Here is a 112,911-nt window from a genome sequence, read left to right on the forward strand (position 1 = left end):
CATCTCGGCGCCCGGCGAGGGCGTGGACTTGACGGTCGTGTTCGGCGTCAACGCGGACAAGCTGACCAAGGACCACGTCATCGTCTCGAACGCGTCCTGCACCACGAACTGCCTGGCGCCGGTCGCCAAGGTGCTGAACGACGCGATCGGCATCGACCACGGCTTCATGACGACGATCCATTCCTACACCGGCGACCAGCCGACGCTCGACACCATGCACAAGGATCTCTATCGCGGCCGCGCCGCCGCGCTGTCGATGATCCCGACGTCGACCGGCGCCGCCAAGGCCGTGGGCCTCGTCCTGCCCGAGCTCAAGGGCAAGCTCGACGGCGTCGCGATCCGGGTGCCGACGCCGAACGTGTCGGTGGTCGACTTCAAGTTCGTGGCCAAGAAGCCGACCACCGTCCAGGAGGTGAACGACGCCATCAAGGCCGCCGCCGCGGGACCCATGAAGGGCATCCTCGACGTCGTCGACGCGCCGCTGGTCTCCTCCGACTTCAACCACAACCCGCATTCGTCGAGCTTCGCGCTCGACCAGACCAAGGTCCTCGAGGGCACCTTCGTCCGCGTGCTGAGCTGGTACGACAACGAGTGGGGTTTCTCCTCCCGGATGTCCGACACCGCTGTCGCGATGGCGAAGCTGCTCTGAGATGACGTCCGGTCCCGGGCCGGCGCGCGGGCTCACCGCGCGCTGGCGGAGCCTCGAAGGCCAGGGGATCGATCACGTGGTGATCACCCCTGAAGATCGCCGCATCGTCGCCCGCGGAACCGTGATCGGCGACCGGGGCGGCTCCCCTTACGGCGTCTACTACCGCATCGACCTCGACCCGGCCTGGCGCGTGCGCGAGCTCGCGCTCGGAACGGCGGACGGACGGGGCCTCCATCTGCTGTCGGACGGCGACGGCCATTGGTCGAACGGGACAGGCGAGCCTCTTACGGAGTTTGACGGCTGCCTCGACGTGGATCTCGCGGGCACGCCCTTCACCAACACGCTGCCGATCCGGCGCCGCGCGTGGCGCGAGGGAGAGCGCATCGAATTGCGCATGGTCTATGTGCCGTTCGATTCCTTCAGGCCGGTCGTCGACGCTCAGATCTACGCCTGTCTTGAGCCCGGCCGCCGCTTCCACTACCAAGCAGCCGACCGCAGTTTCGAGGCGACGCTTCTGGTCGATTCCGACGGTCTCGTGACCGACTATCCCAGCCTCTTCTCACGGATGCTCTGATGGCCGCCTTCAAGACCCTCGACGACGTCGACGTCGCCGGCAAGCGCGTGCTGGTGCGCGTCGATCTGAACGTGCCGATGGACGGCGGACAGGTCTCCGACGATACGCGGCTCCGCGCCATCCAGCCCACGTTGAACGAGCTCGCCCAGAAGGGCGCCAAGACCATCCTGCTCGCCCATTTCGGACGCCCGAAGGGCAAGCGCGACGAGAGCCAGTCGCTCAAGGTCGTCGTTCCGGCGCTCGAGAAGACGCTGATGCAGGACGTGGCTTTCGCCGACGACTGCGTCGGCGAAGCCGCCGAGGCGGCGGTCGCGAAGCTCACTCCAGGCGACGTGCTGCTGCTGGAGAACACCCGCTTCCATGCGGGCGAGGAGGCGAACGACCCGGACTTCGCGGCGGCGCTCGCGAAGCTCGGCGACCTCTACGTCAACGACGCCTTTTCCGCCGCCCATCGCGCGCACGCGTCGACGGAAGGGATCGCCCGGCTGCTGCCGGCCTTCGCCGGCCGGTCGATGCAGGCCGAGCTGGAGGCGCTGACGAAGGCTCTTTCGGACCCTGAGCGTCCCGTCGTCGCGGTCGTCGGCGGCGCCAAGGTCTCGAGCAAGCTCGATCTGCTCGGCAATCTGGTCGAGCGCGTCGACTTTCTCGTCATCGGCGGCGGCATGGCGAACACGTTTCTCGCAGCTCAGGGGCTCGATGTCGGCAAATCGCTGTGCGAGCGCGACCTGCTAGAGACCGCGACGGAGATCGTCGCCAAGGCGAAGGCGGCCGGATGCGCGATCGTGCTCCCCGTCGACGCGCGGGTCGCAAAGGAGTTCCGGGCGAACGCCGAGAACCGCGTCGCGGCCGTGGACGACGTCGGCGCCGACGAGATGATCCTGGACATCGGACCGAAGGCGATCGCGGAGGTGGCGGCCGTGTTCGCCCAGGCGAAGACGCTGGTCTGGAACGGTCCGTTCGGCGCTTTCGAGCTGACGCCCTTCGACGCCGGTACGGTCGCCGCCGCGAAGACGGCCGCGGAGCTGACCGAGGCCGGAAAGCTGCTTTCGGTCGCCGGCGGCGGCGACACGGTGGCGGCGCTGAATCACGCCGGCGTGGCGGACCAGTTCTCGTACGTCTCGACGGCCGGCGGGGCGTTTCTGGAGTGGCTGGAAGGCAAGGACCTTCCCGGAGTCGCAGCTCTAACAGCGACAAAATGATCCTGCAGCCCTATATAGAGCGCGAAGATCCCCACCGAACCCCGAGAGGACGATGAACGTCTCGACCCCGATCACCGGCGGACGCCGGCTCGCCATCACCCCGCGGGTGCGCGAAATCCTGTCCTGGTACGAAAGCGACAATCCGGGGACCAAGGGCAACATCGTCCGTCTGCTGATGACGGGAAAGCTCGCCGGCACCGGAAAGCTCGTCATTCTGCCCGTGGACCAGGGCTTCGAGCATGGCCCGGCCCGCTCGTTCTCCGTGAACCCGGCGGCCTACGACCCGCATTACCATTTCCAGCTCGCGATCGACGCCGGCCTCAACGCCTACGCCGCGCCGCTCGGCATGCTTGAGGCGGGCGCGGACACCTTCGCCGGCCAGATTCCGACCATCCTCAAGATGAACAGCGCAAATTCGCTGTCGCGTCTGAACGAGGACGCCGACCAGGCCGTCACGGCCTCCGTCGCGGACGCGGTCCGGCTCGGCTGCTCGGCGATCGGCTTCACGATCTATCCCGGCTCCGATCAGGCCTACGACCAGATGGAGGAGCTGCGCGACCTGGCGGCGGAGGCCAAGTCCGTCGGCCTTGCGGTCGTCGTCTGGTCCTACGCGCGCGGCGGCACGCTCGACAAGACGGGCGAAACGTCCGCGGACGTCATCGCCTACGCAGCCCACATCGCGGCGCTGCTCGGCGCGCACATCATCAAGGTCAAGCCGCCGACCGAGCACATCGCCCTCGCTCCGGCGAAGAAGGCCTATGAGAAGGGCAACATCGAACTCGGCACGCTTTCGGACCGCATCCGCGACGTCGTGCGGAGCTGCTTCAACGGCCGCCGCATCGTGATCTTCTCAGGCGGCGAGGCCAAGAGCGACGCCAACGCGGTGCTTGACGAGATCCGCCAGATCGCCGCGGGCGGGGCCTTCGGGTCGATCATGGGCCGCAATGCGTTCCAGCGTCCGCATGACGAGGCGGTGAAGCTGTTGAACGACATCATGGACATTTACGCCAACGCGTCCTGACGTCCACAGCTTCCGGACGGCGAAACACGCCGCCGTCCGGGTCATTACTTGTGACGCCCGACCCGCGCTCGCGGGACTGTCCGTTCCGGAATGTCGGCGACGGCGATCGGGCGTCACCGTAACTGCGCCGGCGTCTCGCTCCGGCCGTGGCGAACCCGCCGCCCCGCTTTCGCCATGGGCGCGGCCGAGAACGCGCGTCGCTGAGCACCAGACCGTCCGAGCCGATATGACCGACGCCCCGACCACCCGCCTGATGCTTGTCACTCCGGAAGTCGCGGACGCCGCCGCGTTCCTGCCCGCCCTTGAAGCGGCGCTCGGGGCCGGCGATGTCGCGGCCGTGGTGATCCGAATGGCCGAGGCGGACGACCGGACGCGTCTCGGCTGCGCGAAATCCCTCGTCGCGGCGGTGCAATCGGCCGGCGCGGCCGCCCTGCTTTCCGGCAGCGGCGTCGAGGACATCGTCGGGAAATCCGGGGCGGACGGCGTGCATGTTTCAGCCGAAGATTCCGGACTGTCGGACGCGATCGAGCGCTTCAAGCCTGAGAAGATCGTGGGTTGCGCGGCGCCGCATTCGCGCGACGCCGCCATGTCGGCGGGCGAGGCCGGCGCGGACTATGTGCTGTTCGGCGACCTGACCGGCGAACGGCCCTTCCAGGAAACGCTCGAGCGCGTCGAATGGTGGGTCCCGATCTTCGAACTGCCCTGCGTCGGCCTCGCCGCCGAGATCGAGGACGTGGCGGCGCTCGCCGCCGCCGACGCGGAGTTCGCGGCGCTGTCGGACGCGGTCTGGCGGCATCCGCAGGGGCCAGCCGCCGCGGTCGCCGCGGCCGGCGCGATGCTCTCCATGGCGCAGGCGCCGACGCCGTGAGGCGCCATGCTCTTACGCTCGCCTGCATGTGTCTGACGGTCGGCGGCGCTCTCGCTGCTCCCGAGCCGAAAAAGACGGAGCGCAAGCCGGCGCAGGCGACGCCCGAGATGACCGGGCCCGGCGCGCCGGTGCCAAGCCTCAAGGACATCATGCTGCTGAAGCCGCCAGGTGCGGCTGAGCCGATCCCGGCCCCGAAGGAGCAGGCCGCCGGCGTGGCGGCGGAACCCCCGGCCGATCCGAACGCTGATCTCGCCTTCGGCGCGTTTCAGCGCGGCCTCTACCGCGCCGCCTTCGAGGAGGCGAGGAAACGCGCCGAGGGCAAGTCGCCCGATCGAGCCGCCATGACGCTGCTTGGCGTGCTCTACGCCGGCGGCTACGGCGTGCCGCGCCAGGTCGACGAGGCGGTCCGCTGGTATCAGCGCGCCGCGAAGGACGGCGACCGGGAGGCCATGCTGGCGCTTGGCCTGATGAAGCTTCAGGGCCTCGGCGGACCGAAGGATCCCGCCGCCGCCGCCGTCTGGTTCGAAAAGGCCGCCGACAAGGGCGAGCCGGAGGCGCTGTACAATCTCGCGCTGATGAAACTGCAGCAGGGCGCGTCGGCGCAGGACCTGAAGGAGGCGGCGCGGCGGCTCAAGGCCGCGGCCGAACTTGGCGAGGCGGAAGCCCAATACGCTTACGCCGTGCTGCTGAAGGAAGGCCGGGGCGTCGAACGCGACGTGACGGCCTCCACTATGTGGCTCGGCCGCGCGGCGGAGCAGGGCGACGTCGCGGCGATGGTCGAATACGCCATCGCCGTCTTCAACGGAGCGGGCGCGCCGAAGGACGAAGAGCAGGCGGCGAAGCTATTCCGCCGCGCGGCGGAACGCGGCAACGCGATCGCGCAGAACCGGCTGGCGCGGCTTTACGCCTATGGCCGCGGGATGGCGCGCGATCCGGTCCGGGCCGCGGCCTGGCATCGTCTGGCCGAAAGCCAGGGCCTGAACGACGCTTGGCTGGAGGGCTTCGTCGGAACGCTCCCGGCGGAAGACCGCGAGGCCGCTGAATCCCTCGTCAAACGCTGGACCGTGGGCTTCGGCCCGATCGCCGCCGCTGCGACGACGGACGCCTCGCCGCCCCCGAAACCTTGACGTGGCGCCGCTCGACGGGCAAACGAGCGCACCGCCGCGCGATCGCCGCGTAGGCCACATGCGAACCGTCTCGCCCGAAAGTCATCCGCGATGAAGATCAACGGCAACCAGATCACGCCCGGCATGGTCGTCCAGCACCAGGACGGCCTCTGGGTCGCCGTGAAGACCAACGCCGTGAAGCCCGGCAAAGGCGGCGCGTTCAATCAGGTCGAGCTGAAGAACCTGATCGACGGGCGCAAGCTCAACGAGCGGTTCCGCGCCGACGAAACCGTCGAGCGGGTGCGTCTGGAGCAGAAAGATTTCCAGTTTCTCTACGCCGAGGGCGACAGCCTGGTGTTCATGGACACGGACACCTATGATCAGATCACGCTCGCAAGCGACTTCGTGGGCGAGCGCGCCGCCTTCCTTCAGGACGGCATGAAGGTGACGGTCGAGATGCACGAGGAGACGCCGATCGGCGTCAAGCTGCCGGACCAGGTGACGCTCGAGATCGTCGAGGCCGATCCGGTGGTGAAGGGCCAGACCGCGGCCTCGTCCTACAAGCCGGCCAAGCTCGAGAACGGGCTGCGAGTGATGGTGCCTCCCTTTATCGCCTCGGGCGAGCGCATCGTTGTCGACACCAACGAAGTGACCTACCTCCGCCGCGCGGACTGAGGCGAAGAGCTTCATCGCGATCGGGCGAAGACGAAGCCGGGATCGCGCGTCGCCACTTCGTCCGACGTGACCGCCCGGCGCCAGGAGATTTCATGCCCCTGACACTGCCGGTCCTCTACGGCTCCGTCCGCACCGAGCGCCAGGGAATCGTGCTCGCGCGCCACGTCGCCGAGGCCCTCCGCAAGCGCGGCCACGACGCGCCGCTGATCGACCCGATGGAGCGCCGCCTGCCGCTGCTCGACCGGATGTACAAGGAGTACAAAGGCGACGCGCCGCCCGTGCTCGAGGAACTCGCCGAGATCTACCGAGCGGCGGACGGCTTCGTGATCGTATCCGGCGAGTACAATCACGGCATTCCGCCGGCCTTGAAGAACCTGCTCGACCACTTCCTCGAAGAGTATTTCTGGCGGCCCTCGGCGATCGTCTGCTATTCCGCGGGAGGTTTCGGAGGGGTGCGGGCCGCGATGCAGCTCCGCATGACTCTCGGCGAGCTCGGCATGCCGTCGATCCCATCGATCTTCGCCGTCCCGAAGATCGGCCGGAGCTTCGACTCCTCCGGCGCGCCGACCGACGGCGGCTTCGCCAAGCGGTTTGACCGGTTCGCCCGTGAATTTGAATGGTACGCCGAGGCGCTGCAAGCCCAACGCGCCGGCGGCGTCCCGTACTGAAGCCCCCGGCGCGCTCGTCCCCGAGCAGCGCGTCTCTTCCTTATCCTTCCGACGAGAAAAGCAGTCCCCGATGCCTCGCTCCCCCGTCATGCAGGTCATGGTCCAGGCCGTCACAAAGGCCGGCCGGGCGATGCGCCGCGATTTCGGCGAGGTCGAGCAGCTGCAGGTCTCGATGAAGGGACCCGGCGACTTCGTCTCGGCCGCCGACCGCCGCGCCGAGGACCTCCTGCGCGCCGAGCTCGCCCGCGCGCGGCCAGGCTACGGTTTCGTCATGGAGGAGACCGGCGTGACCGAGGGCACCGACCCCGACCATCGCTGGATCGTCGACCCGCTCGACGGCACCACCAACTTCCTGCATGGGCTGCCTGTGTTCGCAATCTCCGTCGCGCTCGAACGCGCCGGGGTTCTAGTCGCCGGCGTGGTGTTCAACCCGATCACCGACGAGCTGTTCTCCGCCGAGCGCGGCGGCGGCGCCTTCCTGAACGACCGCAGGCTGCGCGTCGCAGGTCGCCGCGATCTGGCGCAGGCGGTGATCGCGACCGGCATCCCGCATCTCGGCAAGCCGGGCCACGACCGATTTCGCGAGGAGCTTTCGCGCGTTCAGGCCAAGGTGGCGGGCGTGCGCCGCTTCGGCGCCGCCTCGCTCGACCTCGCCATGGTCGCCTCCGGCCGCATGGACGGCTTCTGGGAGCGGTCGCTGAGCTCGTGGGACGTCGCGGCGGGGATCCTGCTCGTCAAGGAGGCCGGCGGCTACGTCACCGACGCGGCCGGCGGCGACACGATGCTCGCCGGAGGCTCGATCGTCGCCGGCAATGAGGCGATCCACGCCGGCCTGCTGAAGCTCGTGAAGGGCTAAGTCGCAGGGGCTGCGTGTCCCCCCGACACTTCTTGCCCGATCGGAACCGTGGTCTATGGTCGGCGTTCTCAAGCGAGACCGCCGGCCCAAGATGTCCCTGTCCGAGCTCGACCCTTACAAGCTCTCGTCACCCCGGGTGTTCCTGCTCCGGATGGTGATCTTCCTCGCCTTGACCGGCTTCGTCGGGCTCATCCTCTATCAGCAGATCGCGCGCGCCTTCGTCTCCAATCCCGGCCTCAACGGCCTGATCTTCGCCGTTCTGGTCATCGGCGTCCTGCTGTCGTTCCGGCAGGTGATTCGGCTGTTTCCAGAGGTGCGCTGGGTCAACGCGTTCCGCATGTCGGAGCCCGGCCTCGCGCTCCGCGAACAGCCGAAGCTGCTCGCCCCGATGGCGTCCCTGCTCGGCGACCGTCTCGGCCACGCGCCGATCAGCACGGCGCTGATGCGCTCGATCCTCGACTCGATCGGCACGCGTCTCGACGAGGCCCGCGAGATCGGCCGCTATCTGACCGGCCTCCTCGTTTTCCTGGGCCTGCTCGGCACCTTCTGGGGCCTGCTGGAGACCGTGAGCTCGATCTCGAACGTGATAACCTCGCTTGGCGGCGGAGGCGGACAGGACACCGCCGTGCTGTTTGAGGAGTTGAAGTCCGGCCTCGCCGGCCCGCTCGCCGGCATGGGCACGTCCTTCTCCGCCTCGCTGTTCGGCCTGTCCGGATCGCTCATCCTCGGCTTCCTCGATCTGCAGGCCGGCCAGGCGCAGAACCGCTTCCACAACGAGGTCGAGGATTGGCTTGCGGCCGCCGTCTCGTCCGCCGACGTCGAAGCGATGGACGATGGCAGGCGCGAACGCCTGCTGCCGCCGCCTCCCGCCGCGGGCTCCTCGCCGGAGCTCGCCGCGGCGCTCGACCGGCTCGCGAGGACCATGACGGAGTCCGGCCCCAACAAGAACACGACGCAGGCCACCGCCCATCTCGCCGAAGGAATCCAGGGCCTCGTGAAGCACATGCGCTCCGAGCAGCAGATGATCCGCGACTGGGTGGAGTCGCAGGCCAACCAGCAGCAGGACATCAAGGCGCTGCTGGAGCGGCTGCTGGCCGAGCGCGAGAAGGCCGAGCCGTGAGCGCCGGGGCCGCGACATGGCGCTGAACTCCCGACGGCGCTATCAGCCCGTCGACTACTGGCCGGGCTTCGTCGACGCGCTGTCGACGCTGCTGCTGGTCATCATCTTCCTGCTCACGGTCTTCATGATCGCCCAGTTTCTGCTCGGGCGGGAGGTGTCGGGCAAGGACACGGCGCTGCAGCGCCTGAACGCGCAGATCGCCGAACTGACGGAACTCTTGGCGCTCGAGCGGTCGGGCGCCCGGACGGCCAAGGACGACCTCTCCAGCATGCAGGCGAGCCTCTCCGCGCTGCAGGCCGAGCGCGACCGCCTCAAGGCGGACGCTGCGAGCGGCGCCGACCGGGCCCGCGCGGAGGGCGGGAAAGTGGCGGACCTCGCCGGCCAGCTCGATCGTGAGAAGGAGCTGTCAGGACGGGCGCTGAGCCAGGTCGAGTTGCTCAACCAGCAGATCGCGGCGCTGCGCCGCCAGATCGGAGCGCTCGAAGACGCCCTGAACGCTTCGGAGAACCGGGATCGGGAGAGCCAGACCAAGATCGCCGATCTCGGCTCGCGCCTCAACGTGGCGCTCGCCCAGCGCGTGCAGGAACTGTCGCGCTACCGCTCCGACTTCTTCGGGCGGCTGCGCCAGATCCTCGCCGACCGGCCGGACGTGCGCGTCGTCGGCGACCGCTTCGTGTTCCAGTCGGAGCTTCTGTTCGACACCGGCCAAGCCGAGCTGACCGACGCGGCCAAGCCCGAGCTCGACAAGCTCGCGACGGCGCTGATCGAGCTCTCGCGCGAGATCCCGTCCGACATCAACTGGGTCATGCGGGTCGACGGCCACACCGACGTCAGGCCGACGCGCGGGGCGTTCCCGTCCAACTGGTCGCTGTCGGCGGCGCGCGCGATCGCGGTGGTGCAGTATCTCGTGTCGAAGGGCGTCGCGCCCCAGCGGCTGCTCGCGGCCGGCTTCGGCGAATTCCAGCCGCTCGACACGGCTCAGAACGACGAGGCCTACAAGAAGAACCGTCGCATCGAGCTGAAGCTCACCGAGCGCTAGACGGGGCCGGCGATCACATCTGGGGGTCGGACGGCTCGGTCTTGAGCGTCCGCTTCATGAAATATCGGCCGCTGCCGCGGGGATGATCCGGCAGTTCGCCGAAGGCGACGTAGCCGCGCTTCTCGTAGAAGGCGCGCGCCTGGAAGCCGAAGGTGTCAAGCCACACGCCGGCGCAGCCGCGGGCGAGCGCCTCATCCTCCGCGCGCTGCATGAGCCGTCCCCCGACCCCCCGGCCCCGCAGCTCTTCCGGCACATAGAGCAGCTCGACATAGAGCCAGTCGTAGCTCGACTTCGCCCAGAGACCGCCGGTGGTCTCGCCCGTCTCAGGATCCCGTAAGAGGACCGCGAGCGGTCGGAAGGCCGAAGGTCCGAAGACGTCGGTGTTGAAGGCGATCAGCGGCTTGACGATGGCGTCGCGGTCGTTCGGATCCGGCTGGTCCGTGACCACGATCTCAGGGGTTTTCGACGTCATCCCGCCACCGCCGCCGCGCGCCGAGGCGCGCCGCCCTGGCCGAACTGCAGCTCCGCGAGGCGGGCGTAGAGGCCGCGTCGCCCGACCAGTTCGGCGTGCGTGCCCTGCTCCACGATGCGGCCGCCGTCGAGCACGACGATTCGGTCGGCGGCGAGAACCGTCGCGAGCCTGTGAGCGATCACCAAGGTGGTGCGGTCGGCCCGGGTCGAGGTCAGCGCCTCCTGGACCAGGGTCTCGCTCTCGGCGTCGAGCGCGGACGTGGCTTCATCGAGCAGCAGGACCGCGGCGTCCTTCAGCAGCGCACGGGCGAGCGCGATCCGCTGCCGCTGCCCCCCTGACAGCGTGACGCCGCGTTCGCCGATCAGCGTGTCGTAGCCCTGAGGCAGGTTTGCGACGAAACGGTCGGCGCCGGCGAGCCGCGCCGCCGCCTCGACCTCGGCGTCGCTCGCCCCCGCCCGGCCGAGCCGGATGTTCTCGCGCGCGCTCCAGGCGAAGATCACAGGATCCTGCGGCACCAGCGCGATCGCGCCGCGAACGTCCTCGAGCGCCACCTGTCGAACGTCGACGCCGTCGACCGTCACGCGGCCGGACTGCGGGTCGTAGAAACGGAGCGCGAGATGGAACAGGGTGCTCTTGCCGGCCCCGGAGGGGCCGACGATCGCGACGGTCTCGCCTGGAGCGACTATCAGGTTGACGTCGTCGAGGATCGTCGTCTGCGGCTCGCCGGGATAGGCGAAGCGCACATCCTCAAAGGCGAGCGCGCCGCGCGCCGGATCCGGAAGGCGCAGAGGCGCGGGGGGATCGGCGACCGCCGGCTCGGTGCGCAGCAGTTCGCCGAGCCGCTCCGCGGAGCCCGCGGCCTGCGAGACCTCGCCCCAAACGTTCGACAGCTCCCCAATCGCGGCCGCCGCGAACACGGCGTAGAGCACGAACTGGCTGAGCGTGCCGGGCGTCATCGCGCCGGAGAGCACCCCGGTCGCGCCGTACCACAGCACGCCGATGACGCTCGCGAAGACCAGGAAGATCGCGACCGCCGTCAGCCCGGCCCGCGCCGTGATGGAGCTCTGCGCCGCCTGATAGGCGCTCTCCACCGCCGTCGCGAAACGATCGACGACGCCCCGCTCGGCGTTGAAGGCCTGCACGCCGCGCATCGAGCCGACGGCCTCGGCGGCGAGCGCCGAAGCGTCCGCCAGCGTGTCCTGCGCCTGCCGGGAGCGCCGCCGGACCGACCGGCCGAAGGCCGCGAGCGGCAGCACGATGAGCGGGATGGCTACCAGCACCAGGGCTGAGAGCTTCGGGCTCGTCACCACCATCATCACGGCCGCGCCGAGAAACAGGAACAGATTGCGCAGCGCCTGGCTGGCGGTGACGCCGAAGGCCGACTTGATCTGGGTGGTGTCGGCGGTCAGCCGCGACACGATCTCGCCGGAGCGCGCGCCGTCGTAAAAGGCGGGCGACAGCTTCGTCAAATGGGCGAAGACGGCCGTGCGGACGTCGGCGACGACGCGCTCGCCGAGCGTCGTCACGAACCAGTAGCGGGACGCGCTGGCCAGCGCGAGCACGCCGGCGACGGCGAGCATGACCCCGAAATATTGGTCGACCAGGCCGGGATGTTCCGAGGAGAAGCCGAAGTCGACGACGCGGCGGACGGCGACAGGGATCGCGAGCGTCGCGGCGGACGCGACGGCGAGCGCGACGAAGGCGCCGATGATCCGCCCCTTGTGGGCCAGCGCGAAGGGCGCGAGGCTGCCGAGCGGGCGCATCGAGCGTGAACGCGACGCGGGCTCGACGCCGGGGTCAGCGGCGGCGCGGCGGCGGGCCATGGCGATCTCGGATTAGCGGCGTTCCAGATTGCATGGGGCGGGTTATGGCGCGGCGCGCCCTCCGGCGCAAACCCCGCCTTTCGGGGCGGCGCGCCGGGCCGCGGTTGTTCCCGCGCGAGCTTTGGGTTATAGGCTGCCGCCTTAAGCCATTCCCTTATCGAGCGGCGCGCCGGAGACGGACGCGCGGCACGTCCTGCGAGACCGCCATGAAGGCCGACATCCACCCGAACTACCACACGATCAAAGTCGTCATGACCGACGGCACCGAGTATGAGACGCGCTCGACCTGGGGCAAGGAAGGCGACGTCCTGCAGCTCGACATCGATCCGAAGACCCATCCGGCCTGGACCGGCGGGTCGGCTCAGCTGACCGACCGCGGCGGCCGCCTCTCGCGCTTCAACAAGCGTTTCGCGAACTTCGGGATCGCCAAGACGAACTGATCGTGCGATCCAGGACCGCGCGTCAAAGCCCTGGCCTCGCCGGGGCTTTTTTGCGTCTTGAGACTGACCGGCTTAAGACTTGAACGGATCGGCGCGAGGAAGCGCCGGCGCCCTGTTCGACGGCGTCCGTCAGCGCCCGCCGCCGAACGCCCGACGCAGCATCTCCATCTGGCCTTCGAGCGGGTTTCGCGACGGCTGCTCGGCGAGCGGCTTGCCATCGAGCTGGACGTCGAGCACCTGGACGCGCTCCTGCAGCCGGCCGGTGCGTTCGACGAGGTCGCGAAGGCGCTCGGGCAACCGCTCGAACACGTCCGGCGCCAGGGTGGAGACGATCGGGGTGAGCCGCACCTTCTGCTTCTCGTCCCGCGCCTGATCCGACGACATTTCGCCTTCGTTGACCGCCCGCTGCACCAGCAGCCACGAGGCGATCTGCATCAGACGCGTCGTGAGCCGCATGCTCTCGGTGGCGTAGGCGATCGATTCCGGCCGGCCGAGCCGGCGCGACTCGCCGCGCCCGTCGCCGTCGAGATAGGCGGCGGTCTCCTCGACGAGCGCCATGCCCTCCCGGAACAGCGAAATGAAGCCAGCGGAGCCGACCAGCCGCGCGCCGAACGACACCGCGCCGCCGTCTGAATTCCGCTCGCCGATCGCATCGGTCATGCCTTGCACCTTTTCGGAGGGCCCCTGCGGGCCGCCATCCGACATAGCGGCGGGACAGCTTCGCATCAACGTAGGGACCGGGGCAATCGCCGGACCAGACGGCCGGTTATCCCCGCTGCGCCCATCGACGAAGTTATCAAATCCTTAAACGAAAAAAAGGCCGCCGGGGAGCGGCGGCCCAAAGTCGATGACAGGGAGGCGTCAGACAGAGCGGACGAATCCACTCGAAATCCAGAACTCTGGACATCCACTTTTATAACCCGCGAAGGTTAACCGCGGCTTAATGGCGACCGCCTCGCGGAGAACGCCCAACAGGATCAGGAGCGGAAGACCTGATCGGCGGCGCTGCGCTGGGCTTCCTTCCTGGCAATTTCCTGCTGGAGCCGGACGATTTCGTCGCGCAGCAGCTCGATCCTGTCGCCCAGTTCGGCCACCGAAATCCGCGACAGATCCTGGCCGATTTCGTGAACCGGTTTGCGTAGCGGCGCGAGGTCGTCTTCGAAGGCGGGCATCGGCGATCTCCCGAAACGCGTCTATGGCGGGGACGCGAAGGTGCAGCAACGGGACGCGGGCGCGCAATCGTCCGATGGGCGCGTCCCGAAGCGGGACCGGCGCCGCCGGCGCGGACCGGGCGCGCGGCGACATCCGTGCGTTGCGCCGGCGCACGGGACGGCCTATACCGCTCGCCATCCCGTCATCGAGATATCGGTCAGGGCTCCGCCGCTTCCCCGGCGGCCGGAGCGAGAGGAGAATCGTCACATGTCCAACGCGCCGCTGATGCCGAAGGCGACCGCGGTCTGGCTCGTCGAGAACACGTCGCTGTCGTTCACCCAGATCGCCGACTTCTGCAAGCTGCATGAGCTTGAGGTGAAAGCGGTCGCCGACGGCGAGGCGGCCCAGGGCATCCGCGGGCTGGACCCGATCACCTCCGGACAGATCACCCGCGAGGAAATCGAAAAAGGGCAGAAGAACCCGGATTACCGGCTGCAGCTCGCCGTCTCCAAGGTTCGGCTGCCGCCGGTGAAGCCGCGCAAGGGCCCCCGTTACACGCCGGTCTCGCGCCGGCAGGATCGGCCGAACGCCATCCTCTGGCTCGTGCGCAATCACCCGGAGCTCAAGGACAGCCAGATCATGCGGCTGGTGGGCACGACCAAGACCACGATCGCCGCCATCCGCGACCGCACGCATTGGAACGCTCAGAACCTGACGCCCACCGACCCGGTGACGCTCGGGCTCTGCTCGCAGATCGATCTCGACTTCGAAGTGGCCAAGGGCGCGAAAGCCAATCCCGACGCCGTGATCCGCAAGGAAGAGGTCGAGGAGACGCTGCTGCCAGCGGAAGTGACGACCGCCGACGCGCCCGAAAGCGAGCTCGACGTCCAGAGCGTGTTCGCCAAGCTAAAGCAGCTGAAGCGGGACGACACGGACGACGAGGACGACGACGACCAGCGTCGCTGACGGCGGCAGGCCCCCCGCGGCGATCGGCGACGCCGACGCCGCGCAGAGGCCGCGGCGTCACTTCCTCGAGGCGATCGCCTCCCCGATTTCGTCGAGCGCGGCGGGATCCTCGATCGTCGCCGGCATGGTCCAATCCTCGCCGTCGGCGATCTTCTGCATCGTGCCGCGCAGAATCTTGCCGGAGCGCGTCTTGGGAAGCCGTCCGACGGTGAACGCGGTCTTGAACGCCGCCACCGGACCGATCCTGTCGCGCACCACGGCCACGATCTCGCGTTCGAGATCCTCCGGCGATTTCGAAACCCCCGCCTTCAGCACCACGAAGCCCACCGGCGACTGACCTTTCAGGGCGTCGGCCACGCCGACGACGGCGCATTCGGCGACGTCCGGGTGGCTCGCGATCGCCTCCTCCATGCCGCCGGTCGAGAGCCGATGGCCCGCGACGTTTATGATGTCGTCGGTGCGCGCCATGAAGAAGACATAGCCGTCCTCGTCGATGAAGCCGGCGTCGGAGGTCTGGTAGTAGCCCGGAAAGCCTTCGAGATAGCCCTTCCGGAACCGCGCCTCGTCGTTCCAGAGCGTCGGCAGGCAGCCGGGCGGCAGCGGCAGCTTCATCACGATGTTGCCGAGCGCGCCGGGCGGCGCCGGGTGGCCGGCGTCGTCCAGCACCTGAACGTCGTAGCCGGGCATCGGAACGGTCGGCGAGCCGTGCTTCACCGGCAGCAGCTCGATGCCGAGCGGGTTTCCGACGATCGCCCAGCCGGTCTCGGTCTGCCAGCAATGGTCGATCACGGGCACGCCGAGCTTCTCCTCGGCCCATTCGAGCGTCGCGGGATCGGCCCTCTCGCCGGCGAGAAACAGCGCCCGGAGGCTCGACAGGTCGTAACCCGCGAGCTTCTCGCCCGTGGGATCCTCCTTGCGGATGGCGCGGAAGGCGGTCGGCGCGGTGAACAGCGCGACCGCCTTGTGCTCGGCGATCACGCGCCAGAAGGCGCCGGCGTCGGGGGTCCCGACCGGCTTGCCCTCATAGAGCACCGTGGTCGCGCCATGCAGCAGCGGGGCGTAGACGATGTAGGAGTGCCCGACCACCCAGCCGATGTCGGACGCGCACCAGAACACCTCCCCCGGCTTGACGTCGTAGAGGCCCGTCATCGACCAGGCGAGCGCCACGAGATAGCCGCCGGTGTCGCGCACCACGCCCTTCGGCGTGCCGGTCGTTCCGGAGGTGTAGAGAATGTAGAGGGGGTCCGTCGCGGTCATCCGCGCGCATTCGCTCGTCCGGCCTTTCGCCGCGTCGCGCAGGACCGCCCAGTCGTGGTCGCGCCCCGGCGTCATGTCCGCCTTGAGCTCGGGCCGCTGCAACAGGATGACGTCGTCCGGGGCGTGCGCCGACATGGCGATCGCCTGGTCGAGCAGCGGCTTGTAGGCGACCTTGCGGCTCGGCTCGATCCCGCAGGAGGCGGTCAGGATGAGCTTCGGCCGGGCGTCGTCGATCCGCTTGGCGAGCTCGGCGGCGGCGAAGCCGCCGAACACCACCGAATGGATCGCGCCGATCCGCGTGCAGGCGCACATGCCGACCAGCGCCTCGGGGATCATCGGCATGTAGATGACGACCCGGTCGCCCTTCCCCACTCCAAAATCCTGCAAAATCGCCGCGAAGGCCGAGACCTCGGCGGTCAGCGCCTCGTAGCTGTAGCTGCGCTTCGCGCCCGTGACGGGGCTGTCGTAGATCAGCGCGGTCTGATCGCCGCGCCCGTCCTCGACGTGGCGGTCGAGCATGTTGTGGCAGGCGTTGAGCACCCCGTCGGGAAACCAGCGGCCGTAGACGCCCTGCCCGGCGTCGAACGCGCGAAGCGGCTTCTCGATCCAGTCGATCGCCTCCGCGGCTTTGAGCCAGAACCCTTCCGGATCGGCCAGCGAGGCGGCATGGACGTCGGCGTAACGGCTTGTCATCTATGTCTTTTCCTGTGTTGGACCGAAACTCCGCCGTAACCTGTCCGGCCGTAAGCTCGAACGTCGTTCAGCCAGGACGTCCGAGCAGGAAGGACAATGCCATGCGCGAAGGACACGAGTCCCTCGATCTCTTGGCGGAGGTCGGCTGCCCTGGGTGCCGCGTTCCGTTCGCCACCGAGATCACCATGGCGTTCCAGCCGATCGTCGACATAGCGGCAGGAACCGTGTTCGCCTACGAGGCGCTCGTACGCGGCAAGGACGGTTCAGGGGCGGCGGCGGTGCTCGCGCAAGTGACGCCGGACAACCGCTTCGCCTTCGACCAGCTGTGTCGCAGACGCGCCGTCGAGCTCGCAGCCGAGCTCGGCGTGCCTTGCCGCGTCAGCATCAATTTCATGCCGAACGCAGTGTACCAGCCGTCGCTATGCCTCGGCACCACGCTCGCTGCCGCCCGGCGGACCGGCTTTCCCATCGAGCGGATCATGTTCGAGGTGACGGAGGGCGAGAAGGTGGAGGATCGCCCGCATCTCATGCGGATCCTCGCAGAGTACAAACGTCAGGGTTTCGTCACGGCGATCGATGATTTCGGCGCGGGCCATTCCGGGCTCAATCTGCTCGCCGAGTTCCAGCCCGACATCATCAAGCTCGACATGGACCTCGTCCGCGGCGTCGCGACCGACCGCGTGCGGAGGGCGATCGTCGGGAGCGTCGCCCAACTCGCCCGCGAACTGGGCATTCTCGTCATCGCCGAAGGCGTCGAGACCGAAGCCGAGATGACCTGCCTCAAGGCGATGGAACTCACCCTGCTGCAGGGCTACTACTTCGCTCGTCCGGGCTTCGAGACGTTGCCTCACGTCACGCTCCCCGTGCCCTCATCGGATCGTCGCGCCGGCTGAACGACGGAGGGGCCGCCCCGAAAGACGACCCCTCCCATTGCAGATCGCGGTCTGAGGACCGAACGACCCCCGCCTGAAACTCAGGCGGCTGCCCCGCTCGCGGCGGAGATCCAGGCCGTCGCTCTCACAGAGCGCGGATCGTGACAATGAGACACTGGATCACCTCCTTTCGGTTACGTTGACGACACGCGAAAGATGGGACGATCGGCCGACCCGCGCAAGCGGGATGTGGAGGCGGCCGACGCCTGTCCACCGGACCATTCGTCTTGTCCGCCGCAGACCTTCCACAGGCCGAAATCGGGCTGCTCAGGCTCCGCGCCCGGAAGGCCCCCCGCCAGACAGCGATCCGCCACGAGGCCTTTGCCTGAGGGCGATTTACAACCAAAATGATCCAATCACGCAGCTGCTTATCGCCTGATAACGAGGCGTCATCAGCTTTATTGACTCGCTGCCGCCCCCGATTATAGTTCCAAAAGAAGTCCTTATAGGATCGCTACGACGCGACGTCGCTCGCCCGTCTCTTTGTGTGTGCCGTCGTGAGGCGATTGAGGCTTCGTGCGCCGGGTCGTGGGGCCCGGACTTGTGTGCGCCGGTGTGGCGACCAAGCGGACAAAGCCAAAGACGCCGTTAAGTGCTCTTGCAGGGGAAGGCGCTGACCCATGGCCATTTTCACCGGAACCGCCGGCAGCAATACGATCACGCCCGGAGTCGTCTCCGCGGGCGTGACGCGCAACCCTGAGGGCTCGAAGCCGGGCGCGGACGCGGACCAGGTCTACGCCGGGGGCGGCGCCGACACCGTCCAGACGGCGGGAGGCAGCGATTATCTCAGCGGCGAGGACGGCAACGACCTGCTCGACGGCGGGGCCGACGGCGACAACCTGATCGGCGGCGCCGGCGCCGACACGCTGATCGGCGGCTCCGGCAACGACAACCTGAACGGCGGAGACGGCACGGACGTCTACCGTTTCGGTCCCGCCTGGGGCCAGGACTACATCAACCCCAGCGCCGCGACGGGCCGCGACGTCATCGAGTTCGCCGGCATCAACCCCGCCAAGCTGGATTTCCGGGTCGAGAACGACGACCTGATCGTCTCACTCGGCAGCAACTCCATCTTCGTCAACGGCCAATACTCGCTCGGCGTGGGCTCCGGGACCCCGGTCAGCCGGATCCGCTTCGACGACGGCACGTCGCTCGACGTCTCGCGGCCGGATCCGGCCTGGCTGAACCGGGTCGGCACGACGGCCGGCGACTACATGACGGGCTCGATCTTCCGCGACACGCTCGACGGGCGCAGCGGCAACGACAATCTGACCGGCGGCGAGAACAACGACATCCTGATCGGCGGCAAGGACAACGACAATCTGTCGGGCGGCGCCGGGAATGACATCTACCGCTTCGGGACCGGATGGGGCATCGACGGCGCCTCCGAGAGCTTCGGCGGCGGCACTGACGTCGTCCAGTTCCTCGCCGGCATCACCCAGGCCAGCCTTCGGATCAGCGTGCAGGGCACGTCGCTGGTGATCGAGCGCGGAGCGAGCGACAAGATCACCTTGAACAGCCAGTATTCGTCCGGCCAGAGCGGCAATGCGCTGTTCGAAAGGCTTGAGTTCGCGCAAGGCGCGGCCCTCAACATCCGCAACGTCGACAAGGACTGGCTGACACGCACCGGCGGCAGCGCGGCGGACCGCTTCGACGGCTCGATCTTCCAGGACACGCTCGACGGCGGCGCGGGCAACGACACGCTGTCCGGCGTCGAAGGAAACGACCGGCTCATCGGCGGCAAGGGCGACGATTATCTCTCCGGCGGGGCCGGCAACGACACCTATGTGTTCTCGGCGGGCTTCGGCCGCGACTCCATCTCGGAAAGCTTCAACGGCGGCGTGGACACGGTCCGGTTCGGCGCCGGCATCGGAGCCGCCAGCCTCGACTTCCACGTCGACGGCACGAGCCTCGTCATCGAAAACGGCTCGTCGACGATCACCATCGCGGGGCAGTACGCCTCAGGCGTGAATTCGGCCGCGCTGGTGGAGCGCGTCGAGCTCAACAACGGCGCGCGCATCAGCCTGGTGCGGCCCGACGACGACTGGCTCGACCAGCGCGGCTCGACCAAGGCCGACAGCTTCAACGGATCGATTTTCGACGACACGATCGACGGGTCTTCGGGCAACGACTACATCAGCGGGGGGAGCGCCGGACGGGACTCGCTGTTCGGCAATTCCGGGGCGGACACGCTCTCCGGAAACTCCGATAACGACACGCTGAAGGGCGACGCCGGCAATGACTACCTCTCCGGCGGCGACGGCCGCGACCTGATCGACGGCGGGCTGGACGCCGACTCCCTCTACGGCGGAGCCGACAACGACACCATCACCGGCGGCTTTCAGTCCGACACGATCGACGGCGCGGCCGGCAATGATTCGCTCGACGGCGGCGAAGGGCTCGACCGCATCTTCGGCGGAACCGAGAACGACACGATCGCCGGCGGCGGCGGCGCCGACACGATCGACGGCGGAGACGGCCGCAACCGGATCGACGGCGGCAAGGCGAACGACTCGCTGACCGGCGGCGTGAACCAGGACACTTTCGTGTTTCACCGCGGCGACGGCTCCGACGTGATCACGAACTTCGACGCCCGGATCGACCTCCTGGACTTCGTTGGCTTCGGCGCGAATTACGACACGCCGGGCGAACTGCTCGCCGCGGCCGAACAGAGCGGCGGCGACACGGTCATCGAGCTCACGGTCAGCGGCACGCTCGCCGCCCGCGTGCTGCTGCGCGGCGTAGCCGTCGACGATCTCTCAGGGGACAATTTCCTGACCTGACGACGGCTGTCCCGCATCGGCCGGGCCGCCGTCGGCTCAGCTTTCGAGCGCGAGCAGCGTGGCGTCGCCGCCGGCGGCCGCGGTGTTGACGCTAAGGCTGCGCTCCCGGACGAGCCATTCGAGCGGGCCGTCCGCGTCGTCGCGATCGCGCGCCGGCGCGACATGGGCCGGAACGATCGGGCCTGTCCGATCGGACATTTCGCGCAAAGTCGCGAGAATCGCCGCCCTCTCGTCCTCGACAAGAGCCGCTGCGATCGGACGGGAGGGATTCAGCCGCGCGACGACGACAGCCGCCGCGAGCGAACCTTCGAGACCGACGAGTTCGGCTTCGACCGAGGGCTCCGTGTCGACCAGCGCAACGGCCCCGACGGCGAGGGCCGCGCCGATCTGGACGAACAGGTCATCCTCCCGACGCGCCCGGCACAGCACGGTCCCGTGCCCGAGAAGCCCGTAGCTGTTGCGTTCGCCGACGGGGCCCGGCAACTCCAGAACGGCGCCGAGCGGCGAACGATCGGCCAGACGTCGGCACCGGTCGGCCAGAACCGGCCGACCGGTGCGACGCAGATAGTCGGCCCAGGCGATTGCGATGGGCGGCGCCGCCCCGCGAAGTCCGGTCTCGATCGGCCTCCGGCTCAGCAGGCGACGGAGGTAGAGCGGTCCGCCGGCCTTCGGCCCGGTTCCTGAGAGCCCATGGCCGCCGAAGGGCTGAGAACCGACGACGGCCCCCACCATGTTGCGGTTGACGTAGACGTTCCCGGCCCTGGAGGGCCCTGCCACGCGCTCGATGGTCTCGGCGATCCGCGTGTGCAGCCCGAAGGTCAGGCCGTAGCCGGTGGACTGGATCTGGTCCAACAGCCGGTCCAAATCGTCGCGCTGAAAGCGCACGACGTGCAGGACCGGGCCGAACACTTCGCGTTCGAGCGCTCCGACATGCGGGATCTCGATCAGCGTCGGCGCTACGAAGGAACCGGCCCGGCAGGCGTCCGGAAGATCGGCGGCGACCACGCGACGGCCATGGCCGCGCATTTCTGCGACATGGGCGTCGATCTCAGCCTTCGCCTCGCCGGAGATGACCGGCCCGACGTCGGTCGCGAGCCGCTCGGGGTCGCCGACGACGAGTTCCGCCATCGCGCCTTCGAGCATCGTCTGGATGCGGTCGGCGACGTCCTCCTGGAGGCAGAGCGCCCGAAGCGCCGAGCAGCGCTGGCCCGCGCTGTCGAAGGCCGAGGCGAGCGCGTCTGCGACCACCTGCTCCGCGAGGGCGGAGGAGTCGACCACCATCGCGTTCTGGCCGCCGGTCTCCGCGACCAGAGGAACCGGCCGCCCGTCGCGGCCGAGCCGCCCGGCGAGCGCCTTCTGGATCAGACGCGCAACGTCGGTCGATCCGGTGAACAGGACGCCGTCCGCGCGAGGGTCCGCGACCAGCGCGGCGCCGAGGGCGCCGTCTCCGGGCAGCAGCTGGAGCGCGCCCGCCGGAAGGCCCGCCCTGCGCAGCAGCGCGACCGTCTCGGCGGCGATCAGCGGCGTCTCCTCGGCCGGCTTCGCCAGCACGCAATTCCCGGCGGCGAGCGCCGCCGCGACCTGCCCGGTGAAGATCGCAAGCGGAAAATTCCACGGGCTGATGCAGACCACGGTTCCGAGCGGCCCTGTCGTTTCCGCGTTCCACCCCGCGGCCTCGGCGCCGTAATAGCGGAGAAAATCCGCCGCCTCGCGCACGTCGGACACAGAGGCCGAGAGGGTCTTTCCGGCCTCCTGCACCAGCAGGCCATACAACTCGGCGGCGCGCTCCTCGAGGAAATCGGCCGCTCGGCCGAGCATTGCGGCGCGCGCGGCCGGCGGCGTTCCCGCCCAGCCCGCCTCCGCCGCGCGCGCGAAGCCGAAGGCGGCGTCGACGTCGGCCTGCGTGGCGTCGGTCGCATAGCCCACGACGTCGTCGCGCCGGGCCGGGTTGCGGATCGCGCGACGCGGACCGTCGCGGGCCCCGTCGGCGAGCGCCGGCGCGGCGAACCACCCGCGCGCCGCAGCTTGGGGCAGAGCGTCGGCGAGACGCTCAAGCGCGTCCTCGTCGGAAAGATCGACGCCGGCGGAGTTCCGCCGCGCCGGCGCGTAAAGATCGCGCGGAGCCGCGATCGCGGGATGCGGCGCGCCGATCTCTCCGCACGCCCTCGCGGCGGCGACCGGATCGGCGACGAGGTCGTCGAGGGCGACGCCGGGGTCGGCCAAGCGGTTGACGAAAGACGAGTTCGCGCCGTTCTCGAGAAGGCGGCGGACGAGATAGGCGAGCAGCGTCCTGTGATCGCCGACCGGCGCATAGATCCGGCACGGTCGGCCCAGCCGGTCCGGTCCCACGACCTGCTCGTAGAGCGGCTCGCCCATGCCATGGAGGCACTGGAACTCGTAGCTCTCGACGGGGCTTTCGGGGCCCGCCATCTCGTGCACGGTCGCAAGCGTCATCGCGTTGTGCGTCGCGAACTGCGGATAGATCGCCTCGGGCGCCGAAAGCATCTTCCGGGCGCAGGCGAGGTAGCTGACGTCGGTGTGCGCCTTGCGCGTCAGGACAGGGAAGTCGGGAAGCCCGAGCGTCTGCGCACGCTTGATCTCGCTGTCCCAGTAGGCGCCCTTGACGAGCCTGAGCATCAGCCGCCGGCGGGACCGGCGAGCCAGATCGATCAGCCAATCGATCACGTAAGGCGCGCGCTTGCCATAGGCCTGGACGACGAAGCCGACGCCGTCCCAACCCTGGCACTCCCGCTCGAAGCAGAGCGCCTCGAGCAGTTCGAGCGACAGCTCGAGCCGGTCCGCCTCCTCGGCGTCGATGTTGAAGCCGATGTCGAACCGCCGGGCCAGCGCCGCCAGACGGACGAGCCGGGGAAGCAGCTCCGCCATGACCCGCGCGCGTTGAGGGCGCACGTAGCGCGGGTGCAGCGCCGACAGCTTGATGGAGATGCCCGGGCGCTCGATCACGCCGGCCCCCGCTGCGGCGCGGCCGATGGCGCGGATCGCGCCCTCATAGGCGTCGAAGTAGCGCGCGGCGTCGTCCGCCGTCGCGGCCGCCTCGCCCAGCATGTCGTAGGAGTAGCGGAAGCCTTTCGCCTCATAGGCCCGGCTGCGCGCGATCGCCTGCTCGATGGTCTCGCCCGCGACGAACTGTTCGCCGAGCAGCCGCATGGCGAGGTCTACGCCGGCCCGGACGATCGGCTCCCCGCTTCGCGCGACGAGGCGCATGAGCGCCGAGCCGAGCGTCGCCTCGCTCGCGGCCGTCGTGAGTTTGCCGGTGACGAGGAGGCCCCAGGTCGCGGCGTTCACGAACACGGAAGGGCTGTGGCCGAGATGCGCGCTCCAGTCCGCGCCGCCGATCTTGTCGCGAATCAACGCGTCGCGGGTGGCGGAGTCCGGGATGCGCAGCAGCGCCTCGGCGAGGCACATCAGCGCGACGCCCTCCTCCGTGGACAGGCGATACTCCTGGATGAGCCCTTCGACCCCCTGGCGCGGCCCGTTGGCGCGCAGCGCGGCGACGAGCTTCCTCGCCAGCGCCTGCGCCGAAGCGAGCTTGGCCGCCGGAAGCGCGGCGGCGTCCAGCAGCGGAAGCACGCAATCCCTCTCGGACAGGAACGTCGCGGCGGTGACGGCGCGACGCAGCGGATCGCGCCGCGGGAGCCCGTCGCGAAACGCCTCGAACGGCCGGCCGCTCGTGTCGCCGATTGAAACCTCAGCCACCCGCGTGTCTCCCGCAGACGCCATATCGACGCGTTCCGGCTACGGCCCATCCTGAAACGCACAGGACGTCCAGAGCCTGCGGCGCTTTCGCGGCCCGCTCCAGCGAGGCGGGTCCGCCCCTCGTGCGGCGTCCTTGGGATTGCTATTGAGAAACATGAGCGCCGTCAGCCGCAACTTCTCCGCCGAGGTCGAAGCGCTGCTCGTCGGCTTCGGCGCCGCGAGCGCGCCTCGCGCCGACGGCGGCCTCGAGGTCCGGTCGCCGATCGACGGCTCCGCCGTCGGCCGTCTCGCGACGGCCGACACCGCGGAGGTCGGGCGGACAATCGAGGCGGCGCAAGCGGCTCACCTCGTCTGGCGCGCCGTTCCCGCGCCGAGACGCGGCGAACTCGTGCGCCTGTTTGGGCTGGAGCTGCGGGAGGCCAAGGCGGGCCTTGGGCGGCTCGTCACGATCGAGTGCGGAAAGATTCTCTCCGAAGGGCTCGGCGAGGTGCAGGAGATGATTGACGTCTGCGACTTCGCGGTCGGCCTCTCCCGCCAGCTCCACGGCCTGACCATCGCGAGCGAGCGCCCGGATCACCGGATGATGGAGGTCTGGCATCCGCTCGGCGTCGTCGGGGCGATCTCGGCGTTCAATTTCCCCGTGGCGGTCTGGGCCTGGAACGCGGCGCTCGCTTTGGTCTGCGGAAACGCGGTGGTCTGGAAGCCGTCCGAGAAGACCCCGCTGACGGCGCTCGCAACCCAGGCGCTGCTCGAGCGGGCGATCGCCCGCTTCCGGGCGGAGGGCGGCGACGCGCCGGACGGATTGTCCGCGGTCGTCGTCGGCGGACGGGACACGGGTGAGGCGCTTGTCGACCATCCGCTTGTCCCGCTGGTCTCCGCCACCGGCTCGACCGCGATGGGCCGGGTCGTCGGCCCCCGCCTCGCCCGTCGCTTCGCGCGCGCCCTGCTGGAGCTCGGCGGCAACAACGGCGCGATCGTCCGCCCCAGCGCCGACCTCGAACTGACGCTGCGCGCCGTCGCCTTTTCAGCGATGGGCACGGCCGGCCAACGCTGCACCACGCTGCGGCGGCTGTTCGTGCATGGCGCGGTCTACGACGCGCTGATCGCCCGTTTGAAGGCGGCCTTCGCCACCGCCCGAATCGGCGATCCGCTCGAGGACGAGACGCTGGTCGGCCCTCTGATCGACGAGGCCGCCTTCGACGCGATGAGCCGCGCCCTCTCCGCCGCGAAGGCTGCCGGCGGCGCCGTGTCCGGCGGCGAGCGGCTCGCGATCCCCGGCGTCGAAGGCGGCGTCTACGTCCGCCCGGCTTTGGTCGAAACGCCGGCGCAGACCGGGCCGATGCTGGAGGAGACCTTCGCGCCGATCCTCTACGTGCTCCGCGTCGACGACCTCGACGAAGCGCTGGCGCTGCACAACGCCGTCGCTCAGGGACTGGCGTCGTCGATCTTCACCAACGATCTCCGCGAGGCCGAAGCCTTCCTGTCCGTCCGGGGCTCGGACTGCGGCATCGCCAACGTCAACATCGGACCGTCGGGCGCGGAAATCGGCGGCGCTTTCGGAGGCGAAAAGGAAACCGGCGGCGGGCGCGAGTCCGGCTCCGACAGTTGGAAGGCCTACATGCGGCGCGCGACCAACACGATCAACTACGGGTCCGGCCTGCCACTGGCGCAGGGCGTGCGCTTCGATCTCGGCTGACGAAGCTATAGCCCCACGCCTTCCGTTCAGGCCTCCGCGACGACCAGCAGCGTGATGCCGTCCGCGCCCGCCACCCGGACGCGCGCGCCGGCCGGCAGATCGGGGCCAGACACTCGCCATGTCGTGTCGTCGATGCGCATGCGGCCGTCGCCGTTCACGATCGGCGCTTCGAGCATGAACACCTTGCCGACGTGGCGCTCGGCCCGCCGGTTCAGCATCGGCCGGTCGCTTTCGGCCGCGTTGTTCGGGCGGCCGAAACGCCACCAGGCGACCGCCGCGGCGAGCCCCAGCGCCGCGAAGGCGACCACCTCGACCTGCCAGCCGGGATCGAGGAAGAAGGCGATGACGCCGACGACGATGGCGGCCAGGCCGAGCCACAGCAGCACCGTGCCGGGCGCGACAAGCTCCGCCATCAGAAGAAGCAGGCCGAAGACGAACCAGCGCCAGGCGCCAAGCTCGACGACGAGGTTCTGGAGCATCGCTCAGGCGGCTCCGCCGGCCGGAGGAGTCGGTCCGAGCGAGCCGGTCGCGCGCGGCACGCCGGCGCCGCGGGAGGGCGCCGTCGCGCGCGCGGCCGGCGTCGCGGCGCCGGCGCCGCCGAAGGTGTCGCGGGCGATCTCCGCGATGCCGCCGAGCGAGCCAAGCAGGGCCGTCGCCTCATAGGGCAGCACGAGGATCTTCTGGTTGGGCGACGCGGCCATGCTCTTGAGAGCGTCCACATATTTCTGCGCGATGAAGTAATTGAGCGCCGCCATGTCGCCGCGCGCCACCGCCTCGCTCACCATCGTGGTCGCGGTCGCTTCGGCCTGGGCGGAGCGCTCGCGCGCCTCCGCGTCGCGGAACGCCGCCTCCTTGCGGCCCTCGGCCTCCAGGATCTGCGCCTGCTTGGCGCCCTCGGCGACCAGGATCGAGGCGCGCTTCTCGCGCTCGGCCTTCATCTGCCGGCCCATCGCGGCGACGAGGTCGGCCGGCGGCGTGATGTCCTTGATCTCGATGCGCGTGACCTTGACGCCCCACGGCCCCGCCGCGGCGTCGACGACATGGAGCAGCTTGGTGTTGATCTCGTCGCGCTGGGACAGGATGTGGTCGAGATCCATCGAGCCCAGCACCGAGCGGATGTTGGTCATGGTCAGCGCCATCATCGCGCGCTCGAGGTTGGTCACCTCGTAGGACGCCTGCGGCGCGTCGATCACTTGGTAGAACGACACGCCGTCCACCGTCACCGTCGCATTGTCGCGGCTGATGACCTCCTGGCTCGGGATGTCGAGTACCTGCTCCATCATGTTCACCTTGCGGCCGATCTTGTCGATGAACGGCACGATCAAAGTGAGCCCCGGCGACAGGGTGCGAGTGTATTTCTGAAAGCGCTCGACGGTGTAGTTGAAGCCCTGCGGCACGGTCTTCACGCCGGCGAAGATCACGAAGATGATCAGCACGGCGACCACGATCGCCGCGATGTCGAAACCGGACAGGCCGAGGTCGTTCACGGGCGCGCTCCCCTTGTCATGCCCCATTGAGGCTGACCCGCCGCACGAAGGCAACCCGGCGGCCATCCGTGCGTCATCGCTGCGGTGCGGACCGGAAGGGCCTGCCTACACCCACCCCATCAATTCGCGCCGGACCACGTGTTCGATCACCCGCACGCCTTCGACGGAATCGTTGAGGCAGGGGATCGCCGCAAAGTTCTCGCCGCCATTGTGCTTGAAGATTTCGGCGTTCTCGACGGCGATCTCCTCGAGCGTCTCCAGGCAGTCCGCGGTGAAGCCGGGCATGCAGACGGCGATGTTCTTGACCCCCTGCTTCGCGAGCGCCTCGACCGTCTTGTCGGTGTAGGGCTGAAGCCATTCCGCGGGCCCGAAGCGGGACTGGAAGGTGATGCGGAAGCGCTGCTCGTCCATCCCGAGCGCCTCGCGCATCAGCCGCGCGGTCTTGTGGCACTGGCAATGATACGGATCGCCTTTGTCGAGATAGGCTTTCGGAACCCCGTGGAACGAGGCGAGGATGATTTCGGGCTCGAAGCTGAGCTTCGCGAGCTCCGCCTTCAGCGAGGTCGTCAGGGCGTCGATGTAGACGGGATCGTCGGCCCAGGGCGGCGCGACCCTGAGCACCGGCTGCCAGCGCATGGCCTTGAGCGCCTCGAACGCCTTGTCGCACACGGTCGCGGAGGTCGCGGCGGCGTATTGCGGATAGAGCGGCACGAGCAGAATGCGGTCGCAGCCCTGGCCCTGCAGCGCTTCGATCCGGGAGGCGATCGACGGATTGCCGTAGCGCATCGCCCAATCCACGACGACCGTCGGGGCGAAATCGGCGAGACACGCCGCAAGCTTCTCGGATTGCGCCCGGGTGATGGTCCGCAACGGGCTCTCGTCGCGTTCCTTGTTCCAGATCGACGCGTAGTCTTTGCCCTTGCGGCCGGGGCGCGTCGTCAGGATGACCAGGTTCAGCAGCGGCCACCAGAGCAGACGCGGCGTCTCGATCACGCGCCGATCCGAGAGGAACTCCTTGAGGTAGCGGCGCATGGACCAGTAGTCGGTCCCGTCCGGCGTGCCGAGATTGACGATCAGCACGCCGATGCGTCCGACCTTGACGGGCGGGTGGTCGACCGGCAGCCGCACGGCGCGCGCGTCGCCCGGGGGCAAGGGGGCGTTCATCGAAAAGGGCGCACTCCGAATTGGAACAGGTCGGATAGATAGAGAGCGCAGACGCCCGCGTCATCGGCGCACGCTGCGTACCGCCTACGCAGGCCGACCCGGATGAGATCGCAGTCGAGGAGAGATCCGCGGCGGACGCCCGCGCGTCAGCCGTGCAGGGCGACGGCGTCCTCCGGCGCGTCGGCGCGCTCGGTCATGCCGTAATCCCGGATCACGCCCGCGACCCGCAGGCGGTAGTCCGCGAACACGCCGCCGCGACCGGCCTTCTGCATGACCTGATGGCGTCCATGGGCGCGCCACTTCATCAGCGCCTCCTCGTCGCGCCAAAACGAGAGCGAGACGAATTTGCCGGGATTCGTCACGCTCTCGAACCGCTCGACGGAGATGAAGCCGTCGGCCTGCTCGACGTCGGCCTTGAGCTGCATCGCCATGGAGAAATAGTCGGCCGCGCGGCCTTCGGCCGGAGTGACCTCGAAGATGACGGCGATCATGGCGGAGCCTCCCGTGTCGTTTGTATCGCTTCCAGCACGACATGGGCGACGCGGGCCCGCGATGGCAAGCGCGGACGCTTCGTCCGCGGACGAAGCGTCCGGCGTCGAAAGGTGCGCCGTCCCGCGTTAGTCTCGGGATCATGAGCGCCTCCGTCCCCGATCCGCTGATCGCAGAATCCGCCGCCCTGATCGGCGACCCTACCCGCGCCAAGATGCTCGGCGTGCTGATGGACGGGCGCGCTCGCACGGCCAAGGAGCTTTCGAGCCTGGTGGGCGTGGGCGCCGCCACGGCGAGCGTTCACATCGCCAAGATGTCAGCGGCGGGCCTCGTCAGCGTGGCGGCGCAGGGCCGCCATCGCTACGTCCGACTTGCGGGACCTGAGATCGCCGAGATCCTCGAGCGGCTGATGACGCTCGCCGCCGTCGCCCGCCCCGGCGTCGCGGCCCGCAACGGCGAGGAGGCCGCCTTCCGGGAAGCGCGCAGCTGCTACGATCACATGGCCGGCGCGCTCGCCGTGGCGCTGGTCGAAGCGCTTGTCGCGCGCGAACTCCTTCGGCGCGGGCATGACGGCTTCGAGCCGACGCTTGCCGGCGAGCGCTGGTTCCGTGCGCTCGGGATCGACGTCGCGCGGACACGGTGCGCCGGCCGCGCCTTCGCGCGCTGCTGCCTCGACTGGAGCGAGCGGCGCGACCACCTCGCCGGCGCTCTGGGCGCGGCGCTGCTCGACGCGCTGCTGCGCAACGGCGTCGTCAGGCGGCGCAAGGAGGGGCGAACGCTCGACGTGACCCCCGTCGGCCGTCGGTTCTTCGCGGAGGCGATCCACGGCGCGTCAGCCGCCGGTCGGCGAGACTCCGGTCGCGAGCAGGCCGCCAAGCAACAGAGCGCCTAGCGCAAGCACGACGAGAGCCGCCAAGGCCTCCAGGGCCGTGATCACGACCGCCCCTGCGCCCGGCCGGGCGGCGGCCAAGCGCAGCGCCGTGGCCTTGGCGCCGACGGCGAGGCCCGCAATCGCCGCGACCGTGACGGCGGTGCCCGCCGCCATCGCGAAGGTCGCGGCGACGCCGGCCCAGGCGATCCCTTGAGCGATGGCGAACACCAGCACGACAAGCGCGCCGGTGCAGGGCCGAAGGCCGATCGCGAGCACCGCGGCTGCGGCCCGCCGCCAGTCGACCCGTCCCTCGACGAGACCGGGGTCGACGCCGTGGCCGTGCGCGCAGTCCGGACCGTGGACGTGGTCCGACCTCCCCTGCAGCGCGGCCAGCAGCCCGCGCCCCTTGCGCCAGACGAGCCAGAGCCCGACCAGGACGATCGCGACATAGCTCGCCGCCTCGAGCCCCCAGGTGGCGTTCGCCATCGCCATGCTTGTCGCTTTGAGAAGGACCGCGAACAGGCCGACGACGACGATCGCGGTCACCGCCTGCGCCAGCGCCGCGACGGCCGACAACGCGATCCCGCGGCGAAACCCTTCGCCCGTCGCGACGAGGTAGGAGGAGATCACGGCCTTGCCGTGACCCGGACCCGCGGCGTGGAAGACGCCATAGGCGAAGGACAGGCCGGCGAGCGTGATCAGCGCGGACCGGTCACTCTTCGACGCCCGGATCGCGCTCGACAGCGCCTGGTAGAAGCCCGACTGCTTCGCCGCGATCCAGGCGAAAACGCCCTCCGGCGCGCCCGCTCCCGGCGCGTCCGGCCGCCCGACGCCGAACGGGCCGGCCGCCTGCGCGAGCGCGTCATGCGGCAGGAGGACGGCCGCGCAGGCGGCGAACGCGGCGATGAAGAGTCCGGCCCGCCATGCGTCGACGCGCCGGAGCTTCATTTGCAGGCGACGAACAGCGTGTTGGAGAACTGCGCTCCGAAGTTCGAGCCGGGGGACAGGCCGCTGAAGAAGCTTTCGCTCAGCTTCTTCGACTGCGTCGCATCCGGCGCCTTGGGACGGTCGAGCTCGACGGCGCAACCGGGCGGCGCCGAAACGAGCTTCGCCGCGGACTCGTCCTTGGCGAATTGGAACTCGACGAAATAGGTCGGGTCGTAGACCTCGACCTTGAACGCTTCGCCCTTGTCCGGGGCGCCGTCCTTCACCGGCAATGTGAAGTGCAGGATCAGCAGGCCGTCGACCTGCTCGAGCCAATAGTCGGTCGGTTCCGAAAAAACGACGCGCTTGTCGCGGTATTTGCCGAAGGTGAAGAACTTGAACTCCTTCAGCGACGTCACGTTGGTCTCGGCGAGCGGCGCGAGCTCCTCGCGCGTGAACTTGCCGTCGCCGTTCACGTCGAGCCCTTGCGTGGCGTAGGACGAGAACATGTCGTCGAACGTCCAGGCGTGACGCACCGCGCTCAGCCGGCCGTCGGCGCCGTAGACCAGTTCGCTGCGGGCCGTCACCCAGACATGCGGGTGCGCGGCGGCGGGAGCCACGAACCCCACGAGCAGACAGGCCGCGAGCGCAAGTCGCCGAATCGTCATGCGGGCGGCTCCGAGGACACAAGGGAGCCTTGTCGGGCGCAAGTTGGGCGACACGGCGGCGCCTCAGCCGGCCCCGAACACGAAGCGGTCAACGATCCGAAAGCCGTGCTCCGGCGCGTCTTCGACATAAAGCGTCACGGCGTCGACCCGGGTCGACGCGGCGCCGACATAAGCCTCGTAGAGGCGGGCAAGTCCCGGCGCGACCGTCGCGGCGTCGGACGCTGAGAGGCTTCCGGTCAGGGTCATGTGAAAATGAAAGTCCTCGAACACGAAGGGATAGCCCCACCGGTCGAGGGCTGCGCGCTGGCGCGGCGTCAGGGCCGCCGGGACGCGGCGGGCCGTTTCGGCGGCGTCGAGCGGCCGCCGGAACGGCTCGAACGCCTCCACGCATTCGGCGGCGAGCACGTCGAGCTCCGGCGAAATCGACCGCGCGATCAGCGCGACGAAGCCGTCGAGCGCGCCGACCTCGAGCGGCGGCAATTCGAACGCCTTCAGGTGGCGCGAAAACGCATGGCCGGCTTCGACGACGTCGTCCTCCGTCACGCCCTCTGCCAGCCGGAACGGAGCCTTCAGCGTGGCGTGGAATCCGTAGCGGCGGGGCTGCGCCGTCATGGCCGCGAACTCCGCCGGCGACACCCCCTCGGGCGTCAGATGGGGCCGGGCCTCGCCGGTCGCCGCGTCATAGCCCAGCACGCCCGAGCCGAAGGCCCACAGCGAGCTGTCGGGCGGCGGGGCGTAGTAGATCGCATAGCGGGACTCGTTCACGCGACGCGCCTCCCTGCGACGGACACGCTCGCCACGACCGGCGTGTCGCGCACGAATCTCAGGCGGACGAAATCGGCCCTCATCCCCGGCGCCAGCCGCCCGCGATCGGCGAGGCCGAGCATCTCGGCGGGCTTCGACGTCGCGAAGGCGAAGGCCTCGTGCAGCGCGATCCCCGGTCCGCGCGCCAGCCGCCCCACCGCCTGGAGAAGGCTGGAGGGGACGTAGTCCGACGACAGCGCGTCCAGCACGCCTTCGCGCGCGAGGTCCTCGGCCGCGACGCCTCCGGCGTGCGATCCTCCGCGCACCACGTTCGGCGCTCCGGCGACGACCGCCAGCCCGGCCGCGTGGGCGGCGCGCGCGGCCGCCATCGTGGTCGGGAATTCCGAGATCGCGCAGCCGGATTCGACGGCCTCCGCGACATGGGCCTCGGTCGTGTCGTCATGGCTCGCGAGCCGGATCGGCGCGTTTCGGAACAGGTCGAGCACGTAAGGACGGTTGACGGCGGCCGCCTCGACGCCGAGCCGCATCCGCCGCGCGAGCAGCGCCTCCGCGTCGGCGGCGGCGAGGCCTTCCCGGACCATGAAGCGCTTCAGCGCCGCCACGTCGCGCCATTGCCGCTGGCCGGGCGTGTGGTCCATCAGCGACACCAGCCCGACCAGAGGCCGACCCAAATGCGGGGCGAGCCGCTCGGGCAGTTCCGGGTCGCTGAGCTCGCAGCGCAGATGCAGCCGATGGTCGATCCGGAACACCCCTTCGGCGACGCCAGTCTCGATCGCCGCCGCGAGCGTGGGAAGGATGTGCTTGCGCGGATCGTCCTCGACCTCATAGCCGCCGACGAACAGGGCGTCGTAGACGGTGGTGACGCCCGACGTCGCCATCTGGGCGTCATGGGCGAGAGCGGCGGCCAGCGCGTCGGGCCAGACCACGCCCGGCCGCGGAGCCGCGTGCTTTTCCAGGTTGTCGGTGTGGCACTCGATCAGGCCGGGCGCCAGCAGATCGCCGTCAAGGTCGACCGCGCCGGGCAGCGAAGAGACGCCTTCGGAGAGATCGCGGATCACGCCGCCGGCATGCGTCAGGGTCCCGAGGACGACGCGGTCGTCGAGAACCAGCCGGGCGTTGGTGAGGATTTCATCCATCTCGTCGACGTTCTGTGATTCCCTTGGGCGTCGCCGTAGGCCGGCGCGGCTTAGCAGCTTCGTGTGACGGATGGCTGCGTCCTATCACGCGCCGGCGGCGCCGCCGTCCGACCGCGGATCGTGCCCGCCTTCGATCGCGCCCGACGCGTCGCGGACGATGAGGCCGGCGTGGCCGCCCTCGTCGTCGAACTCGTCCGGCCAGGGCGCGATCTCGTGCCCCATGCCCGCCAACCGGTCGATGACCTCCCCGTCGAAGCGCGGCTCGTAGCGCACGCCGGTCTCGGTCTCGCCCCAGGACCGCCCGAGCCGGAATCGGGGCGCGGCGAGCGCCTCCTCGATCGGCCGCTTGAGCCAGACATGCCTTGCGAACACCATGGCCTGCGTCTGCGGCTGGCCGTCGCCGCCCATCGTGCCGTAGGCGACCACGCGCCCGTCATCCATCACGGCGAGCGGCGGGTTCAGCGTGTGGAACGGACGCCGGCCGGGCGCGAGCGCGTTGACGGATTTGGGGTCGAGCGCGAAGGAGGCGCCGCGGTTCTGGATGAGCACGCCGGTCTCCGGCAGCACGCAGCCCGAGCCATATTCCCAGTAGATGCTCTGGATGTAGCTGACCGCCCGACCCTCGCCGTCGATCGCGCCCATCCAGACGGTGTCGCCGTCTCCGGCCGGCGCCGGGAACGGAGCGGCGCGCTTCAGATCGATCGCCGCCGCTTCCGCGTCGAGGCGCTTCGGCGTCAGGAAGGCGTCGAGGTCAAGGTCGGCTGGAGCGTTGTCGCCGCACACCCGGTCGCGGATCGCAAACGCCCGCTTGGTGGCCTCGACCACACCATGCAGGAAGGCGGCGTCCTCGTCCGTCCTGGGCGCGAGGCGCTCGAGCACGCCGAGGATGACGAGCGACGCCAGGCCCTGCGTCGGCGGCCGCGTGTTGTAGACCGTCCCGCCCTTGATCCGCATCCGAAGCGGCTCCGCGAAGCGCGCGCGGAGGGCGTTGAGATCGCCGCGCGCGAGCGGCGATCCGATGCGCTCGAGATCCGCCGCCATCGAGCGGGCGACGTCGCCCTCGTAGAAGTCGCGGAAGCCCGCGCGGGAGAGGTGGTCGAGCGTGTCCGCCAGCCGCGTCTGGACGAGCGTCTCGCCCGCCGCCAGCATCTCGCCGTCGCGCATATAGGCCTGGGCGAAGCCGGGAGCGGCGATGCAGGCCTCGTACTCCTTCGGCCGCGTGCGCCCCTGGCTCGCGGAGACCGCGAAGCCCCCGCGCGCCAAACGGATCGCCTCGCCCAGAAGCACGTCGCGCGGCAATCGCCCGCCGGAGCCGGCGGCGAGTTCGCCCGCGAGCCGCCAGCCGTCGATCGCGCCGGGCGCGGTCAGGGCGGCAAGCGGGCCGCGGGCCGGAATAACGTCATGTCCATGGCCGCGGTAGAACGCGATGGTCGCCGCCGCGGCCGCCGCGCTGCAGCCCTCGATCGACCGCACTTGGCCGCCCGGCTCGCGCACCAGCCAGAAGCCGTCGCCGCCGATCGCGTTCATGTGGGGGTAGACGACCGCGATGGTCGCGGCCATGCCGATCATCGCCTCGACGGCGTTGCCGCCCTCGGCGAGAATCGCCCGGCCGGTCTCGGCGGCGGCCGCGTGAGGCGCGGCGACGACGCCGCGGCGGGAGGCGGCGGTCAGCGGCATGGATCGACTTCCCCGACGAACGAAGCGGGCGACAGGCCTACAGACAGGCTCGCGACGGAGCAACCCGGGGCCCTCGACGCCGCGACGCAGCGTGGTAAAAGGACGCCCGCTGGCGGCTTTTCGCGCCTGCCCGATCCGGAGTTCGCCGTTCCCGTGTCCGACGCCCCCGCTCAGAGCCCGCTCGCCCGCACGCTGACGCTTGTCGGCGCCACCGTGCTGATCGCGACGCAGACCATCGCGGCCTCGGTCGCCGGAGGCTGGGCGATCGCGGGCTTCCTCGGGCTCGGCGACTATGTCGCCTACGCCCTCGAAGCCGTGGGTCTCGTGATCGGCGTGTGGGCGGTGGTCACCTTCGTGCGCCATGCGCTGAAGAACGATCCCTCCCGCGCCAGGGGCTAACGCCGGCCGCCGGCTCCTCGGCTCCCTCCCCCGATAGGCGCGGATCGACGGGGCCGTCTGAGCGCGTCTCCACCCCGGTCGGCCAGTCTTTGGGCGGAACCCAGGTCGCGATCGTGCGGTAGGGCATGTAGCTGTTCGAGTTCGTTCGGCTCCGGCGCATGCCGCAGCCCTCGCACTGCGCGGGGGGCCGCGGGGAGTTCACCCGCCGACGAAACTCCCGATAGGCCGGCCCATTCCAGATGCCCTGCATGCTCTGGTCGTGAAGGTTTCCGATTGTCGTCTTGGGCGTACAGCACACAGCGACGTCGCCATTGCCAAGCACGACCGCAGACTCCCACGGGATCACACAGATTTCGTGGCCGCCCTCCACGCTGGAGCCGGTGAGTTCAGGCTCCGACTGCAACGCAATTCCGAGCTCGCGCGCGACAGCGATGGCGCTTGTGCGGGCTCGGTTGAACGTCTCTCGATCGAGAAAGAGCGATTCCTCGGCCATGTCGGGCGTATACGCCTCGATATGACGGGCGATGACCGCGTCCGCCCCGACGGCGGCTGCGTTGCGGATGCAGTCCTCCCACTCGTGAATGTTGCTGCGCATGAGGGTGAATCCGAGGGATAGCGGAACACGCGTCCCCACGCCCGTCTCGCGCCGGATCTCCGCGAACGCCGCGATGTTGCCGAGCACGTCCTCAAGAGGGGGCGCTCCTTTCCGGATTCGCTGGAAGGTCGAGGTGGTCGCCGCGTCGAGCGAGACATTCAGGGACATGAGTTTCGTTTCGATCAGCTTCCTGCTGACCTCGCGTGTGAGATGCGCCCCGTTCGTATCGATGTGAAAGGGGACGTCGAGTTCGATCAGAAAGTCGAGCTCGCCGCCAAATCTCGCGTCAGCCCAGAGTATGTCTCCGCTGTAGTCCGTTATGATGCAGTCCACCCACCCCTTGGCGCACCATGACCGGATGTCGTCCTTGATCGACATGCACAGGATATTCTTGGTCTTGCGCGTATCGCGCGAGATGCAGTGGATGCAGTTCAGGTTGCACTGCGTGACGGGACTGTAGAGCAGGCCGCGGGGCACCTCGCCCTCTGCGACCGGCCGGACATAAAACGTGCGCGCGATCAGGCCGTACTCGCCCTGATCGACGCCGGCGAAGAAACAGCGGAGGTGCCCCTCCATCTTCTGATCCTCCCTGTGCGTCCACGCGGTGGCGGCCCTGCCGGGAGAAGCGTCCGGAGAGGAAACCTTGAGCGCGCACAGCGATCCTTTCGGGATCGCGCCGGGCGTGACGAACAACTGGGCGTGCGCGTTGTCCGCGATCCCCGTCACGGCCGTCGTGGCGACAAGCCGCGCGGCCTCGAGATCAGGCGCGGTGGCGGGATGCGCCAGTTCGAGGAGGCCGTAGGTCGCCGGCAGCAGATAGAGGGAGAGGTCGATCCGGCAGTCCAGGTCTCGCCGATAGGTCGCGAGCAGCGGCGCCACGACCGAAAGATCGTCCTCGACGGCGACGAACACCTCCACGCAATCTTGACCTCCGGCGAGCTCTCCGCAGGGCCTCTGAACGGGCAGGTCGACCATGATCGATTCCATGCGGGGCTCGGCCCCGGTGAAGGCCAGACTAAGCGCCTTCTCGCCGGCCGATCCACAGGGAAGCGTCGAGCTTTCCGCGGGACGGGCGGGCTCGAGGGCGGCTCCCCTCGAGCCTTGACCCCTCGCATGTTACTTTATAACATTCTAACCACTCAGCAGCGCTCCATCCCTTCCGCCCCGGCGACATCCGATGTCTCACCACCACGATCACGCGGACCACGCTCATCCCCGCCGACCGGCCGCGACGATCGCGCCGGTCTCGCTGTTGCGCGCCTCGGCTGCGTCGCGGCTGATGGGCGCCGCCGTCCTGCTCGCTGCGGTCTGGGCGGCCGTCATCCTGGCGGTCGCATGAGCGCCGCGCCGCTGATCCGCCTGACGGACGTGACGCTCGGCTACGACCGGCATCCGGCGGTCCATCATCTCGACGGAGAGATCGCGCCGGGCGCGCTGCTCGCGGTCGTCGGCCCGAACGGCGCCGGCAAATCGACCCTGCTGAAGGGTCTGGTCGGCGCGCTGAAGCCGATTGGCGGCCGGATCGACCGCGGGGCGCTGCGTCCGCGGGATATCGGCTATCTCCCGCAGGCCGCGGCGCTCGACCGCTCCTTTCCGATCGACGTGTTCGATCTCGTCGCGACCGGCCTGTGGCGACGGATCGGTCCGTTCGGCGGGGTCGGACGCGCCGGCCGCGCGGCCGCGCGGGAGGCGATCGCCGCCGTCGGACTGGAGGGCTTCGAAGCCCGGCCGATCGGCACCCTCTCCGGCGGCCAGCTGCAACGGGTCCTGTTCGCTCGCCTGCTGCTGCAGGACGCGTCGGTGATCCTGCTCGACGAGCCCTTCGCCGCGGTCGACGCGAAGACGGTCGCGGATCTGCTGGAGCTGGTCGAGCGCTGGCGGGCCGAGAAGCGCACGGTGATTGCCGTGCTGCACGATCTCGACACCGTCCGCCGCGCCTTCCCGGAAACGCTGTTGCTCGCCCGCCGCGCGATCGCCTGGGGGCCCACCGAGGAAGCGCTGCGGCCCGAACGACTGCTCGAGGCGCGCGGCATGACGGAAGCGTTCGACGACCACGCGCCGCTCTGCGCGCCGCACGCAGCGTGATCGCGCCGATGACGCTCTACGACGCCCTGCTCGGCCCCTTCGTCGAATTCGACTTCATGCGGCGCGCGCTCGTCGGCTCGCTGGCGCTGGCGCTCGGCGCAGGCCCTATCGGCGTGTTCCTGATGCTGAGGCGCATGAGCCTCGCAGGCGACGCCATGGCGCACGCCATCCTGCCGGGGGCGGCCGCAGGCTTCCTCGTCGCCGGCCTGTCGCTGCCCGCGATGACGATCGGCGGGCTGGTCGCCGGCGTGTCGGTCGCGCTCGCCGCGGGGCTCGTGACGCGCACCACCGCGCTGAAGGAGGACGCCGCGCTCGCCGCTTTCTACCTGCTATCGCTCGCGCTCGGCGTGACGCTGGTGTCGCTGAAAGGCTCCAATGTCGACCTGCTGCACGTGCTGTTCGGCTCGGTGCTGGCGCTCGACGACGATGCGCTCGTGCTGCTCGCAGGCGTCGCGACCGTCACGCTCGTGACGCTCGCGCTGATCTACCGGCCGCTTGTGCTCGAATGCGTCGACCCCGGCTTCCTCGCCTCGGTGAGCCGGATGGGCGGGCCGACGCATCTCATTTTCCTCGGCCTCGTGGTGCTCAACCTGGTGGCCGGCTTCCAGGCGCTCGGCACCCTGCTCTCGGTCGGCGTGATGATGCTGCCGGCCGCCTGCGCGCCGTTCTGGTCGGCGCGGCTCGGCGGCATGTTCGGCGTGTCCGTCGCGGTCGGGTCGCTCGCGAGCGTCGTGGGCCTGCTCGGCTCCTACCATTCCGGCGTCCCGACGGGGCCGTCGATCATCCTCGCCGCCGGAATCCTCTATCTCGGCTCGATCGTCTTCGGACCGGTGGGCGGGTTCGCGTGGCGGCTGCTGCCGGCGCGCCGCCACCGCGCCGCCTGAGCCTTCTCCCAAGGATCAAAGGAGCTCCATCATGCGCGCAGGTGTCTTCGTCGCCGCGCTCTTCGCCGCCGCCCTCGCCGCGGGGCCCGCGGTCGCCGAGCCGCTCAAAGTGGTCGCGAGCTTCTCCATTCTCGGCGATCTCGTCGCCCGGATCGGCGGCGACCGCGTAGCGGTGACGACTTTGGTCGGGCCCGACGGCGACGCCCATGTCTTCTCCCCCTCCCCCGCCGACGCGAAGAAGGTCGCCGACGCCCGAGTGATCGTCGAGAACGGGCTCGGCCTGGAAGGCTGGATGTCGCGGCTCGCGGAGTCGGCCGGCTCCAAGGCGGCGGTCGTCATCGCCGCCAGGGGCGTGGAGACGCGCAAGATGGAGGACGACGAAGGCGGCGGCGCGCATGACCACGGCCACGGCCAGGAGATCACCGACCCGCACGCCTGGCAGGCCGTTCCCAATGTGAAGATCTATGTCGGCAACATCCGCGACGGGCTTGTGGCGGCCGATCCCGAGGGCAAGGCCGCCTATGACGCGAACGCCGCACGCTATGCGCAGGACCTCGACGCGCTTGACGGCGAGATCCGCGCGGCCTGGGCGAAGGTGCCTCCGGACCGCCGCAGGGTCATCACCTCGCACGACGCCTTCGGCTATTACGCCGCGGCCTACGGGGTCGAGATGATCGCGCCCCAGGGCGTCTCCACCGAGACGGAAGCCTCGGCGAAGGACGTCGCGCGCATCATCCGCCAGATCAAGGCGGAGAAGATCCCGGCCGTGTTCGTCGAGAACATCTCCGACAAGCGGCTCGTGCAGCGCATCGCCAAGGAGACCGGCGCCAAGATCGGCGGCGCGCTTTACTCGGACGCCCTGTCGCCGCAGGGCGGTCCGGCCGCGACCTATCTCGACATGATGCGATCGAACCTCCGCGAGCTGACGGCGGCGTTGTCGAGCTGACCGCCCTTCCGCCCTCCTGACGGCGTTCGCGATCGCTCGCGCGGCGGGCGCGAGCGGTTCCTCGCCCCCGCCGATCGCACGATCGGCATGCGCGATCGTTGTTGCGCATGCGAAGTGTTTGTCTGCTAGGAAGGCCCGTCAAAAAGAACACGGGAGCCGACCATGGCCGACCTCCGCCTTCGCCGCAGCGTTCTCTACATGCCGGGCTCCAACCAGCGGGCGCTCGACAAGGCGAAGGAGCTCGCGGCCGACTCGCTGATCCTCGATCTCGAGGACGCCGTCGCCCCCGAAGCCAAGGAGCTCGCCCGCGAGCAGGTGTGCGCCGCGGTGAAGACCGGCGGCTATGGCGACCGCGAGATCATCATCCGCGTGAACGCGCCCCAGACGCCGTGGGGGGAGGCCGACCTCAAGGCCGCGATCGAGGCCCGGCCGCACGCGATCCTGATGCCGAAGGTGTCGTCGACCGCGGTGCTCGAGATGATCTCGAACCGGCTCGAAGCGCTCGACGCGCCGGAGGGCATCGACGTCTGGGCGATGATCGAGACGCCCGCCGCCATCCTCAACATCCACGACATCGCCAAGGCGCGTAAGACCGTGCCGGGCTGCAGGCTGACCTGCCTCGTGCTCGGCACCAACGATCTCGCCAAGGACACCTGGGCGCAGCTCGTGAAGGGCCGCGCGCCGATGATGCCGTGGATCATGTTCGCGCTCGCCGCCGCTCGCGCGGAGGGGCTGACGATCCTCGACGGCGTGTTCAACGACATCTCCGACGTGGACGGCTGCCGCGAGGAATGCCGCCAATCGCGGGACCTCGGCTTCGACGGCAAGACGATCATCCATCCGAGCCAGATCGAGCCGGCCAACACCTGCTTCGCGCCGATGACGGAGGAGGTCGAGCGCGCCCGCAAGGTGATCGCGGCCTTCGAACTGCCGGAGAACGCCAAGCGCGGCGCGATCAAGATCGACGGGCGGATGTATGAACGCCAGCACATCGGCATGGCGCGCCGCGCGGTCGCCTGGCACGAGGCGATCGCCGCCAAAGGCACGTGAAGGCTGCGCTCACGACGGGGCCGAGCCGAATGCGCCCAATGGCGTGAGGCGGTCGTCAGGGCGTCGGGACGGCCTGGACGCTGATCCTCTTGGGAAACTTCTACCTTCAGTTGTCGTCTGCAGAAGCCGCAGGGTGGCGAAACCTGGGCGTTACGATCGTGACGATATGGCGCCCGGGCGACCCCGCCGGTAACAAGAACGGGGGCTGATTCGGGGAACGGGTGCGCATGCGGGTGCTGTTGGTCGAAGACGACATGGTGATCGCCGGCGGCCTCGCGCCGGCCATCTCCGAGGCGGGCTTTCATCTTCTCGGGCTCGCCGCCGACCAGGAGACGGCCGTCGCCCTGTTGCGGTCGACTGACGTCCACATCGCGGTGGTCGACCTGCGCCTCGCGGACGGCTGGACCGGGGCGGACGTCGCGCGTGCGGCCGTCGAGGAAGGCGTCGCCGTCGTGTTCGTCACCGCGACCCCGGATCGGGTTCCGAAGGACCTTGGCGCGGCTTACGGCGTGATCGAAAAGCCCTGCGCCCCGGAAGCCGTCGCGGCCGCGCTGCGCTTCGTCGCCATGCGGCTACGGGGCGTCGCCGCGGGCGAGGCTCCCGCCGGCCTGACGCTGTCTCCGGACTGGACCTCCGCGAGGCCTTGGACGGCGCGGCGGCCCGCCGCCTCTCGCGCCCGCGTCTGACGGCTCGGTCGACGCCCTCCGTTCGTCAGACCACGGATACATTCGGCGCGCCTGCGAGCATGCGGCCGAGCACGCAGGCCTGATCGAAGCCGGCGCTGCGGCAGAGCGCGAGCGCCGCGGCCTCCGCCTCCGGCGCGACGGCGACGAGCAGCCCGCCGCTGGTCTGCGGATCGCACAGCAGGCCGCGACGCCAGCTCGGCATGCCCGCGGGGAGCGTGACGTCATGGCCGTAGCTCGCCCAGTTGCGGGCGGCGGCGCCCGTCGAGTGGCCGGCCGCCGCGAGAGCAGCGGCATAAGGCAGCAAGGGGGTCCGATCGAATGCGATTTCGGCGCCGAGACCCGCTCCGCGACACATTTCAAGCAGATGGCCGAGCAGGCCGAAGCCGGTGACGTCGGTCATCGCATGCACGCCCGCGAGCCCCGCGAGATCCGCGCCGACCGCGTTGAGCTTGGTCGTCGACGCGATCATCGCGCGGTAGGCGTCGGGCTCGAGTTCGCCCTTCTTCAGGGCGGCGGAAAAGATCCCGACGCCGAGCCCCTTCGTCAGGATCAGCCGGTCGCCTGCGCGCGCGGTCGCGTTCTTCAGCGCCCTGGCGGGATCGACGAGGCCGATCGCCACGAGGCCGTAGATCGGCTCCGGCGAATCGATCGAGTGCCCGCCGACGACCGGAACGCCGACGCCTGCGCAGACCGAGGCGCCGCCCGCCAGAATATCCTGCACGGCCTCGACCGGCATGGTCGAGACCGGCATCCCGACGAGGGCGAGCGCGAACAGCGGCCGCCCGCCCATGGCGTACACGTCGGAGAGCGCGTTGGTCGCGGCGATCCGGCCGAAATCGAAGGGGTCGTCGACCACGGGCGTGAAGAAGTCGGTGGTGGCGACGATCGCCTGTCTGTCGTTCAGGCGATAGACTGCGGCGTCGTCGGATGTCTCCGCGCCGACGAGCAGATCGGCGCAGGGGACCGAGGCGGGCATCTTGCGCAGGATGTCCTGAAGGACGGCCGGCGCGAGCTTGCAGCCGCATCCCCCGCCGTGGGCCATGGAGGTGAGACGGATCGGTGCTTCGGACATGGCCGGCACATTCGATCGAACCGGACCGCCGCGCAAGGCGCTAAAGAACGGCGACTACGCCAGTCCGCCGGCCCAATGGCGCCGTCGACGATCTTGCGAGCCCCTCGCCCGAGCCGCCCCGATCTCTGCCGCGGGCGTAGAGACGGACTGGGACGTCCCAGATAAACGAAGCCCCGGAAAGTCCGTGACTTTCCGGGGCTCTGAAGTGGTGGGCGTGACAGGGATCGAACCTGTGACCCCTACCATGTCAAGGTAGTGCTCTCCCGCTGAGCTACACGCCCGAAGCGCCGGCTTGGCGCCTGCGCTCGAAACCATTCGGGCGACGTGCGGGAGCCGCCCGATGAGTGCGCGGCTATATCGGATCGACCCGGGGGTGGCAAGCGCGAAGCCGCTCTCCGCGGCGCTAATCCCTGCGCTCGCGCGAACGGCGGTAGAGTCCGAGCAGCCAGATCGGGGCGCAGACCGCGGCGCCGATCAGCAGGCCCTGGCCCGCGCCTTCGAGCCCGATCCGGTCGAGCGCGCCGGTCGCCCAGGCGAGGACGGCCGCGGCGAGCAGCGCGGGAGCGACGATGTCGCGCAATCTCGGAATGGGAGCGTCAGGCCGCGAGAAGCTTGTCGACTTCCGACACCAGCTCCCGCAGGTGGAACGGCTTCGACAGGATCTTGGCGTCCTTGGGCGTCTGCGAGTCCGGGTTCAGGGCGACGGCGGCGAAGCCCGTGATGAACATCACCTTGATGTCGGGGTCGAGCTGGGTCGCGCGGCGCGCCAGCTCGATGCCGTCCATCTCCGGCATCACGATGTCGGTCAGCAGAAGCTCGAACGGCTCCTCGCGCAGTCGGTGATAGGCCGACAGGCCGTTGTCGAAGGCGACCACGAGATGGCCGGCGTTCTCAAGCGCGCGCACGAGGAATCGCCGCATGTCGTCGTCGTCTTCGGCGAGGAGGATCTTGGAATTCGCTTCCACGGTCTGTCGAACCTGATGGGGGTCATTTCGGCGTGAGTCATCCCATAAGGCGGTGCTTTGGTAAACAGATCGTTTCCCCATCTTCGGCGATGGACAGACACGTTGAGGATCGGCAACAATCCGTATCCAAGGACCTTTCGGAGTCTTCCCGCGGCGTGACGGCCCCCGACTCATCCGACGATATCGAGCCGGCCTTCGACGTGGCGGAGCCGAAGGGTCGCGCCACCGCGGTGACGTTCAACTCGCCGCATTCCGGAGCGCGCTATCCCGCGCGTTTCCTGGCCGCCTCGCGCCTAGACGCGCGCGCGTTGCGCCGCTCCGAAGACGCCTATGTCGACGAGCTCTTCGGTCCCGCGCCGGCCTTCGGCGCGCCGCTGATGCGCGCGCATTTCCCGCGCGCCTTCCTCGACGTGAACCGCGAGCCGTATGAACTCGATCCGCGCATGTTCGAGGGGCGCCTGCCGGCCTTCGCCAACACCCGTTCCCTACGCGTCGCGGGCGGCCTGGGGACGATCGCCCGGGTGGTCGGCGAGAGCCAGGAGATCTACGGCTCCCGGCTGCCGATCGCGGAAGCGCTCGAACGCATCGAGTGCATCTACAAGCCCTATCACCGCACGCTGCGCCGCCTGGTGACGCGCGCGCACCGGATGCACGGGCTCGCCTTGCTGATCGACTGTCACTCCATGCCGTCGATCGGACTGATCCACGACGACCGGCCGAGGCCCGACATCGTCCTCGGCGACCGGTACGGTTCGAGTTGCGCCCCGGAGATCGTCGACCTGGCGGAACAGGCGCTGCGAAACCTCGGATTCGGCGTGGTGAGGAACAGACCCTACGCCGGCGGCTACATCACCGAGCATTACGGCGCGCCGGTCGACGGGTTTCACGCCCTCCAGATCGAGATCAATCGCGGTCTGTACATGGACGAGCGAACCCACGAGAAAACCAAGGATTTCGCCGATCTCGCGCGGCGGCTCGCGCGCTTCGTCGAGACGATCGCCTCGACGCCTCTGCCGATGATCGGAGCCCCTCGCGCCGCGGCGGAATGAGCGGCGCCGGGCTTCGTCCAATCGTCTGATAGAAAATTCCTTGCAAACCACCAGCGATCCGGCCAATGTCCCGTCGCCTGGACAAAACGACATAAAAAAAAGGCCGTCCGCACAAGGCGAACGGCCTAAGTCTAGGGAGGAAACGCCCAAGGAGGGCAGCGGCAGCACGATCGAAGATCGCAATGCCGCGCCGCAATAAAATGCGGCTGCGCCGCACAAAAAGCAAGGGCAAATTCCTGAAATCGCCGGATGCGACGGCCTGTCGCATAATCCGGCGATTTTTTTTTGCGATCGCCGCGCCGCGGCGCCGGCGATATACACAAGGCTATGGCGCTTCCTCGCAGCGCGCCGCAGGGGCCTCGGACGGCCTCAGGTCCCGCCGGAGATTCTCTGCATGACGGCCGTCGATTTCGCCGCTTTCGTGGACCGACTCGCCACGTCCTCGGGCGACGCGATACTGCCGTTCTTCCGCACCTCGCTCGGAGTCGAGGACAAGGGCCGAGGCGCCGCGTTCGATCCGGTGACCGCGGCCGACAAGGCGGGCGAGAAGGTCATGCGCGACATGATCCGCGAGACTTTCCCCGGCCACGGCATCATCGGCGAGGAGCACGGCGACCTCGCGCCGGACGCCGAATTCGTCTGGGTGCTCGATCCGATCGACGGCACGCGCTCCTTCATCAACGGCCTGCCGATCTGGGGCACGCTCATCGGTCTGATGCGCGGCGGCTCGCCGTGCTTCGGGCTGATGCACCAGCCGTTCATCGGGGAGCGGTTTTCCGGCGACGGCATGAGCGCCTCCTATCGCGGCCGCGGCGGCGAACGGCGGCTCAGGGCGCGCCCCTGCGCCCGCCTCGAGGACGCGATGCTGATGTCGACCTCGCCGACGATGTTCACCGGCGACGAGCGGGCGGCGTTCGATTCGGTCTCCGCCTCCGCCCGGCTGACCCGCTGGAGCGCGGACTGCTACGCCTACGCAATGTTGGCCGCCGGCCATGTCGACCTCGTCGTCGAGGCCGATCTCAAGCCCTACGACATCGTGGCGCTGATCCCGCTGATCGAAGGCGCCGGCGGCGTCATCACGACCTGGGAGGGCGAGTCCGCCGCGAAGGGCGGCCGCATCGTCGCTGCTGGCGACCGGCGCATCCACGAGGCGACGCTGGAGCGGCTCGCCCGCGGCTGAGGCGCGGGCTGCGGATCAGGCGAGCTCGCGCCGCCCGGGAACGAAGGCGTCGAACGCCGCCCAGAATTGCTCGCGGATTGCGTCCCGCTCCATCACGAGTTCGTGGCGGGCGCCGCGCACCATGAGATGTCCGCCCCCGCGAATCCGCTCGGCGAACCGGGCGCTCGCCCTAACGTCGACGATGCGGTCGGCGCCGGCGGTCAGCACCAGCGTCGGCGTCCGGAAGGATTCCGGCACGCCCGGAAGGGCCGTCGCCGTCATCGCCCGGAACGCGGCGTGCACCCAGCCGATGGTCGGGGACGCGATTGCAAGCTCCGGCTCCTTCAGGATCAGCGCGACGGAGCGCCCGTAGCGCACGGGATCCGAACTGACGGGATTCCCGTCGAAGGCGCGCAACGCCATGATCCGGTTGGAGCCGCTCGGAATGTAGGCGCCGGAGAAGCCCGCGCGGCCGAGCCCGGTCGCGAGGCCGCGGGCGAAGAACTCCGCCCGCGCGAGCGGCAGGCCCACCATGGGCGCGAGCAACAGGATCCGGTCGAACCACTGCGGCTGCCGCGCGGCGAGGCTGACCAGCACCGGCGCCGACATGGAATGGCTGACGGCGTAGAACGGCGCCGGGCAGTCAACGAACGCGACCTGCCGCATGAAGGCTTCGGCGTCGGCCCGGAACTCGTCGAAATCGTCCACATGGCCTTTCAGCGGGTTCGCCGTCAGCCTCTGCGACAGCCCCTGCCCCCGGAAGTCGAAGGTCGCCACCGCGAAGCCGCGCGCCAGCAGCTCTCCCGCGAGTTCGCCATATTTCTCGATGAACTCCGCGCGCCCCTGGAAGAGGCAGACGGTGCCTCGCAGCGCCCCCGCCGGCCGCCATACCGCCGCGCGGAGCGCGACGCCGTCCGTCGCGTGAAACAGGCTGACCCGGCCTCCGTCGGGCAGCGGGACGCCGTCGGCGACCACGAAGCCGTCCCGCGCGGGGCGGAGGTTGCGACGGGAGCGGGGCATGCGCTCGACAAGAAGGGAGATCCTGGCGGGCGCGCTCAGCGCGAAGCGCGATCCGACCGACGCGAGCCGCAAATTTGTCGTCTCCAACGCGTGTCGGATGCTCTTGAACGCCACGGACCGTCCCACCACCTAATTTATGCCGCAGGCCAACAGGCTGCGGCAGTTCGATAAATCGGTCCGGCCGTTACGGCGGACCGCCTTGTGTCGCTTCCTTTGGAGGATATGAGATGCGCCAGTACGACCTTACCCCGCTCTACCGCTCCACCGTCGGCTTCGACCGTCTGTTTTCGCTGCTCGACAGCGTCGCCGGCGCGGAAGGCCAGACGCCCGGCTATCCGCCCTACAACATCGAGCGCACGGACGAGAACGCCTATCGCATCACGGTAGCGGTCGCCGGCTTCGGCGAGAAGGACCTGAACATCGAGGTCCGTGAGGGCACGCTCACCGTTCGCGGCGAGAAGACGTCGGCCGAACCCAGGGCCCAGGTGCTCCACCAGGGCATCGCCGGCCGCTCCTTCGAGCGCCGTTTCCAGCTCGCCGACCACGTCCAGGTGACCGGCGCGAGCCTTGAGAACGGTCTGCTCCACGTCGACCTCGTGCGCGAAGTGCCGGAAGCGAAGAAGCCGCGGGTCATCCCGATCGGCTCGGGCGCGCCTGCGATCGACGCCAAGACGGTCGAGCAGAAGCAGGCCGCGTGACCCGGGCGGCACGGCTCTAGAACAGGGGCGCTCCGGGAGACCGGAGCGCCTTTTTTCGTGGCGCGGCCGCGTCGATCGCGGCGAGCAGCGCGTCGATCTCCACGGGCTCGGTGGCGAAGGACGGGATGAAGCGGGCGAGAACCTCGCTGTCGCGCCCTCGGCGCTGCGGCGCGATCGATTCGCTGCTCCAGAGGTAATACTGCGCGCCTTGCGCCTTCAGCGCGTCATGCAGCGCCGCGGGCAGGTGCGCGAAGACTTCGTTGGCCTCGACGGGGAAGGCGAGACGCAAGCCCCGCGCCTCCAGGCCGATCGCGAGCTGGGCCGCGCGCGCGTTCGCGGCCCGGGCGAGGTCGAGCCAGAGGCCGCCGGCGAGCAGCGCCTCGATCTGGGCCGCGATGAAGCGCCCTTTCGACCAGGTGTGACCGCCGCGCTTGCGCCGCTCGGCGAGGTTTTCGACAAGGTCGTCCGCGAACAGCACGACCGCCTCCGCCGCCATCGCGCCGTTCTTGGTGAATCCGAAGGACAGAGCCTCGACGCCCGCCCGCCAGGTCAGATCCGCCGGCGACGCCCCCGTGCTCACGACGGCGTTCGCGAAGCGGGCGCCGTCCATGTGGACCCGCAGACCGCGCTCCCGGGCGATCGCCGTCAGCGCCGCGATCTCGGCGGGGCGATAGACTGTGCCGGCTTCGGTCGCCTGCGACAGGGTGAGGCTCGCCGGCGCGACGTGGGTCGGCGGCGTCCAGAAGTCGCGCGCTAAAAGCGCCGTGAGCGATTCCGTCGTCAGCCGGCCGTCGACGCCCGGCGCGCCCACGATCTTGGCGCCCCCGGTAAAAAATTCGGGCGCGCCGCATTCGTCGTGCATGACATGCGCCTCCGCGTGGCCGATCGCGGCGCGCCAGGGCGGAGTCATCTGCGCGAGCGCAAGCGCATTCGCAGCGGTTCCGGTCGTGACGAGAAACGCCGTGACCTTGCGTTCAAAAACCTCCGACAGCAGCGCCTCGACACGGGCGTTGACGTCGTCGTGGCCGTATGGCCTCGCGGGTCCCCGGTTGACGGCGGCGAGCGCCTCGAGCACTGCGTCATGCGCGGGCGCGACATTGTCGCTTGCGAGGTTCATGGGAAAAATGGTCCCTCGTCGTGGTCGGGTCCGGTCGACCGGAAGATTGCCGTAGACGGTTGCGCGGACATCGATCGCGGCGCCCAGAGCGCCGGCCGCGCTTGACAGGCGGGCGCGGCCTTGAACTTTCGGCGCACTCGCCGGCTTATACGCTTCTGCTCGGCGTCGCCACCCGCGCCCTGAACGCCGCCGCCGCTTTACCGCGCTGCGCTTTTCTGCTTAAGGTGCGCCCGCAATAGGACAGCAAGGCTGTCCATTTGCGTCGAGACGGCGTTTCCTCGTGAACTGCGGATCGCGCCACCGGTGGACGGCTCCTTGGATGGGGCGGGCCGCCGCGGTTCAGCGCGCTCGACCTATGGCGCGGTTTTTGGATGGCCGCGATGCTCAGGCGATGGATCATGGGAGTCTGGCCATGACGAAGAAGACGGACGGCGAACTCTGGAACGCGGCGGCGAAGGCGGCTGCGACCAAAGCCGCGCGCGCCCCGATCGTCATCGACGCCGGGCTGCCCGCCGCGCAGGGGATGTACGACCCGCGCCACGAGAAGGATTCCTGCGGGGTCGGCTTTGTTGCCGACATGAAGGGCCGCAAGAGCCACACGATCATCGAGCACGGAATCAAGATCCTCGAGAATCTCGAGCACCGCGGGGCCGTGGGCGCCGATCCGCGCGCAGGCGACGGCGCGGGCATGCTGGTGCAGATTCCGCACAAGTTTTTCGCAGCCGAGGCGGAACGGCTGGGCTTTGCGCTGCCGGAGCCCGGCCACTACGCGGTCGGTCACATCTTCGCGCCGCGGGACCCGTCCGCCGTCCAGACGATCAAGTCGGTGTTCGAGCGCGTCGTGACGGACGAAGGCCAGACCTTCCTCGGCTGGCGCGACGTGCCGACCGACAACGCCTCCCTCGGCGAAAGCGTCAAGCCGACCGAGCCGATCCAGCTGCAGATCTTCATCGGCCGCTCGCCCTACATCACGAGCGAGGACGATTTCGAGCGCCGGCTGTTCATCCTGCGGAAGGTCGTGTCGAACGAGATCTACGGCACGGACCCGAAAGCCTCGAACTATTATCCCGTCTCGCTGTCGTGCCGGACCATCGTCTACAAGGGGATGTTCCTCGCCGACCAGCTCGCGGCCTATTATCCCGACCTCAGCGACGAGCGCTTCGAGAGCGCGCTCGCGCTCGTGCATCAGCGCTTCTCGACCAACACCTTCCCGGCGTGGTCCCTCAGCCACCCCTACCGGATGGTCGCGCATAACGGCGAGATCAACACGCTCCGGGGCAACGTCAACTGGATGGCGGCGCGCCAGGCCTCGGTCGACAGCGAGCTCTACGGCAACGACATCTCGAAGCTCTGGCCGATCTCCTATGAGGGCCAGTCCGACACGGCCTGCCTTGACAACGCGCTCGAGTTCCTCGTGCAGGGCGGCTACAGCCTCGTCCACGCCGTGATGATGCTCGTGCCCGAAGCCTGGGCCGGCAACCCGCTGATGGATGAGCAGCGCCGCTCCTTCTACGAGTACCACGCCGCCATGATGGAGCCGTGGGACGGGCCGGCGGCGATCGCCTTCACCGACGGCCGCCAGATCGGCGCGACGCTCGACCGCAACGGCCTGCGGCCCGCCCGCTGGTTCCAGACCGACGACGATCTCGTGGTGATGGCGTCCGAGATGGGCGTGCTGCCCATGCCGGAGGAGAAGATCGTGCGGAAGTGGCGGCTGCAGCCCGGCCGCATGCTGCTGATCGACCTCGAGCAGGGCCGCATCGTCTCCGACGAGGAGATCAAGGCCGATCTCGCCGCCGCGCGCCCCTACAAGGAGTGGCTGGCGAAGACGCAGCTCGTGCTTGAAGACCTGCCCGACGCGCCGCCGCCCCGCCCGCGGCGCGAGGCGAGCCTGCTCGATCGTCAGCAGGCCTTCGGCTACACGCAGGAGGACGTGCGCCTGCTGATGACGCCGATGGCGACGACGGGGCAGGAAGCCGTCGGCTCGATGGGCACCGACACGCCTCTGTCGGCGCTCTCGCTCAAGTCGAAGCTGCTCTACACCTATTTCAAGCAGAACTTCGCCCAGGTCACGAACCCGCCGATCGACCCGATCCGCGAGGAGCTCGTGATGAGCCTGGTCTCGTTCATCGGGCCGCGGCCGAACCTGTTCGATCTCGAGGGCAGTTCGAAGAAGAAGCGGCTCGAGGTGCGCCAGCCGATCCTCACCAACGAGGACCTGGAGAAGATCCGCGCGATCGACGACCTCGCCGAGAGCCATTTCCAGACGCGCACGCTCGACACCACCTATCCCGTCGAGAAGGGCGCCGCCGGCATGGCGGACGCGATCGACCGGCTGTGCGAGCGCGCGGAAGCCGCCGTCCATGGCGGCTTCAACATCGTCGTCCTGTCCGACCGTCTCGTCGCGCCGAACCGGATCGCCATCCCGGCGCTGCTCGCGACGGCGGCGGTGCATCACAATCTCATCCGCAAGGGCCTGCGGACCTCGGTCGGCCTCGTCGTCGAATCGGGCGAGCCGCGCGAGGTGCATCACTTCGCGGTGCTCGCGGGCTACGGCGCCGAGGCGATCAACCCCTATCTTGCCTTCGAAACGCTGGCTTCGATGCATCAGGCGCTCGACTTCCCCGAGCGGGTCGACGCGACCGAGGTGCGGACGCGCTACATCAAGTCGATCGGCAAGGGCCTGCTCAAGGTCATGTCCAAGATGGGCATCTCGACCTACCAGTCCTATTGCGGCGCGCAGATCTTCGACGCCATCGGCCTGTCGAAGGAGTTCGTCGACAAGTTCTTCTACGGCACGGCCACCCCGGTCGGCGGCGTCGGCCTCGCCGAGATCGCCGAGGAGACGGTGCGCCGCCACACGCTCGCCTTCGCGGACGTTCCCGTGCTGCGTTCGGCGCTCGACGTCGGCGGCGAGTACGCCTACCGCATCCGCGGCGAGGACCACGCCTGGACGCCGGACACAGTGGCCGAGCTGCAGCACGCCGTGCGCTCGCGCTCCTTCGCGAAATACGAGGATTTCGCGCGCATGGTGAACGAGCAGTCCGAGCGGCTGCTGACGCTGCGCGGCCTGTTCCGCATCCGCGCGGCGAAGGAGCGCGGCCGCGAGACCGTGTCGATCGACGAGGTCGAGTCGGCGGCCGACATCGTCAAGCGCTTCGTCACCGGCGCCATGTCCTTCGGCTCGATCTCGCGCGAGGCGCATGAGACGCTCGCGATCGCCATGAACCGGATCGGCGGCAAGTCGAACACCGGCGAGGGCGGCGAGGAGCCGGAGCGCTACATGGCGCTGGCGAACGGCGACTCAAAGCGCTCGGCGATCAAGCAGGTCGCCTCCGGCCGCTTCGGCGTGACCGCGGAGTATCTCGTCAACTCCGACATGATGCAGATCAAGGTGGCGCAGGGCGCGAAGCCCGGCGAAGGCGGGCAGCTGCCCGGCCACAAGGTGGACGCCGCCATCGCCAAGGTGCGCCGCTCGACGCCGGGCGTCGGCCTGATCTCGCCGCCGCCGCACCACGACATCTACTCGATCGAGGATCTGGCGCAGCTCATCTACGACCTGAAGAACGTCAACCCGGAGGCCGACGTCTCGGTGAAGCTCGTCTCCGAGGTCGGCGTCGGGACGGTCGCGGCCGGCGTCGCCAAGGCGCGCGCCGACCACATCACGATCTCCGGCTTCGAGGGCGGCACCGGCGCGAGCCCGCTCACCTCGCTGAAGCACGCCGGCGGCCCCTGGGAGACCGGCCTCGCCGAGACCCAGCAGACGCTGGTCATGAACCGGCTGCGCGGCCGCGTGCGGCTGCAGGTCGACGGCGGCCTGCGCACCGGCCGCGACGTCGTGATCGGCGCCCTGCTCGGCGCCGACGAGTTCGGCTTCTCGACCGCGCCCCTGATCGCGGCCGGCTGCCTGATGATGCGCAAGTGCCACCTGAACACCTGCCCCGTCGGCATCGCGACCCAGGACCCGGTGCTGCGCAAGCGCTTCAAGGGCACGCCCGAAAACGTCATCGACTACCTCTTCTTCGTCGCGGAAGAGGTGCGGATGCTGCTCGCCGAAATGGGCTTTACGAAGCTCGAGGACATCGTCGGCCGCTCCGACCTGCTCGATAAGCGCGACGCCGTCGGCCATTGGAAGGCCAGGGGCCTCGACTTCGGCAAGCTGTTCGCCAAGCCCGTTGTCGGCGCCGACGTCGCCATCCGCCACGCCGAGCGTCAGGACCACCATCTCGAGGCCGTGCTCGACCGCGACCTGATCGAGGCGGCCCGTCCCGCGATCGAACGCGGCGAGCCCGTGATCATCGAGCGCGGGATCGTCAGCCGCAACCGGTCGGCCGGGGCGATGCTGTCCGGCGCGGTCGCCAAGGCGCATGGCAGCGCAGGCCTCGCCGACGACACGATCACCGTGAAGCTGACCGGCACCGCCGGCCAGAGCTTCGGCGCGTTCCTCGCCGCGGGCGTGACGCTCGACCTCACCGGCGAGGCCAACGACTATGTCGGCAAGGGCCTGTCGGGCGGACGCATCATCATCCGCCCGGCCGCAAACGCCGGCATCGTCGCGGAGGAGTCGATCATCGTCGGCAACACCGTGCTCTACGGCGCGATCGAGGGCGAATGCTACTTCCGCGGCGTCGCCGGCGAGCGCTTCGCGGTCCGCAACTCCGGCGCGATCGCGGTGGTCGAAGGAGCGGGCGATCACGGCTGCGAGTACATGACCGGCGGGGTCGTCGTCGTGCTCGGGCGGACCGGCCGCAACTTCGCGGCCGGCATGTCCGGGGGCGTCGCCTATGTGCTGGACGAGGCCGGCGACTTCGCCGCGCGCTGCAACCTGTCGATGGTCGATCTCGAGCCGGTGCTGGAGGAGGAGGAGCTCATGGAGGAGCTTCACCACCACGGCGGCGACCTTGAATTCAAAGGCCGCATCCATGTCGATCCCGACATGACGCGCCATGACGAGGACAGGCTTCACCAGCTCATCTCGGCGCATCTCGCCCACACCGGCTCGGCGCGGGCGAAGGCGATCCTGGACGGCTGGACGAGCTACCGGAACAAGTTCGTCAAGGTGATGCCGCTCGAGTACCGCCGCGCGCTCCGCGAGATGGAGAAGGCGCGGACGCTTCAGGCGGCCGAATGAGGCGGAACGCGCACTGGCGCGTCCGTTCCGCAGGGCCTATGACGGCCCGGCGGGCGTCTTCAGAATGGGTCTAATCCGCTTGGGGCGAGCGGTCGGGCGTCGCGCTACGCGGCGCCGGCGGCCGGCGCCCGCCGCGGCATGAAGGAAAGGCCTCCGCGGGGAGGAGACCGGCATGGGTAAGGTCACAGGATTCCTCGAAATCGAGCGGCAGGAGGCGCGCTATCAGCCGGCCTCCGACCGCATCCGGCATTTTCGCGAGTTCACGCTGCCGCTGTCCGACGCCGAAGTGGCGAAGCAGGCCGCGCGCTGCATGGATTGCGGCATCCCGTTCTGCCACGGGCCGCAGGGCTGCCCGGTCCACAACCAGATCCCGGACTGGAACGACCTCGTCTACGCCGACGACTGGCAGGAGGCGTCTCGGAACCTGCATTCCACCAACAATTTCCCGGAGTTCACCGGCCGCATCTGCCCCGCGCCCTGCGAAGAGGCGTGCACGCTGAACCTCGAGAACATCCCCGTCGCGATCAAGACGGTCGAGCAGGCGATCTCGGACAAGGCCTGGGCGAACGGCTGGATCACGCCGGAGCCGCCCGAGCACAGGACCGGCAAGCGCGTCGCGGTCGTAGGATCGGGTCCCGCCGGCATGGCGGCCGCGCAGCAGCTCGCCCGCGCCGGCCATGACGTCCATGTCTACGAACGCGAGCCCAAGGCCGGCGGCCTGATGCGCTACGGCATTCCCGACTTCAAGATGGAGAAGCGCCACATCGACCGCCGCGTCGAGCAGATGGAGGCCGAGGGCGTCACCTTCCATTATGGCGTGAATGTCGGCGTCGACATGCCGCTGTCGGAGCTGTCCCGGTCTCACGACGCCGTGCTGATGGCCGGCGGCGCCGAGCACCCCCGCGACCCCAAGCTGCCGGGGCAGGACCTGCAGGGCGTGCATTACGCCATGCCGTTCCTCGTCCAGCAGAACCGGCGCGTCGGCTTCGAGAACCGCATCCCCGAGGCGACGGTCGAGGCCGGCGGCAAGCATGTCGTCGTGATCGGCGGCGGCGACACGGCGTCCGACTGCGTGGGCACCTCGTTCCGCCAGGGCGCGATCCAGGTGACGCAGCTCGACATCCGTCCGGTGCCGCCAAAGATCGAAGACAAGCTGATGACCTGGCCGTACTGGCCGACGAAGTTCCGGACCTCGTCAAGCCAGGCGGAGGGCGCGGAACGCGAATTCGCCGCGGTCACCCTCGGAATCGAGGGCAAGAACGGCCGCGTCACCGGCGTGCGCTGCGCCCGCGCCGACGCGAAGCGTCAGCCGATCCCGGGCACGGAGTTCGTGATCAAGGCCGACCTCGTCTTCATCGCCCTCGGCTTCTCCGGACCGGTCATCTCCGGCATGATCGAGCAGTCCGGCGTCGCGCTGGACAAGCGCGGCAACGTTCTCGCCGACGAGACGAGCTACGTGACGTCCGATCCGAAGCTGTTCGCCGCCGGCGACATGCGGCGCGGGCAATCGCTGGTCGTCTGGGCGATCCGCGAAGGCCGCCAGGCCGCGCATGCGATCGACATCTTCCTCACCGGCTCGACCAAACTCCCGCGCTGACCGCGGGAAAAGCCGGCGTGGCCAGTATTAAGCGGCCGTGCTCGCTGAGGACGGCGCACGACTAGGGCGCGGCTTTGGCCGCAGGCTCTGATGGCGCGGGCGACCCCGCCGCCGGCTTGTCCGGCGACGCCGGCTCGGCGCCCGGCCAACGCGCGTCGTCGAGGCGGCCCGGGGCGGCGTCCGGCGCTTCGCCCCTGAGCAGAACCCGTTCGGCGTCCGGCGACACCGTCGCAGCGGGGATCGGCGCGGCGGCGGCAAGCGCGCCGCCGGAGGCGCGGCGCGGCGCGGTCAGCACCACGAGGGGGCTCGCGACCGGGCGCTGCCGGAACGCCTCCATCGGCGAGGGCGCCGTCGCCTGCGCGTCCGCGTCAGGCGCCACGGCTCCCGGGATCGCTTCGACGGTGGCGGGCTTCGGCTGCAAAACCTTGCGAATCTCCCGCTCCGCGTAATGCGCGAGCTTGCGCGAACCGGCCTTCGAAAAGTGCACGCCGTCGTCTAGACGCAGCCGCCCCGTCTGGCCGTCGAGCTGGGGACCCGAAGCGACGTAGGCGCCCTCCTCGTCGACGAAGCCCTCCCACACGTCGACATAGGTTCCGCCCGCAGCCTCCACGCGCTCCTTGATCAGCGCGTTCAGCGCGGTGTGGTCGGAGCTCGCCTTGACGCTTTCGCTCGGCGCGAGGCCCACCCAGTAGACGGGGATCTTCTTCTCCATGAAAGGCTGCAACAGCGCGTCGATGCGGGCCTTGTACCTCTCCGTCCACTCGGGCGAGAGCGGCGCCGCCTGTCGCATGTCGAGAAACGGCTGGCGATCGTTCACGCCGACGTCGATCACGGCGTATTGAAGCGGTCCTGCCGCGACCGCCTTCTTCGCCTCCTCCACGAAGTCGAAATAGTCGGCGCGCACCAGCCCCGCGTTCGCCTTGACATGGCGTCGCACGCCGACGTCCGGGGTGTCCGCGAAGCCCTCCTCCAGGCCGCCCGCAAGCCCGTCGGCGACGCTGTCGCCGAAAACGGCGATGAAGGTCGTCGCCGGAACCGGCTGAGCCGTCCCCGACGCGGCGAGCGAGGCCGATCCCGGCGAGACGACGCCCGGCGCCGGAGCCGCTGGAGCCGCCATCGACGGCGGACGCGGCCGATCCGGCGGCCGCCGCCGGACGATTCGGGGCGGCGGTCGGACCTCGACGCTCGGCTCCCGGGTCGGCTCGCTTGGCGCCCCGCCGAACAGCCGCTGCAGGAACGGCACCGAAAAGCCTTGCCGCTGGGAGCGGTCCGCCTCCTGCACGCGCCTGCGGCGCTCCGCATCCCGGCGGGCAATGGCGTCTCGCCGGTAAGAGCGCAGGCGACGCTCGAAATAGGCGTCGTCGTCGTCCTCGTAGCGACGCTGCCGATAAACGCGCTCGCCGCGCGGCGATCCCTCGAAATAGCGGGGATAGGCGTCCTGCGCCCGCGCGTCCGGGACGACGCCGAGCAGCGACAAGGCCGTGAGCGCAAGGAGCGCGCAGAGGATCGCCCGTGTCATGCGACGGGACGGTATCACGCGACCGGCGATCCGGCCAACCGCTTGCGCCCGAAGCGGCCGCCGCCCGTCAGCGCCCGGTCCTGATCCGCCGCAGCAGGGAGACGCCGGCGTAGCCGTCCGGGGCAAGCCCCTGCTGCCGCTGATAGGACGCGATGGCGTCGCGCGTCGCCGGGCCGATCTTGCCGTCCGGCGCGCCGACGTCGAAGCCGCGCTGGGCGAGCAGCGTCTGGAGCTCCATCCGCCCCTGTTCGTCGAGGGGCGCGTCGTGGTTTGGCCAGGGCGTCTGGAAACGTCCGCCGCCGCGGATTCGATCGGAGAGATGGGCGACCGCGAGCGCGTAGCTGTCAGCGTTGTTGTAGCGTTTGATGACCCGGTAGTTCGCGGTCGTCAGAAAGGCGGGCCCGTTCGGCCCAGCCGGCATGAACAGTTTTCCGCCGCGGGCGCCGACCACCTCCCGTCCCCACTTCTGGCCGGGCTGCCAGCCGTGCTTTCGGAGGAAGTTCGCGGTCGACGCCAACGCGTCCGGCGCGGACTCCCAGATGTCGCGCCGGCCGTCGCCGTCGCCGTCGGCGGCGTAAGGCTTGAAGTTCGTCGGCATGAACTGGGTCTGCCCCATCGCGCCGGCCCAGGAGCCGATCATGTTCTCGGGCGTCACCTGCCCCATCTGGATGATCTGAAGCGCGGCGATCAGCTCCTTGCGGAAGAACTCGTTGCGGCGCTTTGCGCAACAGGCGAGGGTCGAGAGCGCGCTGATCACGTTGTGGCCGCCCATCGTCGCGCCGTAGTTGGTCTCCATCCCCCAGACCGCGAGGATCGAGTAGCGGTCGACGCCGTATTGCCGCTCCAGCCGCGCGAGCACGTCGCCATATTGCGCCAGCGCCTGCTGGCCCCGGCTGATGCGCGTGTCCGAGACCTGGGTGTCGATGTAGTTCGCGATGGTGAGCTTGAATTCGAGCTGCCGCTGCGACTTGTCGATCGCCTCCTGGTCGTACTGAACGACCCGCATGGCGCGATCAAAGGTGGCGGAGCTGACGCCCGCCTTCATCGCGTCCGGCTTCAACCGGACGACGAAGGCGTCGAGACGCGCCTGCTGCGCGACCGCCGGCTGGACCGTCAAAGCGACGAGAGCGGTCAGGCCAAAGGCGAAGCTGCGGGGAAGCCGACGCAGGACGCTCATATGCAATTCTCCTCTTGGGCGGGGGAGATCGCCTCACGCCCGATCGTTCGCGCCACGTCGGTCGAGCATACAGGCGGGAGTTTACAGCGGGTTAACCATGTGGCGCCCAGGGCTCGCGCTCATGCGGCCTTTACACTCGCCGCCGACCGTCCCAATTCTACGCGCCGACCGCGGCATATCTGCGGCCGCCGTCCCGCCCTCTCGCCGGAGCCGTCATGTCCCGCCCGATCCGCAAAGCCGTATTTCCTGTCGCCGGCCTCGGCACCCGCTTCCTGCCGGCGACCAAGGCGGTGCCGAAGGAGATGCTGACGGTCGTGGACAGGCCCGTGATCCAGCACGTGGTCGACGAGGCGCGGGACGCGGGGATCGAGCACTTCATCTTCGTGACCGGCCGCAACAAAGGCGTGATCGAGGACCATTTCGACAAGCAGTACGAGCTTGACGACACGCTGGAGCGCCGCGGCAAGACCGAGGCGATCGCGATCCTGAAGGCTCAGCTTCCGGGCGCCGGGCAGACCAGCTTCACCCGCCAGCAGGAGCCGCTTGGCCTCGGCCACGCGGTGTGGTGCGCGCGCGACATCGTCGGCGACGAGCCGTTCGCGCTCATCCTCCCGGACATGCTGCACCAGGGCGCGCGCGGGTGCCTGAGCGAGATGATCGACGTCTATGAAGAGGCGGGCGGCGGCAACGTCGTCGCAGTCTACGAGGTGCCGGACGACCAGACCCACCAATACGGCATCGTCGGCCGCGGCGAAGACATCGGCAAGGGCTTCAAGATGACGTCGATGGTGGAGAAGCCCAAGAAGGGCACGGCGCAATCGAATCTCGCGATCTCCGGGCGCTACATCCTTCAGCCTGAAATCTTCGACCTGCTCGCCAAGCAGGAGCCGGGGGCCGGCGGCGAGATCCAGCTCACGGACTCCATGCTGGCGCTCGCCGACACACAGGCCTTCTCGGGCTACGCCTTCAAGGGTCCGGTGTTCGACACCGGCTCGAAGATCGGCTTCCTCACCGCCAACGTCGCCTATGCGCTGGCGCGAGACGAGATGGCGGCCCAGTTCCGCGCCGAGGTCGAAGCGCTGCTGAAGCGCTGAATGCGCCGAGACTGAGCCGACGGCCTGACGCGCATTGGTCGCGTCAGGACGTCTCCCGCTCCGCGATCAGCGCCTCGAGGCTCTCCAGGCGGTCAGCCTCGGCGGCCGGCTTGTCCCAGCGGATGCGGGCGACGCGCGGAAACCGCATCGCGACGCCCGATTTGTGCCGCGCGGACCGCGCGATGCCCTCGAAGGCGACTTCGAGCACGAGGCCTTCCGTCTCGCCATGCGCCACCTCCCGCACCGGACCGAAACGGTTCGTCGTGTTCTTGCGCACGAAGCGGTCGAGCTCGATCATTTCCTCGTCGGTGAAGCCGAAATAGGCCTTGCCGACCGGGACCAGGCGCAGGCCTTCGGCGTCCTCGGTCCAGACCCCGAAGGTGTAGTCGGAATAGAAGGACGATCGCCGCCCATGGCCGCGCTGGGCGTACATCATGACGGCGTCGACCGTCATCGGATCGTGCTTCCACTTGAACCACAGGCCTTTCGGCCGTCCCACGACATACGGGCTGTCGCGGCGCTTCACCATCAGCCCCTCGACGGCCGCCGCGTCGTCGCCCGCCCCGGCCGAGGCCGGATCGAGGCGGGCCGCGGCGAGCCCGTCCCAGTCGTCGAAGGCGACCAGGGCCGAGAGATCGACCCGCGGGTTCTTCTGGCGCGCGACGAAGGCCTCCAGCCGAGCGCGCCGCTCCTCGAAGGGCTTCTCCCTCAGGTCCTCCGCGCCGTCGAACAGCAGGTCGTAGGCGCGGATGTGGGCGGGGAATTCGGCGAGCAGCTTCGGCGTCACGCTCTTCCGGTTGAGCCGCTGCTGCAGCACGTTGAAGGTCTGCACCTTGCCGTCGCGCAGGATCAGGAGCTCGCCGTCGATCGCGCCGTGGAAGTTGAGCGCCTCGATGAGGTCGGGAAACGCGCCGGAGACGTCCTCGCCGGACCGGCTCCACAGCCGGGCCACCGGGCGGCCGTCCGCGCCGACGCCGGCGGAGGCCTGCACCCGGATGCCGTCCCACTTCCACTCGGCGACGAAATCCGTCGGGTCGAGAGCGCGAAAGTTCGTATCCTCCAGCGGATGCGCCAGCATGGGCGGCCGAAACGGCGCCGGGTCGTCGGCGAAAGGCTTCGGCCCCCTCCCCTCCACCCAGGCGAACAGCTCCTCGTAAGGCGGCGCCAGACCCGGCCAGACCAGCTCGACGTCGTCGGCCTTCAGCCCCTCGCCGAGCGCCGCCACCGCCGTCTTCGCGAGCCGCGCCGACGCCCCGATGCGCAAGCTTCCCGTGATCAGCTTGAGCAGCGCCCAGCGGCCGGTCTCGTCGAGCGCATCGAGCCAGGCGGCGAGTCGCTTCGGCAGGTCGAGCTTCGCGGTCGCCGTCAGCCCCTCCACGATCTCGGACAGCGGGGGCGCGCGGTTGGCGCGGGTCTCGCCCGGCCACATCAGCGCGACGGTCTCGGCGAGATCGCCGACATAATCGTAAGAGAGCCCGAACAGCACCGGGTCGGTCCGCTCCATGATGAGCCCGCGGATCAGGCCGGCCTTGGCGTGCCGGAAGCTGAGCGCGCCGGTGAGCGCGGCGAGCGCCCAGCCGCGCTCGGGATCGGGCGTCTCGCGAAGATAGTCCGCGATCAGCCGGATCTTGGCGTTGCGCCGCGGCTCGTAGGACAGCCGATCGAGCAGGAAGGCGAAGCGGTTCATGTCAGCCGCTTCCGTACGTCCAGACTGAAGCGCGTCGTCCTCCGGCTCGACCGGAGGACCCATCGTCGCGGTCGAGCGCCACGCTCGACATGAATGGTCCGGTCAAGCCGGACCATGACGCACCTCCTCCTGCACGGCTTTCCCCACGTCGCTTTCCTCGGCTTCCCCCTCATCCCCATAGCCCACCAGCCGCAGCGGCCGCGCCTTCAGCCCCGTCGTCCCGCACCAATGGACCAGCGCGTCCTCCTCGCCATGCGTGACCCAGATCTCCCCAGCGCCCGTGTCGAGGATGGTCTGGCGCAGTTCGTCCCAGTCGGCATGGTCGGAGACGACCAGCGGCAGCTCGACGCCCTTCTGGCGAGCCCGCGCGCGCACCCTCATCCAGCCGGAGGCCGCGACGGTCACCGGATCCGGGAACTTGCGCGCCCAGAGCTCGCGCAGCGCCGAGGGCGGGCAGAGCACGATCGCGCCGGCGAGCTTCGCCCGTTCCCCGGCCTCGACCCGAATGGTCTCTCCGAGATCGACGCCGAGCGCGGCGTAGGTCTCGGTCACCCGGACCATCGCGCCGTGGAGGTGGATCGGCCTGTCCCAGCCCGCGGCGCGCAAGAGCTTCATCAGCCGCTGCGCCTTGCCGAGCGAATAGGCCCCGACGAGATGGGCGCGGTCGGGGAACAGTTCGACGCTGTCGAGCAGCTTGGCGATCTCGCCGCCAGCGTCAGGGTGGCGGAAGACCGGCAGGCCGAAGGTCGCCTCGGTGACGAACAGGTCGCAGGGGACGACCTCGAAATCGGCGGCGGTCGGATCGTGGGCGCGCTTGTAGTCGCCGGAAACGACCGCGCGGAATCCCTTCCATTCCAGCCGGATCTGCGCCGCGCCGAGCACGTGGCCGGCGGGGTGGAAGCTGACCTCGACCTCCCCGACCTTTGCCTTCGCCCCGTAGGGAGACGGCTGGCGGGCGCGGCAGAAATCCTCGCCGTAGCGGGCGGCCATGATGGCGAGCGTCTCCGGCGTGGCCATCACCGCGGCGTTGCCGGGTCGCGCATGATCAGCATGGCCGTGGGTGATCAGCGCCCGCTCCACCGGCCTCATGGGGTCGATGTAGGCGTCGGCCGGCGGGCAGTAGAGCCCCTTGGGCGTGGGGCAGAGCAGGTCTTCTGGGCGCATCACGTAAGTGAGATAAGCGTGGACGGCGCGTCGAACAGGCGCGGCGCGCCAGCGCAACGACGCCTGCGACGCTTGCCCGCGCCGCTGCGGAGGGGCAGAAGGGGCCTCCGCCGAAACCAGCATGCGAGCCTTCATGTCGACCCGCCCCTCGAAACGCGCCCCCGACGCCATGCGACCCGTGTCGCTGGAGCGCGCGGTCGCGCGTTATGCGGAAGGCTCCTGCCTCGTGAAGTTCGGCGAGACGCACGTGCTCTGCTGCGCGAGCCTTGAGGACAAGGCGCCGGGCTGGCTGCGCGGCCAGGGTCGCGGTTGGGTGACGGCGGAATACGCCATGCTGCCCCGCGCCACCCACGAACGCACGCGCCGCGAGGTCACCTCCGGCAAGCCGTCCGGCCGCACGCAGGAGATCCAGCGCCTGATCGGCCGCTCGCTCCGGGCCGTCGTCGACCTCAAGATGCTCGGCGAGCGCCAGATCACGGTCGACTGCGACGTGCTGCAGGCGGACGGCGGCACGCGCACCGCGGCCATCACCGGCGCCTGGGTCGCGCTGCACGACTGCCTCGCCTGGATGCAGGCCCGCGACATGCTCAAAGGCCCAGCGCTCAAGGACCATGTCGCCGCCGTCTCCTGCGGCGTGTTCGGCGGCGCGACCGTGCTCGATCTCGACTACGCCGAGGATTCCTCCGCCGAGACCGACGCCAATTTCGTGCTGACCGGCTCGGGCGGCATCGTGGAGGTGCAGGGCACCGCGGAAGGCGCGCCCTTCTCCGAGGAGGAACTGCTGGAGCTTCTGAGGCTCGCAAAGCAGGGCTGCTCCCAGCTCGTCGAGCTGCAGAAGATGGCGGTCGCCTGAGCGCACGATGACCGCCCTGCCCGCCCTCGGACCCCGCCTCGTCGTCGCCACGCACAACTCGGGCAAGTTGCGCGAGTTTCGCGAACTGCTGGCGCCGTTCCCGCTGGAGCTGACCTCGGCCGGCGAGCTCGGGCTGCCGGAGCCGGACGAGACCGGCACGACCTATGCGGAGAACGCGCAGATCAAGGCTCAGTCCGCCGCGAAGGCTTCCGGACTGCCCGCGCTCGCGGACGATTCCGGCCTTTGCGTCCACGCGCTGTGGGGCGCGCCCGGCCTGTTCTCCGCCCGCTGGGCTGGCCCGTCCAAGGACTTCGCCGTCGCGATGCGCCGCGTCGAGGAGGACCTCGGCGCCCGCGGGGCGACCGCCCGCGAGGACCGCCGCGCCGCCTTCGTCGCGGCGCTGTGCCTCGCCTGGCCGACCGGCGAGCGGCTCGACGTCGAGGGCCATGTGGCGGGCGGGATCGTCTGGCCGCCCCGCGGCGACCTCGGCTTCGGCTACGATCCGATCTTCCTGCCGGACGGCCTCGACCGCACCTTCGGCGAGATCGGCTCGGACGAGAAGCACGGCGTCGTCTGGAATTCGGACGGCCGCGCGACCGGCCTGTCGCACCGCGCCCGCGCCTTCGGCAAACTGGTGGCTGCGCTTTATCCCGGCGGACCGCCGAAATGAGCGATCCCGGCTTCGGCGTCTATGTGCACTGGCCGTTCTGCGCGTCGAAGTGCCCCTATTGCGACTTCAACAGCCATGTCCGGCGCGCCGAGGTCGACCAGCCGCGGTTTCTCTCAGCCTTCCGCCGCGAGATCGCGCATATGGCGGCGCTGGCTCCCGGACGCCGCGTCGAAAGCGTGTTCTTCGGCGGCGGCACGCCCTCGCTGATGGAGCCCTCGACCGTCGCGGGCGTGCTCGACGCGATCGGCGCGGGATGGCAGGTCGCAGACGACGCCGAGGTGACGCTCGAGGCGAACCCGACCTCGGTCGAGGCCGGCCGCTTCCGCGGCTACCGCGCGGCGGGCGTCAACCGCGTCTCGCTCGGCGTGCAAGCGCTGAACGGGCCGGACCTCGCGGCGCTCGGGCGGCTGCATACGGTCGAGGAGGCGCTCACGGCCGTGCGGCTCGCCGGCGAGATCTTTCCGCGAACGTCCTTCGATCTGATCTACGCGCGGCCGGGCCAGTCGCCGCAGAGCTGGGCCGCCGAACTCGCCCAGGCCATCGGCTACGGCACGGAGCACCTGTCGCTCTATCAGCTCACCATCGAGGAGGGCACGCCCTTCTTCGCGCTCCACCAGGCGGGCAAGCTGAAGACGCCGGACGAGAACCTCGGCCGCGCGCTGTGGGACGTGACGCAGGAGACCTGCGAGACGGCGGGCATGCCGGCGTATGAAATCTCGAACCACGCCCGGCCGGGCGCGGAGAGCCGCCACAACCTCGTCTACTGGCGCTACGGCGAATATGCCGGCGTCGGCCCGGGCGCGCACGGACGGCTGGTGGTCGACGGCGTGCGCCGGGAGCTCGCGACCGAGCGCAACCCCGAGCTCTGGGCTGCGGCCGTGGAGGCCGACGGCTGCGGTCTCGTGACTGACGCGGAGCTCAGCCACGAGGCGCAGGCCGACGAGTTCCTGCTGATGGGCCTCCGGCTGAAGGAGGGCATCGACCTCGCCCGTTTCCATCGCATCTCCGGCCGCCGCATCGACGACCGCCGCATCGACGACCTGATCATGGACGGCATGGTCGAACGCGTCGGCCGCGACCGGCTGCGGGTGACCCCGGAGGGCTTTCCGGTGCTCGACGCGGTGGTGGCGGACCTGGCGGGCTAGTTTTGCCGGCGCGACGACGCATGTCGACCGCATGGCGGAAAAACCGCCCTTGCCCCTGCCGGGCCGGATGACCGGACCGGACAAGATCCTTAATGTCGGACGAATTCCCCGTCCGGAGCCCGAGCCTTGGAAACCTTCGAGTGGATCGTCGCCCTGCTTCTGGGCGCGGCGCTGCTCGCGCTGCTGGCGCGGCGGCTGGGCGCCCCCTACCCGACGTTCCTCGCGATCGGGGGCGCCTGCCTCGCCTTCGTGCCGGACGGGCCGGAATGGACGCTCGACCCGCATCTCGCGCTCACCCTGTTCGTCGCGCCCGTGCTGGTGGACGCCGCCTACGACACGTCGCTCCGTGATCTCCGGGACAATTGGGCGCCGGTCGCCGGACTGGTGGTCGTGGCGGTCGCGGCGACCACGGCGGCGGTCGCGATCCTCGCCCGCGTCCTCGTGCCGGACATGCCCTGGCCGGTCGCGATCGCGCTCGGCGCCGTCGTCGCCCCGCCGGACGCGGCCGCTGCGACCGCCGTCGTCCGCCAGATCAAGCTGCCGCACCGCATTCTCAAGATTCTCGAAGGCGAGAGCCTGCTGAACGACGCGAGCGCGCTGCTGATCTACCGGCTCGCCGTGGTCGCGGCGGTCGGCGGCGGCGTCAGCTTCTGGTCCTTTGCGCCGATCTTCCTGCTGACCGTCTTCGGCAGCGTCGCGGCTGGATTCGCCGCGGCCCTGTTCACCACCTGGATGTCGCGCGTGCCGGACGCGCCGATCGCCATCATCTTCCAGTTCAGCCTGACCTTCGGCGTGTGGATCGCGGCGGAGGCGATCGGCCTCTCGGGCATCCTCACCGTCGTGGTCTACGCCATGACGATCGCGCGGCGGCGCTCGGCACGCCTGTCGGCGCGCATGCGCGTGCCTGTCTTCGCCGTCTGGGAGACGGTCGTCTTCGTGCTCAACGCCTTCGCCTTCGTGCTGATCGGCCTCCAGCTTCGGCCGATCTGGGAGCGTCTCGGCGATCTGCGCCTGGAATATGCCGGCATCGCGCTCGCCGTTCTGGCCGTCACGATCCTGGCGCGGTTCGCCTGGGTGATGACCTTCAACACGGCGCTCCGGCTGAAGATCGAGCGGCGCGGCTTCAACCCGCCACGGCCCATGGCGCGCCCGACCGTCAATGGCGGGATCGTCATCTCCTGGGCCGGCATGCGCGGGATCGTGACGCTCGCCGCCGCCTTCGCGGTGCCTGAGACGCTCGCCGACGGTTCCCCCTTCCCCTATCGCGACCTCATCCTGCTGACGGCGTTCACCGTCGTCCTCGGCACGCTGACGATCCAGGGCCTCACTCTGGGGCCGCTGATCCGGTGGATGGGCCTGAGCGACGACGACCCCGTCGGACGGGAGGTCCGCCAGGCGCGCGCCGAGACCTACCGGGCCGGCCTCAAGGCGATCGAGGACGACGACAGCCTGCAGGCGAAGCTCGTCCGCAAGGAGTTCGGCGCGGCGATCGAGCTCAGCGAGACGGAGGGAGCGCCCGGGGCCGAGGACGTGCTGGGCGGCGGACGACCGCGCCTGCGCGCGATCGAGGCCGCGCGCGAACGCGCGATCGAGCTCCGCCGCCAATCCGTGATCGGGGACGACGCCTACCGCGTGCTGGAGGAAGAGCTCGACTGGGCCGAGCTGAGCGCGGGCCTTCGCTGACGCGCCGCGCCTTCTCAGGATCTCGCCGCCCGGACCGGTCTCCCGAACGTCCCTCAGCCGCCGACGTTGAACGCGGCCAACACGGCCATGTTGACGATGTCGGCGTCGGTCGCGCCGAGCCCGACGATCTGGACCGGCTTTTCGAGTCCGACGAGCAGCGGGCCAATCACGGTGGCGCCGGCGAGCTCCTGCATCATGCGCGTCGCGATGGTCGCGCTTTGCAGGGTCGGCATCACCAGGACGTTGGCTGGACCGGAGAGCCTGGAGAACGGGTAGAGCGCGAGCACGTCGCGCGAGAGCGCGACATCGGCCGTCATCTCGCCGTCGAACTCGAAGTCGACGTGCCGGGCCGCGAGAACCTTCACCGCCTCGCGGATGCGGTCGGAGCGGACCGAGGACGGGGGATTGCCGAAGGTCGACGCGGCAAGCAGCGCCACGCGCGGCTCGTAGCCGAGCCGCCGCGCGACGCTCGCGGTCTCGACCGCGATGTCGGCGAGCTCCTCCGGCTCGGGGACCTCGGAGACGGCGGTGTCGGCGAGAATGACGGTGCGGCCGCGGGCGATCACCAGCGTCACGCCCATCGCGCGATGGCCGAGCTTGGGGTCGATCGCCCGGCCCACCTCCTCCAGCACGGTGGAGTAGTTCCGGGTCACGCCCGAAACCATCGCGTCGGCGTCGCCGAGCGCGACCATGCAGGCGGCGAAGTGGTTGCGGTCCTGGTTGACGAGGCGCTGGCAGTCGCGCTGCAGGAAGCCCTGGCGCTGCAGGCGGCCGTACAGGTGGTTCGTGTACGCCGCGTTGCGGCTGGAGAGCCGGGCGTTGTGGATCTCGACGCCGTCGCGCAGCTCGACGCCGGCCGCCGCCGCGCTGGCGCGCACCCGGTCCTCGCGGCCGACGAGGATCGCCGATCCAAGTCCCTGATGGACGAAGGAGAGCGCGGCGCGGATGACCTGCTCCTCCTCGCCCTCCGCGAACACCACCCGCTTCGGCCGCCGCCGCGCCTTCTCGAAGATGCGCGCGAGCGTGCCGGCGACAGGGTCGCGGCGCGAGCGCAGCTCCGCGACATAGGCCTCCATGTCGACGATGGGGCGCCGTGCGACCCCGGTGTCCATCGCGGCGCGCGCGACCGCCGGCGGCACGGTCGACATCAGCCGCGGGTCGAAAGGCGTCGGGATGATGTAGTCGCGTCCGAAGCGCGGCCGCCCGCCATAGGCGACGGCGACCTCGTCCGGCACGTCCTCGCGGGCGAGCGCCGCCAGAGCCTCGGCCGCCGCGATCTTCATCTCCATGTTGATCGTGGTGGCGCGCACGTCGAGCGCGCCGCGGAAGATGTAGGGAAAACCCAGCACGTTGTTGATCTGGTTGGGGTAGTCGGACCGCCCGGTGGCCACGATCGCGTCGCCGCGCACCGCCTGCGCGACGTCCGGCGCGATCTCAGGGTCCGGGTTCGCCATGGCGAAGATGATCGGCTGGTCCGCCATCGTCTCGACCATCTCGGGCGTCAGCGCGCCCTTGACCGACAGGCCGAAGAACACGTCGGCGCCCTTCACGGCGTCGGCGAGCGTGCGCGCCTTCGTGTCGACGGCGTGCGCCGACTTCCACTGGTTCATGCCCTCCTTCCGGCCCTCGTAGACGACGCCCTTGGTGTCGACGAGGATGACGTTCTCGTGCCGGAAGCCCATCGCCTTGATGAGCTCGAGCGAGGCGATGCCGGCGGCGCCCGCGCCGTTGCAGACGAGCCTGGTCTCCGCGATGTCGCGCCCCGTCACGTGCAGCGCGTTCAGGATGCCGGCGGCGGCGATGATCGCCGTGCCGTGCTGGTCGTCGTGGAACACCGGGATGTCGAGCAGTTCGCGCAGGCGCTGCTCGATCACGAAGCACTCCGGCGCCTTGATGTCCTCGAGGTTGATCCCGCCGAAGGTCTGCCCGAGGAAGCGCACGCAGTTGACGAACTCGTCCACGTCCTCGGTGTTCACTTCGAGGTCGAAGGCGTCGATGTCCGAGAAGCGCTTGAAGAGCACGCATTTGCCCTCCATCACCGGCTTCGCCGCCAGCGCCCCGAGATTGCCCAACCCGAGAATCGCGGTGCCGTTCGTGATGACGGCGACCATGTTGCCGCGGGTGGTGTAGTCGAAGGCCTTGTCGGGGTCTTCGGCGATCACGAGCACCGGCACGGCGACGCCCGGCGAATAGGCGAGCGACAGGTCGCGCTGCGTCGCCATCGGCTTGGTCGCGGCGATCTCGAGCTTGCCCGGCCGACCGCGGGCGTGGAAGTCGAGCGCCTCCTGGTCGGTGAAAGTGGGACGGGGACGGCGGCCCTTCGGGGCTTCTGACATAGACGTTTCCAATCAGGCGATGGCTCCGACCGGGGCCTTACACGACTGGGCCCGCCGCCGTCGACCCGCCGGGGGTCGAACGCGGACGCGGGTCGGGGAGTTCGAGACGCGAAAGCGCAGGTTTTACCGCCCGTCGAGCGCGGCGTCCGCCAAGGCGTTTGCGCCCGAGCCCGGAATCGCGTTCGAAGAAGGCGACAACGGCTCCTTCCAGAACCGAGCTATGACCGACGCCTCTCCCGTCACGGCGCGCCCGACGCCGATGATGGAGCAGTACATCGAGATCAAGACCGCCAATCCGGACAGCCTGCTGTTCTACCGGATGGGGGATTTCTACGAGCTGTTCTTCGGCGACGCCGAGGTGGCGAGCCGCACGTTGGGGATCGCGCTGACCAAGCGCGGCAAGCATCTCGGCGAGGACATTCCGATGTGCGGCGTGCCGGTGGAGCGCGCCGACGACTACCTTCAGCGCCTGATCGCCGCCGGCCATCGCGTCGCCGTCTGCGAGCAGACGGAGGACCCGAAGGAGGCGCGGAAGCGCGGACCGAAATCGGTCGTGCGCCGCGACGTGGTGCGGCTCGTCACGCCGGGGACGCTCACCGAGGACACGCTGCTGGAGCCGCGCCGGGCGAACCTGCTCGCGGCGCTCGTTCGCGGCCGGAGCGCAGACGGCGGAATTGTCTTCGGCCTCGCTCATGTCGACGTCTCCACCGGCGCCTTCGCGGTGGGCGAGACGCCGGCGGCCGGCCTCGGAGCAGCGCTGGCGCGGCTCGACGCGGCCGAGGTTCTCGTTCCCGAAGCCCTGGTGGCGGAGCTCGGGCCGGCGCTCGACGAAACCCGCGCGGCCGTCACGCCCGTCGGACGCGACGTGGCCGATCCCGCCCGCGCGGAGGCGCGGCTCGCCGCGCATTTCGGCGTCGCGACCACCGAAGCCTTCGGAGCGCTGTCGAAGCCTGAACTGTCCGCCGCCGCCGCGATCGTCGCCTATCTCGAGCGCACCCAGCTCGCGAGCCGCCCGCCGCTGTCGCGGCCCGCTCGCGAGGGTGGCGGAACGATCATGGAGATCGATGCCGCCACGCGCGCCAATCTCGAGCTCGTTCGAAGGCTTTCGGGCGAGCGCGAGGGCAGCCTGCTCGATGCGGTCGATCGATGCGTCACCCCCGGCGGCTCCCGCCTGCTGGCCGCCCGGATCGCGGGACCCCTGCTCGATCCGGCGGCCATCGCGCGCCGTCACGACGCCGTCGCCGCGCTGATCGAGGCGCCGGACCTGCGCCGCCCCGTCCGGGCGGCGCTCGCCCGCGCGCCCGACCTCGCCCGCGCAGGCCAGCGCGTCGCCTTCGGACGCGGCGGCCCGCGCGACCTCGCCGCCATCCGCGACGCGCTCGACGCGGCGCACGCGCTGGCGATACGGCTGAACGCGCTCGAGGACGCACCGGAGGAGCTCTCCGGCGTCGCGCGCGCGCTCGACGCCGCGGATCATGGGCTCGCGCTCGACCTCAGGCGGACGCTGGACGACGACCTTCCGCTGCTGCGCCGCGACGGCGGCTTCGTGCGGCCCGGCTGCGACGCGGAGCTCGACGCCACGCGCGCCCTGCGCGACGAGAGCCGCAAGGTGATCGCCCAGCTGCAGGCGGCCTATGCAGAGCAGACGGAGATCCGGACGCTGCGCATCAAGCACAACAACGTGCTGGGCTATTTCATCGAGGCGCCGCAGGCGCATGGCGAGCGGCTGCTGAAGGCGCCGCACGCCGAGACGTTCGTGCACCGCCAGACCATGGCCGGCGCGATGCGCTTCACCACGACCGAGCTCGGCGACCTCGAACGCCGGATCGGCGACGCCGCCGACACCGCGCTTGCGATCGAGCTCGGCGTGTTCGACCGGCTGGCGGCGCGGGTGACGGACAGCTGGGAGACGTCGCGCGCCTGCGCCGACGCGCTCGCCGCGCTCGACGTCGCGGCGGGGCTCGCCGAAGTCGCGGTCGAGGAGTCGCATGTTCGGCCGCATGTCGACGACGGGCTCGACTTCCGCCTTGAGGGCGCGCGCCACCCCGTGGTCGAAACGGCGCTGCGGCGCGAGGGCAAGCCGTTCGTCCCGAACGACGCGGACCTCTCGGCGCCGGACGCCGCGGGCGGCCTGATCCAGCTTGTCACCGGCCCGAACATGGGCGGCAAGTCGACCTATCTCCGACAGGCCGCGCTCTGCGCGGTGCTCGCCCAGGCCGGCGCCTTCGTTCCGGCGAAGGCGGCGCGCATCGGCGTCGTCGACCGGCTCTATTCGCGCGTCGGCGCGGCCGACGACCTCGCCCGGGGCCGCTCGACCTTCATGGTCGAGATGGTCGAGACCGCCGCCATCCTGAACACGGCGGGCCCGCGCTCGCTGGTGATCCTCGACGAGATCGGCCGCGGCACCGCGACCTTCGACGGCCTGTCGATCGCGTGGGCTGCGATTGAGCACCTGCACGAGGTCAATCGCTGCCGCGCGCTGTTCGCGACGCATTTTCACGAGCTGACCGCCCTCGCGCGCCGCCTGCCGCGCCTGCGGAACGCCACCGTCCGCGTCGCGGAGTGGAAGGGCGAGGTGGTGTTTCTCCATGAGGTCGCGGCTGGCGTCGCCGACCGCTCCTACGGGATCCAGGTCGCGAAGCTCGCCGGGCTGCCGTCCGCCGTGGTGAAGCGCGCCAAGGCCGTGCTCGACGAGTTGGAGGCCGCCGATCGCGCATCTCCGGTCGAGCGCATGATCGACGACCTGCCGTTATTCGCCGCCATCCGCAAGGCGCCTGACGCCGAGTTGGACGCGGCTCTGGCCGCGCTCGACGCGGTCGATCCGGACGCCCTGACGCCGCGCGAAGCCCTTGAGGCGCTCTACCGCCTGAAGGGGCTCAGGGGCGCCTGAGGGAGCGGTCTGCGTTTGCGGCGTGGCGGCTCCCGCCATAGATAGCGCCTTCACCATTGCGCCGTTATGGTCCGCGACCGCGGCTGAGCCCCCGCAAAACCCGACACGAGTCGCTACCGCTCAATGTCCACCGTCCGTCAACGCCTGCGCGTCGTGCGCGACGCCCGTGAGATCGTCGATCGCGACGCGCTGATCGTCGAACTCGCCGAGATCGCCGAGACGTTCCGCGAGGACGGCGCGAAGCGCCACGCCGCGGTGGTCGGCCGGCTCAAGGCGGTGCTCGCCAAAGGCCACGCCACCGCCCGCGCATGGCTGAACGAGGACGCCGACGGGACCGCCTGCGCCGAACGCCTGTCCGCGCTGATGGACGGCGTCGTCTCCGCCCTGTTTCATCATGCGGCGACCGATCTCTACCCGCGCGTGAACCCGTCTTCCGGCGAGCGGATCTGCGTCGCGGCGGTCGGCGGCTACGGCCGCGGGGCGATGGCGCCTGGTTCCGACGTCGATCTGCTGTTCGTGCTGCCTTACAAGCAGACCGCCTGGGGCGAGAGCGTGGTCGAGGCCATGCTCTACGTGCTGTGGGACCTCGGCCTGAAGGTCGGGCACGCCACCCGCTCGATCGACGAATGCGTGCGCCTGTCGCGCGCCGACATGACGATCCGCACCGCCGTCCTCGAGGCCCGCTACGTCGCCGGCGACGCCGAGCTCCTCGAGGAGAAGATGCGCCGCTTCGACGCCGAGGTCGTCGAAGGCACGGCCGCGGAGTTCGCGGCCGCAAAGCTTGCGGAGCGCGACGCCCGGCTCGGCCGCTCGGGCGGTTCGCGCTACCTCGTCGAGCCCAACGTCAAGGAGGGCAAAGGCGGGCTGCGCGACCTCCATACCCTGTTCTGGATCGCCAAATACGTCTACCGCGTGAGCGACGTCGCCGACCTGGTGGGCGTCGGGCTGTTCTCGGCGGCGGAGCTTCGCCTGTTCCGGAAGTGCGAGGACTTCCTCTGGGCGGTGCGCTGCCACCTGCATTTCATCACGGGGCGGGCCGAGGACCGGCTGTCCTTCGACCTGCAGCGCGAGATCGCGGTCGCGCTCGGCTACACCGAGCATCCCGGCCTGCGCGACGTCGAACGCTTCATGAAGCACTACTTCCTTGTCGCGAAGGACGTCGGCGACCTCACCGCCATCATGTGCCATGCGCTCGAGGAGCGGCAGGACAAGCCGAAGCCGAGGCTCGACCGCTTCCTCACCCGCTTCCGCCGCCCGCGCATCCGTTCGGTCAAGGAGAACGCCGGCTTCGTGATCGACCACGACCGGCTGAACGTTCGCGACGACAAGACCTTCGCGACCGACCCCGTGAACATGATCCGGTTCTTCGCGATCGCGGACGCGAACGGCCTCGCGCTGCACCCTTATGCGGTCCGGCTGCTCACCAAGTCGCTGAAGCTCATCGACGGCCGCCTGCGCGACAACGCCGAGGCGAACGCGCTGTTTCTCGAGATTCTGACCTCGCGCCGGTCGCCCGAGACGATCCTCCGGCGGATGAACGAGACCGGCGTGCTCGGCCGCTTCATTCCCGACTTCGGGCGCATCGTCGCGATGATGCAGTTCAACATGTACCACCACTACACGGTGGACGAGCACCTGCTGCGGGCGGTCGGCATCCTCGCCCAGATCGACGCCGGCGAAGAGGCCGACAACCATCCGCTCTCCAACGAGCTGATGCCGACGGTGCGCGACCGCACCGCGCTCTATGTCGCGCTGTTCCTGCACGACGTCGCGAAGGGTCGCCCTGAGGACCATTCGGTCGCCGGCGCGAAGATCGCGCGGCGGCTCTGCCCGCGGCTCGGCCTGTCGCCGCAGCAGACCGAGACGGTCGCCTGGCTGATCGAGCAGCATCTGACGATGTCGATCGTCGCCCAGTCGCGCGACCTGTCGGACCGCCGCACGATCGACGACTTCGCCAAGATCGTTCAGTCGCCGGAGCGGCTGAAGATGCTGCTCATCCTGACGATCGCCGACATCAAGGCGGTGGGGCCGGGGGTGTGGAACGGCTGGAAGGGCCAGCTTCTGCGCACGCTCTATTGGGCGACCGAGCTCGTGCTGACCGGCGGCCATTCCGCGGGGGACCGCAGAAATCTCGTCGACACCGCCAAGCACGAACTGCGCGAGCGGCTCTCCGACTGGACGGACGCGGCGTTCGAGGCCTATGCCCAACGCCACTATCCTCCCTACTGGCTCAAGGTGGAGCCGGAGCGGGCGGAGCGCCACGCTCGCCTGCTTGCGGGCGCCGACGCGGCCGACGAGAAGCTCGCGACCGCGATCGCGACGGACGCGTTCCGCGGCGTGACCGAGCTCACCGTCTTCGCGCCCGACCATCCGAAGCTCCTGTCGGTGATCGCCGGCGCCTGCGCGGCGGCCGGCGCCAACATCGTCGACGCGCACATCCACACCACGACCGACGGCTTCGCGCTCGATTCGATCTTCATCGGCCGCGCCTTCGCCGAGGACGACGACGAACTCCGCCGCGCGCGTCGCATCGCCGACAGCGTGGAGCAGTCCCTGCGCGGCGAGATCCGGCTGTTCGAGATCGTCGCCAACAAGGCCAGGGCGGGGGCGAGGAGCCGGGCCCGCGCCTTCGAGATTCCGGCCGAGGTCACCGTCACCAACGCTTGGTCGGACCGCCACACCGTGATCGAGGTGGTCGGCCTCGACCGGCCGGGCCTGCTCTACGAGCTCACCAACGCGATCTCGCGTCTCAACCTCAACATCGCCTCCGCCCATGTCGCGACCTTCGGCGAGCGCGCGGTCGACGTGTTCTACGTCACGGACCTGATGGGGGCCAAGATCTCCAGCGCCAGCCGCCAGGCGACCATCCGCGCCCGCATGAAGGCCGCCTTCGAGGGCGAGGCGAAAACCAAGACGGACGAGAAGGCCCGCGAGAAGGCGGTCGCCAAATAACGCGCGGTCCCTTGCGCGTCGCAGAGCGGCCGCGTCGTCGCGGCATGGCCCGCGGGTGTCCCCCGGCCGACGACGATGCTATTGTCCCGCCGCGTCCCCGAGCGATATAGGGGTCTTAAATTACCCCTTTCGACCATCGACCCGAAGGCCCGTCTTGTCCGCAGCCGCACCCGACCTCGCAGCGCTCCCGGAACGCCAGCTCGCCGCCGCCGCGCACAAGATCTGCGCGGACCTGACGGCCGCGAAGCCCGCGATCTACTGGGCGGACCTCGTTCTCACCGCCTGCGTGGCCTACGCCGGCTTCGCGGGCGCGATCCTGCTCCCGACGTTCGGCCTGAAGGCCGCCGCCTTCGTCGTCTCCGTGCTCGCCTTCTATCGCGGCGTCAGCTTCATCCACGAGGTCAGCCATCTGCGGGCGAGCGACGTGCCGGGCTTCAAGGCCGGCTACAACGTTCTGATCGGCGTGCCCTATCTCGTGCCCTCGCTGATGTATGAGGGCGTTCACAACCAGCATCACGCCAAGTCGCGCTACGGCACGATCCTCGACCCGGAATACATGCCGCTCGCCCGCCAGACGGTCTGGCACGTGATCGGCTTCGTGCTCGTCTCGGCGTTGGCGCCTATCGGGCTGCTGATCCGTTTCGCCGTGCTGGCGCCGCTCGCCGCGATCCTTCCGCCGGTGAGGACCTTCATGATCGAGCGCTGTTCGGCGCTCTCGATCAACCCGCACTACAAGCGCGACCATCCGACGGAGGCGCAGCGCCCGCTCTGGATCACGCTCGAAGTCCTCTGCTCGGCCTGGGCGATCGCCTTTCTCGGGCTCACGATCGCGGGCGTCATTCCGCTCCAAATCTTCCTGACCGCGCTCGCCCTCGGCTCCGCCGTGGCTGTCCTCAACCAGGTCCGGACGCTCGCCGCCCATCACTGGGAGAACGAGGGCGACGAGATGACGTCGACGGGCCAGTTCCTCGACTCGGTCAACGTGCCGCCGCCGGCGACGCTTCCCATGCTTTGGGCGCCCGTCGGCCTGCGCTACCACGGGCTGCACCATCTGCTGCCGCGTTTGCCCTACCACGCGCTCGGCGCCGCCCATCGCCGGCTGTGCGAGGCCCTGCCGGCCGACTCCGCCTATCACAAGGGGAGTCACCGCGGCTTCTGGCATGTGACAGGTCGCCTGCTCGGCGCCATCCGCGACCGGCGCCGCGCGACGGCGACGGAGATCGTCGCGGGCGAGTGAGCGCCTGGTCGCGACTTAGGCGCGATAGTCCTTCGGCGTGCGTCCGAACCTGCGCTTGAAGGCCCGGTTGAAGGTCGAAATGTCGGCGAAGCCCCACCGGAAGGCGAGCTCCGAGATCGGCGGCCGTCGTCCACGCATCGTGACCAGCTCCGATCGGATGCGTTCCAGACGCTCAGCGGTCACGTAGCCTCCGAACGTCGTGCCCGAGCGGATGAACAGCTTGTGGACGTAGCGTTCCGACACTCCGAAGCGCTCGGCCGCCCGCCACGGCTTGAGATCGGGATCGGCAATGTTCTGGTCCACGAACCGCATGACGTCGTCCAGCAAGCCGCGGCGTTCCCGCGGCTGGCCGCGCCTGACGGCCTCGACGCCGTCGTCGAGCGAAATCGGAAGCAGGCAGGCGCAAGCGTCGAGCAACGCCGACAGCTGGCCGGCCGAAGAGGGCGACGACAGCTCCCGCGTCAGCATGTCGAGGCACGCAACCAGCGGCTCGATCGGCCTTCCCGCCGGACCCAGGCGCGTCAGATCGCGGCTGTCGAAGCCGTCGCCCATCCTCAACCGCGCAGTAGGGATGATGAAAGCGAGATTGTCGCAGCCGCAATCCGGCTTCTCCGTCAGAACGGTGGGCACATGGCTGTGATAGAGGACCAGCTCGCCGGGCTTGGCGACGACGCGCTCCCCGGCCTGTTCGACCTGGAGTTCGCCTGAGAACACGTAATTGCCGTGCAGGCACTCGACGGACGAGTTCGCGATGTCTCGCATCGTCTTCCGGGCGACGATCGAGCTCGTATGGACCCGGCCGACGGCTCCGTTTTCAAGGGCGATGCTTTGCACCCGACCGTGGAAGTCGGAGCCCGCGAATTGCGGCGTCCATGGCATGAAGGCCGAACACACCGCCTCGCGGAACCGGGCGAACGCCTGGCTCGCCGGAGCGTAGTGGCTGTCCCACACCTCGACACGGGGCGGTTCCGGCGCAGCTCCCGCGGACATCTCGTCGAGCATGCCCTTGGCCTTCGCGTTGTCCCGCCGCATCAGGCTTTCCACTGCGCGGGCCCTGCATTCGACGACCCTTCGCCGTAGTCTGACGTCGGCTTTCAACGTTGTCAGCAATAAATCACACATTCAACGCCAGAGCGAAGTCGTAAAGGGCGCGCAATCTGACCTATACTGCGCCGCATCATAGAGGGCTCCTACTTCTATCAAGCTTTCTTCGATTAAGAGGAGTTGCGCGGCTGCGAGATGCAGCTGCGGCGTTTTCTGGCTTTCCAACGCGAAACCCCGGGGGACGAGCCCCCGGGGTCCTTCATTCGTCATCGATCGGAGTTGACGACACCCCGGTCGTCATTTCGTGGCGGCGGATGCGGTCACGCGCGGGTGATAGGGCAGGATCTGGTCCCACAGATTGCATTTGTGTTCGGCGACGAAGGCCGCCGGCGTGATCGGCTGCGAGAACGGGATGTTCTGCTCCAGCACCCCGGGCAGGTACTTCCTGGCCGTGAAGCGGGGCCACGGGCTGTTGCCGACGCCGTTCGGATTGCCCGACCAGGCGAAGTTGGTCCAGGCCGTGACGAGCTCGTTGGACAGCTTCCGCTGCTTGGCGTTGAGGTTGTGCGGGATGCCTTCGTCGCCGCCATGCCAGCCAGGGAAGAGATACTGGATGTCGGCCGTGTGATAGGCGAGCGACAGATAGCCCGGCATCTTGGGGAAGTAGGTCGGCGCCGTCCGATCCGCGAACTGGTAGGCGTAGACCGGCACCTGGCTTGAGAGCAGCATGTTGGTGTTGAGCTGCGTGCACTGGGTCGTGTCGCTGGCGATGGCGCTCAGCGCCAGCAGCGGCGAGGCGTAGGCCGACAAGGGATAGCTTCTCCGGACACGGGCCTGCGCGTTCGCCGGATAGGTCGGTCCGCCGTAGATCGCGAGCCTCGCCTTGTAGTCGGCCTCCGTCGCGGGCGTCTGTCCCGGCCGGAAATACTGCGCGATGCCGAGCGAGAAGGTCGCCTCGTCGATCGTCGCGCCGCTCATGACGGGCATCTTGTTGAAGTCGCCGGACGCCAGGGCGTCCACGAACCGGCCGGGAATGACCTGGCCGTCTTCGATGAGGCCGCTGATATAGGCGCTGTTGGCGCTTTGCGTGCCCGCCAGGTTGAAGACCTGCTGGGGCGTGAGCCGGCGCAGGCAGGCGGCGGTCGCGGCGTCCGCGCCCGAGCCGCAGCCGGCCGCGACCGCCATGTTCTTCGCGTTGGTCTCGGCGGTTGCGAGCGGAGTGGTCGAGCCCACCCCGCTCTGCAGGATGGCGCGGTGGAACAGGCCCGCCGAGCGCGGCGAGGTCATGTTGGCCATGGTGTCCGAGGCGCCGGCGGACTGCCCGCCGAGCGTCACGTTGTTCCGATCGCCGCCGAAGGCCGCGATGTTCCGCTTCACCCACCGCAGCACGGACTGCTGGTCCATGACGCCATAATTGCCGAAGGGGTGCCCTTCCGCGTTGATGGCCGGATGCGCGAAGAAGCCCATCAGGTTCAGGCGATAGTTCATCGTGACCACGACCGTCTTGCCGTCGCGCGCCATCTTGGAGCCGTCATAGGCGTCGCTCGCGCCGTCGACATTGCCGCCGCCGTGGATCCACACGATCACGGGCAGCTTGCCCGCGCCCAGATTGGCCGCCGGCGCGTAAACGTTGAGATAGAGACAGTCCTCATTGGTGTTCTGCGGGCCTGCGAACGGGCCGAGCGTCGTGACTTGCAGGCATTGGGGCCCAAACGTCGTGGCGTCGAGCACCTTGGTCCAGCTCTTCATCTTCCGAGGCGGCATCCAGCGCAGCGGGCCGACCGGCGGCTGCGCATAGGGAATGCCGTAGAAGCGGGCGACGTCGCCCTCCACGAAGCCGCGGACCGGACCAGTGTCGGTCGTCACCTTCGGACCTGGAGCGGCCTCCGACGGCTGGGGCGCCGCGAACGCCGCCGCCGCAAGGGCGGCTCCCGCCAGAATCGCCGCGCGGCCGGATCGCCCTGCTCTTGCGCGCGCATCTCTCAACGTCGCCATTTCGTCGTCCTCCCTGACGTCTTTTTGTGCCGGCGCGGTTCCGAGCGGCGTCGTCCGTCAGCGCGAACGCTGACCTCGAGCCGCTCGGGCCGCTCGCCGGACGGGCAGTGTGGCGAGCGCGGGCCGGAATAATCTCGGCGCTGAAGGAAGCGGAAGCAGGCGCGCAGAGAACCGACGAGCGCGCTCAACGACCGTGCCCGCCGGGGAGGGCGTCGCGGAGGACCAATCGGGCGAAGGATCGACCGGCGGACCCTGACCGCCTCGTTCGCGGCCCCAGCGCGGCGGACGACCAATCGATCGGACGCCGCCGAGCGCCTGATCTCCTTGCCGTTGCGCTCGCCCCCTGCTATCCGCGGCGCCATGGCCGCCGCACCGCAAAACAACATTCGCAACTTCTCGATCGTCGCGCATATCGACCACGGAAAGTCGACGCTCGCCGACCGTCTCATCCAGCTCACGGGCGGGCTGCAGGCCCGCGAGATGACCGAGCAGGTGCTCGACTCGATGGACATCGAGAAGGAGCGCGGGATCACCATCAAGGCGCAGACGGTGCGCCTCACCTACCCCGCGCAGGACGGCCAGACCTACATCCTCAATCTCATGGACACGCCGGGGCACGTCGACTTCGCCTACGAGGTCTCCCGGTCGCTCGCCGCCTGCGAGGGCTCGCTGCTGGTGGTCGACGCGAGCCAGGGCGTTGAGGCGCAGACGCTCGCCAATGTCTACCAGGCGCTCGACAACGGCCACGAGATCGTGCCCGTCCTGAACAAGATCGACCTGCCCGCCGCCGAGCCCGAGCGGGTGAAGGAGCAGATCGAGGAGGTGATTGGCCTCGACGCCTCCGACGCGGTGCCGATCTCGGCCAAGTCCGGCCTCGGCATCGACCTCGTGCTGGAGGCGATCGTCAAGCGTCTGCCGCCGCCGAAGGGCGACCGCGCGGCGCCGCTGAAGGCGCTGCTGGTCGACAGCTGGTACGACACCTATCTTGGCGTCGTCGTGCTGGTGCGGATCGTTGACGGCGTCCTGAAGAAGGGCATGAAGATCCGCCTGATGGGCGCCGACGCCGTCTACGACGTCGATCGAATCGGCGTCTTCACCCCGAAGATGACCGACATCGCGGAGCTCGGCGTCGGCGAGATCGGCTTCTTCACCGGCTCCATCAAGGAGGTGGCGGACACCCGCGTCGGCGACACCATCACCGAGGACAAGCGCCAGACGGCCCAGATGCTTCCGGGCTTCAAGCCCGCCCAGCCCGTGGTGTTCTGCGGCCTCTTCCCCGTCGACGCCGCCGACTTCGACGATTTGCGCGCCGCGATGGGCAAGCTGCGCCTCAACGACGCCAGCTTCTCCTTCGAGATGGAGAGCTCGGCCGCGCTCGGCTTCGGCTTCCGCTGCGGCTTCCTCGGCCTGCTGCATCTGGAGATCATCCAGGAGCGGCTGGAGCGCGAGTTCAACCTCGATTTGATCGCGACCGCGCCCTCGGTGATCTACAAGATCAACCTCACCGACGGGACCGAGATCGATCTGCACAATCCGGCCGACATGCCGGACGTGATGAAGATCGCCGAGATCAACGAGCCCTGGATCAAGGCGACGATCCTGACCCCGGACGACTATCTCGGCGCCGTGCTGAAGCTCTGCCAGGACCGGCGCGGCCTGCAGATCGACCTGTCCTATGTCGGCAAGCGCGCCATGGTGGTCTACGACCTGCCGCTGAACGAGGTGGTGTTCGACTTCTACGACCGGCTGAAATCGATCTCCAAGGGCTACGCCTCGTTCGACTACCACATCACCGACTACCGGGTCGGCGACCTCGTGAAGATGTCGATCCTCGTCAACGCCGAGCCGGTCGACGCGCTCTCGATGCTGGTCCACCGCACCCGCGCGGAGGCCCGCGGCCGGGTGATGTGCGAGAAGCTCAAGGAGCTGATCCCGCCGCACCTCTTCGTCATCCCGGTTCAGGCGGCGATCGGCGGCAAGATCATCGCCCGCGAGACCATTCGGGCGCTGCGCAAGGACGTGACCGCGAAATGCTACGGCGGCGACGCCAGCCGCAAGCGCAAGCTGCTCGACAAGCAGAAGGCCGGCAAGAAGAAGCTTCGTCAGTTCGGCCGCGTGGAGATTCCGCAGGAGGCCTTCATCGCCGCGCTGAAGATGGACGAGTGAGACGCGCTTGGGCGATCTGTCCCACAATGAGCGGCTGAAGCTTACGGCGACCTATGTGAACGGGCTCGCGATCGCCGTCGCCGCAGTGGGCGGCTTCGCCCCGATCTTCAGCATGCTCGCCGCGCAGACCGCGCCGACGTGGTTGCTCATCGTCTTCGTGGCGGTTTGTTTTCCGTTCAGCATCGTCCTACATTTGGTGGCGAGACGCGCCCTGCGAGGACTGCGCGAATGACGACGCTCCAGATTCTGCTCTTCTTCTCGATGCCGATCGGCGCCGCGCTCATCGGCGTCGGCGCCTACATTCTCACGACCCCGAGCAAGACGCCCGCCCCGGCCCGGGCCCGAGGAAGGCGCTGAGCGCTTCCGCCGGCTGGTCCGGATTCTTCAGTTCGCACTCCCACAGCGTCAGCGTCTCCCAGCCAAGGGCCTGAAGCTCCCCGCGCACCCGCGCGTCCCGCGCCATGTTCCGCGCGATCTTGACTGTCCAATACTCGGCGTTCGTCTTCGGCATGCGGGCGCCGCGGGCGCAATCGTGGCCGTGCCAGAAACAGCCATGGACGAAGATCGCCTTCTTCCGCGAGGGAAAGACGAGGTCGGGGCTGCCCGGCAGGTCCTTGCGGTGGAGGCGGAAGCGGTAGCCGAGCGCGTGGGCGGCGCGGCGCACGACCATCTCCGGCCTGGTGTCGCGGCCCTTCACAGCGCGCATGACGGCGGAGCGTTCGGGGGAGGGAAGCGTGAGAGCGGCCATAGATCGAATCTTTAGGTCAAGGCCGCCTGCGAATGAACCGTCGCGCTCCGCCTCCCGCGGCTTTCAGGCGCGACGTCCCCGCCGAGCGCCGCGATCACGGTCGTGGGCCGACCCGGCGACAACGGGCCGGTTGAAGACGTGGGGGCCGCGTCACCCCGCAAGCCGCTCTCTCGCTCTCGCCGCTCCTTCCGCATGGAGCAGCGGTTCAAACAGATTGTTCGCAAGGAATCGCACGACGGGCGCGACCACCCCGTCGCCGGCCAGCCGATAGGCGTCGTTATATCTTGCCGGCAAAATATAGTCGTCGCTCAGCCCCATCAGCCGGACCGCCTCCCGCGGCGAGAGCAGCCGCGTGCGCGCCGCGCCGTTCTCGATCGCGACCAGCGTCTGGCGACTGGAGCCGCCGGCGGGCGTCCTCAGGCAACCCGCGCGACCGTCGAAGCGGGCTTCGGCGGCCTGTCTCTTGCCGCCCGCCCCGTCCGGGCGGATGCGCTTGTAGATCGTGCCGATCCGGCGAGCGCCGCTTCGCTTCAGCGCCGCCAACCGCTCCTGGTGCAACGGAGACATGAGCGCGACGAGCGCCGCCGTTTCGTCTTGCCCGTGCCAGCGGACGCCGACCGGTGGGTCCTCTATGAGATCCTCGAGACGGAGCGCGTTGGCGCAGGGCGGCGGAAGGCGCCACCATAGCCAGTCCGTCCGGGTCTGCGCGTCGAGTCGGGCGACGGCCGCAAGCAGCGCCTTCGAATGCCATCGCGGGTCCGGCCCCGCCGTGGTGATCGCAGGCGCGTCCGCCTCGTCCCGGTCGACCGCGACGATGAACAGCCGTGGCCGCGACTGGGGGACGAAGAGAGCGGCGTCGATCACCAGCGCGCCGAAGCGATAGCCGGCTTCAGACAGCGCCCGCCCGATCGCCGCGAAATCGCCGCCGCCGCGCGAGCTGAGCGCGCCGCACACGTTTTCAAGCGCAAGAATACGCGGGGGCCGGCCCTCGGCGCGCAAACGGCCGACCAGCGCCATGAAACCCCAGTACGCCCCGGAGCGGGTCCCTGCGAGCCCGGCGCCGCGCCCGGCGAGCGACAGGTCCTGACAGGGAAAGGAGCCCCACGCGAGATCGGCGCGGCCGGGAAGCTGATCGGCGCGCACATCGTGCACGTCGCCGACCTGCAGCTCGTCGCCGCCCCAATTCGCGCGATAGCTCGCAGCCTTCTTCGGCGAGAGGTCATTTGCGAACGTGCAGCGCCAGGAGGGGCCGAGCCCGGCCCGCACCATGCCGCCGCCCGCGAAGAACTCGTAGAACGTGTAGCCGCTCAGACGGCTCTTCGCCGCGACGCCAGGACCCGGCGTGAGGGTCGCGGCCGACAGGTCACTCGTCCTTGACGGTCTGGTCGTCCACCTTGGCGTCGACGACGTTCTTCTTGATCGATTCGATCGCCTTCATGGCCGACGCCTTGGCCGCGTAGCCCTCGGAGCCGAACATCGGTTCGCCGTTCGACGCGAGGAAGCGGAAGCGGAACTCGCCCTTCTTGTCCTTGTAGACCTCGAACTTCGCCATAGCCTGTCTCCCAGCCGGGTTCTCTGTCGCCCGAATCGCAGGCTAGAGCCAATTTTACGTTCGAGCCAAGGGGAACCGAAGACAGGTCGGTGGATATCGCGTCGTACCTGGCTCCTCCAGTTGCGGGCGACGAGCAGGGCGCGCCGCCTGTGAACCGACTGCGGCGCCTCGTTGGGGCGGTCTATGGCGACCTCGTCAAAGCCGGCGAACGCCTCGTCAACGGTCGATCGGCGTCAGTTTCGGAGGAGGCGCGGCCCTCGCCCTTGACAGCCATGAGCCGCATTTCGGCGCAGAGACGCTCGAGCTCGTCGGGCAAAGCACGATCGAGATCGGTCACATGCTTCTGCCGCAGCGTCTCGCCCAGGCTGCTCAGAATGTCGCGATCAAGACCCACGCTCGCCTCCTATGCATGCAGGGGCAACGGAAGGCGAGGGTATTGGGTTCCGCCTCAGTTACAGTGCTTGCTGTCGGGGGACGCCCGGACGCTGCGTGCTGTCGACCGAACGCGCGCTTGCAAAGAGCCTGCTCGGGGAGGATGCGGCCCGCCGGCAGCCCGGCGGGCCGCGACGTCAGAGAGAGGCGAGCAGCGCCTCGGCGCTGGACAGGTCCGCCTTGCCGGGCGAGTCCTCCACGGCGAGATAGCTCACCGTCATATCGTCGAGCACCATCGCGTAGCGCTTGGAGCGGAGCCCGAGCCCGCCGGCGGAGGCGTCGAAGTCGAGGCCGATCGCCGTGGCGAAGTCGCCATTGCCGTCGGACAGGAACTCGATCTTGTCTTTTGCGCCGGTCGCCTCGGCCCAGGCGTTCATTACGAAGGGGTCGTTGACGGACGTGACGGCGACGACGTCCACGCCCTTGGCCTGCAGCGCGTCGAGGTTGGTGAGATAGCCGGGCAGATGGTTCTTGTGGCAGGTCGGCGTGAACGCGCCGGGGACGGCGAACAGCACGGCCTTCTTACCGGCGAACAGCTCGTCCGCCATCACCGTCTCCGGCCCATTCGGGCCGAGGCGACGAAAAGTGGTGTTGGGCAGGCGGGCGCCGACCTCGATCGCCATGGCAAGCTCTCCTCGGGAGCGCGGAAGGCGGTCGCCGTCCGCTTCAGCGGGAGATTTAAGGCTTGCCGCCGACGGCGTCGAGGGCGACCGCAGTCTCGATCGCCGCGCCTCCGGCCGCGAGCGTCAGCTTGACGCCGGACGCGGGCAGGTCGCGCTCCTCGAAGGTCATGCGGAAGCGCGCCCTGCCCTTCTCCGGTGCGCCGATGGGTTCGGGCGCCGGCGCGTAGTCGCCGGCGCCCGTCTCTGCAAAAAGCGTCGGAGCGCCGCCCTCCTCCGGAACGGCGACCTCGATGTCGAGGGCGGCCGCTCCGTCCGGACCCGAGACGCGGGTGACCGTTTCAACCGCGAGCGGGGCGCGATCGCCGAGGCGCATCGGCTTGGGCGTCTTCGTTTCCGCGCGGCGAACGTCCGCAGCCGCCGGACCGTCGCGGCCCCCTGACGTTCCGAGCTCCAGCGTCGTCTCCGAGCGCATCGGCACGCAGACGGCTTCGCAGACGCCGTAATCCGCGACCAGCTTCAACGTCACAGGCGTGGACGGATCGCGCGGGCGCACCGTCACCGGCAGCGTCACCGCGTCGTGATAGACGTTGACCACGCCGTCCCCGTCCGCCTGCCGCTCCGGCGCAGGAAAAGCGACGCTCGCCTCCGCCAGATTGCTCGAGCCGGAAAAATCGAAGCGCGGCGGCACGCCGCTCGCCCCGGGCTGGCGCCAGTAGGTCTTCCAGCCGCGGTCGAGCCGAATGGCGATCGCGGCGAGCCGCGTGTCCGGCGCCGGGCCGGCGCCGGCGTCGACGAGGCGCAAGGCGGCCGGCCCATCGATCGCCCAGGGCGAAGTCGGCTCCGCCGCGCACGGGGACGCGATCCCTAGCGACAGCAGGACGAGAAGGGCCGGAGAGCGCGTCATCGCGCCGGAAGATAGAGCTTCGCGCAGGTCGACCAACGCAAACTGCCGTGAGCACAGTCGTCGCGAATTCGATCGCGGCCGTCGGTCGCGTTCGAGTTCGCGCCCACACGCCTTCCAAAAGCCCGGGATGCTCCCTAATTTCATCCGTGATGCCGCAGCTGCTTCGCAAACGTCCGCCGAACCGCAAGGACCGCTCGGGTTATCTCGACGGCCAGGTTCTGGTCGCCATGCCCTCGATGTCCGACGACCGCTTCTCGCGGACAGTGATCTATGTCTGCGCGCACTCCGCTGAGGGCGCGATGGGCATCGTGGTCAACAAGCCCGCGCCTCACATCAGCTTCCCCGACCTGCTGGTTCAGCTCGACGTCATCCCCGCGGGCGACGAGATCCGCCTCCCCGACGCAGCCGGAGCCATACAGGTGCTGCGCGGGGGCCCGGTGGAATCCGGGCGCGGCTTCGTGCTGCATTCGGCCGACTTCATGATCGAGGATTCGACGCTGCCGATCGACGACGGCATCTGCCTGACGGCGACGCTCGACATCCTGAAGGCGATCGCCAAAGGCGCCGGCCCGGAACGCGCGCTGCTCGCGCTCGGTTACGCCGGCTGGGCGCCGGGCCAGCTCGAAAGCGAAATTCAGGCGAATGGCTGGCTGAACTGTCCCGCCGACGGCGCGCTGGTGTTCGGCGAGGAGGTCGACACGAAGTACGAGCGCGCTCTCGCCAAGATCGGCATCGACCTCGGAAAGCTCTCGGGAGAGGCCGGTCACGCCTGAAAGTGCCGCCGCCTAGCGCCGCGCCTTCGCGACGACCGCCTCGATCTCCGCCACCACCCGGTCAGTCGCGTTCCAATGCGGCATATGCCCGACGCCCGGGATCACGACCAGCTTCGATCCGCGGATCTGCCGGCGCAGGGCGCGCGAGTGGAGTTCGGGCGACACCACGTCGTCCTTGTCGGAGGTGATGATCGTCGTGGGCGCGCGGATCGCGCCATAGCGCGGCGCCTGACGGACGAGGAACGGCTTGAGATCGACAAGATCCTCGGCGTTCGCCTCAAATTCCGACGGACGGAGCAGCAGCTTGGCGTCCGTGCGCTCCAGATAGCCCGGCGGCGGCGCCTTCGGCCTGAAGGTCGAGGCGACGCCGTCTTCGAAGCGACGCTCGCCGATCGGGCGGACCAGCGTCGCGACGAAGATCGGACCGAGCAGAGGCGTCGCCGCGATCTCGTTGTACCAGGCCGCCCCGCCGGGATAGGGGTGCGTCGCCCCGGAGAGGACGACGAGGCCCGCCACATGACTGGGATGGTCGAGCGCGAGATTCGTCGCGAGCGCCCCAGACCAGGAGTGGCCGACCACGACGACCCTGCCGACGCCCAAGGCGTCGAGAGCCTGAGCGATGGCGTCGGCCTGGCGGGCGGGCGACGACATCTCGCGGCCGCCCAGCCGGTCGCTCCGCCCGTGTCCCGGACGATCGACCAGAATGACGCGATGGCGGACGGCGAGACGCCGGCCGATCGATTCCTGCAGATCCTTCAGATTGCCGCTCGCGCCGTGCAGGAGCAGCAGCGGCGGGCCTGAGCCGCCGCGCGACGGGCCGAGCGTGACGACGTTGAGCGCGCCGCCGGTCACGGCGATCCGGCGGGCGTGCGGCTTCGCGCCGGCCGCGGCCGGGCGCGCCTCGACGCCGCTGACGGCGGCCAGACACAGGCCGAGCGCCAGGGCGGCCGCGGCCGCGGCCGCCGCGACGGCTGCCGGGGGCATCAGATCGGCTGGCCTTCGACCTTGAGCGCGAGGTCGTCCACTTCGCGCTTCAGTCCCTTGATGGCGGGATAGATGTCGAGCGCGCGGCGATAGGCTGCGAGCGCCTTCGCCTTGAACCCCGAATCCTGCAGGATCCGTCCGAGGCCCATCCAGGCGCCGAAATGGCGCGGTTCGCGGATCAGCGTTTCGTGGATGTCGGCCATCGCCTCGTCGTAGTCCTTGGCCATGAACCGCAGCGTGGCGCGGCGGTTCCAGCCTTCGGCGTAGTCCGGCCGCAGGCCGATCGCCTCGTCCATCAGCTTGACGGCGACGTCGAGCTTCGTCTTTCGCTGCGCGTCGAGCGAGCGCGCGATCAGCAGATCGACGGTGTCGCTGCCCGAACGGCTCCACATCGCCTGAACGGCGGCCGCGATGCGCCGGGCGCTGTCGGGATTGTCGGTCTTGGCGAGCCGGGCGAGCAGTTCGTCGATCGCTTTGGCGTGACCGTCCGCCTGGGACAGGCCGGGCTTCGCCGCCTGCCCGTCCGGGGCCGGCGCGGGCTCGGAGACGAGGGGCTGCGCCGGGCCCGCTTCAGGCGGCGGCGGGCTTTGGGCGAACGCCGGCGCTCCGGCCAGCGTGACTACGAGGGCGATCGATAGTGCGCAACGGATCATGCGCAGAGCTTAGCGCCCGCGCGGCCACCGTCAAACGCTCCCGCGCAGATAAGCGACGGGACCAGACATCGATTGAGGCGGACTCAGCCCTGACGGGCCTTGTAGCGCTTCTGGGTCTTGTTGATGATGTAGACGCGGCCCTTGCGGCGCACGATGCGGTTGTCGCGGTGGCGATTGCGCAGCGACTTCAGCGAGTTGCGGATCTTCATCGGTCTCGTTCCCAAGACGCCGGCCGCAATCGCGGCGCCTCGCGTCGATCGTTCGAAAAGCTCTGGCGGATCCGCGCGAGCCGTCCAGGCCCGCGGCGACGCCGGTTCGCGCCGGGTTCTAGTCAAGACTCCGCCGTTTTGCAAGCTGGCCGAGGCGGCGAAACGCCCGTTCTTAGCCATCGTCCGAAATCAGGAGCCTGCGCCAGAACGCCGTCGCCGCTGCGATCGGCCGGCGGCGTCCCGCCGTCTCCCGGCAGGCGCGCGCCGCCTCGGCGATGCGCCCGGGCGCCTGAAGCAGGTCGACGAGCGTCTCGGTCCAGCGGTCCGGATCGTTCGGGGCGAGGAAGCCGTCCCGGCCGTGCCCCACGAAGCCGCGATAGGGCGGCAGGTCGGAATAGACGCCGACCGCGCCTGACGAGGCCGCGTCCAGGAACTTTATGATGGATTTGCCGGCGTTGTAGGGCGTGTCGAGCATCGGAGCCAGCGTGACGTGGCACGGCGTCTCGACCGCGTGGCGTTTGTAGTCGGCCCAGGAGGTCGGCGCCAGAATGTCGACCCGCGGATGCTCGCCGAGGCGCCCCACCGCGGCGCTCGCGGAAAACAGCTCGAGCCGCGCCTGGGGGCACGCGTCGAGGGCGGAAATCAGCGCCGGCGCGATCATTTCGAGATCGTCGGCGTGGCTGTTGGTCCCGTGATAACCGATGCGCAACGGCCCCCCTGCGGCGTGGTGATCGAGCCCCACGTCGCATCGGATCCGGGGCGGCTCAAGCAGCGCGGTCTTGGGCGACGCGTAGGCCCGCGCGAGATAGTCGGAGGTCACGACCACCCGGTCCGCCAGCGCCAGCATCGCGGGAAGGTCGAAGCGCGCGACGTCCGCCATCCGCCGGCGATAGGGCTGCGGCAGGCCGGGCGTGTCGATCGCGGCCAGGAAGTCGTCGTCCATGAGATAGACGATCGAGACGTCCGGCTTCGCCGCCGCAAGGTGCCGCAGCCAGCGCGACGTGGCGTAGCGGACGACGATCACGACGTCGCCCGGCGCAATCGTGGTCCCGCAGGCGAGACCTTTGATCTCCTCGTCGTCCGTGTCGACGAAGACGAGCTCTGCGTCGCCCGCTGCGACGAGCGACCTCATCGGCTCCGCGATATAGATCTCGTCGGTCGGCAGCGCCTCGGCCCGCACCACGACGACGCGCAAGGGCCGGGGCTTCGCGATCGGCGCGACCACGCCGGAGGGCAGCACCGCCGGCCGCGCCAGCGGGCGCCAGGCGGCGGCCTCGATCGTCTTGTCGTCCTGACCCTTGAAGCTCTGGCGGAACTGCCTGTCGGACGAGACGTAGGAGAACCCGGCCGGCGTGATCGCCAGCCCCGCGATCTCATCCTCGCCGAGCGCCAGCGGCTCGCGATCCGGCGGACGGCGGAGGAAGAAGCGCCATCCGTTCGGCGAGGACGCCATCTTGAGTGGCACCGTCTTCGGCCATTCCTCGCCCGAGGCGAGGACGACCGTCAGCCGCAGCCGCCTCTTCAGCGCCTTCTGGAATTGGGCGAACGCCGTGCGATCCGGGACGAAGACGGGCTCCCGCGCGACCAGCCGGTCGTTGACGAAAGCCTCGACGACGGCGAGCGGCCCGTCGCGCCACGGACCGTCCAGGCGCATGCCCGCGGAGTCCGATCCTCTGGTCGACGCAAGGGGAGACAGGCGGCCATTCACCCACAGCGCGGCGCGCGACGCATCGGCGCCCCCGAGGACGGCGCGGACGCGCCCGTCGACGTCCTGCTCGGGGGCGTCGGCGGTAAGCGTCAGGCCGTCGGAGACGAGGCGCCAGCGGTCCGACTCGACCGGGCCGGCATAGATCTCCCTCCCGTCGCCGTCGGCAAGCCACGCATGGACCGCGTCGAAGGGGGCGCCGAAGGTGACGTCGAAGGCGCCGGCGCCGTCAGGCGCCGCCGTCGCCAGACAACGCCCGGCGCGCCAGAACGCGACCGACGCGAAGGGTTGGTCGCCAAGCATGGCCCGCCCCCGCACCGCGAGCGCGCCGCTCCGTTCGAACGTCTCGCGGTGAAAGGACGCAAGCGGCATGGCCGGTCGCGCGGGCCAGGACCGCCCCCGCCACACGACCCGCTCGCCGAAGAGATTGACGAGGCCCTCCTCGGCGTCCGCCCGCAAGCTGAGCGGAAGCCGGGCGGGACGGTGATCGAGCGGAAGACGGCCTTCGAAATCCAGGCCTCCGTCAGAACGCGCCGTCAGCTGCAGGTCCAGAGCGGGAGTCCCGTCTATGAAGAGACTGAGCCGTTCGACGCCTTCGGTCCTGAAGAGACGACCCCGGACCGCGAGGACGTCGGCGTCACAGACGGCGCCCGCGCGCGGCTCCTCCCATTCGCCAAGGCTGAACTCCACGCTTTCGCTCCCGAAAGGCGACCCCGCCCCGTCGACCGATCCTGCTCGACTCTACCCCATGGGCCGCAATCGACTTCAAGCCCTTGCCATGATTTTCAGACATGGAGTAGCAAGACGTCGCCTGAATGCTCAGGCGCGCGATGACCGCTTTCGGCCGACTGCGGCGGCTCTTCGTCGGACCCGCCCTTATCCGGAGTTTTAGATGGAGTTCATCCGGCATCCGATCGACGGGGTGATCGAGCTGCGCCCGAAATATTTTGGCGACGCGCGCGGATACTTCGCCGAGACCTACCGGAAATCGGCCTGGGAGCAGGCGGGCGTCTTTCTGGAGTTCGTCCAGGAGAACAAGTCGCTGTCCCGCGCGGTCGGCACGATCCGCGGCCTTCATTTCCAGTTGCCGCCCTTCGCGCAGGACAAGCTGGTGTCCTGCGTCCGCGGCGCGATCTACGACGTCGCCGTCGACATCCGGAGGGCTTCGCGGACCTTCGGCCAGCATGTCGGGGTGACGCTGACCGCCGAGCGGGGCGAGCAGCTTCTTGTACCCGCCGGCTTCGCGCACGGCTTCTGCACGATCGAACCGGACACCGAGGTCGCCTACAAGGTGTCCTCCTATTATTCCGCCGAATGCGACCGCGGCGTGCTGTGGTCGGACCCTGCGATCGGCATCGCCTGGCCGGTCGAGCCGGACGCGGCGCAGCTGTCCGACAAGGACAGGCGCGCGCCGCTGCTCGCCGACGCGCCCGACCTGTTCTGACCCCTGCAGCGCCGAAGGTTTCCTCCCCCATGGCCGATCGTCTCGCCGACGCGCGCATCCTGGTGACCGGCGGCGCCGGCTTCATCGGCTCCGCCGTCGTCCGGCACCTCCTCGCCGACACCGGCGCCTTCGTCGTCAATGTCGACGCCCTGACCTATGCGGCGAACCTGAATTCGCTGCCGGGCGCGGAGGGCAACCCCCGCTACCGCTTCGAAAAGGCCGACATCCGCGACGCCGCGGCGATGCGCCGGCTGTTCGAGACCTACCAGCCGACCGGCGTGATGAACCTCGCCGCCGAAAGCCATGTCGACCGCTCGATCGACGGGCCCGGCGTGTTCGTGGAGACCAATGTGGTCGGCACATACACCGTGCTGCAGGAGGCGCTCCGGCATTTCCGCGCGCTGTCGCCGGAGGCGCAGAAACGCTTCCGGATGATGCACATCTCGACCGACGAGGTGTTCGGCACGCTGGGCGCGGACGGCTTCTTCACCGAGGAGACGCCTTACGCGCCGAACTCGCCCTACTCCGCCTCCAAGGCCTCGTCCGACCATCTCGTGCGCGCCTGGCGGGAGACCTACGGGCTGCCGACCATCGTCACCAACTGCTCCAACAATTACGGGCCGTATCATTTCCCGGAGAAGCTGATCCCGCTGATGATCCTGCGCGGGCTGTCCGGCGGCGAGCTGCCGGTCTACGGCGCCGGAGCGAACATCCGCGACTGGCTCTATGTCGAGGACCACGCAAGGGCGCTCGCCCTTGTCATGGAGCGCGGCGTTCCCGGCGAGAGCTACAATGTCGGCGGCTGGAACGAGCGGACCAACCTCGACGTCGTCCATGTCATCTGCGACCTGCTCGACCGGCTGGCGCCGCCGCTCGGCCACAGCCGGCGCGACCTCATCAAATTCGTGACCGACCGGCCGGGCCACGACATGCGCTACGCGATCGACGCCTCCAAGATCGAGCGAGAACTGGGCTGGCGGCCGGATGAGAGCTTCGAGAGCGGCATCGAGAAGACGGTCGCCTGGTATCTCGCGAACCGCGACTGGTGGGCGCCTCTGGTCGCCGGCGCGGATGGCGGCGCCCTTGCGCGGCGGGGCACGCTATGACGGTCATCCTCGTCACCGGCGGCTCCGGCCAGGTCGGCCACGAGCTCGTGGCGCGACACTGGCCTGCGGGCGTGGAGATCATCGCGCCGTCCCGGGCGGAACTCGATCTTACCGATCTCTCGGCGACGAAGGCCTTCCTCGCGGATCGTAAGGTCGACGCCGTGATCAATCCGGCCGCCTACACCGCCGTCGACAAGGCGGAGACGGAGGTCGCCGCGGCCTTCGAGACGAACGCGCTCGTTCCGGCCGTTCTCGCAGAGGCCACGCGCGACGCCGGCGTCCCGCTGATCCATGTGTCGACCGACTATGTCTTCGACGGAACCGGCTCGGAACCTTACGAGGTCGACGCGCCCGTTCGACCGCTCGGCGTCTACGGCGCGAGCAAGGCCGCCGGGGAATACGCCGTCACCCTCGGCAATCCGCGCTCAGCGGTCGTGCGCACCGCCTGGGTCGTGAGCGCGCGGCGGTCGAACTTCGTCAAGACCATGCTGCGCTACGGCCAGGAGCGCGACGTGATGAAGGTGGTGGCCGACCAGCGCGGCGCGCCGACCTTCGCCGCCGATCTCGCCGACGCGCTCGCGACCATCACGCTCAGGATGATGGCGGACAAGGGCGCCCCGACCGGCGTCTTCCACTTCTCGAACGATGGCGGCACGACCTGGCACGACTTCGCCGCCGCGATCTTCGATGTCGCCAAGGCGAAGGGCCTGAAGACGCCGAGGCTCGAACCGATCGGGACGACGGACTATCCGACGCCGGCCAGGCGGCCGGCGAATTCGCTGCTGTCGACCGCCAGGATCACGCGCGACTACGGCGTCCGGCCACGGCCGTGGCGCGACGGCCTCCCCCAGCTCATCGACGACATATTGAGGACCGCGGCATGAAGGGCATCATTCTCGCCGGCGGCTCGGGGACGCGGCTCTATCCGGCGACGCTCGCCGTCAACAAGCAGCTGCTGCCGATCTACGACAAGCCGATGATCTATTATCCGCTGTCGGTGCTCCTGCTCGCCGGCATCCGCGAGATCCTGCTGATCTCGTCGCCGGAGTACATCGAGAACTACCGCCGGCTGCTGGACGACGGATCGGCCTACGGCATCGAGCTGACCTACGCCGAGCAGCCGCGGCCGGAGGGTCTCGCCCAGGCCTTCATCATCGGGCGCGACTTCGTCGGCTCCGACAACGTGTCGCTCGTGCTCGGCGACAACATTTTCTTTTCGGCGAATCTCGGGGAGCAACTCAAGGAGGTCGCCGCCCGCCCCTCGGGCGCGACCGTGTTCGCCTATCACGTCGACCGGCCGGAGGCTTACGGCGTGGTCGAGATCGACGATCACGGCAAGGCGATCGACATCGTGGAGAAGCCGTCGGTGCCGCGCTCGAACTGGGCGGTGACGGGGCTCTATTTCTACGACAACGCCGTGCTCGACATCGCCGCCAACCTGCTGCCCTCGCCGCGCGGCGAGCTCGAGATCACCGACGTCAACAAGGTCTATCTCGAGCGCGGCGAGCTGTCGGTCGAGCGCCTCGGCCGCGGCTCCGCCTGGCTCGACACCGGCACGCATGACAGCCTGCTGGAGGCCGGCGAGTTCGTGCGCACCATCCAGCACCGGCAGGGGATGCAGATCGCCTGCCTGGAGGAGATCGCGTTCGCCGCCGGCTTCATCGACCTCGACCAGCTCGCCGCCCGCGGCAAGCTGTTCGCGAAGACCTCTTACGGCCAGTACATCATCCGACTCGCGGCCGCCGGCGGCACGCTGCTCTGACGGACGGCCGCGGGGCCGCCGGCGTATGGAGCGTAGGGGCGGCTGCCCCGGCGGAACGGCGCCGGCTTGAAGCGGGATGAAGGCGGGGGAGAGCGTTGGTACCACCACCTGGGCTCGAACCAGGGACCTCTAGATCCACAATCTAGCGCTCTAACCAACTGAGCTATGGCGGCACGCGGGGCCGCGTTTCGCGGCGCGGCGGAACCTAGGTGAAACCGATCCGCTGGGCAAGATCGAACAGCACGTCGAACGCCGGATATGACGACGCCCGGATCGCGTATGATCCGGGCGTCGAAACCTTCAGAGCGCGCCGGCCGCAGCCGGCGACCGTGCTCAGTTCGCCTGGGCGAAACGCATGCCCTTGGTGGCGAGCTGCTGCATCGGCTTGGTGCCGTCCGTCGCCGCCTTCTGGGCGAGCGCCGAGAGATCCTTCGCCTGGCCGGATATGACTTCATACTGCTGACGCGCGTAGGAGGTCTGGAGCTCGACCGCCTGGCTGACGGTCTTCGCGCCGATCAGCGCCTGCAGGAAGTCAAAATGCGCGTTGACGTTCGCGCGGGCGTACTCCACCGACTTGCGGCTGTAGTCCTTGTAGCCCTTGGTCGAGGTCGCATAGGCGTCCTCAAGCGCGTCGGTCGCCTCTTCGGCGGCGCTCTTGAACTTGGAGTAGCCGTCCTTCGCCTGCTGCACGGCCTTTTCGGCCATTTCGCGGACCGGCGCCGGCGTTTCGAAAGACGCGGTGCGCGCGCTCTCGAACACGTCGTTCACGGCTTCGTCAGACTTGGCGGCGGCGGCTTTGGCGTTCGTGTTGGTGGTGGCCATGATCGTCTTCCCTCTGCTTTGTGAGCGGCGGAAGTCGATTGGCAGGTCGTCACGCTCCGCCGGGCCGCGACGCCTGGACCACGATCGGGCGTTACGCGACAAAATGGGCCGCCTCGCCGTGGTTCATCTCTTGTGCAGTGCAACATAATGCTGCGCCGCAGTGCGATCAACCCCGGCAGCGGATAAATTTCAGCTCTTTGCGTCCGCCCCGCGTCCCGCCATCGCGCCCATCTCGCGGGCCTGTTTGCTCAAGGTCTCGACCTGCGATTTGGCGAACTCGGCCTGGATCGCCATCAGCTCCTCGAGCGACTTCGCGCGGACCAGACGCTGCGCATAGGTGAAGCTCGCGGTCATGTTTTGCTCGGCGAAGGCGACCGCGGCCCCGGCGACATGCCTGAAGTTGCCTTGCGCCGCGTCGGCCTGCGATTCGACAGCGTTGGAGGCCTTGTAAGCAGCTTCGACGAACCCTTCGAAAGCCTTGCGCGCCTGCTCGACGCTCTGGTCGGCGAAGTCGCGCATCTCGTTCGGGATCTCGTATTTGCCTGGAGCAGCCATGGCGATCGCGCCTCCCTGACGCTGTCGCGGCGCGGCGCGACCTCGGGTCGCGGGCCGACGGGAACGGCTTGGTTAGCAGCCGACCCGACCCCGCGCAAACCGCCATTCGACGAAGGCGGGAGCCCGGCGGTTAACCTTTAGCCGCGATCGACGGGGATGGTCGCCCAGGCTCGATGGACGGCAAACCGCCCCCCCGATATTTAAGGAACTGTTAATCCCGAGCAGATCTTGCGCGAAGGCTCGCGCCTGAAGGAATTCAATGCCATCGATCGAGCTCTTCGACACTCTGGCGTCCGACCCCCGAATCCGCGCGCTTGCGCGGTCGGAGACGCCGGCGCTGCTGGTGGACGGGCACGGCGACATCGTCTGGCGCAACGGCGCGGCCGAGAGCGTCCTCGGCGAGGATGTCGACGACAGCGCTCGAAGCACCTTGACGCGCATCGGCGTTTCCGGGGCGGAAGGGCTTGTTCGTCTCAGACTCGGAACAGGGCCGCGGCGGAAGGCGCTGACCTTCCGAAGCAGCCGCGGCCGCCTCGACGGCGAGCGCCGCGCGATGCTGCTGGAGGGAGTCGTCGCGCCAGGATCGGGGCCGGCGGACGAGCCGAGCGCCCGCGACGTCGCCAGCGAAGAGGGAGCGGCGCCCCAGCCCCCGCGCCCCGCGCCGCCTGCCGGCGAGCCGGACCACCTGTCGGCCCGGCCCTTCGCGCCGCCTCCGGAGCGCCCTGAGCCGTCGGACGGCTCGTCCGGTTCGCCGGCGTCCCCATCCGTGAGCGCGGACGAAGATCGCCCTCCGGACCCGCGGGAGCCCGTCGGGTTTGGTGAAGCCACGCCGCGCCCCGCGCCCTCGGCGGAGCTCGTCGCCGAGGCCGCCGACCGTCCGCCGGCCGGCCCGGCGGCGTTCGACGATTTGCGGTTCGTCTTCGAGATCGGCGCCGACGGACGGATCGCGTTTCTCTCGCCCGACCTCGCCGCGGCGGTCGGACCGAGCGCTGAACGGGCGCTCGGTCGCGCCTGGGCGGACGTCGCCTCCGAGCTCGGGCTCGATCCGGACGGCGCGGTCGCCGCGGCGCTCGCGAAGCGCGGCGGCTGGAGCGATCTCGCGATCGGCTGGCCGACGCCCGACGGCGGGCGGCTCGACCTCACTCTGTCCGCCCTGCCGATGTTCGACAACGGCCGCAGCTTTCTGGGCTTTCGCGGCCTCGGGCGCGCAAAGGAGCCCGCGCGTGCGGGCTCGCTTGCGCCGGATGCCGCCTCGTCGGCCGAGGCGAGCCTGGTCGAAACGCCCCCGGCGGAGGCGGCCGAGGAGGCGCCGCCCGGCCTGGACGGCGGCGGCGAGGCGATCGACGTCGCGACGTCGCGCGACGTCGATCGGGACATCGAGACGGACTCGCCGCCCTTAGAGACGGCGGCGGCCCTACGCCCGTCGGCGCTGGACGAGGAGACGCGGAAGACGGACGCGTTCGAATCGCCGCTTTCCGGCGACCTGGCGCAGGAGGACGACGCTGCTCCCGAAACCTCGCGGCGGCCGGAGCGCGTCGAGCGGCCGTTCGTCCAGGACCGGCCGGCGTCGGAGCCGTTCAAAGGGAATGTCGTGCCGCTTCGCGAGCCCGCGCCCGGCCGCCCGGCCTCGCCTATGCTGTCGACAAGCGAGGAGAGCGCCTTCGACGAGATCGCGCGGCGTTTGCGCGGCCTGGGCGTCCGCACGGCGAGCACGCTCGAGGGGCTGATCCAGGACTACCCCGAGACCGCCGAGATTTCGCCCGTTCCGCGAGGCGACGCGGACTGGACGATCGACGACGTCGAGGGGCGTGCGCCGACCGCCTCCCGGGTCGACGACCTGATGAGGCTGCTCGACCGGCTGCCGCTCGGGGTCATCGTGCTGTGCGCCGGACAGATCGTCTACGCCAACCGCGCCGCGCTCGAAATGACCGGCGACGCCGAACTTTCCGCTCTCGCCGATCGCGGCGCGGACACGCTGTTCGCAGAACCGCTGCCTCGCGACGACGCCGCCCCCGCGACGGTGCGCCTCGTCGCCGGGGACGGCGTGGAGGTCGAGGTGCAGGCGAGGCTCGCCGCGATGCCCTGGCTGGGCGCGCCCGCGACGCTCGTCACCCTGAGGCGCGCCGACGGCGCGCTGGCGGAGGCGAGGGACGCGCTGAGGCGCGAACGCGAGATCACCGAAATTCTCGACACCGCGACCGATGGGGTCCTCATTCTCGACGGCGCCGGCCGCATCCTGTCCGTCAACCGAAGCGCCGAGGCCCTGTTCGGGTTCGAGCAGCGCGACGCGATCGGCGCGCTCTTCACGCTGTCGCTGGCGCCTGAGAGCCGGAGCGCCGCCTTCGATTATCTCGACAGCCTGAAATCCAACGGCGTGGCCTCGCTGATGAATGACGGGCGCGAGGTGTTGGGCCTCACCCGGCATGGGGGAGCGATCCCGCTGTCGATGACGCTCGGCCGGGTCGGTCCGCCGGAGAACGGCCGGTACTGCGCCGTGCTGCGCGACGTCACTTCATGGAAGAAAGCCGAGGAAGAGCTGCTCGCCGCCAAGCGCCAGGCGGAGCGGGCGAACGCCCAAAAGTCCGAGTTCCTCGCCCGGGTCAGTCACGAGATCCGCACGCCGCTCAACGCGATCATCGGCTTCGCCGAGGTCATGATGGAGGAGCGGTTCGGCCCGGTCGGCAGCGAGCGCTACAGGGACTATCTGCGCGACATCCACGCCTCGGGCGGACATCTCGTCGATCTTGTGAACGACCTGCTTGACCTGGCCAGGATCGAGTCCGGGCGGCTGAAACTCGATCCCGTCGCCGTCGATCTCAACGAGATCGTCGCCCAGGCCGCGGCGCTGCTGCAGCCGCAGGCGAACCGCGACCACGTCATCATCCGCACCTCGCTCGCTCGCAATTTGCCGCCGGTGCTGGCCGACCGCCGCTCCGTGCGGCAGATCCTGACCAATCTCGTCTCCAACGCGGTCAAGTTCAGCCGGCCGGGCGGCCAGGTGATCGTCGCCACCGCCTACACCGATCTCGGCCAAGCGGTGGCGCGGGTCCGGGACGCCGGCGCCGGGATGTCGCGCCGCGACCTCGCCCGGGCGCTCGAGCCCTTCCGCGCCCAGCCGCCATCGCCGGGCTCGGCCGGCGCCGGGGGCGTCGGGCTGCCGCTCACCAAGGCGCTGGCGGAGGCGAACGAGGCGACGCTCACGATCGATAGCCAAATCGGCGAAGGCACGCTGGTCGAGGTCGTCTTCCCGTCGAACCGGGTGCTGGCGGGCTGATCTCGGGCGCCGCCCCGACATGTCGCGCGTCCAGCGCCGATCAGGGACCGCCTTGCCCGCACGGAGCAGGCCTCCCATTTGCTTGCTGAGAGCGCTTCGCCCCGACGCGGATTGACTCCGGCCTCCGCGTCGAGATATCCAATTTGCGAGTAAGCGCAGTAGTTTAGAGCACTTCCAAACTGCTGCTCCGGACCTATCGAGACCTCGACCGGACCGCCATGATCGTCTGTTCCTGCAACGTGCTGAGCGACAAGCAGATCCGCACCGCAGCCGCCGAGGGCGGCGCGGCGCCGCGGACGCCCGGGCAGGTGCACCGTTGCCTTGGCTGCAGCCCGCAATGCGGGCGCTGCGCGCGCACGATCCGGGCGTTGCTGGCCGACATTCAGGGCCTGACGCCCTCCGAGCCCGCCGCGTGCGGGGCATGCCCCGCGGCCTGCCCCTCCGTCACGCACGGGACGGGGACCGTCATCGACATTGTCGACGACGTGGTCGAGGTCGCCACGCTCGATCGGCCCCACGCCCGCTGAAAAGCGGCTCCTGCCGCCAATCCCCGCTCATCAGCCGGCAAATGCGGCCTTGCGGCGGCGTCCGAGCTTGTTTAGAATTCTTCTAGACAATTTCAGCTCGGCCGTGCGCCGCAGGAGAGACCCATGAAGGGCGACGCCAAAGTCATCGACTATCTGAACCGCGGCCTGCGTTCCGAAATGACCGCGATCAACCAGTACTGGCTGCATTACCGCATGCTGGACGACTGGGGCTACAAGGACCTCGCCAAACAGTGGCGCAAGGAATCCATCGAGGAGATGAACCACGCGGACAAATTCGTCACGCGCATCATCTTCCTCGACGGCTTCCCCAACATGCAGGTCCTGGACCCGCTCAGGATCGGCCAGAGCGTGAAGGAGGTCCTCGAATGCGACCTCGCGGCGGAGCTTGACGCCCGCGCGCTCTATCGCGAGGCCGCGCTGTACTGCCAGGAGGTTGGCGACCTGCCGAGCAAGATTTTGTTCGAGGAGCTCATGTCGGACGAAGAGGGCCACATCGACTTCCTCGAGACCCAGCTCGACCTGGTCTCCAAGCTCGGCGAGCAGCTGTACGCCCAACACCACATCGGCGAAGCGGAAGGCTGATCCTTCGGTTCAGGGCGATCCAAACGGGCCTCGTGGGCGTCGTCCCGCGGGGCCCGTTTTCGTTCGCGGCGGATCCAAGCGACGTCGCGAGCAAGAAGGCCCAGCGTCACCCATAAGGGTGACGCGACCGCCGCAGAAACCGCCTATGCTCACGCGGAACGCCGGATCGTACGCTTCAGGGAGTGGCTCGTCATGGCCGACAAATACGGCACGAACGCCCCCGACGTGCTCGCCGGGACCGACGACGCCGACCGCATCTACGGCTGGGACCAGACCAACGCTCCTAACAATCTCGGTCCGGCGACGGACGGCGACGTCATCAACGCCGGCGGCAACGCCGACAACGTGTATGGCGGCGGCGGAAACGACGTCCTCAACGGCGAAGCCGGCGATGACCGTCTGTTCGGCGGCACGCAGAACGACACGATTTATGGCGGCGCTGTCAACGACGTCGCGGGTCTCGACACGCTGAACGGCGGCGCGGGCGACGACCTCCTGATCGAATATGGCGGCGTGCGGTCGGAGCTGAACGGCTCCGATGGCGATGACGTGATGATCATCGCGCCCGGCATGGCTGGGGTGGTCGCCGGCGGCGAAGGGCGGGACTCGCTCGAGCTGTATGACAATGGAGCGTTTCCGTTCGGCCTCGGCACGCTGCGCATCGTCGGCGTGGAGGCCTTTTACACCAACGACCGCCTGGTCGAGGGCACGGCCGCCCAGTGGGAGAGCTTCGACACGATCGCTGTCTCCAAAGGCAACCTCGCCGGGGGCGTGCTGATCGGGCTGACCGGCGGCGGCGGGCTCAACCTGTCCGACGAGCTCGGCGGCCGGAACACCAACATCTACGGCAGCGATCTCGTCGACCGGATCACCGGCGGCGAGGGCGAGGACCGCATCATCGGCTATGCGGGCAACGACGTCTTCTATGGCGGGGGCGGGAAGGACCTGCTCGAGGGCTATGGCGACAACGACAAGCTGTTCGGCGAAGCCGGCGACGACGTTCTCAACGGCTTCGACGGCCGCGACCGCCTGTCCGGCGGCTCCGGCATCGACAGCATGCTGGGCGGGAGCGGCGACGACACGATCGACGGCGGCGGCGTCGAAGGCAGCGATGGCTTCGATCCCGCCACCGACATCGAGACGATCGACGGCGGCGACGGCGTCGACACCGTAAGCTACGCCTTGTCGACCCAACAGGTGATCGTGGACCTTACGAAGGGCGAAGGCGTCATCGCCTCCGATCCGGCGTTCCCCCGCGCCAAGGACGTGCTCATCAGCATCGAGAACGTCACCGGCGGCAGCGACAGCGACGAACTCATCGGCGACGCAAACGCCAACGTTCTGTCCGGCGGCGGAGGCATAGACTCGCTCCAAGGGGGAGGCGGCGCCGACACGCTGAACGGCGGATCCGGAATCTACAATTTTCTGGAGGGGGGAGCGGGCTCGGACCGGCTGATCGGCGGCGGAGCGTTCGACGTCGCCGGCTATGGGTCGTCCGAAAGCGGCGTGCGCGTCAGCCTCGCGACCGGCGTCGGACAGGGCGGAGACGCCGAAGGCGACCGGCTCACGGGCATCGAAGTGCTGATCGGCAGCGAGATGAACGACACGCTCTCGGGCGGAAAAGGCGCCGAATATATGCTGGGAGGCGAGGGGAACGACATCGTGGTCGGCAGCGCCGGCCAGGACTACATGATCGGGGGCGAGGCCGGCCTTCTCGGCAGCGTGTCCGACCCGTCAGACTACTTCAAGGGGAGCGATCGGCTCAGCTACGCCGCGTCAGCGAAGGCTGTCCGCGTCGAGCTTTTCAAGAACTTCGGCCCCGAAGGCCCGAACGGCGAAACAAATTTCGTACTAGCTCGCGGCTCGGGCGGTGACGCTCAGGGCGACTACATCGCCGGATTCCGGGACTTGACGGGGTCAGCTCATGACGACGTGCTCACCGGATACGCCGGAGTTTTTTCCCCGTTTCAGGACGGCGGCCGGTTCGACGGCGGCGGCGGAAACGACACTCTGCAAGGCGGCCTGTGGGGCGACACCTTCATCGGCGGCTCCGGAATCGACACCGTCAGCTACAGCCGCACAGACATGAAGAGCCTCGTCGTCAATCTGTCGACGGGACGGGGAAGCGGGAACTACGAAGCGATCGGCGACCGGTTCCTATCGATCGAGAACGTCACCGGTTCGGCCTTCGGCGATAACATCACCGGCTCCTCCGTCGCCAACCGCCTCAACGGCCAGGTCGGAAACGACGTCCTGAAAGGCGGCCGCGGCGCGGACGACCTTCTCGGCGGCGCGGGCACCGACAGGTTTATCTACAGCGGAATCGCCGACAGCGGGGGGCTGGCGTCGCAACGCGACGAGATCATGGACTTCTCGCGCGCCGAGACAGACCGCATCAATCTCTCCGCGATCGACGCCAACGCGACCAAGGACGGCAACCAGGCCTTCGTCTTCATCGGAACGAAGGAGTTCTCGGCGGCCGGGCAGCTGCGCTATCTCGACCGCGGCGACGACGTGGTCGTGGCGGGCGACGTGAACGGCGACGGCACGGCGGATTTCTCGCTCCACCTGCACAACGTCGCCAACGCCGCGAAGGGCGACTTCATCCTGTAGCGGCCGGCCCCCGCCAAAGGCCATTCAGAACGGCCAGCCCGCCAGAAACGCGTCCTTGGTCCCGTTGAACAGATCCCGGTCCACGCGCCCGATCCCCGGGACCTCGTGCGGCTCCGGCCCGGCGGCGCCGTCGGTGTACTGCCAGAAGGTCCAGTCCTTCCAGAGCGCGGGAACCTCGTAGGGCCGGTCGGCGAAGCGGGCGTACCAGAGCGGACAGTCCGACAGGATCGACGCTTCGATTCCGGCCGTCGCCTCGCGCAGGCGCCGGCCGCCATAGATCACGGGCAGGCGCCCGATCGCGGCGCGGACGCCCGTGGCGAAGCCGACCATGTCGTCGAGATCCATGTCCTGCCCGGCCGTGCTCTCCTCGAAGTCGAGGCAGACGAGTTCGTCGGGCCGAGGGTCGGCGTAGGCGAGGTAGTTCGCGACCTGATCGGCGACCGCGACGCCGCTCGAGAAGTGGTACGAGCCCCACAACAGCCCGTGCGACTTGGCCTCGATGCGCCTCGCCGCGTAGAGCGGATCGCGATAGGTCGCGCCTTCGGTCGCCTTGTGGACGACGGCCACGACGCCGGACGCCTTGACCGCGGCCCAGTCGGCGATCGCGTTGTGGTGCGACAGGTCGATCATGCCGTTGAACATCGGAAGGCCTCCACGGCGGACGGCTGCGGCGAATCCGCGGCCGGGATGACGCCGGGCGGGGGGCTCGCTATATCAGGCGCGACCCATCCCCAAATCCGCCGCGCGCCTTTCGCCGGCCGCTTCCCCCGGAGGCTCCCCCGCATGTCGCTCACGCCCGCGTCCGACAAGATTCCCGTCACGGTGCTCACCGGCTATCTCGGCGCCGGCAAGACCACGCTGCTGAACCGCATCCTCTCCGAACCGCACGGCAAGCGCTACGCCGTGATCGTCAACGAGTTCGGCGAGATCGGCATCGACAACGAACTCGTCGTCGGCGCCGACGAGGAAGTGTTCGAGATGAACAACGGCTGCATCTGCTGCACTGTGCGCGGCGATCTGATCCGCATTCTCGAAGGGCTGATGAAGCGCAAGGGCAAGTTCGACGCCATCATCGTCGAGACGACCGGCCTCGCTGACCCCGCCCCGGTCGCGCAGACCTTCTTCATCGACGAGGAGGTCGGCCGCAAGGCGCGCCTCGACGCGGTGGTGACGGTCGCCGACGCCAAATGGCTCAGCGAGCGCCTCAAGGACGCCCCTGAGGCGAAGAGCCAGATCGCTTTCGCCGACGTGATCCTGCTCAACAAGACCGATCTTGTCTCGGGCGACGAACTCGAGGAGGTCGAGGCGCGCATCCGGGGCCTGAACCCCTATGCGCGGGTGATCCGCACGCAGAAATGCGCCGTGCCGCTCGACGCCGTGCTCGATCGCGGCGCGTTCGACCTGGACCGCATCCTGGCGCTCGAGCCGGCGTTCCTCGAGCCCGCCGACCACGACCATCATGGGCATGACCACGGCCATCACCATGATCACGAGCACGGACCGGATTGCGGCTGCGGCCATGACCACCACGAGCACGAAGCCCATGGCCACGAGCATCGCGACCACGGCCATGGCGAGCATTCGCATGGTGGCCTGAAGCACTATCACGACGAGGACATGCAGTCGGTCGCGCTGGAGATTCCGGGCGACGTCGACCCGGCCAAGTTCATGCCCTGGGTCAACGACCTCGCGCAGACCGAAGGCCAGCACTTCCTGCGCTGGAAAGGCATCCTCGCCTTCAAGGGCGAGCCGCGCCGCTTCGTTTTCCAGGGCGTGCACATGATCCTCGACGGGGATCTGCAGCGCGAGTGGAAGGCCGACGAGGCGCGCCGCTCGAAGCTCGTCTTCATCGGCAAGGAGCTCGACGAGGCGAAGCTGCGGCAGGGCTTCGAAGCCTGCGCGGCCTGAACGCCGCGCGATAGCGAAGCATGACGCCCATGTCGATGCCAACGACCGACGGCTATCCCTCCCTGCTCGACCGGCTCTCGCCGGTCGAGGCCGGCGCCTATGTCGTCGCCGCGACCTTTCTGGGCGAGGCCGCCGTGTTCGCGCTCGGCGACGGCGCAGTGCTGTTCGCGAGTTCCGACGGCGAGCTGCGCGTGCCCGCCCATGATGGCGGCGTGCTGTGCGCGGCCTCGGCGCCGAACGTGCTCGTCACTGGCGGCGACGACGGCAAGGTGCTGAAGTTCGTCGCAGGCGACGCTCCCGAGCCGGTCGGCGAAGCCAAGGGCGGCTGGATCGACGCCGTGGCCTTGGGGCCGGACGGCGCCGTCGCCTGGTCCTCGGGCAAGCGCGTGTTCGCCCGCGACGGCAAGGGCGAGGTGAAAACCTTCGAAGCCCCCTCCTCCGCCCGCGGCCTCGCCTTCGCGCCCAAGGGCTACCAGCTCGCGATCGCGCGCTACGACGGCGTTTCGCTCTGGTTCCCGCGCGTGACGGGCCAGGCGAAGGATCTGACCTGGAAGGGTTCGCACATCGACGTAGCGTTCGCGCCGGACGGCCGTTTCGTCGTCACCACCATGCAGGAAAGCGCGCTGCACGGCTGGCGCCTCGCCGACGGCCAGCACATGCGGATGTCCGGCTATCCCGGCAAGGTGCGCTCGATCGACTGGACGAGCGACGGCAAGTGGCTGGCCACCGCCGGCGCCGACGCCGCCATCCTCTGGCCTTTCGCCGCCAAAGACGGGCCCATGGGCAAGGCCCCGAAGGAGCTCGGGGTGCGCGCCGCCCGCGTGTCCCGCGTCGCCTGCCACCCGAAGACGCCCGTGGTCGCTCTCGGTTACGAGGACGGCCTGGTGCTGCTGGTTCGGATGTCCGACGGCGCCGAGATCCTCGCCCGCAACGCCGGCGCCGGAGGTCCCGTCACCGCGCTCGCCTGGGACCGGATCGGAAGCCGCCTCGCCTTCGGGACGGAAGAGGGCGCGGCGGGCGTCGTGGCGCTGCCCACGGACTGAGACGCCTTCCATCCGGGCGCTGCCTCGGGTGCGGCGCACACTATTTGCTCGCACATGCAGGAACCCCTTGAGTCCACGTCGCGTTGAGCTTCATCGCGCCGAAAACTCGGGGAGTCCACGCGCATGGAAGACGTTGTCAGCGTCGTCGAGCAGGCGGCCGAGCAACTCAGCTGGTTGCCTGATTGGGCCGTCGCGGCGCTTATGTTCGCGGCCGCCGTCGCGGCGCCTTTGCTGGTCCATGGCCGGATCTTCCGGGCCGCCCAGCGCGCCGTCGAAAGCAAGTCGCTGTTCTGGCGGTCGCTCGTGTCGCGCACCGAGGGCCCGACGCGTCTCGCGCTGCTGGTCTTCACGCTGAGCGTCGCGACCGCGGCCGCGCCGGTCCCTCCGCGGATCGAGGACAGGCTGCATCACGGCCTGCTCGTCGCCTTCATGGTCCTGGTCGGATGGGCCGCGACGACCGCGCTGCACATCTGGACCGTCGTCCACATGCGGCGCTTCAAGCTGGACGCCGAGGACAACCTCCTCGCCCGCAAGCATTTCACGCAGATCAAGATCCTCGAGCGCGCCGGCGTCACCCTCGCCTTCGTGGTGACGCTCGCGGCCGCGCTGATGACCTTCGACGGCGTGCGGCAATACGGCGTCAGCCTGCTCGCCTCGGCCGGCGCGGCGGGCCTGATCCTCGGCCTCGCGATGCAGCCGGTGCTGGCGAACCTCGTCGCCGGCATTCAGCTCGCGATCACCCAGCCGATCCGCATCGAGGACGCGATCGTCGTCGAGAACGAATGGGGCTGGGTCGAGGAGATCACCTCGACCTATGTCGTCGTGCGGCTCTGGGATTGGCGGCGGCTGGTGCTGCCGCTCAAATACTTCATCGAGCAGCCGTTCCAGAACTGGACCCGAGAGGGCGCCTCGGTGATCGGCACGGTGATGATCTATTGCGACCATTCCGCGCCGATCCCGGTCATGCGCGCCAAGCTCGAGGAGATCGTGCAGGAGTCCCCGCTATGGGACGGCAAGGTCGTGAACCTGCAGGTCTCCGACGCGCTGGAGCACACGATCCAGGTCCGCCTGCTCGTGAGCGCGGGCAACTCGCCGAAGGCCTGGGACCTGCGCTGCGAGATGCGCGAGAAGATGATCGCGTTTCTGAACGCCGAGCATCCTTACGCCCTGCCGCGCTACCGCGCCGACCTCGGCCGTCAGCAGGCGGTCGCGGAGGAGGCGAAGGCGCCCAGAGGCTCCACCACCCCGCGCGGCGCGCAGCCGGCTGCGGCGGCCTGAGTCGACGCTCGGCCGTCAGATCCGCCAAACGAATCGCGCGATTCAGGCCCGCGCCGCCCTGCGCCACACCCACAGCGCGAACGCGCCGAACGCGCCGAAGAAGAAGATGTTGAACCAGGGGATCACCGTGGCGCCCGGTTCGGCGCGGCGGATGTTGACGGCGTTGGGGAACCACGACAGCAGATTGACCCGCCAGCCATATTTGGTGATGACCGCGACGCCCTTCTCCGAGGCGATCGACGCCGCGATCGCCTGTTCGTCCGCGCTGTCGAACTTCAGGTAGAACGGAAAGCCCCAGCCGGTGTCCTCGTTGCGATAGACGTGCGGGACCTTGGTCTCCACGTCCTCGGCGAAGATGTAATAGACGTCGCGCCCGGACTGCGGCCGGTCGCCGCCCTGGAGCGGCTTGCCCGACATGTCGACCCGGCGGTTCTCGATCCCGATGATCCGCACGACGTCATGCCGCGGCAGAAAATAATGCAGGAACGCGGCCCCCGGCAGCACCGCAAGCAGCGCGACGAAAGCGACGATCAGACGGGGGCGTGCGGACATGGCGGGCGAAGGCTCCTCGGCGCGTCAGGCGACGTCGCCTGCCTCTCCCATGTGGGCAGGCGCCCGCCGTCCGGAAGGCCTCACCCCACGAAGAAGTTTCGGAACTGCCAGGGATCGCTCTCGTCGATGTCCTCCGGAAACAGCCCCGGCCGGTTCTGGAGCGGCGTCCAGTCGGTGTAATGGCCCTCGACGGGGCCAAGATAGGGCCGCTGGATTTCGAGGCAGCGCCGATAGTCCATCTCGTCGGTCTCGACGATGCCCTCGCGCGGATTCTCGAGCGCCCAGACCATGCCGGCGAGGATCGCCGACGTCACCTGCAGGCCGGTGGCGTTCTGATAGGGCGCGAGCCGACGCGTCTCCTCGATCGAAAGCCGAGAGCCGTACCAATAGGCGCCCTTGCCATGGCCGTAGAGCAGCACGCCGAGCTCGTCGATCCCGTCGACCAGTTCGTCCTCGTCGAGCACGTGCAGCGTCTCCTGCACCTTCCCCTCCGCGCCGAACAGCTCGTGCCAGGACAGGACCGCGTCGTCGGCCGGATGGTAGGCGTAGTGGCAGGTCGGGCGGTAGACCGCCCTGCCGTCCTCCCAGACCGTGAAGTAGTCGGCGATCGAGATCGACTCGTTGTGCGTGACGAGGAAGCCGTATTGCGGGCCCGGCGTCGGGCACCAGGTGCGCACCTTGGTCGCGGCGCCAGGCTGCATCAGATAGATCGACGACGCCTTCGGGTCGTCGTGGCGCTTGGCGTTCGCCGGCTCCCACCTCTCATGCGTGCCCCAGCCGAGCTCGGCCGGCTGCAGGCCTTCCGAGATGAAGCCCTCGACCGACCAGGTGTTGAGGAAGACGTTGCGCGGCTTGGGGTCGGTGGTGCGCTGGGTGTCACGCTCTGCGATGTGGACGCCCTTGACGCCGATCTGGCGCATCAGCGCCGCCCACTCCTCGCGGCTCTTCGGCTCCGGAGCGTTGAGCTTCATGTCGGCGGCGATGTCGAGCGCCGCCTGCTTGACGAAGAACGACACCATTCCGGGGTTCGCCCCGCAGGTGGAGACCGCCGTCGGCAGGCCCTTGGGACTACGACGGCGGAGATCGAGCGTCATCTCACGCAACGCGTAGTTCGAGCGCTCGCTCGGCCCCTTGGTCTTGTCGAAATAGAAGCCGAGCCACGGCTCGTTGACGGTGTCGATGTAGAGACAGCCGAGTTCCTGGCAAAGCGCCATGATGTCGGCGGAGCCGGTGTCGACCGACAGATTCACGCAGAATCCCTGGCCGCCGCCTTTGGTGAGCAGGGGCGTCAGAAGCTCCCGGTAGTTCTCCTTGGTGACGTGCTTCTGGATGAACGGCACGCCATATTCGTCCAGCACATGCTTGTTGAGATCGCTCGGATCGATCGCGACGATGCGGTCCTTGTCGTATCTGAAGTGGCGCTCGAGGAGCGGCAGCGTGCCTCGGCCGATCGACCCGAAGCCGATGATCACGATGGGTCCGTCGATCGTTCCGTAGACAGGCCAGTCGGTCATTTACGGGGGCGCTCCTCTCGGGGGTCGGCACGGCGTCCGTCAAAGCATCATCGGGCGGACGCGCCGATAAAGGCCAAGCGGCGTTCGAGAATCAAGCGGAAGAGCGACGCGCCGATGACGCGCCGGCGCCAAGACGCGCCTCGGCGACCCGCGTGTGAGCGGTCGACAAGATCCGAATCTCCACGCTAAAGAGGGCGTGAAAAGACATGTCCGCCGCTTCGGACAGGTCGATGGGATAGGAGATTTCGCAGATATGGCGACCATTCGGGGGACGTCTTCGTCCGACACGCGCAACGGGACCAGCGGCCCGGACCTCATCTTCGGCCTTGAGGGCGACGACACGCTGAACGGCGCAGGCGGCGCCGACACCATCGTCGGCGGCGACGGCGACGATGAGCTCCGTGGCGGCGCAGGACCGGCCGCAGACGTGTTCCGTTACGACGAACGCGGCTTCGATGACGACGTCATCAAGGATTTCGGCAAGACCGATCGTCTCGACCTCCGGGGCCTCAACGTCGGAGACTACGCCAGCCTCGCCCCCTACATCCTGGACACCCCGGACGGCGCGGAAATCTCCCTGTTCTACAACGGGTTTCGCGAAACCATCCTGCTTGAAGGCGTTGGGGCCGACCAGCTGACGGCCGCGAACTTCATCTTCAACGGTTCCGCGGCCGCCAAGACCGTCACGGGCACGAGCTTCGGCGACGACGTGCTGTTCGGCGGCAAGGGGAACGACAAGCTGAGCGGTCTCGGCGGCGACGACGAGCTCAACGGCGGCGCCGGCCTCGACACGCTGACCGGCGGCGACGGCGACGACGTCCTGCGCGGCGGCTCCGGCCCGGCGGCCGACGTGTTCCGGTACGACGAGCGCGGCTTTGACGACGACGTCGTCAAGGATTTCGGCAAGACCGACCGCATCGACCTGTCGGCGCTCAACGTCGCCGATTTCGGAACTCTCGCGCCCTACATCGAAGACACCCCGGACGGCGCGCGGATCACGCTGTTCTACAACGGCTTCAGCGAGACCATTCTCCTGGAGGGCGTGTCGGCCGACCAGCTCAAGCCGGCGAACTTCATCTTCAATGGCTCGGCCGCAGCCAAGACCGTCACGGGCACGAGCTTCGGCGACGACGTGCTGTTCGGCGGCAAGGGCGCCGACAAGCTGAGCGGCCTCGGCGGCGACGACGAGCTCAATGGCGGGGCGGGGAGCGACACGTTGCTCGGCGGCGACGGCGACGACGTCCTGCGCGGCGGCTCCGGCCCGGCCGCCGACGTGTTCCGGTACGCCGAGCGCGGCTTCGACGACGACGTGATCGCCGACTTCGGCAAGACCGACCGCATCGACCTGTCGGCCCTTAACGTCGCCGACATCGGGACGCTCGCGCCCTACATCGAAGACACCGCCGACGGCGCGCGGATCACGCTGTTCTACAACGGATTCAGCGAGACCATTCTGCTGGGGGGCGTGTCGGCGGACTCGCTCACGTCGAACAATTTCATCTTCAACGCGTCGACGACTGCGAAGACCGTCACGGGCACGAGCTTCGGCGACGACGTGCTGTTCGGCGGCAAGGGCAATGACAAGCTGAGCGGCCTCGGCGGCGACGACGAGCTCAATGGAGGGGCGGGGAGCGACACGCTGCTCGGCGGCGACGGCGACGACCTGTTGCGCGGCGGCTCCGGTCCGGCCGCCGACGTGTTCCGCTACGACGAACGCGGCTTCGACGACGACGTGATCGCCGACTTCGGCAAGACCGACCGCGTCGATCTCAGCGCGTTCAACATCGCCGACCGCGCCGCGCTCGACCCCTATCTCGACGACACCGCCGACGGCGCCACGCTCAACCTGGTTTACAACGGCTTCAGCGAGACGATTCTGTTCGAAGGCAAGACGGTCGCCGACCTCACGGCCGCGAACTTCATCTTCAACGCCTCGTCCGCGGCGAAGACCGTGATCGGCTCGTCCTTTGGCGACGACGTGCTGTTCGGCGGCAAGGGGAACGATCGGATCGAAGGCCGCGGCGGAGAGGACGAGCTCAATGGCGGCGCCGGCAATGACACGCTGATCGGCGGCTCCGGCGCGGACGTGTTGCGCGGCGGCGCCGGCAAGGACGTGTTCCGGTTCGACGCCCTGTCGAGCTTCAATTCGAGCGCCGACACGATCCTCGGCTATTCCGTGGCTGACGACTCCATCCAGCTCGACAACGCCGCCTTCACGGGCCTCGCCGACGGAACGCTTGCATCCGACGCGTTCCGAAACGGGGCGTTCGCGACCGACTCGACCGACCGGCTGATCTACCAGAAGTCGACGGGCTCGCTGTTCTACGACGCCGATGGCACGGGTTCGACGGACCAGGTGCTGATTGCGACCTTCGACCCCAAGGTCTCCCTGACATTCTCGGAGTTCGTAGTGGTCTGACCCCGGACTTGCTTCGCGGCGGCGTCAGCGTCGCCGCGAAGCGATCAGATGGTCGAGCGAGATCGCCCCCGGCCCGCGCGCGATGACCAACAGGAAGCAGGCCGCCCACACCCCATGGGTCGGCCAGGCGTCGGGATAGACGAAGATTTCGATCACCGCCGTCATCGCGAGCAGCGCGAAGGCCGAGAACCGCGTCGCGAACCCAACGACGAGCAGGATCGGGAAAAAGTGCTCTGCGAACGCCGCGCCATAGGCGGCCGCCGTCGGGTTGATCAGCGGCAGCTTGTACTCCTCCTGAAACAGGAAGACGGCGCTGTCGGACAGGCCGAAGCCGGAGACCTTGGTCTGGGCGGACTGCTCGCGAGCGTCTCGGCGGTGTAGGACAACGGCGGCAAAGTCGTTGAGAAGGTCCCGCCATGGCTCGACCACGCGAGGTGCTCGGAGAAGCTCTCCGTTCGTAGCGGTTTCGGCGTGGACCTCGAAGAAGCCGGGGAAGCCGCCATCCGCGCGGATGGCGGAGAGATGTTCCGGTTTGAAGCCGACGCCGGACGTCGCGGGAAGGCTGGAGGGGACCATGATGGACCTCTTGTAGAGACGATCGCGACCGGTCCCCCTCCGCCATGCGGAAGGGGGCCAAAGCGCCGGCCTTACGATTTGGCTTCGAGCGAGCCGTGGCCGCGGGCCGGCCGGGCGCGTAACGTTCGCCGCGCGCGTTGCGTAGAGCCTTCGAGAGGACCCGCGTGAAGGAACGAGAATCGGAGTGGGCCTCCTGGATGAAGGCGGCCAATGCGGGCGACCGCGTGGCCTATCGGCGGCTGCTCGGGGCGCTGTCGGCACATCTGCGCGCGATCGTTCGTCGGCAGGCGGTCGCCTATGCGCTCGGCGCGGCCGACGTGGAGGACGTGGTGCAGGAGACCTTGTTGGCGATCCATCTGAAGCGCGGCACGTGGGACCCGGGCCAGCCCGTCGGCCCATGGGTCGCGGCGATCGCTCGCAACAAGACGATCGACTCGCTCCGCCGCCGCGGGCGCCGCATCGACGTGCCGATCGACGATTTCGTCGACGTCCTGCCTGCGGACGAAAAGGACGAGCAGCTTTCGCCGCACGAGGCCGACCGGCTCCTGCAGGTGCTCAAGGGCCGTCAGCACGACGTCGTTCGGGCGATTTCGCTCGAGGGCGCCGACATCAAGGAGACGGCTGCGCGTTACGGCATGAGCGAGGGCGCCGTGCGGGTGGCGCTGCATCGCGGACTGGCGTCGCTCGCCGCCGCCTATCGGAGCTTTCGCGCATGAGGACGAGCGATCTGATCGAGGCGCTTTCGGCGGACGCCGCGACGCCCCCCGCCCGCCTGGCGCCGGCCTTTCAGGCGGCGCTCGTGGTCGCGGTGGTGGCGGCGTTCGCGGCCTTCATGGCGCTGCTCGGCCCCCGGCCAGACGCCATGGCGGCTCTGGGGACGATGCGCTTTCCCTTCAAATTCGTGGTGACGCTCGCGCTCGGCGCAGCCGCGGCGTTGGCGGCGCTTCGGCTGGCCCGGCCGGAGACATCGTTCGGCGCTGCCGCCGCGCCGCTCGCGATCGCGCCTGTGCTGCTGGCGATCGGCGTGGCGCTGGAACTGATCGCGACCCCCGCGGGAAGCTGGGAAGGGCGTCTCGTGGGCAGCAACTGGCTGGTCTGCCTGACTTACGTGCCAATTCTGTCGGCGCTTCCGCTGGTCGCCCTGACCGCCGCGCTTCGCCGCGGCGCCCCATCGTCTCCGACGGCGACGGGCGCGATCGCCGGCCTGCTGGCGGGCGCGCTCGGCGCGACGTTCTACGCCGCGCACTGCCCGGACGATTCTCCGCTGTTCGTGGCCGTCTGGTACACGCTCGGCATCGCGATCGTGGCCGGGGTCGGCGCCCTTGTCGGACGCCGCGCCCTGCGGTGGTGATCACGCGCTATTGCCCGATACGGCGCCTG

The 112,911-nt window shown here is 69.2% G+C and carries 98 protein-coding genes and 2 tRNA genes (1 of these 100 running past the window's edge); 54 read left to right on the forward strand and 46 right to left on the reverse strand.

Annotated elements, in window-relative coordinates:
• The 11 genes from gap to ACO2RJ_RS16075 all read left to right on the forward strand — a co-directional run.
• On the forward strand, positions 1–649 hold the 3' portion of the coding sequence (gene gap, locus ACO2RJ_RS16025) for a type I glyceraldehyde-3-phosphate dehydrogenase (RefSeq protein WP_423269126.1). The gene continues 362 nt to the left of window position 1, outside the view; the window shows 649 of its 1,011 coding nt (coding positions 363–1,011); the start codon falls outside the window, past its left edge; it ends in the stop codon at positions 647–649.
• Position 650: 1 nt separating this feature from the next.
• Positions 651–1,223 carry a putative glycolipid-binding domain-containing protein gene (locus ACO2RJ_RS16030; RefSeq protein WP_423269127.1) on the forward strand — a complete coding sequence of 191 codons (573 nt, stop codon included), beginning with the start codon at positions 651–653 and terminating at the stop codon, positions 1,221–1,223.
• On the forward strand, positions 1,223–2,422 hold the full coding sequence (locus tag ACO2RJ_RS16035) for a phosphoglycerate kinase (RefSeq protein ID WP_423269128.1): 1,200 nt from the start codon (positions 1,223–1,225) through the stop codon (positions 2,420–2,422). The genes ACO2RJ_RS16030 and ACO2RJ_RS16035 overlap by 1 nt, the downstream gene beginning before the upstream one ends.
• 52 nt (positions 2,423–2,474) lie before the next feature.
• Positions 2,475–3,443: a class I fructose-bisphosphate aldolase gene (locus tag ACO2RJ_RS16040; RefSeq protein WP_423269129.1), complete on the forward strand. Its 969-nt coding sequence runs from the start codon at positions 2,475–2,477 to the stop codon at positions 3,441–3,443.
• A 226-nt stretch (positions 3,444–3,669) separates the two neighbouring features.
• Positions 3,670–4,311, forward strand: coding sequence for a thiamine phosphate synthase (locus tag ACO2RJ_RS16045; RefSeq protein ID WP_423269130.1), 642 nt, complete (start codon positions 3,670–3,672; stop codon positions 4,309–4,311).
• Positions 4,308–5,438 carry a tetratricopeptide repeat protein gene (locus ACO2RJ_RS16050; protein ID WP_423269131.1) on the forward strand — a complete coding sequence of 377 codons (1,131 nt, stop codon included), beginning with the start codon at positions 4,308–4,310 and terminating at the stop codon, positions 5,436–5,438. The genes ACO2RJ_RS16045 and ACO2RJ_RS16050 overlap by 4 nt, the downstream gene beginning before the upstream one ends.
• 90 nt (positions 5,439–5,528) lie before the next feature.
• Positions 5,529–6,092: an elongation factor P gene (efp, locus tag ACO2RJ_RS16055; protein ID WP_423269132.1), complete on the forward strand. Its 564-nt coding sequence runs from the start codon at positions 5,529–5,531 to the stop codon at positions 6,090–6,092.
• A 92-nt stretch (positions 6,093–6,184) separates the two neighbouring features.
• Positions 6,185–6,760, forward strand: a complete 576-nt coding sequence (locus ACO2RJ_RS16060) for an NADPH-dependent FMN reductase (protein WP_423269133.1) — start codon at positions 6,185–6,187, stop codon at positions 6,758–6,760.
• 70 nt (positions 6,761–6,830) lie between these two features.
• Entirely contained in the window at positions 6,831–7,616 is a 786-nt protein-coding gene (locus ACO2RJ_RS16065; protein WP_423269134.1) for an inositol monophosphatase family protein, read from the forward strand.
• A gap of 91 nt (positions 7,617–7,707) precedes the next feature.
• Positions 7,708–8,736 carry a flagellar motor protein MotA gene (locus ACO2RJ_RS16070; protein ID WP_423269135.1) on the forward strand — a complete coding sequence of 343 codons (1,029 nt, stop codon included), beginning with the start codon at positions 7,708–7,710 and terminating at the stop codon, positions 8,734–8,736.
• A gap of 16 nt (positions 8,737–8,752) precedes the next feature.
• Entirely contained in the window at positions 8,753–9,775 is a 1,023-nt protein-coding gene (locus tag ACO2RJ_RS16075) for a peptidoglycan -binding protein (protein ID WP_423269136.1), read from the forward strand.
• Between the two features lie 13 nt (positions 9,776–9,788).
• Here the strand turns inward: ACO2RJ_RS16075 and ACO2RJ_RS16080 are convergent, their stop codons facing one another.
• Both ACO2RJ_RS16080 and ACO2RJ_RS16085 read right to left on the reverse strand, forming a co-directional pair.
• Complete coding sequence (locus ACO2RJ_RS16080; protein WP_423269137.1) at positions 9,789–10,247, reverse strand: GNAT family N-acetyltransferase; 459 nt, start codon at positions 10,245–10,247, stop codon at positions 9,789–9,791.
• Complete coding sequence (locus ACO2RJ_RS16085; protein ID WP_423269138.1) at positions 10,244–12,070, reverse strand: ABC transporter transmembrane domain-containing protein; 1,827 nt, start codon at positions 12,068–12,070, stop codon at positions 10,244–10,246. The genes ACO2RJ_RS16080 and ACO2RJ_RS16085 overlap by 4 nt, the downstream gene beginning before the upstream one ends.
• Positions 12,071–12,276: 206 nt before the next feature.
• Here ACO2RJ_RS16085 and rpmE point away from each other — a divergent pair, with 206 nt between their 5' ends.
• Positions 12,277–12,510 (forward strand): 50S ribosomal protein L31, encoded by a 234-nt coding sequence (gene rpmE / locus ACO2RJ_RS16090; protein ID WP_423269139.1) that lies wholly within the window; start codon positions 12,277–12,279, stop codon positions 12,508–12,510.
• Between the two features lie 129 nt (positions 12,511–12,639).
• On the opposite strand, the gene ACO2RJ_RS16095 is transcribed toward rpmE, so the two are convergent.
• Entirely contained in the window at positions 12,640–13,170 is a 531-nt protein-coding gene (locus tag ACO2RJ_RS16095) for a DUF1465 family protein (protein ID WP_423269140.1), read from the reverse strand.
• Positions 13,171–13,487: 317 nt separating this feature from the next.
• The gene (locus tag ACO2RJ_RS16100) at positions 13,488–13,682 is read right to left on the reverse strand and encodes a DUF1192 domain-containing protein (RefSeq protein WP_423269141.1); all 195 of its coding nucleotides are present in this window, start codon (positions 13,680–13,682) and stop codon (positions 13,488–13,490) included.
• Between the two features lie 247 nt (positions 13,683–13,929).
• On the opposite strand from ACO2RJ_RS16100, the gene ACO2RJ_RS16105 reads away from it, so the two are divergent.
• Positions 13,930–14,628: a DUF1013 domain-containing protein gene (locus ACO2RJ_RS16105; RefSeq protein WP_423269142.1), complete on the forward strand. Its 699-nt coding sequence runs from the start codon at positions 13,930–13,932 to the stop codon at positions 14,626–14,628.
• A 57-nt stretch (positions 14,629–14,685) separates the two neighbouring features.
• On the opposite strand, the gene ACO2RJ_RS16110 is transcribed toward ACO2RJ_RS16105, so the two are convergent.
• Complete coding sequence (locus tag ACO2RJ_RS16110; protein WP_423269143.1) at positions 14,686–16,578, reverse strand: propionyl-CoA synthetase; 1,893 nt, start codon at positions 16,576–16,578, stop codon at positions 14,686–14,688.
• Between the two features lie 101 nt (positions 16,579–16,679).
• Between ACO2RJ_RS16110 and ACO2RJ_RS16115 the strand changes: the two genes are divergently transcribed.
• Complete coding sequence (locus ACO2RJ_RS16115; RefSeq protein WP_423269144.1) at positions 16,680–17,471, forward strand: EAL domain-containing protein; 792 nt, start codon at positions 16,680–16,682, stop codon at positions 17,469–17,471.
• Positions 17,472–18,130: 659 nt separating this feature from the next.
• Positions 18,131–20,293: a calcium-binding protein gene (locus tag ACO2RJ_RS16120; RefSeq protein WP_423269145.1), complete on the forward strand. Its 2,163-nt coding sequence runs from the start codon at positions 18,131–18,133 to the stop codon at positions 20,291–20,293.
• A gap of 36 nt (positions 20,294–20,329) precedes the next feature.
• Here ACO2RJ_RS16120 and putA read toward each other — a convergent pair whose 3' ends face one another.
• The gene (gene putA / locus ACO2RJ_RS16125) at positions 20,330–24,034 is read right to left on the reverse strand and encodes a bifunctional proline dehydrogenase/L-glutamate gamma-semialdehyde dehydrogenase PutA (RefSeq protein ID WP_423269146.1); all 3,705 of its coding nucleotides are present in this window, start codon (positions 24,032–24,034) and stop codon (positions 20,330–20,332) included.
• A 130-nt stretch (positions 24,035–24,164) separates the two neighbouring features.
• Between putA and ACO2RJ_RS16130 the strand changes: the two genes are divergently transcribed.
• Complete coding sequence (locus ACO2RJ_RS16130) at positions 24,165–25,706, forward strand: aldehyde dehydrogenase family protein (RefSeq protein ID WP_423269147.1); 1,542 nt, start codon at positions 24,165–24,167, stop codon at positions 25,704–25,706.
• 26 nt (positions 25,707–25,732) lie between these two features.
• Here the strand turns inward: ACO2RJ_RS16130 and ACO2RJ_RS16135 are convergent, their stop codons facing one another.
• The 4 genes from ACO2RJ_RS16135 to ACO2RJ_RS16150 all read right to left on the reverse strand — a co-directional run bounded on the left by ACO2RJ_RS16135 (position 25,733) and on the right by ACO2RJ_RS16150 (position 28,848).
• Entirely contained in the window at positions 25,733–26,185 is a 453-nt protein-coding gene (locus ACO2RJ_RS16135; RefSeq protein ID WP_423269148.1) for an NfeD family protein, read from the reverse strand.
• 3 nt (positions 26,186–26,188) lie between these two features.
• Positions 26,189–27,220 carry an SPFH domain-containing protein gene (locus ACO2RJ_RS16140; protein WP_423269149.1) on the reverse strand — a complete coding sequence of 344 codons (1,032 nt, stop codon included), beginning with the start codon at positions 27,218–27,220 and terminating at the stop codon, positions 26,189–26,191.
• Between the two features lie 78 nt (positions 27,221–27,298).
• On the reverse strand, positions 27,299–28,357 hold the full coding sequence (gene hemH / locus ACO2RJ_RS16145) for a ferrochelatase (RefSeq protein WP_423269150.1): 1,059 nt from the start codon (positions 28,355–28,357) through the stop codon (positions 27,299–27,301).
• Positions 28,358–28,503: 146 nt separating this feature from the next.
• The gene (locus ACO2RJ_RS16150) at positions 28,504–28,848 is read right to left on the reverse strand and encodes an antibiotic biosynthesis monooxygenase family protein (RefSeq protein WP_423269151.1); all 345 of its coding nucleotides are present in this window, start codon (positions 28,846–28,848) and stop codon (positions 28,504–28,506) included.
• A gap of 140 nt (positions 28,849–28,988) precedes the next feature.
• Here ACO2RJ_RS16150 and ACO2RJ_RS16155 point away from each other — a divergent pair, with 140 nt between their 5' ends.
• Positions 28,989–29,738, forward strand: a complete 750-nt coding sequence (locus ACO2RJ_RS16155; RefSeq protein ID WP_423269152.1) for an ArsR/SmtB family transcription factor — start codon at positions 28,989–28,991, stop codon at positions 29,736–29,738.
• Here ACO2RJ_RS16155 and ACO2RJ_RS16160 read toward each other — a convergent pair.
• The 5 genes from ACO2RJ_RS16160 to ACO2RJ_RS16180 all read right to left on the reverse strand — a co-directional run bounded on the left by ACO2RJ_RS16160 (position 29,679) and on the right by ACO2RJ_RS16180 (position 34,887).
• Positions 29,679–30,665 (reverse strand): nickel/cobalt transporter, encoded by a 987-nt coding sequence (locus tag ACO2RJ_RS16160; RefSeq protein WP_423269153.1) that lies wholly within the window; start codon positions 30,663–30,665, stop codon positions 29,679–29,681. The genes ACO2RJ_RS16155 and ACO2RJ_RS16160 overlap by 60 nt on opposite strands.
• Positions 30,662–31,309: a DUF1007 family protein gene (locus ACO2RJ_RS16165; protein WP_423269154.1), complete on the reverse strand. Its 648-nt coding sequence runs from the start codon at positions 31,307–31,309 to the stop codon at positions 30,662–30,664. Before ACO2RJ_RS16165 ends, ACO2RJ_RS16160 begins: the two co-directional genes overlap by 4 nt.
• A 63-nt stretch (positions 31,310–31,372) precedes the next feature.
• A complete protein-coding gene (locus tag ACO2RJ_RS16170) occupies positions 31,373–32,074 on the reverse strand; it encodes a DUF1045 domain-containing protein (RefSeq protein ID WP_423269155.1) in 702 nt (233 codons plus the stop codon).
• The gene (locus ACO2RJ_RS16175; RefSeq protein ID WP_423269156.1) at positions 32,071–33,210 is read right to left on the reverse strand and encodes an alpha-D-ribose 1-methylphosphonate 5-triphosphate diphosphatase; all 1,140 of its coding nucleotides are present in this window, start codon (positions 33,208–33,210) and stop codon (positions 32,071–32,073) included. The genes ACO2RJ_RS16170 and ACO2RJ_RS16175 overlap by 4 nt, the downstream gene beginning before the upstream one ends.
• Before the next feature lie 84 nt (positions 33,211–33,294).
• Positions 33,295–34,887: a gamma-glutamyltransferase family protein gene (locus tag ACO2RJ_RS16180; protein ID WP_423269157.1), complete on the reverse strand. Its 1,593-nt coding sequence runs from the start codon at positions 34,885–34,887 to the stop codon at positions 33,295–33,297.
• Positions 34,888–35,040: 153 nt separating this feature from the next.
• Between ACO2RJ_RS16180 and ACO2RJ_RS16185 the strand changes: the two genes are divergently transcribed.
• On the forward strand, positions 35,041–35,286 hold the full coding sequence (locus tag ACO2RJ_RS16185; RefSeq protein ID WP_423269158.1) for a hypothetical protein: 246 nt from the start codon (positions 35,041–35,043) through the stop codon (positions 35,284–35,286).
• On the opposite strand, the gene ACO2RJ_RS16190 is transcribed toward ACO2RJ_RS16185, so the two are convergent.
• A complete protein-coding gene (locus ACO2RJ_RS16190) occupies positions 35,234–36,799 on the reverse strand; it encodes an SPASM domain-containing protein (RefSeq protein ID WP_423269159.1) in 1,566 nt (521 codons plus the stop codon). The genes ACO2RJ_RS16185 and ACO2RJ_RS16190 overlap by 53 nt on opposite strands.
• A 259-nt stretch (positions 36,800–37,058) precedes the next feature.
• Between ACO2RJ_RS16190 and ACO2RJ_RS16195 the strand changes: the two genes are divergently transcribed.
• The 6 genes from ACO2RJ_RS16195 (at position 37,059) to ACO2RJ_RS16220 (ending at position 41,532) form a co-directional block, all read left to right on the forward strand.
• Entirely contained in the window at positions 37,059–37,220 is a 162-nt protein-coding gene (locus tag ACO2RJ_RS16195; RefSeq protein WP_423269160.1) for a hypothetical protein, read from the forward strand.
• Positions 37,217–37,966, forward strand: a complete 750-nt coding sequence (locus tag ACO2RJ_RS16200) for a metal ABC transporter ATP-binding protein (protein ID WP_423269161.1) — start codon at positions 37,217–37,219, stop codon at positions 37,964–37,966. Before ACO2RJ_RS16195 ends, ACO2RJ_RS16200 begins: the two co-directional genes overlap by 4 nt.
• Positions 37,967–37,974: 8 nt before the next feature.
• Complete coding sequence (locus tag ACO2RJ_RS16205) at positions 37,975–38,850, forward strand: metal ABC transporter permease (protein WP_423269162.1); 876 nt, start codon at positions 37,975–37,977, stop codon at positions 38,848–38,850.
• Positions 38,851–38,881: 31 nt separating this feature from the next.
• Complete coding sequence (locus ACO2RJ_RS16210) at positions 38,882–39,796, forward strand: metal ABC transporter substrate-binding protein (protein ID WP_423269163.1); 915 nt, start codon at positions 38,882–38,884, stop codon at positions 39,794–39,796.
• A gap of 162 nt (positions 39,797–39,958) precedes the next feature.
• Positions 39,959–40,846 carry an HpcH/HpaI aldolase/citrate lyase family protein gene (locus ACO2RJ_RS16215; protein ID WP_423269164.1) on the forward strand — a complete coding sequence of 296 codons (888 nt, stop codon included), beginning with the start codon at positions 39,959–39,961 and terminating at the stop codon, positions 40,844–40,846.
• Between the two features lie 227 nt (positions 40,847–41,073).
• Positions 41,074–41,532 carry a response regulator gene (locus ACO2RJ_RS16220; RefSeq protein WP_423269165.1) on the forward strand — a complete coding sequence of 153 codons (459 nt, stop codon included), beginning with the start codon at positions 41,074–41,076 and terminating at the stop codon, positions 41,530–41,532.
• A gap of 25 nt (positions 41,533–41,557) precedes the next feature.
• On the opposite strand, the gene selD is transcribed toward ACO2RJ_RS16220, so the two are convergent.
• The 4 genes from selD to cpdR all read right to left on the reverse strand — a co-directional run bounded on the left by selD (position 41,558) and on the right by cpdR (position 43,569).
• Positions 41,558–42,604 carry a selenide, water dikinase SelD gene (gene selD, locus ACO2RJ_RS16225; protein WP_423269166.1) on the reverse strand — a complete coding sequence of 349 codons (1,047 nt, stop codon included), beginning with the start codon at positions 42,602–42,604 and terminating at the stop codon, positions 41,558–41,560.
• Positions 42,605–42,810: 206 nt separating this feature from the next.
• Positions 42,811–42,885: transfer RNA gene (locus tag ACO2RJ_RS16230), tRNA-Val, on the reverse strand.
• A gap of 122 nt (positions 42,886–43,007) precedes the next feature.
• The gene (locus ACO2RJ_RS16235) at positions 43,008–43,184 is read right to left on the reverse strand and encodes a hypothetical protein (protein WP_423269167.1); all 177 of its coding nucleotides are present in this window, start codon (positions 43,182–43,184) and stop codon (positions 43,008–43,010) included.
• A gap of 16 nt (positions 43,185–43,200) precedes the next feature.
• On the reverse strand, positions 43,201–43,569 hold the full coding sequence (gene cpdR, locus ACO2RJ_RS16240) for a cell cycle two-component system response regulator CpdR (protein ID WP_423269168.1): 369 nt from the start codon (positions 43,567–43,569) through the stop codon (positions 43,201–43,203).
• A gap of 155 nt (positions 43,570–43,724) precedes the next feature.
• On the opposite strand from cpdR, the gene ACO2RJ_RS16245 reads away from it, so the two are divergent.
• The gene (locus tag ACO2RJ_RS16245; RefSeq protein WP_423269169.1) at positions 43,725–44,618 is read left to right on the forward strand and encodes an N-formylglutamate amidohydrolase; all 894 of its coding nucleotides are present in this window, start codon (positions 43,725–43,727) and stop codon (positions 44,616–44,618) included.
• Between the two features lie 394 nt (positions 44,619–45,012).
• The gene (gene hisN, locus ACO2RJ_RS16250; RefSeq protein WP_423269170.1) at positions 45,013–45,798 is read left to right on the forward strand and encodes a histidinol-phosphatase; all 786 of its coding nucleotides are present in this window, start codon (positions 45,013–45,015) and stop codon (positions 45,796–45,798) included.
• 15 nt (positions 45,799–45,813) lie between these two features.
• Here hisN and ACO2RJ_RS16255 read toward each other — a convergent pair whose 3' ends face one another.
• The gene (locus ACO2RJ_RS16255; protein ID WP_423269171.1) at positions 45,814–46,797 is read right to left on the reverse strand and encodes an alpha/beta fold hydrolase; all 984 of its coding nucleotides are present in this window, start codon (positions 46,795–46,797) and stop codon (positions 45,814–45,816) included.
• Between the two features lie 227 nt (positions 46,798–47,024).
• Here ACO2RJ_RS16255 and ACO2RJ_RS16260 point away from each other — a divergent pair, with 227 nt between their 5' ends.
• Complete coding sequence (locus tag ACO2RJ_RS16260; protein WP_423269172.1) at positions 47,025–47,495, forward strand: Hsp20 family protein; 471 nt, start codon at positions 47,025–47,027, stop codon at positions 47,493–47,495.
• 16 nt (positions 47,496–47,511) lie between these two features.
• Here the strand turns inward: ACO2RJ_RS16260 and ACO2RJ_RS16265 are convergent, their stop codons facing one another.
• Entirely contained in the window at positions 47,512–48,612 is a 1,101-nt protein-coding gene (locus ACO2RJ_RS16265) for a threonine aldolase family protein (RefSeq protein ID WP_423269173.1), read from the reverse strand.
• A 391-nt stretch (positions 48,613–49,003) separates the two neighbouring features.
• Here ACO2RJ_RS16265 and gltB point away from each other — a divergent pair, with 391 nt between their 5' ends.
• Together gltB and ACO2RJ_RS16275 are read left to right on the forward strand one after the other, a co-directional pair.
• Entirely contained in the window at positions 49,004–53,743 is a 4,740-nt protein-coding gene (gltB, locus tag ACO2RJ_RS16270) for a glutamate synthase large subunit (protein ID WP_423269174.1), read from the forward strand.
• A 172-nt stretch (positions 53,744–53,915) separates the two neighbouring features.
• Positions 53,916–55,340 (forward strand): glutamate synthase subunit beta, encoded by a 1,425-nt coding sequence (locus tag ACO2RJ_RS16275; RefSeq protein WP_423269175.1) that lies wholly within the window; start codon positions 53,916–53,918, stop codon positions 55,338–55,340.
• Between the two features lie 61 nt (positions 55,341–55,401).
• Here the strand turns inward: ACO2RJ_RS16275 and ACO2RJ_RS16280 are convergent, their stop codons facing one another.
• Both ACO2RJ_RS16280 and ACO2RJ_RS16285 read right to left on the reverse strand, forming a co-directional pair.
• The gene (locus ACO2RJ_RS16280; protein WP_423269176.1) at positions 55,402–56,859 is read right to left on the reverse strand and encodes a GDSL-type esterase/lipase family protein; all 1,458 of its coding nucleotides are present in this window, start codon (positions 56,857–56,859) and stop codon (positions 55,402–55,404) included.
• A gap of 67 nt (positions 56,860–56,926) precedes the next feature.
• A complete protein-coding gene (locus ACO2RJ_RS16285; RefSeq protein WP_423269177.1) occupies positions 56,927–58,036 on the reverse strand; it encodes a lytic murein transglycosylase in 1,110 nt (369 codons plus the stop codon).
• A gap of 215 nt (positions 58,037–58,251) precedes the next feature.
• On the opposite strand from ACO2RJ_RS16285, the gene ACO2RJ_RS16290 reads away from it, so the two are divergent.
• Positions 58,252–59,130 carry a UTP--glucose-1-phosphate uridylyltransferase gene (locus tag ACO2RJ_RS16290; protein WP_423269178.1) on the forward strand — a complete coding sequence of 293 codons (879 nt, stop codon included), beginning with the start codon at positions 58,252–58,254 and terminating at the stop codon, positions 59,128–59,130.
• Between the two features lie 43 nt (positions 59,131–59,173).
• Here ACO2RJ_RS16290 and ACO2RJ_RS16295 read toward each other — a convergent pair whose 3' ends face one another.
• Positions 59,174–60,817: a cisplatin damage response ATP-dependent DNA ligase gene (locus ACO2RJ_RS16295; RefSeq protein WP_423269179.1), complete on the reverse strand. Its 1,644-nt coding sequence runs from the start codon at positions 60,815–60,817 to the stop codon at positions 59,174–59,176.
• A gap of 102 nt (positions 60,818–60,919) precedes the next feature.
• A complete protein-coding gene (locus ACO2RJ_RS16300; RefSeq protein ID WP_423269410.1) occupies positions 60,920–61,981 on the reverse strand; it encodes a ligase-associated DNA damage response exonuclease in 1,062 nt (353 codons plus the stop codon).
• A 133-nt stretch (positions 61,982–62,114) separates the two neighbouring features.
• Here ACO2RJ_RS16300 and rph point away from each other — a divergent pair, with 133 nt between their 5' ends.
• The 4 genes from rph to ACO2RJ_RS16320 all read left to right on the forward strand — a co-directional run bounded on the left by rph (position 62,115) and on the right by ACO2RJ_RS16320 (position 66,332).
• Entirely contained in the window at positions 62,115–62,834 is a 720-nt protein-coding gene (gene rph / locus ACO2RJ_RS16305) for a ribonuclease PH (protein ID WP_423269180.1), read from the forward strand.
• A gap of 7 nt (positions 62,835–62,841) precedes the next feature.
• Complete coding sequence (locus tag ACO2RJ_RS16310) at positions 62,842–63,504, forward strand: non-canonical purine NTP pyrophosphatase (protein ID WP_423269181.1); 663 nt, start codon at positions 62,842–62,844, stop codon at positions 63,502–63,504.
• Positions 63,501–64,649 (forward strand): radical SAM family heme chaperone HemW, encoded by a 1,149-nt coding sequence (hemW, locus tag ACO2RJ_RS16315; protein WP_423269182.1) that lies wholly within the window; start codon positions 63,501–63,503, stop codon positions 64,647–64,649. Before ACO2RJ_RS16310 ends, hemW begins: the two co-directional genes overlap by 4 nt.
• A 126-nt stretch (positions 64,650–64,775) precedes the next feature.
• On the forward strand, positions 64,776–66,332 hold the full coding sequence (locus tag ACO2RJ_RS16320) for a cation:proton antiporter (RefSeq protein WP_423269183.1): 1,557 nt from the start codon (positions 64,776–64,778) through the stop codon (positions 66,330–66,332).
• 53 nt (positions 66,333–66,385) lie between these two features.
• On the opposite strand, the gene ACO2RJ_RS16325 is transcribed toward ACO2RJ_RS16320, so the two are convergent.
• Positions 66,386–68,668, reverse strand: a complete 2,283-nt coding sequence (locus ACO2RJ_RS16325; protein WP_423269184.1) for an NADP-dependent malic enzyme — start codon at positions 68,666–68,668, stop codon at positions 66,386–66,388.
• 220 nt (positions 68,669–68,888) lie between these two features.
• On the opposite strand from ACO2RJ_RS16325, the gene mutS reads away from it, so the two are divergent.
• The 3 genes from mutS to ACO2RJ_RS16340 all read left to right on the forward strand — a co-directional run bounded on the left by mutS (position 68,889) and on the right by ACO2RJ_RS16340 (position 75,747).
• Positions 68,889–71,558, forward strand: coding sequence for a DNA mismatch repair protein MutS (mutS, locus tag ACO2RJ_RS16330; RefSeq protein ID WP_423269185.1), 2,670 nt, complete (start codon positions 68,889–68,891; stop codon positions 71,556–71,558).
• 123 nt (positions 71,559–71,681) lie between these two features.
• Positions 71,682–74,510, forward strand: a complete 2,829-nt coding sequence (locus ACO2RJ_RS16335) for a [protein-PII] uridylyltransferase (RefSeq protein ID WP_423269186.1) — start codon at positions 71,682–71,684, stop codon at positions 74,508–74,510.
• A gap of 154 nt (positions 74,511–74,664) precedes the next feature.
• The gene (locus ACO2RJ_RS16340; protein ID WP_423269187.1) at positions 74,665–75,747 is read left to right on the forward strand and encodes a fatty acid desaturase family protein; all 1,083 of its coding nucleotides are present in this window, start codon (positions 74,665–74,667) and stop codon (positions 75,745–75,747) included.
• A gap of 15 nt (positions 75,748–75,762) precedes the next feature.
• Here the strand turns inward: ACO2RJ_RS16340 and ACO2RJ_RS16345 are convergent, their stop codons facing one another.
• Positions 75,763–76,779, reverse strand: a complete 1,017-nt coding sequence (locus ACO2RJ_RS16345; protein ID WP_423269188.1) for a helix-turn-helix domain-containing protein — start codon at positions 76,777–76,779, stop codon at positions 75,763–75,765.
• 309 nt (positions 76,780–77,088) lie between these two features.
• Positions 77,089–78,786, reverse strand: a complete 1,698-nt coding sequence (locus ACO2RJ_RS16350) for a carboxylesterase/lipase family protein (protein WP_423269189.1) — start codon at positions 78,784–78,786, stop codon at positions 77,089–77,091.
• 360 nt (positions 78,787–79,146) lie between these two features.
• On the opposite strand from ACO2RJ_RS16350, the gene lepA reads away from it, so the two are divergent.
• A complete protein-coding gene (lepA, locus tag ACO2RJ_RS16355; RefSeq protein WP_423269190.1) occupies positions 79,147–80,952 on the forward strand; it encodes a translation elongation factor 4 in 1,806 nt (601 codons plus the stop codon).
• A 7-nt stretch (positions 80,953–80,959) separates the two neighbouring features.
• Positions 80,960–81,184: an amino acid transporter gene (locus ACO2RJ_RS16360; protein ID WP_423269191.1), complete on the forward strand. Its 225-nt coding sequence runs from the start codon at positions 80,960–80,962 to the stop codon at positions 81,182–81,184.
• 72 nt (positions 81,185–81,256) lie between these two features.
• Here ACO2RJ_RS16360 and ACO2RJ_RS16365 read toward each other — a convergent pair whose 3' ends face one another.
• From ACO2RJ_RS16365 to ACO2RJ_RS16390, 6 genes are all read right to left on the reverse strand, one after another.
• Complete coding sequence (locus ACO2RJ_RS16365) at positions 81,257–81,700, reverse strand: very short patch repair endonuclease (RefSeq protein WP_423269192.1); 444 nt, start codon at positions 81,698–81,700, stop codon at positions 81,257–81,259.
• Positions 81,701–81,850: 150 nt separating this feature from the next.
• Positions 81,851–83,011: a DNA cytosine methyltransferase gene (locus ACO2RJ_RS16370; protein ID WP_423269411.1), complete on the reverse strand. Its 1,161-nt coding sequence runs from the start codon at positions 83,009–83,011 to the stop codon at positions 81,851–81,853.
• A 52-nt stretch (positions 83,012–83,063) separates the two neighbouring features.
• On the reverse strand, positions 83,064–83,252 hold the full coding sequence (locus ACO2RJ_RS16375) for a YegP family protein (RefSeq protein ID WP_423269193.1): 189 nt from the start codon (positions 83,250–83,252) through the stop codon (positions 83,064–83,066).
• 181 nt (positions 83,253–83,433) lie between these two features.
• Complete coding sequence (locus ACO2RJ_RS16380) at positions 83,434–83,646, reverse strand: hypothetical protein (protein WP_423269194.1); 213 nt, start codon at positions 83,644–83,646, stop codon at positions 83,434–83,436.
• Positions 83,647–83,821: 175 nt separating this feature from the next.
• A complete protein-coding gene (locus ACO2RJ_RS16385; RefSeq protein ID WP_423269195.1) occupies positions 83,822–84,307 on the reverse strand; it encodes a peroxiredoxin in 486 nt (161 codons plus the stop codon).
• Positions 84,308–84,362: 55 nt separating this feature from the next.
• Positions 84,363–85,211, reverse strand: coding sequence for a protein-disulfide reductase DsbD domain-containing protein (locus tag ACO2RJ_RS16390; protein ID WP_423269196.1), 849 nt, complete (start codon positions 85,209–85,211; stop codon positions 84,363–84,365).
• Between the two features lie 149 nt (positions 85,212–85,360).
• On the opposite strand from ACO2RJ_RS16390, the gene ACO2RJ_RS16395 reads away from it, so the two are divergent.
• Positions 85,361–85,984 (forward strand): YqgE/AlgH family protein, encoded by a 624-nt coding sequence (locus ACO2RJ_RS16395; protein WP_423269197.1) that lies wholly within the window; start codon positions 85,361–85,363, stop codon positions 85,982–85,984.
• A gap of 12 nt (positions 85,985–85,996) precedes the next feature.
• On the opposite strand, the gene ACO2RJ_RS16400 is transcribed toward ACO2RJ_RS16395, so the two are convergent.
• The 4 genes from ACO2RJ_RS16400 to ACO2RJ_RS16415 form a co-directional block, all read right to left on the reverse strand.
• Positions 85,997–86,968, reverse strand: a complete 972-nt coding sequence (locus tag ACO2RJ_RS16400; protein WP_423269198.1) for an alpha/beta fold hydrolase — start codon at positions 86,966–86,968, stop codon at positions 85,997–85,999.
• The gene (locus ACO2RJ_RS16405; RefSeq protein ID WP_423269199.1) at positions 86,968–87,621 is read right to left on the reverse strand and encodes a tetratricopeptide repeat protein; all 654 of its coding nucleotides are present in this window, start codon (positions 87,619–87,621) and stop codon (positions 86,968–86,970) included. The genes ACO2RJ_RS16400 and ACO2RJ_RS16405 overlap by 1 nt, the downstream gene beginning before the upstream one ends.
• 83 nt (positions 87,622–87,704) lie before the next feature.
• Entirely contained in the window at positions 87,705–87,830 is a 126-nt protein-coding gene (gene ykgO / locus ACO2RJ_RS16410; RefSeq protein ID WP_020186918.1) for a type B 50S ribosomal protein L36, read from the reverse strand.
• A gap of 172 nt (positions 87,831–88,002) precedes the next feature.
• Positions 88,003–90,225, reverse strand: a complete 2,223-nt coding sequence (locus tag ACO2RJ_RS16415) for a hypothetical protein (protein ID WP_423269200.1) — start codon at positions 90,223–90,225, stop codon at positions 88,003–88,005.
• A 202-nt stretch (positions 90,226–90,427) separates the two neighbouring features.
• Here ACO2RJ_RS16415 and rfbC point away from each other — a divergent pair, with 202 nt between their 5' ends.
• The 4 genes from rfbC to rfbA are packed head-to-tail and all read left to right on the forward strand — an operon-like array spanning position 90,428 to position 93,847.
• On the forward strand, positions 90,428–90,979 hold the full coding sequence (rfbC, locus tag ACO2RJ_RS16420; protein ID WP_423269201.1) for a dTDP-4-dehydrorhamnose 3,5-epimerase: 552 nt from the start codon (positions 90,428–90,430) through the stop codon (positions 90,977–90,979).
• A gap of 29 nt (positions 90,980–91,008) precedes the next feature.
• Positions 91,009–92,085, forward strand: a complete 1,077-nt coding sequence (gene rfbB, locus ACO2RJ_RS16425; protein ID WP_423269202.1) for a dTDP-glucose 4,6-dehydratase — start codon at positions 91,009–91,011, stop codon at positions 92,083–92,085.
• Complete coding sequence (rfbD, locus tag ACO2RJ_RS16430) at positions 92,082–92,969, forward strand: dTDP-4-dehydrorhamnose reductase (protein WP_423269203.1); 888 nt, start codon at positions 92,082–92,084, stop codon at positions 92,967–92,969. The genes rfbB and rfbD overlap by 4 nt, the downstream gene beginning before the upstream one ends.
• Entirely contained in the window at positions 92,966–93,847 is an 882-nt protein-coding gene (rfbA, locus tag ACO2RJ_RS16435; protein ID WP_423269204.1) for a glucose-1-phosphate thymidylyltransferase RfbA, read from the forward strand. Before rfbD ends, rfbA begins: the two co-directional genes overlap by 4 nt.
• A gap of 96 nt (positions 93,848–93,943) precedes the next feature.
• Here the strand turns inward: rfbA and ACO2RJ_RS16440 are convergent.
• The 3 genes from ACO2RJ_RS16440 to ACO2RJ_RS16450 form a co-directional block, all read right to left on the reverse strand.
• Positions 93,944–94,020 (reverse strand) — tRNA-His (locus ACO2RJ_RS16440).
• A 160-nt stretch (positions 94,021–94,180) separates the two neighbouring features.
• Positions 94,181–94,669, reverse strand: a complete 489-nt coding sequence (locus tag ACO2RJ_RS16445; protein ID WP_423269205.1) for a phasin — start codon at positions 94,667–94,669, stop codon at positions 94,181–94,183.
• A gap of 189 nt (positions 94,670–94,858) precedes the next feature.
• Positions 94,859–95,224 carry a phasin gene (locus ACO2RJ_RS16450; RefSeq protein ID WP_423269206.1) on the reverse strand — a complete coding sequence of 122 codons (366 nt, stop codon included), beginning with the start codon at positions 95,222–95,224 and terminating at the stop codon, positions 94,859–94,861.
• 259 nt (positions 95,225–95,483) lie between these two features.
• On the opposite strand from ACO2RJ_RS16450, the gene ACO2RJ_RS16455 reads away from it, so the two are divergent.
• The 4 genes from ACO2RJ_RS16455 (at position 95,484) to ACO2RJ_RS16470 (ending at position 102,241) form a co-directional block, all read left to right on the forward strand.
• Entirely contained in the window at positions 95,484–98,498 is a 3,015-nt protein-coding gene (locus tag ACO2RJ_RS16455; RefSeq protein ID WP_423269207.1) for a PAS domain-containing sensor histidine kinase, read from the forward strand.
• Positions 98,499–98,716: 218 nt separating this feature from the next.
• A complete protein-coding gene (locus ACO2RJ_RS16460) occupies positions 98,717–99,025 on the forward strand; it encodes a (2Fe-2S)-binding protein (protein WP_423269208.1) in 309 nt (102 codons plus the stop codon).
• Positions 99,026–99,148: 123 nt separating this feature from the next.
• The gene (bfr, locus tag ACO2RJ_RS16465; protein ID WP_423269209.1) at positions 99,149–99,628 is read left to right on the forward strand and encodes a bacterioferritin; all 480 of its coding nucleotides are present in this window, start codon (positions 99,149–99,151) and stop codon (positions 99,626–99,628) included.
• A gap of 192 nt (positions 99,629–99,820) precedes the next feature.
• A complete protein-coding gene (locus ACO2RJ_RS16470; protein ID WP_423269210.1) occupies positions 99,821–102,241 on the forward strand; it encodes a calcium-binding protein in 2,421 nt (806 codons plus the stop codon).
• Positions 102,242–102,265: 24 nt separating this feature from the next.
• On the opposite strand, the gene ACO2RJ_RS16475 is transcribed toward ACO2RJ_RS16470, so the two are convergent.
• Entirely contained in the window at positions 102,266–102,883 is a 618-nt protein-coding gene (locus ACO2RJ_RS16475; protein WP_423269211.1) for a glycoside hydrolase family 25 protein, read from the reverse strand.
• 141 nt (positions 102,884–103,024) lie between these two features.
• Here ACO2RJ_RS16475 and ACO2RJ_RS16480 point away from each other — a divergent pair, with 141 nt between their 5' ends.
• The 3 genes from ACO2RJ_RS16480 (at position 103,025) to ACO2RJ_RS16490 (ending at position 106,470) form a co-directional block, all read left to right on the forward strand.
• The gene (locus ACO2RJ_RS16480) at positions 103,025–104,149 is read left to right on the forward strand and encodes a CobW family GTP-binding protein (RefSeq protein WP_423269212.1); all 1,125 of its coding nucleotides are present in this window, start codon (positions 103,025–103,027) and stop codon (positions 104,147–104,149) included.
• Between the two features lie 29 nt (positions 104,150–104,178).
• On the forward strand, positions 104,179–105,192 hold the full coding sequence (locus ACO2RJ_RS16485; protein ID WP_423269213.1) for a WD40 repeat domain-containing protein: 1,014 nt from the start codon (positions 104,179–104,181) through the stop codon (positions 105,190–105,192).
• A gap of 123 nt (positions 105,193–105,315) precedes the next feature.
• Entirely contained in the window at positions 105,316–106,470 is a 1,155-nt protein-coding gene (locus tag ACO2RJ_RS16490; RefSeq protein ID WP_423269214.1) for a mechanosensitive ion channel family protein, read from the forward strand.
• A gap of 42 nt (positions 106,471–106,512) precedes the next feature.
• Here the strand turns inward: ACO2RJ_RS16490 and ACO2RJ_RS16495 are convergent, their stop codons facing one another.
• Both ACO2RJ_RS16495 and ACO2RJ_RS16500 read right to left on the reverse strand, forming a co-directional pair.
• Positions 106,513–107,022 carry a DUF1523 family protein gene (locus tag ACO2RJ_RS16495; RefSeq protein ID WP_423269215.1) on the reverse strand — a complete coding sequence of 170 codons (510 nt, stop codon included), beginning with the start codon at positions 107,020–107,022 and terminating at the stop codon, positions 106,513–106,515.
• 80 nt (positions 107,023–107,102) lie between these two features.
• Positions 107,103–108,536: a homospermidine synthase gene (locus tag ACO2RJ_RS16500; RefSeq protein WP_423269216.1), complete on the reverse strand. Its 1,434-nt coding sequence runs from the start codon at positions 108,534–108,536 to the stop codon at positions 107,103–107,105.
• 253 nt (positions 108,537–108,789) lie between these two features.
• Between ACO2RJ_RS16500 and ACO2RJ_RS16505 the strand changes: the two genes are divergently transcribed.
• Positions 108,790–110,955, forward strand: coding sequence for a calcium-binding protein (locus tag ACO2RJ_RS16505; protein ID WP_423269217.1), 2,166 nt, complete (start codon positions 108,790–108,792; stop codon positions 110,953–110,955).
• A gap of 24 nt (positions 110,956–110,979) precedes the next feature.
• Here ACO2RJ_RS16505 and ACO2RJ_RS16510 read toward each other — a convergent pair whose 3' ends face one another.
• Positions 110,980–111,531 carry a DoxX family membrane protein gene (locus tag ACO2RJ_RS16510; protein ID WP_423269218.1) on the reverse strand — a complete coding sequence of 184 codons (552 nt, stop codon included), beginning with the start codon at positions 111,529–111,531 and terminating at the stop codon, positions 110,980–110,982.
• Between the two features lie 164 nt (positions 111,532–111,695).
• Between ACO2RJ_RS16510 and ACO2RJ_RS16515 the strand changes: the two genes are divergently transcribed.
• Both ACO2RJ_RS16515 and ACO2RJ_RS16520 read left to right on the forward strand, forming a co-directional pair.
• Positions 111,696–112,247 carry a sigma-70 family RNA polymerase sigma factor gene (locus tag ACO2RJ_RS16515; protein ID WP_423269219.1) on the forward strand — a complete coding sequence of 184 codons (552 nt, stop codon included), beginning with the start codon at positions 111,696–111,698 and terminating at the stop codon, positions 112,245–112,247.
• The gene (locus tag ACO2RJ_RS16520) at positions 112,244–112,882 is read left to right on the forward strand and encodes an NrsF family protein (RefSeq protein ID WP_423269220.1); all 639 of its coding nucleotides are present in this window, start codon (positions 112,244–112,246) and stop codon (positions 112,880–112,882) included. The genes ACO2RJ_RS16515 and ACO2RJ_RS16520 overlap by 4 nt, the downstream gene beginning before the upstream one ends.
• The last annotated feature ends 29 nt before the right edge of the window (positions 112,883–112,911 follow it).

Origin of the sequence: Hansschlegelia sp. KR7-227 (genome assembly GCF_049446035.1) — a bacterium.
Lineage (GTDB): Bacteria > Pseudomonadota > Alphaproteobacteria > Rhizobiales > Methylopilaceae > Methylopila.

Bases quoted from the DNA above. Each gene is read 5' to 3' on its own strand.
- ACO2RJ_RS16300 (WP_423269410.1), bottom strand. From the start codon at position 61,981: ATGCGCCCAGAAGACCTGCTCTGCCCCACGCCCAAGGGGCTCTACTGC.
- ACO2RJ_RS16485 (WP_423269213.1), top strand. From the start codon at position 104,179: ATGTCGATGCCAACGACCGACGGCTATCCCTCCCTGCTCGACCGGCTC.
- ACO2RJ_RS16390 (WP_423269196.1), bottom strand. From the start codon at position 85,211: ATGACGCGCTCTCCGGCCCTTCTCGTCCTGCTGTCGCTAGGGATCGCG.
- ACO2RJ_RS16150 (WP_423269151.1), bottom strand. From the start codon at position 28,848: ATGATCGCCGTCATCTTCGAGGTCACTCCGGCCGAAGGCCGCGCGGCC.
- ACO2RJ_RS16260 (WP_423269172.1), top strand. From the start codon at position 47,025: ATGCGCCAGTACGACCTTACCCCGCTCTACCGCTCCACCGTCGGCTTC.
- selD (WP_423269166.1), bottom strand. From the start codon at position 42,604: ATGTCCGAAGCACCGATCCGTCTCACCTCCATGGCCCACGGCGGGGGA.
- ACO2RJ_RS16295 (WP_423269179.1), bottom strand. From the start codon at position 60,817: ATGAACCGCTTCGCCTTCCTGCTCGATCGGCTGTCCTACGAGCCGCGG.
- ACO2RJ_RS16280 (WP_423269176.1), bottom strand. From the start codon at position 56,859: ATGACACGGGCGATCCTCTGCGCGCTCCTTGCGCTCACGGCCTTGTCG.
- rph (WP_423269180.1), top strand. From the start codon at position 62,115: ATGTCGACCCGCCCCTCGAAACGCGCCCCCGACGCCATGCGACCCGTG.
- ACO2RJ_RS16495 (WP_423269215.1), bottom strand. From the start codon at position 107,022: ATGTCCGCACGCCCCCGTCTGATCGTCGCTTTCGTCGCGCTGCTTGCG.
- bfr (WP_423269209.1), top strand. From the start codon at position 99,149: ATGAAGGGCGACGCCAAAGTCATCGACTATCTGAACCGCGGCCTGCGT.
- ACO2RJ_RS16345 (WP_423269188.1), bottom strand. From the start codon at position 76,779: ATGCGGCGGGACAACGCGAAGGCCAAGGGCATGCTCGACGAGATGTCC.
- hisN (WP_423269170.1), top strand. From the start codon at position 45,013: ATGACGGCCGTCGATTTCGCCGCTTTCGTGGACCGACTCGCCACGTCC.
- hemW (WP_423269182.1), top strand. From the start codon at position 63,501: ATGAGCGATCCCGGCTTCGGCGTCTATGTGCACTGGCCGTTCTGCGCG.
- ACO2RJ_RS16310 (WP_423269181.1), top strand. From the start codon at position 62,842: ATGACCGCCCTGCCCGCCCTCGGACCCCGCCTCGTCGTCGCCACGCAC.
- ACO2RJ_RS16335 (WP_423269186.1), top strand. From the start codon at position 71,682: ATGTCCACCGTCCGTCAACGCCTGCGCGTCGTGCGCGACGCCCGTGAG.
- rfbA (WP_423269204.1), top strand. From the start codon at position 92,966: ATGAAGGGCATCATTCTCGCCGGCGGCTCGGGGACGCGGCTCTATCCG.
- ACO2RJ_RS16030 (WP_423269127.1), top strand. From the start codon at position 651: ATGACGTCCGGTCCCGGGCCGGCGCGCGGGCTCACCGCGCGCTGGCGG.
- ACO2RJ_RS16475 (WP_423269211.1), bottom strand. From the start codon at position 102,883: ATGTTCAACGGCATGATCGACCTGTCGCACCACAACGCGATCGCCGAC.
- rfbB (WP_423269202.1), top strand. From the start codon at position 91,009: ATGGCCGATCGTCTCGCCGACGCGCGCATCCTGGTGACCGGCGGCGCC.
- ACO2RJ_RS16155 (WP_423269152.1), top strand. From the start codon at position 28,989: ATGAGCGCCTCCGTCCCCGATCCGCTGATCGCAGAATCCGCCGCCCTG.
- ACO2RJ_RS16060 (WP_423269133.1), top strand. From the start codon at position 6,185: ATGCCCCTGACACTGCCGGTCCTCTACGGCTCCGTCCGCACCGAGCGC.
- ACO2RJ_RS16285 (WP_423269177.1), bottom strand. From the start codon at position 58,036: ATGAGCGTCCTGCGTCGGCTTCCCCGCAGCTTCGCCTTTGGCCTGACC.
- ACO2RJ_RS16520 (WP_423269220.1), top strand. From the start codon at position 112,244: ATGAGGACGAGCGATCTGATCGAGGCGCTTTCGGCGGACGCCGCGACG.
- ACO2RJ_RS16110 (WP_423269143.1), bottom strand. From the start codon at position 16,578: ATGACAAGCCGTTACGCCGACGTCCATGCCGCCTCGCTGGCCGATCCG.
- ACO2RJ_RS16135 (WP_423269148.1), bottom strand. From the start codon at position 26,185: ATGCTCCAGAACCTCGTCGTCGAGCTTGGCGCCTGGCGCTGGTTCGTC.
- ACO2RJ_RS16100 (WP_423269141.1), bottom strand. From the start codon at position 13,682: ATGCCCGCCTTCGAAGACGACCTCGCGCCGCTACGCAAACCGGTTCAC.
- ACO2RJ_RS16490 (WP_423269214.1), top strand. From the start codon at position 105,316: ATGGAAGACGTTGTCAGCGTCGTCGAGCAGGCGGCCGAGCAACTCAGC.
- putA (WP_423269146.1), bottom strand. From the start codon at position 24,034: ATGGCGTCTGCGGGAGACACGCGGGTGGCTGAGGTTTCAATCGGCGAC.
- ACO2RJ_RS16510 (WP_423269218.1), bottom strand. From the start codon at position 111,531: ATGGTCCCCTCCAGCCTTCCCGCGACGTCCGGCGTCGGCTTCAAACCG.
- ACO2RJ_RS16365 (WP_423269192.1), bottom strand. From the start codon at position 81,700: ATGGCCGCTCTCACGCTTCCCTCCCCCGAACGCTCCGCCGTCATGCGC.
- ACO2RJ_RS16175 (WP_423269156.1), bottom strand. From the start codon at position 33,210: ATGGATGAAATCCTCACCAACGCCCGGCTGGTTCTCGACGACCGCGTC.
- ACO2RJ_RS16040 (WP_423269129.1), top strand. From the start codon at position 2,475: ATGAACGTCTCGACCCCGATCACCGGCGGACGCCGGCTCGCCATCACC.
- ACO2RJ_RS16210 (WP_423269163.1), top strand. From the start codon at position 38,882: ATGCGCGCAGGTGTCTTCGTCGCCGCGCTCTTCGCCGCCGCCCTCGCC.
- lepA (WP_423269190.1), top strand. From the start codon at position 79,147: ATGGCCGCCGCACCGCAAAACAACATTCGCAACTTCTCGATCGTCGCG.
- ACO2RJ_RS16130 (WP_423269147.1), top strand. From the start codon at position 24,165: ATGAGCGCCGTCAGCCGCAACTTCTCCGCCGAGGTCGAAGCGCTGCTC.
- ACO2RJ_RS16085 (WP_423269138.1), bottom strand. From the start codon at position 12,070: ATGGCCCGCCGCCGCGCCGCCGCTGACCCCGGCGTCGAGCCCGCGTCG.
- ACO2RJ_RS16195 (WP_423269160.1), top strand. From the start codon at position 37,059: ATGTCTCACCACCACGATCACGCGGACCACGCTCATCCCCGCCGACCG.
- ACO2RJ_RS16450 (WP_423269206.1), bottom strand. From the start codon at position 95,224: ATGGCTGCTCCAGGCAAATACGAGATCCCGAACGAGATGCGCGACTTC.
- gltB (WP_423269174.1), top strand. From the start codon at position 49,004: ATGGATCATGGGAGTCTGGCCATGACGAAGAAGACGGACGGCGAACTC.
- ACO2RJ_RS16500 (WP_423269216.1), bottom strand. From the start codon at position 108,536: ATGACCGACTGGCCTGTCTACGGAACGATCGACGGACCCATCGTGATC.
- ACO2RJ_RS16105 (WP_423269142.1), top strand. From the start codon at position 13,930: ATGTCCAACGCGCCGCTGATGCCGAAGGCGACCGCGGTCTGGCTCGTC.
- ACO2RJ_RS16120 (WP_423269145.1), top strand. From the start codon at position 18,131: ATGGCCATTTTCACCGGAACCGCCGGCAGCAATACGATCACGCCCGGA.
- ACO2RJ_RS16070 (WP_423269135.1), top strand. From the start codon at position 7,708: ATGTCCCTGTCCGAGCTCGACCCTTACAAGCTCTCGTCACCCCGGGTG.
- ACO2RJ_RS16325 (WP_423269184.1), bottom strand. From the start codon at position 68,668: ATGTCAGAAGCCCCGAAGGGCCGCCGTCCCCGTCCCACTTTCACCGAC.
- rfbD (WP_423269203.1), top strand. From the start codon at position 92,082: ATGACGGTCATCCTCGTCACCGGCGGCTCCGGCCAGGTCGGCCACGAG.
- ACO2RJ_RS16215 (WP_423269164.1), top strand. From the start codon at position 39,959: ATGGCCGACCTCCGCCTTCGCCGCAGCGTTCTCTACATGCCGGGCTCC.
- ACO2RJ_RS16375 (WP_423269193.1), bottom strand. From the start codon at position 83,252: ATGGCGAAGTTCGAGGTCTACAAGGACAAGAAGGGCGAGTTCCGCTTC.
- rfbC (WP_423269201.1), top strand. From the start codon at position 90,428: ATGGAGTTCATCCGGCATCCGATCGACGGGGTGATCGAGCTGCGCCCG.
- hemH (WP_423269150.1), bottom strand. From the start codon at position 28,357: ATGAACGCCCCCTTGCCCCCGGGCGACGCGCGCGCCGTGCGGCTGCCG.
- efp (WP_423269132.1), top strand. From the start codon at position 5,529: ATGAAGATCAACGGCAACCAGATCACGCCCGGCATGGTCGTCCAGCAC.
- ACO2RJ_RS16290 (WP_423269178.1), top strand. From the start codon at position 58,252: ATGTCCCGCCCGATCCGCAAAGCCGTATTTCCTGTCGCCGGCCTCGGC.
- ACO2RJ_RS16205 (WP_423269162.1), top strand. From the start codon at position 37,975: ATGACGCTCTACGACGCCCTGCTCGGCCCCTTCGTCGAATTCGACTTC.
- ACO2RJ_RS16165 (WP_423269154.1), bottom strand. From the start codon at position 31,309: ATGACGATTCGGCGACTTGCGCTCGCGGCCTGTCTGCTCGTGGGGTTC.
- ACO2RJ_RS16445 (WP_423269205.1), bottom strand. From the start codon at position 94,669: ATGGCCACCACCAACACGAACGCCAAAGCCGCCGCCGCCAAGTCTGAC.
- ACO2RJ_RS16035 (WP_423269128.1), top strand. From the start codon at position 1,223: ATGGCCGCCTTCAAGACCCTCGACGACGTCGACGTCGCCGGCAAGCGC.
- ACO2RJ_RS16460 (WP_423269208.1), top strand. From the start codon at position 98,717: ATGATCGTCTGTTCCTGCAACGTGCTGAGCGACAAGCAGATCCGCACC.
- ACO2RJ_RS16200 (WP_423269161.1), top strand. From the start codon at position 37,217: ATGAGCGCCGCGCCGCTGATCCGCCTGACGGACGTGACGCTCGGCTAC.
- ACO2RJ_RS16140 (WP_423269149.1), bottom strand. From the start codon at position 27,220: ATGGGGCATGACAAGGGGAGCGCGCCCGTGAACGACCTCGGCCTGTCC.
- ACO2RJ_RS16160 (WP_423269153.1), bottom strand. From the start codon at position 30,665: ATGAAGCTCCGGCGCGTCGACGCATGGCGGGCCGGACTCTTCATCGCC.
- ACO2RJ_RS16065 (WP_423269134.1), top strand. From the start codon at position 6,831: ATGCCTCGCTCCCCCGTCATGCAGGTCATGGTCCAGGCCGTCACAAAG.
- ACO2RJ_RS16115 (WP_423269144.1), top strand. From the start codon at position 16,680: ATGCGCGAAGGACACGAGTCCCTCGATCTCTTGGCGGAGGTCGGCTGC.
- ACO2RJ_RS16505 (WP_423269217.1), top strand. From the start codon at position 108,790: ATGGCGACCATTCGGGGGACGTCTTCGTCCGACACGCGCAACGGGACC.
- ACO2RJ_RS16385 (WP_423269195.1), bottom strand. From the start codon at position 84,307: ATGGCGATCGAGGTCGGCGCCCGCCTGCCCAACACCACTTTTCGTCGC.
- ACO2RJ_RS16400 (WP_423269198.1), bottom strand. From the start codon at position 86,968: ATGCCCCCGGCAGCCGTCGCGGCGGCCGCGGCCGCGGCCGCCCTGGCG.
- mutS (WP_423269185.1), top strand. From the start codon at position 68,889: ATGACCGACGCCTCTCCCGTCACGGCGCGCCCGACGCCGATGATGGAG.
- rpmE (WP_423269139.1), top strand. From the start codon at position 12,277: ATGAAGGCCGACATCCACCCGAACTACCACACGATCAAAGTCGTCATG.
- ACO2RJ_RS16455 (WP_423269207.1), top strand. From the start codon at position 95,484: ATGCCATCGATCGAGCTCTTCGACACTCTGGCGTCCGACCCCCGAATC.
- ACO2RJ_RS16095 (WP_423269140.1), bottom strand. From the start codon at position 13,170: ATGACCGATGCGATCGGCGAGCGGAATTCAGACGGCGGCGCGGTGTCG.
- ykgO (WP_020186918.1), bottom strand. From the start codon at position 87,830: ATGAAGATCCGCAACTCGCTGAAGTCGCTGCGCAATCGCCACCGCGAC.
- ACO2RJ_RS16080 (WP_423269137.1), bottom strand. From the start codon at position 10,247: ATGACGTCGAAAACCCCTGAGATCGTGGTCACGGACCAGCCGGATCCG.
- ACO2RJ_RS16395 (WP_423269197.1), top strand. From the start codon at position 85,361: ATGCCGCAGCTGCTTCGCAAACGTCCGCCGAACCGCAAGGACCGCTCG.
- ACO2RJ_RS16220 (WP_423269165.1), top strand. From the start codon at position 41,074: ATGCGGGTGCTGTTGGTCGAAGACGACATGGTGATCGCCGGCGGCCTC.
- ACO2RJ_RS16275 (WP_423269175.1), top strand. From the start codon at position 53,916: ATGGGTAAGGTCACAGGATTCCTCGAAATCGAGCGGCAGGAGGCGCGC.
- ACO2RJ_RS16075 (WP_423269136.1), top strand. From the start codon at position 8,753: ATGGCGCTGAACTCCCGACGGCGCTATCAGCCCGTCGACTACTGGCCG.
- ACO2RJ_RS16350 (WP_423269189.1), bottom strand. From the start codon at position 78,786: ATGGCGACGTTGAGAGATGCGCGCGCAAGAGCAGGGCGATCCGGCCGC.
- ACO2RJ_RS16480 (WP_423269212.1), top strand. From the start codon at position 103,025: ATGTCGCTCACGCCCGCGTCCGACAAGATTCCCGTCACGGTGCTCACC.
- ACO2RJ_RS16180 (WP_423269157.1), bottom strand. From the start codon at position 34,887: ATGCCGCTGACCGCCGCCTCCCGCCGCGGCGTCGTCGCCGCGCCTCAC.
- ACO2RJ_RS16045 (WP_423269130.1), top strand. From the start codon at position 3,670: ATGACCGACGCCCCGACCACCCGCCTGATGCTTGTCACTCCGGAAGTC.
- ACO2RJ_RS16265 (WP_423269173.1), bottom strand. From the start codon at position 48,612: ATGAACCTCGCAAGCGACAATGTCGCGCCCGCGCATGACGCAGTGCTC.
- ACO2RJ_RS16405 (WP_423269199.1), bottom strand. From the start codon at position 87,621: ATGATCCGTTGCGCACTATCGATCGCCCTCGTAGTCACGCTGGCCGGA.
- ACO2RJ_RS16470 (WP_423269210.1), top strand. From the start codon at position 99,821: ATGGCCGACAAATACGGCACGAACGCCCCCGACGTGCTCGCCGGGACC.
- ACO2RJ_RS16255 (WP_423269171.1), bottom strand. From the start codon at position 46,797: ATGCCCCGCTCCCGTCGCAACCTCCGCCCCGCGCGGGACGGCTTCGTG.